This window comes from Fulvimarina uroteuthidis, from assembly GCF_034321785.1.
Classification (GTDB): domain Bacteria; phylum Pseudomonadota; class Alphaproteobacteria; order Rhizobiales; family Rhizobiaceae; genus Fulvimarina; species Fulvimarina uroteuthidis.
In genome coordinates, this window is the sequence record NZ_JAXLPB010000002.1 from 343,466 (window position 1) to 458,808 (window position 115,343).

101 protein-coding genes and 4 pseudogenes (1 of these 105 cut by a window edge) are annotated in these 115,343 nt (G+C 65.1%); 62 read left to right on the forward strand and 43 right to left on the reverse strand.

Translation table 11 applies throughout. The annotated features are described in order from the left end of the window. A protein-coding gene (locus U0C82_RS06530; protein WP_322186272.1) for an AGE family epimerase/isomerase crosses the window boundary here: on the forward strand, positions 1-1,002 show its 3' portion. Its footprint begins 381 nt before the window's first position; 1,002 of the gene's 1,383 nt are visible here — the last part of the coding sequence; its start codon lies off the left edge, out of view; it ends in the stop codon at positions 1,000-1,002. Between the two features lie 130 nt (positions 1,003-1,132). Continuing rightward, complete coding sequence (locus tag U0C82_RS06535; protein ID WP_322186273.1) at positions 1,133-2,647, forward strand: mannose-1-phosphate guanylyltransferase; 1,515 nt, start codon at positions 1,133-1,135, stop codon at positions 2,645-2,647. 226 nt (positions 2,648-2,873) lie between these two features. On the opposite strand, the gene U0C82_RS06540 is transcribed toward U0C82_RS06535, so the two are convergent. Next, positions 2,874-3,596 carry a Crp/Fnr family transcriptional regulator gene (locus tag U0C82_RS06540; RefSeq protein WP_322186274.1) on the reverse strand — a complete coding sequence of 241 codons (723 nt, stop codon included), beginning with the start codon at positions 3,594-3,596 and terminating at the stop codon, positions 2,874-2,876. Between the two features lie 399 nt (positions 3,597-3,995). On the opposite strand from U0C82_RS06540, the gene U0C82_RS06545 reads away from it, so the two are divergent. Beyond that, complete coding sequence (locus U0C82_RS06545) at positions 3,996-5,015, forward strand: UDP-glucuronic acid decarboxylase family protein (protein ID WP_322186275.1); 1,020 nt, start codon at positions 3,996-3,998, stop codon at positions 5,013-5,015. Between the two features lie 281 nt (positions 5,016-5,296). Continuing rightward, positions 5,297-5,989: a GNAT family N-acetyltransferase gene (locus U0C82_RS06550; protein WP_322186276.1), complete on the forward strand. Its 693-nt coding sequence runs from the start codon at positions 5,297-5,299 to the stop codon at positions 5,987-5,989. Between the two features lie 166 nt (positions 5,990-6,155). On the opposite strand, the gene U0C82_RS06555 is transcribed toward U0C82_RS06550, so the two are convergent. After that, the gene (locus U0C82_RS06555; RefSeq protein ID WP_322186277.1) at positions 6,156-6,287 is read right to left on the reverse strand and encodes a hypothetical protein; all 132 of its coding nucleotides are present in this window, start codon (positions 6,285-6,287) and stop codon (positions 6,156-6,158) included. A 480-nt stretch (positions 6,288-6,767) separates the two neighbouring features. Between U0C82_RS06555 and U0C82_RS06560 the strand changes: the two genes are divergently transcribed. From U0C82_RS06560 to U0C82_RS06590, 7 genes are all read left to right on the forward strand, one after another. Then, on the forward strand, positions 6,768-7,568 hold the full coding sequence (locus tag U0C82_RS06560) for an EAL domain-containing protein (protein ID WP_322186278.1): 801 nt from the start codon (positions 6,768-6,770) through the stop codon (positions 7,566-7,568). A 109-nt stretch (positions 7,569-7,677) separates the two neighbouring features. Beyond that, positions 7,678-9,660 (forward strand): methyl-accepting chemotaxis protein, encoded by a 1,983-nt coding sequence (locus U0C82_RS06565; protein WP_322186279.1) that lies wholly within the window; start codon positions 7,678-7,680, stop codon positions 9,658-9,660. A gap of 240 nt (positions 9,661-9,900) precedes the next feature. Next, positions 9,901-10,491: an ANTAR domain-containing response regulator gene (locus U0C82_RS06570; protein ID WP_322186280.1), complete on the forward strand. Its 591-nt coding sequence runs from the start codon at positions 9,901-9,903 to the stop codon at positions 10,489-10,491. Positions 10,492-10,495: 4 nt separating this feature from the next. Then, on the forward strand, positions 10,496-11,635 hold the full coding sequence (locus U0C82_RS06575) for a CmpA/NrtA family ABC transporter substrate-binding protein (RefSeq protein WP_322186281.1): 1,140 nt from the start codon (positions 10,496-10,498) through the stop codon (positions 11,633-11,635). A gap of 358 nt (positions 11,636-11,993) precedes the next feature. Next, entirely contained in the window at positions 11,994-13,379 is a 1,386-nt protein-coding gene (locus U0C82_RS06580; RefSeq protein WP_322186282.1) for a CmpA/NrtA family ABC transporter substrate-binding protein, read from the forward strand. Positions 13,380-13,482: 103 nt separating this feature from the next. Further along, positions 13,483-14,577 carry an ABC transporter permease gene (locus U0C82_RS06585; RefSeq protein WP_322186283.1) on the forward strand — a complete coding sequence of 365 codons (1,095 nt, stop codon included), beginning with the start codon at positions 13,483-13,485 and terminating at the stop codon, positions 14,575-14,577. A gap of 17 nt (positions 14,578-14,594) precedes the next feature. Then, a complete protein-coding gene (locus tag U0C82_RS06590) occupies positions 14,595-16,361 on the forward strand; it encodes an ABC transporter ATP-binding protein (RefSeq protein ID WP_322186284.1) in 1,767 nt (588 codons plus the stop codon). A 25-nt stretch (positions 16,362-16,386) separates the two neighbouring features. On the opposite strand, the gene U0C82_RS06595 is transcribed toward U0C82_RS06590, so the two are convergent. Continuing rightward, a complete protein-coding gene (locus tag U0C82_RS06595; protein ID WP_322186285.1) occupies positions 16,387-16,695 on the reverse strand; it encodes a hypothetical protein in 309 nt (102 codons plus the stop codon). Next, positions 16,661-16,951: a BrnT family toxin gene (locus U0C82_RS06600; protein ID WP_322186286.1), complete on the reverse strand. Its 291-nt coding sequence runs from the start codon at positions 16,949-16,951 to the stop codon at positions 16,661-16,663. The genes U0C82_RS06595 and U0C82_RS06600 overlap by 35 nt, the downstream gene beginning before the upstream one ends. A 113-nt stretch (positions 16,952-17,064) precedes the next feature. On the opposite strand from U0C82_RS06600, the gene U0C82_RS06605 reads away from it, so the two are divergent. From U0C82_RS06605 to U0C82_RS06645, 9 genes are all read left to right on the forward strand, one after another. Next, on the forward strand, positions 17,065-18,024 hold the full coding sequence (locus U0C82_RS06605) for a GAF domain-containing protein (RefSeq protein ID WP_322186287.1): 960 nt from the start codon (positions 17,065-17,067) through the stop codon (positions 18,022-18,024). 11 nt (positions 18,025-18,035) lie between these two features. Next, on the forward strand, positions 18,036-20,480 hold the full coding sequence (nirB, locus tag U0C82_RS06610; protein ID WP_322186288.1) for a nitrite reductase large subunit NirB: 2,445 nt from the start codon (positions 18,036-18,038) through the stop codon (positions 20,478-20,480). 32 nt (positions 20,481-20,512) lie between these two features. Beyond that, positions 20,513-20,872, forward strand: a complete 360-nt coding sequence (gene nirD / locus U0C82_RS06615) for a nitrite reductase small subunit NirD (RefSeq protein ID WP_416186648.1) — start codon at positions 20,513-20,515, stop codon at positions 20,870-20,872. An 81-nt stretch (positions 20,873-20,953) separates the two neighbouring features. Then, positions 20,954-23,638 (forward strand): molybdopterin-dependent oxidoreductase, encoded by a 2,685-nt coding sequence (locus U0C82_RS06620; RefSeq protein WP_322186290.1) that lies wholly within the window; start codon positions 20,954-20,956, stop codon positions 23,636-23,638. 446 nt (positions 23,639-24,084) lie between these two features. Beyond that, positions 24,085-24,519 (forward strand): paraquat-inducible protein A, encoded by a 435-nt coding sequence (locus tag U0C82_RS06625; RefSeq protein ID WP_322186291.1) that lies wholly within the window; start codon positions 24,085-24,087, stop codon positions 24,517-24,519. Beyond that, entirely contained in the window at positions 24,489-25,136 is a 648-nt protein-coding gene (locus U0C82_RS06630) for a paraquat-inducible protein A (RefSeq protein ID WP_322186292.1), read from the forward strand. Before U0C82_RS06625 ends, U0C82_RS06630 begins: the two co-directional genes overlap by 31 nt. Continuing rightward, positions 25,123-26,865 (forward strand): PqiB family protein, encoded by a 1,743-nt coding sequence (locus U0C82_RS06635; RefSeq protein WP_322186293.1) that lies wholly within the window; start codon positions 25,123-25,125, stop codon positions 26,863-26,865. The genes U0C82_RS06630 and U0C82_RS06635 overlap by 14 nt, the downstream gene beginning before the upstream one ends. 3 nt (positions 26,866-26,868) lie before the next feature. After that, a complete protein-coding gene (locus tag U0C82_RS06640; RefSeq protein ID WP_322186294.1) occupies positions 26,869-27,423 on the forward strand; it encodes a PqiC family protein in 555 nt (184 codons plus the stop codon). A 251-nt stretch (positions 27,424-27,674) separates the two neighbouring features. Beyond that, a complete protein-coding gene (locus U0C82_RS06645) occupies positions 27,675-28,028 on the forward strand; it encodes an ATPase inhibitor subunit zeta (protein WP_322186295.1) in 354 nt (117 codons plus the stop codon). Positions 28,029-28,138: 110 nt separating this feature from the next. Here the strand turns inward: U0C82_RS06645 and doeB are convergent, their stop codons facing one another. Genes doeB through U0C82_RS06670 form a run of 5 tightly spaced genes read right to left on the reverse strand, consistent with a single transcriptional unit; the run spans position 28,139 to position 33,139 of the window. Continuing rightward, on the reverse strand, positions 28,139-29,146 hold the full coding sequence (gene doeB, locus U0C82_RS06650; RefSeq protein WP_322186296.1) for a N(2)-acetyl-L-2,4-diaminobutanoate deacetylase DoeB: 1,008 nt from the start codon (positions 29,144-29,146) through the stop codon (positions 28,139-28,141). Positions 29,147-29,153: 7 nt separating this feature from the next. Then, entirely contained in the window at positions 29,154-30,332 is a 1,179-nt protein-coding gene (gene doeA / locus U0C82_RS06655; RefSeq protein ID WP_322186297.1) for an ectoine hydrolase DoeA, read from the reverse strand. A gap of 38 nt (positions 30,333-30,370) precedes the next feature. Next, positions 30,371-31,363 (reverse strand): ectoine utilization protein EutC, encoded by a 993-nt coding sequence (gene eutC / locus U0C82_RS06660; RefSeq protein WP_322186298.1) that lies wholly within the window; start codon positions 31,361-31,363, stop codon positions 30,371-30,373. Then, positions 31,363-32,349 (reverse strand): hydroxyectoine utilization dehydratase EutB, encoded by a 987-nt coding sequence (eutB, locus tag U0C82_RS06665; protein WP_322186299.1) that lies wholly within the window; start codon positions 32,347-32,349, stop codon positions 31,363-31,365. Before eutB ends, eutC begins: the two co-directional genes overlap by 1 nt. Before the next feature lie 4 nt (positions 32,350-32,353). Further along, the gene (locus U0C82_RS06670) at positions 32,354-33,139 is read right to left on the reverse strand and encodes a maleate cis-trans isomerase family protein (RefSeq protein WP_322186300.1); all 786 of its coding nucleotides are present in this window, start codon (positions 33,137-33,139) and stop codon (positions 32,354-32,356) included. Positions 33,140-33,728: 589 nt separating this feature from the next. On the opposite strand from U0C82_RS06670, the gene U0C82_RS06675 reads away from it, so the two are divergent. The 6 genes from U0C82_RS06675 to U0C82_RS06700 all read left to right on the forward strand — a co-directional run bounded on the left by U0C82_RS06675 (position 33,729) and on the right by U0C82_RS06700 (position 39,779). Continuing rightward, on the forward strand, positions 33,729-34,871 hold the full coding sequence (locus tag U0C82_RS06675) for a TRAP transporter substrate-binding protein (protein WP_322186301.1): 1,143 nt from the start codon (positions 33,729-33,731) through the stop codon (positions 34,869-34,871). A gap of 123 nt (positions 34,872-34,994) precedes the next feature. Further along, positions 34,995-35,654 carry a TRAP transporter small permease gene (locus U0C82_RS06680; RefSeq protein WP_322186302.1) on the forward strand — a complete coding sequence of 220 codons (660 nt, stop codon included), beginning with the start codon at positions 34,995-34,997 and terminating at the stop codon, positions 35,652-35,654. A gap of 54 nt (positions 35,655-35,708) precedes the next feature. Further along, positions 35,709-36,986 (forward strand): TRAP transporter large permease, encoded by a 1,278-nt coding sequence (locus tag U0C82_RS06685; protein WP_322186303.1) that lies wholly within the window; start codon positions 35,709-35,711, stop codon positions 36,984-36,986. Positions 36,987-37,026: 40 nt separating this feature from the next. Continuing rightward, positions 37,027-37,473, forward strand: coding sequence for a universal stress protein (locus tag U0C82_RS06690; RefSeq protein WP_322186304.1), 447 nt, complete (start codon positions 37,027-37,029; stop codon positions 37,471-37,473). Positions 37,474-37,698: 225 nt separating this feature from the next. Next, positions 37,699-38,193: an Lrp/AsnC family transcriptional regulator gene (locus tag U0C82_RS06695; protein ID WP_322186305.1), complete on the forward strand. Its 495-nt coding sequence runs from the start codon at positions 37,699-37,701 to the stop codon at positions 38,191-38,193. Positions 38,194-38,405: 212 nt separating this feature from the next. Beyond that, complete coding sequence (locus U0C82_RS06700) at positions 38,406-39,779, forward strand: aspartate aminotransferase family protein (RefSeq protein WP_322186862.1); 1,374 nt, start codon at positions 38,406-38,408, stop codon at positions 39,777-39,779. 87 nt (positions 39,780-39,866) lie between these two features. On the opposite strand, the gene U0C82_RS06705 is transcribed toward U0C82_RS06700, so the two are convergent. Both U0C82_RS06705 and U0C82_RS06710 read right to left on the reverse strand, forming a co-directional pair. Beyond that, complete coding sequence (locus U0C82_RS06705) at positions 39,867-40,139, reverse strand: glycine cleavage T C-terminal barrel domain-containing protein (protein WP_322186306.1); 273 nt, start codon at positions 40,137-40,139, stop codon at positions 39,867-39,869. Between the two features lie 182 nt (positions 40,140-40,321). Next, a pseudogene (locus tag U0C82_RS06710) lies at positions 40,322-41,084 on the reverse strand (transposase); the annotation flags it as partial. 70 nt (positions 41,085-41,154) lie between these two features. Between U0C82_RS06710 and U0C82_RS06715 the strand changes: the two are divergent. After that, entirely contained in the window at positions 41,155-42,048 is an 894-nt protein-coding gene (locus tag U0C82_RS06715; protein ID WP_322186307.1) for an IS30 family transposase, read from the forward strand. Between the two features lie 104 nt (positions 42,049-42,152). On the opposite strand, the pseudogene U0C82_RS06720 reads toward U0C82_RS06715, so the two are convergent. Continuing rightward, a pseudogene (locus U0C82_RS06720) lies at positions 42,153-42,812 on the reverse strand (helix-turn-helix domain-containing protein); the annotation flags it as partial. A gap of 215 nt (positions 42,813-43,027) precedes the next feature. Between U0C82_RS06720 and U0C82_RS06725 the strand changes: the two are divergent. Continuing rightward, positions 43,028-43,249: a hypothetical protein gene (locus tag U0C82_RS06725; RefSeq protein ID WP_322186308.1), complete on the forward strand. Its 222-nt coding sequence runs from the start codon at positions 43,028-43,030 to the stop codon at positions 43,247-43,249. Positions 43,250-43,333: 84 nt separating this feature from the next. On the opposite strand, the gene U0C82_RS06730 is transcribed toward U0C82_RS06725, so the two are convergent. From U0C82_RS06730 to U0C82_RS06745, 4 genes are all read right to left on the reverse strand, one after another. Beyond that, complete coding sequence (locus U0C82_RS06730) at positions 43,334-44,662, reverse strand: TRAP transporter large permease (protein ID WP_322186309.1); 1,329 nt, start codon at positions 44,660-44,662, stop codon at positions 43,334-43,336. Continuing rightward, a complete protein-coding gene (locus U0C82_RS06735) occupies positions 44,659-45,243 on the reverse strand; it encodes a TRAP transporter small permease subunit (protein ID WP_322186310.1) in 585 nt (194 codons plus the stop codon). The genes U0C82_RS06730 and U0C82_RS06735 overlap by 4 nt, the downstream gene beginning before the upstream one ends. Before the next feature lie 86 nt (positions 45,244-45,329). Next, complete coding sequence (locus U0C82_RS06740; RefSeq protein WP_322186311.1) at positions 45,330-46,352, reverse strand: TRAP transporter substrate-binding protein; 1,023 nt, start codon at positions 46,350-46,352, stop codon at positions 45,330-45,332. A 71-nt stretch (positions 46,353-46,423) separates the two neighbouring features. Beyond that, complete coding sequence (locus U0C82_RS06745) at positions 46,424-47,275, reverse strand: GntR family transcriptional regulator (protein ID WP_322186312.1); 852 nt, start codon at positions 47,273-47,275, stop codon at positions 46,424-46,426. A 130-nt stretch (positions 47,276-47,405) separates the two neighbouring features. Between U0C82_RS06745 and U0C82_RS06750 the strand changes: the two genes are divergently transcribed. The 12 genes from U0C82_RS06750 (at position 47,406) to U0C82_RS06805 (ending at position 62,272) form a co-directional block, all read left to right on the forward strand. After that, complete coding sequence (locus U0C82_RS06750) at positions 47,406-48,608, forward strand: mandelate racemase/muconate lactonizing enzyme family protein (RefSeq protein WP_322186313.1); 1,203 nt, start codon at positions 47,406-47,408, stop codon at positions 48,606-48,608. 3 nt (positions 48,609-48,611) lie between these two features. Continuing rightward, positions 48,612-49,391 carry an SDR family oxidoreductase gene (locus tag U0C82_RS06755; RefSeq protein ID WP_322186314.1) on the forward strand — a complete coding sequence of 260 codons (780 nt, stop codon included), beginning with the start codon at positions 48,612-48,614 and terminating at the stop codon, positions 49,389-49,391. Between the two features lie 73 nt (positions 49,392-49,464). Then, on the forward strand, positions 49,465-50,436 hold the full coding sequence (locus U0C82_RS06760) for a 2-hydroxyacid dehydrogenase (protein ID WP_322186315.1): 972 nt from the start codon (positions 49,465-49,467) through the stop codon (positions 50,434-50,436). A 99-nt stretch (positions 50,437-50,535) separates the two neighbouring features. After that, on the forward strand, positions 50,536-50,778 hold the full coding sequence (locus tag U0C82_RS06765; protein ID WP_322186900.1) for a hypothetical protein: 243 nt from the start codon (positions 50,536-50,538) through the stop codon (positions 50,776-50,778). After that, positions 50,727-51,239, forward strand: a complete 513-nt coding sequence (locus tag U0C82_RS06770) for an aspartate/glutamate racemase family protein (protein WP_322186863.1) — start codon at positions 50,727-50,729, stop codon at positions 51,237-51,239. Before U0C82_RS06765 ends, U0C82_RS06770 begins: the two co-directional genes overlap by 52 nt. Positions 51,240-51,706: 467 nt before the next feature. After that, a complete protein-coding gene (locus tag U0C82_RS06775; RefSeq protein WP_322186316.1) occupies positions 51,707-53,470 on the forward strand; it encodes a type I secretion system permease/ATPase in 1,764 nt (587 codons plus the stop codon). 58 nt (positions 53,471-53,528) lie between these two features. Continuing rightward, a complete protein-coding gene (locus U0C82_RS06780; RefSeq protein WP_322186317.1) occupies positions 53,529-54,941 on the forward strand; it encodes an HlyD family type I secretion periplasmic adaptor subunit in 1,413 nt (470 codons plus the stop codon). A gap of 34 nt (positions 54,942-54,975) precedes the next feature. Further along, positions 54,976-55,251, forward strand: a complete 276-nt coding sequence (locus tag U0C82_RS06785) for a hypothetical protein (RefSeq protein WP_322186318.1) — start codon at positions 54,976-54,978, stop codon at positions 55,249-55,251. A 169-nt stretch (positions 55,252-55,420) separates the two neighbouring features. Then, on the forward strand, positions 55,421-55,732 hold the full coding sequence (locus tag U0C82_RS06790; protein ID WP_322186319.1) for a helix-turn-helix domain-containing protein: 312 nt from the start codon (positions 55,421-55,423) through the stop codon (positions 55,730-55,732). Positions 55,733-55,895: 163 nt separating this feature from the next. Beyond that, on the forward strand, positions 55,896-57,875 hold the full coding sequence (locus U0C82_RS06795) for a hypothetical protein (protein ID WP_322186320.1): 1,980 nt from the start codon (positions 55,896-55,898) through the stop codon (positions 57,873-57,875). A gap of 396 nt (positions 57,876-58,271) precedes the next feature. Further along, positions 58,272-60,623, forward strand: a complete 2,352-nt coding sequence (locus U0C82_RS06800; RefSeq protein ID WP_322186321.1) for a beta strand repeat-containing protein — start codon at positions 58,272-58,274, stop codon at positions 60,621-60,623. 107 nt (positions 60,624-60,730) lie between these two features. After that, a complete protein-coding gene (locus tag U0C82_RS06805) occupies positions 60,731-62,272 on the forward strand; it encodes a class I SAM-dependent methyltransferase (RefSeq protein ID WP_322186322.1) in 1,542 nt (513 codons plus the stop codon). Positions 62,273-62,525: 253 nt separating this feature from the next. Here the strand turns inward: U0C82_RS06805 and U0C82_RS06810 are convergent, their stop codons facing one another. From U0C82_RS06810 to U0C82_RS06830, 5 genes are all read right to left on the reverse strand, one after another. Further along, positions 62,526-63,707, reverse strand: a complete 1,182-nt coding sequence (locus U0C82_RS06810) for a tyrosine-type recombinase/integrase (protein ID WP_322186323.1) — start codon at positions 63,705-63,707, stop codon at positions 62,526-62,528. Positions 63,708-63,874: 167 nt separating this feature from the next. Beyond that, positions 63,875-64,138, reverse strand: coding sequence for a hypothetical protein (locus U0C82_RS06815; RefSeq protein WP_322186324.1), 264 nt, complete (start codon positions 64,136-64,138; stop codon positions 63,875-63,877). Further along, a complete protein-coding gene (locus U0C82_RS06820; RefSeq protein WP_322186325.1) occupies positions 64,135-64,551 on the reverse strand; it encodes a hypothetical protein in 417 nt (138 codons plus the stop codon). Before U0C82_RS06820 ends, U0C82_RS06815 begins: the two co-directional genes overlap by 4 nt. After that, entirely contained in the window at positions 64,548-64,901 is a 354-nt protein-coding gene (locus tag U0C82_RS06825) for a DUF2958 domain-containing protein (protein ID WP_322186326.1), read from the reverse strand. Before U0C82_RS06825 ends, U0C82_RS06820 begins: the two co-directional genes overlap by 4 nt. A 74-nt stretch (positions 64,902-64,975) precedes the next feature. Further along, positions 64,976-66,073, reverse strand: coding sequence for a PGN_0703 family putative restriction endonuclease (locus U0C82_RS06830; RefSeq protein ID WP_322186327.1), 1,098 nt, complete (start codon positions 66,071-66,073; stop codon positions 64,976-64,978). A gap of 122 nt (positions 66,074-66,195) precedes the next feature. On the opposite strand from U0C82_RS06830, the gene U0C82_RS06835 reads away from it, so the two are divergent. From U0C82_RS06835 to U0C82_RS06845, 3 genes are all read left to right on the forward strand, one after another. After that, a complete protein-coding gene (locus tag U0C82_RS06835) occupies positions 66,196-66,450 on the forward strand; it encodes a type II toxin-antitoxin system HicA family toxin (RefSeq protein ID WP_322186864.1) in 255 nt (84 codons plus the stop codon). Further along, positions 66,447-66,785 carry a type II toxin-antitoxin system HicB family antitoxin gene (locus U0C82_RS06840; RefSeq protein ID WP_322186328.1) on the forward strand — a complete coding sequence of 113 codons (339 nt, stop codon included), beginning with the start codon at positions 66,447-66,449 and terminating at the stop codon, positions 66,783-66,785. The genes U0C82_RS06835 and U0C82_RS06840 overlap by 4 nt, the downstream gene beginning before the upstream one ends. A gap of 146 nt (positions 66,786-66,931) precedes the next feature. Then, a complete protein-coding gene (locus tag U0C82_RS06845) occupies positions 66,932-67,930 on the forward strand; it encodes a hypothetical protein (protein WP_322186329.1) in 999 nt (332 codons plus the stop codon). A gap of 160 nt (positions 67,931-68,090) precedes the next feature. Here U0C82_RS06845 and U0C82_RS06850 read toward each other — a convergent pair whose 3' ends face one another. The 3 genes from U0C82_RS06850 to U0C82_RS06860 form a co-directional block, all read right to left on the reverse strand. After that, the gene (locus U0C82_RS06850) at positions 68,091-68,375 is read right to left on the reverse strand and encodes a hypothetical protein (protein ID WP_322186330.1); all 285 of its coding nucleotides are present in this window, start codon (positions 68,373-68,375) and stop codon (positions 68,091-68,093) included. A 279-nt stretch (positions 68,376-68,654) separates the two neighbouring features. Beyond that, positions 68,655-69,104, reverse strand: coding sequence for a type II toxin-antitoxin system VapC family toxin (locus U0C82_RS06855; RefSeq protein WP_322186331.1), 450 nt, complete (start codon positions 69,102-69,104; stop codon positions 68,655-68,657). Further along, the gene (locus U0C82_RS06860) at positions 69,101-69,343 is read right to left on the reverse strand and encodes a type II toxin-antitoxin system Phd/YefM family antitoxin (RefSeq protein ID WP_322186332.1); all 243 of its coding nucleotides are present in this window, start codon (positions 69,341-69,343) and stop codon (positions 69,101-69,103) included. The genes U0C82_RS06855 and U0C82_RS06860 overlap by 4 nt, the downstream gene beginning before the upstream one ends. 589 nt (positions 69,344-69,932) lie before the next feature. Between U0C82_RS06860 and U0C82_RS06865 the strand changes: the two genes are divergently transcribed. Continuing rightward, the gene (locus tag U0C82_RS06865) at positions 69,933-71,603 is read left to right on the forward strand and encodes a beta strand repeat-containing protein (protein WP_322186333.1); all 1,671 of its coding nucleotides are present in this window, start codon (positions 69,933-69,935) and stop codon (positions 71,601-71,603) included. 651 nt (positions 71,604-72,254) lie between these two features. On the opposite strand, the gene U0C82_RS06870 is transcribed toward U0C82_RS06865, so the two are convergent. Together U0C82_RS06870 and U0C82_RS06875 are read right to left on the reverse strand one after the other, a co-directional pair. Further along, positions 72,255-72,809, reverse strand: coding sequence for a tyrosine-type recombinase/integrase (locus U0C82_RS06870; RefSeq protein WP_322186334.1), 555 nt, complete (start codon positions 72,807-72,809; stop codon positions 72,255-72,257). 59 nt (positions 72,810-72,868) lie between these two features. Next, a pseudogene (locus tag U0C82_RS06875) lies at positions 72,869-73,117 on the reverse strand (IS66 family transposase); the annotation flags it as partial. A gap of 210 nt (positions 73,118-73,327) precedes the next feature. Here U0C82_RS06875 and U0C82_RS06880 point away from each other — a divergent pair. The 3 genes from U0C82_RS06880 to U0C82_RS06890 all read left to right on the forward strand — a co-directional run bounded on the left by U0C82_RS06880 (position 73,328) and on the right by U0C82_RS06890 (position 76,474). Beyond that, positions 73,328-74,176 (forward strand): SapC family protein, encoded by an 849-nt coding sequence (locus U0C82_RS06880; protein ID WP_322186335.1) that lies wholly within the window; start codon positions 73,328-73,330, stop codon positions 74,174-74,176. 221 nt (positions 74,177-74,397) lie between these two features. Beyond that, a complete protein-coding gene (locus U0C82_RS06885; protein WP_322186336.1) occupies positions 74,398-75,462 on the forward strand; it encodes a matrixin family metalloprotease in 1,065 nt (354 codons plus the stop codon). Between the two features lie 100 nt (positions 75,463-75,562). Continuing rightward, complete coding sequence (locus tag U0C82_RS06890; RefSeq protein WP_322186337.1) at positions 75,563-76,474, forward strand: class I SAM-dependent methyltransferase; 912 nt, start codon at positions 75,563-75,565, stop codon at positions 76,472-76,474. A gap of 144 nt (positions 76,475-76,618) precedes the next feature. Here U0C82_RS06890 and U0C82_RS06895 read toward each other — a convergent pair whose 3' ends face one another. The 7 genes from U0C82_RS06895 to rfbB all read right to left on the reverse strand — a co-directional run bounded on the left by U0C82_RS06895 (position 76,619) and on the right by rfbB (position 84,861). Beyond that, complete coding sequence (locus U0C82_RS06895; protein ID WP_322186338.1) at positions 76,619-79,600, reverse strand: glycosyltransferase; 2,982 nt, start codon at positions 79,598-79,600, stop codon at positions 76,619-76,621. A gap of 70 nt (positions 79,601-79,670) precedes the next feature. Next, the gene (locus U0C82_RS06900) at positions 79,671-80,426 is read right to left on the reverse strand and encodes an ABC transporter ATP-binding protein (protein WP_322186339.1); all 756 of its coding nucleotides are present in this window, start codon (positions 80,424-80,426) and stop codon (positions 79,671-79,673) included. A 4-nt stretch (positions 80,427-80,430) separates the two neighbouring features. Continuing rightward, positions 80,431-81,276 (reverse strand): ABC transporter permease, encoded by an 846-nt coding sequence (locus U0C82_RS06905; RefSeq protein ID WP_322186340.1) that lies wholly within the window; start codon positions 81,274-81,276, stop codon positions 80,431-80,433. Positions 81,277-81,401: 125 nt separating this feature from the next. Continuing rightward, positions 81,402-82,283 carry a glucose-1-phosphate thymidylyltransferase RfbA gene (gene rfbA, locus U0C82_RS06910; protein WP_322186341.1) on the reverse strand — a complete coding sequence of 294 codons (882 nt, stop codon included), beginning with the start codon at positions 82,281-82,283 and terminating at the stop codon, positions 81,402-81,404. A gap of 12 nt (positions 82,284-82,295) precedes the next feature. Further along, positions 82,296-83,216 carry a dTDP-4-dehydrorhamnose reductase gene (rfbD, locus tag U0C82_RS06915; protein ID WP_322186342.1) on the reverse strand — a complete coding sequence of 307 codons (921 nt, stop codon included), beginning with the start codon at positions 83,214-83,216 and terminating at the stop codon, positions 82,296-82,298. Beyond that, a complete protein-coding gene (gene rfbC, locus U0C82_RS06920) occupies positions 83,216-83,785 on the reverse strand; it encodes a dTDP-4-dehydrorhamnose 3,5-epimerase (RefSeq protein ID WP_322186343.1) in 570 nt (189 codons plus the stop codon). The genes rfbD and rfbC overlap by 1 nt, the downstream gene beginning before the upstream one ends. Continuing rightward, the gene (gene rfbB, locus U0C82_RS06925) at positions 83,782-84,861 is read right to left on the reverse strand and encodes a dTDP-glucose 4,6-dehydratase (RefSeq protein WP_322186344.1); all 1,080 of its coding nucleotides are present in this window, start codon (positions 84,859-84,861) and stop codon (positions 83,782-83,784) included. The genes rfbC and rfbB overlap by 4 nt, the downstream gene beginning before the upstream one ends. A gap of 509 nt (positions 84,862-85,370) precedes the next feature. On the opposite strand from rfbB, the gene U0C82_RS06930 reads away from it, so the two are divergent. Together U0C82_RS06930 and U0C82_RS06935 are read left to right on the forward strand one after the other, a co-directional pair. Further along, positions 85,371-86,465 carry a glycosyltransferase gene (locus U0C82_RS06930; protein WP_322186345.1) on the forward strand — a complete coding sequence of 365 codons (1,095 nt, stop codon included), beginning with the start codon at positions 85,371-85,373 and terminating at the stop codon, positions 86,463-86,465. Between the two features lie 89 nt (positions 86,466-86,554). After that, entirely contained in the window at positions 86,555-87,664 is a 1,110-nt protein-coding gene (locus U0C82_RS06935) for a glycosyltransferase (protein ID WP_322186346.1), read from the forward strand. A gap of 50 nt (positions 87,665-87,714) precedes the next feature. Here the strand turns inward: U0C82_RS06935 and U0C82_RS06940 are convergent, their stop codons facing one another. Next, complete coding sequence (locus U0C82_RS06940; protein ID WP_322186347.1) at positions 87,715-88,674, reverse strand: rhamnan synthesis F family protein; 960 nt, start codon at positions 88,672-88,674, stop codon at positions 87,715-87,717. A 172-nt stretch (positions 88,675-88,846) separates the two neighbouring features. Continuing rightward, on the reverse strand, positions 88,847-89,497 hold the full coding sequence (locus U0C82_RS06945) for a hypothetical protein (RefSeq protein WP_322186348.1): 651 nt from the start codon (positions 89,495-89,497) through the stop codon (positions 88,847-88,849). A 479-nt stretch (positions 89,498-89,976) separates the two neighbouring features. Between U0C82_RS06945 and U0C82_RS06950 the strand changes: the two genes are divergently transcribed. Next, a complete protein-coding gene (locus tag U0C82_RS06950) occupies positions 89,977-90,747 on the forward strand; it encodes a hypothetical protein (protein WP_322186349.1) in 771 nt (256 codons plus the stop codon). Between the two features lie 34 nt (positions 90,748-90,781). Here U0C82_RS06950 and U0C82_RS06955 read toward each other — a convergent pair whose 3' ends face one another. After that, on the reverse strand, positions 90,782-91,456 hold the full coding sequence (locus U0C82_RS06955) for a GntR family transcriptional regulator (RefSeq protein WP_322186350.1): 675 nt from the start codon (positions 91,454-91,456) through the stop codon (positions 90,782-90,784). A 133-nt stretch (positions 91,457-91,589) separates the two neighbouring features. Then, positions 91,590-94,547 carry an FAD-binding and (Fe-S)-binding domain-containing protein gene (locus U0C82_RS06960; RefSeq protein WP_322186351.1) on the reverse strand — a complete coding sequence of 986 codons (2,958 nt, stop codon included), beginning with the start codon at positions 94,545-94,547 and terminating at the stop codon, positions 91,590-91,592. Positions 94,548-94,701: 154 nt separating this feature from the next. On the opposite strand from U0C82_RS06960, the gene U0C82_RS06965 reads away from it, so the two are divergent. The 7 genes from U0C82_RS06965 to U0C82_RS06995 all read left to right on the forward strand — a co-directional run bounded on the left by U0C82_RS06965 (position 94,702) and on the right by U0C82_RS06995 (position 102,183). Further along, the gene (locus U0C82_RS06965; RefSeq protein WP_322186865.1) at positions 94,702-95,898 is read left to right on the forward strand and encodes a pyridoxal-phosphate-dependent aminotransferase family protein; all 1,197 of its coding nucleotides are present in this window, start codon (positions 94,702-94,704) and stop codon (positions 95,896-95,898) included. 78 nt (positions 95,899-95,976) lie between these two features. After that, positions 95,977-96,954: a TRAP transporter substrate-binding protein gene (locus U0C82_RS06970; RefSeq protein WP_322186352.1), complete on the forward strand. Its 978-nt coding sequence runs from the start codon at positions 95,977-95,979 to the stop codon at positions 96,952-96,954. A gap of 177 nt (positions 96,955-97,131) precedes the next feature. Beyond that, positions 97,132-97,668 carry a TRAP transporter small permease gene (locus U0C82_RS06975; protein WP_322186353.1) on the forward strand — a complete coding sequence of 179 codons (537 nt, stop codon included), beginning with the start codon at positions 97,132-97,134 and terminating at the stop codon, positions 97,666-97,668. Continuing rightward, positions 97,665-98,948 carry a TRAP transporter large permease gene (locus tag U0C82_RS06980; RefSeq protein ID WP_322186354.1) on the forward strand — a complete coding sequence of 428 codons (1,284 nt, stop codon included), beginning with the start codon at positions 97,665-97,667 and terminating at the stop codon, positions 98,946-98,948. Before U0C82_RS06975 ends, U0C82_RS06980 begins: the two co-directional genes overlap by 4 nt. Before the next feature lie 3 nt (positions 98,949-98,951). After that, positions 98,952-99,734, forward strand: coding sequence for an enoyl-CoA hydratase/isomerase family protein (locus U0C82_RS06985; RefSeq protein WP_322186355.1), 783 nt, complete (start codon positions 98,952-98,954; stop codon positions 99,732-99,734). Beyond that, the gene (locus U0C82_RS06990) at positions 99,734-100,957 is read left to right on the forward strand and encodes a CaiB/BaiF CoA transferase family protein (RefSeq protein WP_322186356.1); all 1,224 of its coding nucleotides are present in this window, start codon (positions 99,734-99,736) and stop codon (positions 100,955-100,957) included. Before U0C82_RS06985 ends, U0C82_RS06990 begins: the two co-directional genes overlap by 1 nt. Continuing rightward, the gene (locus tag U0C82_RS06995; protein ID WP_322186357.1) at positions 100,954-102,183 is read left to right on the forward strand and encodes a glycine hydroxymethyltransferase; all 1,230 of its coding nucleotides are present in this window, start codon (positions 100,954-100,956) and stop codon (positions 102,181-102,183) included. Before U0C82_RS06990 ends, U0C82_RS06995 begins: the two co-directional genes overlap by 4 nt. A gap of 256 nt (positions 102,184-102,439) precedes the next feature. Here the strand turns inward: U0C82_RS06995 and U0C82_RS07000 are convergent, their stop codons facing one another. The 5 genes from U0C82_RS07000 to U0C82_RS07020 form a co-directional block, all read right to left on the reverse strand. Beyond that, positions 102,440-103,060, reverse strand: a complete 621-nt coding sequence (locus U0C82_RS07000; RefSeq protein WP_322186358.1) for a hypothetical protein — start codon at positions 103,058-103,060, stop codon at positions 102,440-102,442. A 199-nt stretch (positions 103,061-103,259) separates the two neighbouring features. After that, positions 103,260-104,090 (reverse strand): ABC transporter ATP-binding protein, encoded by an 831-nt coding sequence (locus tag U0C82_RS07005; protein WP_322186359.1) that lies wholly within the window; start codon positions 104,088-104,090, stop codon positions 103,260-103,262. Continuing rightward, on the reverse strand, positions 104,087-105,124 hold the full coding sequence (locus U0C82_RS07010) for a FecCD family ABC transporter permease (protein ID WP_322186360.1): 1,038 nt from the start codon (positions 105,122-105,124) through the stop codon (positions 104,087-104,089). Before U0C82_RS07010 ends, U0C82_RS07005 begins: the two co-directional genes overlap by 4 nt. After that, on the reverse strand, positions 105,121-106,161 hold the full coding sequence (locus tag U0C82_RS07015; protein WP_322186361.1) for a FecCD family ABC transporter permease: 1,041 nt from the start codon (positions 106,159-106,161) through the stop codon (positions 105,121-105,123). Before U0C82_RS07015 ends, U0C82_RS07010 begins: the two co-directional genes overlap by 4 nt. Further along, positions 106,158-107,135: an ABC transporter substrate-binding protein gene (locus U0C82_RS07020; protein WP_322186866.1), complete on the reverse strand. Its 978-nt coding sequence runs from the start codon at positions 107,133-107,135 to the stop codon at positions 106,158-106,160. Before U0C82_RS07020 ends, U0C82_RS07015 begins: the two co-directional genes overlap by 4 nt. Positions 107,136-107,409: 274 nt before the next feature. Between U0C82_RS07020 and U0C82_RS07025 the strand changes: the two genes are divergently transcribed. Further along, positions 107,410-109,569, forward strand: coding sequence for a TonB-dependent siderophore receptor (locus U0C82_RS07025; RefSeq protein ID WP_322186362.1), 2,160 nt, complete (start codon positions 107,410-107,412; stop codon positions 109,567-109,569). Positions 109,570-109,626: 57 nt separating this feature from the next. Continuing rightward, positions 109,627-110,685, forward strand: a complete 1,059-nt coding sequence (locus tag U0C82_RS07030; RefSeq protein ID WP_322186363.1) for a siderophore-interacting protein — start codon at positions 109,627-109,629, stop codon at positions 110,683-110,685. 61 nt (positions 110,686-110,746) lie between these two features. On the opposite strand, the gene U0C82_RS07035 is transcribed toward U0C82_RS07030, so the two are convergent. Continuing rightward, positions 110,747-113,134 (reverse strand): bifunctional diguanylate cyclase/phosphodiesterase, encoded by a 2,388-nt coding sequence (locus tag U0C82_RS07035; protein ID WP_322186364.1) that lies wholly within the window; start codon positions 113,132-113,134, stop codon positions 110,747-110,749. 425 nt (positions 113,135-113,559) lie between these two features. Here U0C82_RS07035 and U0C82_RS07040 point away from each other — a divergent pair. The 3 genes and pseudogenes from U0C82_RS07040 to mtnK all read left to right on the forward strand — a co-directional run. Next, positions 113,560-113,763: pseudogene (locus U0C82_RS07040) on the forward strand (L,D-transpeptidase); the annotation flags it as partial. 8 nt (positions 113,764-113,771) lie between these two features. Further along, positions 113,772-113,948, forward strand: coding sequence for a hypothetical protein (locus tag U0C82_RS07045; protein WP_322186365.1), 177 nt, complete (start codon positions 113,772-113,774; stop codon positions 113,946-113,948). Positions 113,949-114,013: 65 nt separating this feature from the next. Next, entirely contained in the window at positions 114,014-115,291 is a 1,278-nt protein-coding gene (gene mtnK, locus U0C82_RS07050; RefSeq protein ID WP_322186366.1) for an S-methyl-5-thioribose kinase, read from the forward strand. Positions 115,292-115,343: the final 52 nt, after the last annotated feature.

The following is a 115,343-nucleotide window of genomic DNA, read 5'->3' on the forward strand; positions in this document are numbered from 1 at the left end:
CACGGCTACCGATTCCTTCTGCGGCATTGCTCGGCGGAAGGGTTCCTCGCCCACACCCTCGACCACGACGGCAGGGTGCTCGATCCCGGCCACGATCTCTACGACCAGGCGTTTCTCGTTCTGGCCTATGCCAAGGCCTACCGGCTGACGGGCGACCGGCGGATCGCGCTGCGCGCCGAAGAGCTGCTGCGCGGGCTGCGCTGCCGGTTCGCCGCCGCCAATGGCGGCTTCGTCGATCATCTCGCCCGACGCCGGCCGCTGCGCGCCAACCCGCACATGCATCTCCTGGAAGCGGCGCTGGCGTGGGTCGAGATCGACGACACGTGCGAATGGCGCGAGTTCGCCGACGACATCGTCGATCTGTTCCTCACCCGCCTCTTCGACCGGACGTCCGGTTTCGTCCTGGAGGATTTCGACGAGAACTGGCGGGCGATACGGCAGGACGGCCGATCCCGCGTCGAGCCCGGGCACCAGTTCGAATGGGCCTGGTTGCTGATGCGCTGGGAGCAGCTGTCGCAATCCTCGTGCGCGGGCGTTGCCGAGCGCATGATCCGGTTCACGGAAAGCAACGGGGTCGACAGGACCCGCAGGGTCGCGGTCAACGCGCTGTGGCAGGACGGCTCGATCGCCGATGCCACCGCGCGGCTCTGGCCCCAGACCGAACGCCTGAAAGCCTGGCTTGCCCTGGCCGAAGCCGGCCATGGCGAGGACGCGGCTCTTGCCGAGAGACATGCGGCGGACGCTGCGGCCACGGTGCTCTCCTATCTGGACACGCCCGTCGGCGGCCTCTGGCACGATCTCATGGACGAACAGGGCGCGTTCATGCCCGGCCCCGCGCCGGCAAGCTCGCTCTATCACATCATCTGCGCCGCGCAGGAACTCGTCGCCTATTGCGCCGGCGATGGCGAACCGCTCGGGCCGGCCCGCGGCACATCCATGGCGGGGATGCGGTTTCGGGCGCCCATGGCGCGCCCGCCGGCTCCGGTGGCAGCCGCCAGGTAAGGCTCAAGGCGCGCCCTGACCTGCGCCCGCCCCTGCCATCGGGACCGCCGGAACCGCCCCCGTTCGCGTCCAGTCCTCGATTCTGTTTTTCGTCAACAAGCGCTCTTTGCGAGAAAGCAGGTTTTCCACCATGGCCCATTCCGTCGAACGGACCGACATCGCGGTGATCAAGGCCGCAGAACTCGTCGCGCGCGAAGCCGGCATGGCGACGATCGTCCCGGTGATCCTTTCGGGCGGCGCCGGCACGCGCCTCTGGCCGCTGTCGCGGCGCAACGAGCCCAAGCAGTTCCAGCCGCTCGGCGGCGACCACACGCTTTTCCAGGACACGCTGCTGCGCTACGCGGCGCCGTGTTTCGGGGCACCGATGATCATCGCCAATGCCTGCCAGGAAGCGATCCTCAGGCGGGATATCGAGACGATCTCGGCCCTCGGCCTGCCCGATCCGACGCTGGTCCTCGAGCCGGCCATCCGCTCGACCGCCGCACCGATCGCATGCGCGGCCCTCATGCTGGCCGAACGCGGCGAGGAGGACACGCTGATGCTGGTTTCCCCGAGCGATCACAAGGTGAAGCGGCCGGCCGAGCTCTACGAGGCCGTCGCGGGATCGCTCGCCTTCGTGCGGTCCGGCTCGATCGCCCTGTTCGGAATAGCGCCCACCCGGCCCGAGACCGGCTTCGGCTACATCCATGTGGGTCCGATGGAGCACGGCATCGTGCGGCGGGTCGAAGCCTTCGTGGAAAAGCCCGACCTCCCGACCGCAGAAGCCTATCTCCGCTCCAACGCCTATCTGTGGAACAGCGGCATGTTCATGTTCTCGGCCCGCACGATCCTCGACGAGTTCCGGCGCTTCGCCCCTGAGATACTGGGTGTCGCGCAGAACGCGGTCGGCGAGGCAAACCACAAGAGGGGGTCCGTCACCCTCGGCGCGGCGTTCAAGAGCGCGCCGGCCGTGCCCATCGACGTGGCGGTCATGGAGCGTTCCGACCGCCTCGGCGTCGTTCCCGCATCGTTCGGATGGAGCGATCTCGGCACGTTCCACGCTCTGTGGCAGGAGGGGGAGAAGGACGCCCGCGGCAATGTCGTCTCCGGCAACGCCATGCTGGAAAACGTCTCCGGAAGCTATGTGCGGGCGCAATCGCGCATCGTCTGCGTCTACGGGCTGGACGATGTCTGCGTCGTCGAGACGCCCGATGCGATCCTCGTCGGCCCGCACGCCGACAGCGCGCCGATCAAGACCTTCGTCGAGACCCTGACGAAAGCCGGCGAACCTGCCGTCCTCAAGCACATGGCCCGCGATCTTTCCAGCGACGGCGATGTCGTCCGCCTCGAGATCGAGCCGTTCCAGGCCGCGCCCGTGCCGACCTTCTCGCAGTTCGAGAACCGGCTGATCATGGTCGTTTCGGGCTCGCTCTCCCTCGTCTCCTACAATGGCACGACGCGGCTTGCCGCGGGAGAAGCCGCCCATCTCATGCTGAGCGATCCGACGGTTCTGCGCAATGACGGGTCGCTCGCCGCGAGCGCCGTCGTCTTCAAGCTGAAGCACATCCGCGAGATCGGCCTCGAAGGCGCCCCCCACCTCGGCTCGCCGGGCAGCGGCTTCGACGCCAGGGCCGCATTGCCGGCCTATCCGGCGCTCGACGGGTAGGCGTTTCCAGTTCCGTCCCCGCGACGCCCCCGGCGTCCGCTTCGCAACGACCGGACGGCCCTGCCGCTCGGCAGGGCGCGCCGGCATGCGCCGCCCGTGCGAACGAGCCCGGCCAGTCTCCCGACGAACGATGACAGCACACGCGCTTTGCCCCGCCCGGCCCGTCGCAACGTCGCGGCGGGACGTTTCCGGCTGGGCGGTTCCGGCTGGGCGGTTCTGGCGACCGTCAGGAAATGGCGATGGTCTCGATCGCCTGGGGCTGGTGGGCGAGCCGGCAGAACATGTCCGGGTTCAGGACGATGACGGATCCGCGCTGGGTCTCGATCAGGCCCTGGAGGCGCAGCATGCGCAGGACCCGGTTGACGTGGACGGCGGTGAGCCCTGCCGCATCGCCGAGATGGGTCTGGGTCAAAGGCAGCCGCAGGCTCGTCCGGTCGCGCCGATCGCCCAGCGAGCGGCAGGTCAGATCGCCCAGGATCTGCACCACGCGCTGGCGCGCATCGTGGCATTCCAGCGTGGCGATCCGCGCCAGCATGCCGGCATGCTCCATTTCCACATGCTCCCACAGGACGGTCTGACCGGCGCCGTCGTTCGCGAACAGGGTCTGGATCTGGCTGAGGGGGATCTGCTCGACCACCACGTCGGTGATCGCGGAGACCACATGGTCGAACGACCTCACGGCATAGGGGTTGGGATTGCAGACGTCGCCGGGCAGGAGGAAGGCGAGGATATGGCGCATGCCGTCCTTGGTCTCGCGGTAACGGATCGCGATGCCTTCGCGAATGGCGAACATCGCCTTCGGCCGGTCGTAGATCGCGAGAATGTCCTGGCCGCTCAGAACGGTCGAGAAGCTGTTCTGGAGGCGGGCGGCGTCTTCGTTGTCGGATCGATACTGGGCCCGGATGCAGTCGACGAGGCTGCGCCCCTGCATCCTGGCAGGCTTCGACATTCCATCATCGGGTCTCGGCATGCGCGTACCCCCCACGAAGACGTGCCGCTGGCGGAACTTGGCGCCCGGCTCATCCCCGAACGCCCCCAAACGGACTTCGACAAGATTCCGACCCGGAGCGATCGTTCCGGTCGAAGGCTCGATGTGAGCTCAGGGTCATCGTAACACCATATCTGGAAAGAATTTGCGCGCGGCGACGCATTCGGGGTGACGAAGCTGCGCCGATGAAGGGCGCATCGGGATTACTCCGTTGGGATCGGTCGCGCGGGCCTTTTCGCGTTACTTCCCATAACGGCCGGGCTGCTTGATCTGCGGCAAGTACAAAGGCGGCCCGCCTGCGCGACGACTGTCGGCGACGCCGTCCGTGACGGACGGCCCGGCCCTTCCGGAGACGCTGCCATGCTCGATATCGACACGCTGGACCATTCGCGCCTGCAACTCGTTCCACCGCTCGCGCCGATCCTGGTGACGGGCGGTGCCGGCTTTCTCGGCTCGCACCTGTGCGACGAGCTCGTCGGGCGCGGGCGGTCGGTCATCTGTCTCGACAATCTCCTCACCGGGCAGAAGGCCAACATCGCCCATCTTCTCGACCATCCCGGCTTTCGCTTCATCGATCACGACGTGATCGATCCGATCGCCCTCGAGGTGTCGGCCATCTACAATCTCGCCTGCCCCGCCTCCCCGCCGCACTATCAGCGCGACCCGGTGCATACGCTGAAGACGAGCGTGTTCGGCGCGATCAACCTCCTCGACATTGCCCGCGCCAACGATGCGCCGATCTTCCACGCCTCGACGTCGGAGATCTACGGCGACCCGGACGTCCATCCCCAGCCCGAGACCTATTGGGGTCATACCAACTCCTGGGGTCCGCGGGCCTGTTACGACGAGGGCAAGCGCTGCGCCGAAACGCTGTTCTTCGATCATGTCCGCCAGTACGGCATCGATGCGCGGCTTGCCCGGATCTTCAACACCTACGGGCCCCGCATGGCGATCGAGGACGGCCGCGTGGTGTCCAATTTCATCGTGCAGGCGCTGACCAACGGCGAGATCACGATTTACGGCGACGGCACGCAGACCCGGTCGTTCTGCTACGTGTCCGATCTCATCGACGGTTTTCTGAAGCTCATGGCCCTGCCGCAGGCCCCCGAAACCCCGATCAATCTCGGCAATCCCGTCGAGTTCACCATGATCGAGCTCGCCCACCGGATCATCGCTTTGACCGGGTCGCGCGCGCGGATCGTCCACCGCCCCCTGCCCGAGGACGACCCCACGCAGCGCCGTCCGGTCATCGAACGGGCACGCGCGCTGCTGGACTGGGAGCCGACGATCGGATTGTCGGAAGGGCTGCAGCGCACGATCGCCTATTTCGACGCCTTGCTCGGCGAGCGCAGCCATGCGGCGGGACGGGCGGCGGTCTGAAGCGTCGTGCGTCTGTTCAGACGCCCGATGCCCCAGCGTTCTGTTTGATCTCAAGCATCGGGCTTTGCGAAAGGCGCCATCCGGTGCTCGGGCGACGCCGGGCGACACCGGAGGGATGCACAAGCGCCGCGCGATGCTGGGCCGATCGCCCGACGCCGTCAGGCGGCGTCCGGGCGACGCCGGCACGCGGGAGATGGCGAGTTGCGTGCGGCGGCGATCTCGGCCGCGCCGCGCAGGACAAGGACGACCAAACAGGACAACGATCTTCGGAGGATGACGCCATGGGTGTTTTGACGGACCCGTTCGAAATGGGTTTCAAACTGGTCAGGGAACGGCGATATGCCGATCTCGCCCGCAAGCTTGGCAGTCTGGCCTATGAGCGCCGGATCGCCGTCGGCCTTCGCCGCGACCTGATGGGGCCGTCCCCGTCGATCAAGGCGAAGATCCCCATCACGGTGCGCGAGTTTCAAGGCTCGGACCTGACCGCGCTCCTGCCCGAGTCCACCCATGCGATGTCACGGTCGGAACGGCTGGAGATCGAAGGCCGCCGCCGGCTGCACGATGCCAGCATTCCCAGATGCTTCGTCGCCGTCGACGATGCGACCGGCCATCCGTGCTATTTTCAATGGCTGATCGGGCCAAAGGACAATGACAGGATCCAGTCGTTCTTCCCGCGCGGCCTGTTCCCGATTCTCAATTCCGGCACGGCGCTTCTGGAGGCGGCCTACACGCCGCCGCACTATCGCGGAAAAGGGATCATGCCGGAAGCGATGGCGCGGATCGCCGAGCACGGGCGCGACATCGGCTGCCGCTCGATCGTGACCTTCGTGGAAGTCCACAACGTCGCCTCGATCAAGGGCTGCACGCGGGCCGGCTTCGTGCCCTATATCAAGCGCACCGAACACAATCTGGCGCTCCGGCTCAAACGCCGCTGGAGCTTCGAGCCGCTGCCCAAGGGCCTCGGTACGGTCTGACCGGCCCATGATGCGGCAAGCCCGCCAGAATCCGGACCGTCACACCGGGGCCCCACATCGGACAGATGGCCGGGCACCCTCGGGAAGGCCGCTCACGAACCGGCAAGGGACCATGGGCCAATCAGGGCTCGTGCGAGCCCGCCCCGGTGCCCGGCGCCGGCGTTCCTCAGTGGGCGAGATGCGGATATTTGCGGCGGATCTCGGCCTGCAGGCGGCGCGCTTCCTGCACGCTGTCCACCAAGCCGATCAGCGCCGAGCGAAGCTTGCGGGGGCGTGCGGGCTGGTTTGTCTTGGCCATGGTCGTTGTCCTTGCTGCTGGATGTCGGAGAGGCCCGTCCGGCCGGAGCCGGCGGCAACGAACCTCTATGTCAGGTTGCGCTTCTCAGATAAGCCCGGACGCCTCGAGGCACCATAGGCTGCATCGCAACGCAGCCATGCGCTGGTCGTAACGCTGGCGGTGACGCTTTGGTCATTGTTTCGAGCATGCGTCCGGCTCCGGCCCTTGCCGGTCGCGGTTCCCCAGCGGCATGCCTCAGGGGCAGGACCATCGCCGCCCCCGAGCTTGCCCGATCCAAGTGCGCACAAGGCCGGAGCGCTATTCACGGGAGTCCGGGACGGACCGCCGCCGTCGCTTCCACGGCCGGTGCCACACCAGAAAATAGCAGATCGAACCAAGAATAAATCTCGAGCATCTGCTTGAATACAAACAAATGTTTACGGTTTCTAAGACTGTTGTTCGGTATCTTGACGGGAACCACGCAACCGCATCGGACGCAGGATGACGACACGTACATGCCCCGGATGCCAGACATCCAAACCGCTCGACTTTTCCTTCTCGATGGCTTTCCAGCCGATCGTCGACGTCGTTGACGAGCGTGTCTGGGGCTACGAGGCGCTGGTGCGCGGACTTGCCGGAGAGGGCGCCTACGCGATCCTGTCGAAGGTGGAGGAAGAGCAGAAGTACCGGTTCGACCAGGCCTGCCGCACCAAGGCGATCGAACTGGCGGCGCGGCTCTTCGCCGACAAGGGCACCCATCTGTCGATCAATTTCCTGCCCAACGCCGTCTACGAGCCGGCCGCCTGCCTGCGCGCAACGCTCGCGGCGGCCCGCAAGAGCGATTTTCCGCTTCCCTCGATCATGTTCGAATTCACCGAGGGCGAGCGCATGGTCGATGTCGCCCATCTCCAGAACATCATCGCGGAATATCGGCGCGTCGGATTCCTGACCGCCCTCGACGATTTCGGAGCAGGCTATGCGGGCCTCGGGCTCCTGGCCGATTTCCAGCCCGATCTGATCAAGATCGACATGCATCTCGTGCGCGACATCGACACCTCGCCCGCGCGCCAGGCGATCCTGTCCGCCATGCTCTTCGTCGCCCGCGAACTGAACATCACCGTGTTGGCCGAAGGCATCGAGTCCCACGCCGAAGCAACGACGCTGAGGGCGGCGGGCGTCCGCCTGATGCAGGGCTATTATTTCGCCAAGCCTGCCTTCGAAGCCCTGCCGGGCGTCGATCGGGCCATTCTCGACCAGAATGCCGGCGCAGCCGTCGCGCACGGAACGATCGCCACCGCATGACCGGCTATCGACCGCTCTTCGTACCGACAGAACCAGGCTCGGGTCGCCTTGACCCGCGCCCGCTCCCGATCATGGCGATCACCCTCGCCCCAGGACATATGGCCGAAACATGACACTGAAGAACACAACGATCTCGGCCAAGCTGATCCTGGCCTTCTCGCTCCTTTCGGCCATCGCGCTGCTCATGGGCGGCGCCATCGTCTGGTCGACCCAGAGCATCCAGGAGGGCGCGGAGACGAAGGACCATCGCATCGCGCTGTCGGAAGCGGCGATCGACGCGCGCTTTTCTCTCGCCCGCCAGGAGAACTCGCTGCGCGGCTACATGATCACGCGTGACGCATATTTCGCGACCCGGGTGAAGGAGCATCATCAGGCCTTCAATGCCGCCCTTGCGACCCTGCTCGAACTGGCAACGCCCGACAGCGAGTTCGCCAAGGCGTATCCGGCCGTCGACGCGGCGATGACCGCCTGGCAGGCCGAGATCGCGGATCCGGTGATCGCAGCCGCCCGCAGCACTTCGACCTATCCGCGGGCCCTGTCGATCTTCAATTCCGGCAAGGCGGACGAGTTCATCGAGCCGATCGAGGTCGCCCTCGACGATCTTCGCGAACGCTCCCGCACCGCGATCGCGAACGCCCGGATCGACCAGACCGCGGCCATTTCCAGTGCACGCACCACCGTGGTCGTCGGCCTTGTGCTCATCGCGGCGGCGGCGGTCGTGCTCGGCCTTCTCCTGTCGAAGACCATCATCAAGCCGATCGTGGCGATGACGCGGGCCATGCGCCTGCTGGCGTCGGGCGACAAGAGCATCGTCGTTCCCGCGCAAGACCATGGCGACGAGATCGGCCAGATGGCCGCGGCCGTCCAGGTGTTCAAGGATCAGGCCATCGAGCGCGATCGCATGGCGGCGGAGGCGAAGGCCGCCCGCGTCAGCCAGGATCAGGCCCGCCAGCACCAGAGCGACCTCGACAATTCCAAGGCGAGCGATCTGCGCGCGTTCGTTGAACTCGTCGAGACGAGCTTCAACACCCTGTCCGCCGGCGACCTCACCGTGCGCATGAACCAGGCGGTCGCGCCGGAATTCGAACCGATCCGATCGAAGTTCAACGAAAGCGTCAGCCGGCTCGAAGAGGCGATGAGCGAGGTGGTGGGCTCCGTCGGCACGATCAATTCGGGCCTGTCGGAGATCACGATCGCATCGAACGATCTGGCGATGCGGACCGAACAGCAGGCCGCCTCGATCGAACAGACCGTGGCCGCCCTGTCGGATGTGAGCCAGGCGGTGGCCGAGACCGCGCGGAACACCGGCAAGGCGAGCCAGACGGCGGTGGCCGCTCTCAAGAAGGCCGAGGACGGCAGCCGGATCGCCGGCAGCCTCCGCGAGGCCATGGGCGTCATCGAGGGCTCGTCGCGCAAGATCGAGGACATTCTCGCCGTCATCGACTCGATCGCCTTCCAGACCAATCTGCTGGCCCTGAACGCAGGGGTCGAGGCAGCCAGGGCCGGCGAGGCCGGCAAGGGTTTCGCCGTCGTCGCGCAGGAGGTCCGCGAGCTCGCGCAGCGCTCGGCAAGGGCGGCGAAGGAGGTCAAGGACCTGATCGCCACCTCCCGCAAGCAGGTCGGAACCGGGGTGGAACTGGTCTCGTCATCCGGCAAGTCCCTCGACGAGATCGTCGCCGGCGTCAGCGCCATGGCCGACGTGATCGCCACGATCGCCTCGTCGGCGCAGGAGCAGGCGACGTCCCTGCGCGAAGTGTCGGGCGCCGCCGACCAGATGGACAAGATCACCCAGCAGAACGCCGCAATGGTGGAGCAGACGTCCGCGGCCGCTCACGCCTTGTCCAACGAGACCGACCAGCTGTCGGTGACCATCGGCCGGTTCGGCGTCTCGCGCGTCGCCGAGCGGGTGACCGCGTCGCCGGCGCGCACGCTTCCTGCGGCGACCTCCGGCGCGGCGCGGGCGTCCACACCGATCAGGCACGCCCCGGCGCCGCGGGCCGCGAGCCTCAACACGCCGGTTCCGGCGATGCGCACCACCGGCTCCGGGGGCGCTGCCCGCAAGCCGGTCGAGGACGATTGGGAAGAGTTCTGATCGGGCCCGGGCCCGAAGCGTCGGCCCGTTCGAAACAGGATGCATGATCCGAAGGCCGGAAGCGCGTTTCGGCCTTAACGCCCCACCGGCAATTTCCGCGGCATCGGCCCGGGCGCGGATCGAGCGCGTCCGCAAGCCGGATCGCCCGGCACCCGGCGCGATCCGCCATTGCCGCAAATTCGATCAGGCTGCCGCTTTATATTGCGTTGCAAAACGCCCGCCTCGTCGCACAATAGGGCCATGAGTGCCGAAATCTCGATCCTGATTTTCGATGAGAACAAGGTCCGCGCCGCGATCATCGAGGCGGGATTGCGGGAAGCCGGCCACGAGAAGGTGGCGGTGGTCGGGGAGATTCTCGGCCTCGTCAAACGCATCGAGACGCTCCAGCCCGATGTCATCGTCGTCGATCTGGAGAACCCCAACCGCGACCAGCTCGAACATTTCTTCCAGGTGTCGCGCTCGGTGAAGAAGCCGGTCGCCATGTTCGTCGACCGATCCGATTCCGAAGCGATCAGCGCGGCGGTGGAGGCGGGCGTCTCCGCCTACATCGTCGACGGCCTGAAGAAGGAGCGCGTCAAGCCGATTCTCGACATGGCGGTGTCGCGCTTCAACGCGTTCCACCGTCTCAGCCGCGAACTCGACGAGGCGCGCTCGGAACTGGCCGGGCGCAAGCTGATCGACCGCGCCAAGGGCATATTGATGCGCAAGCGCGGGCTTTCCGAGCCGGAGGCCTACCGGCTGCTGCAGCGGTGCGCGATGAACGAAAACCGGCGCATCGCCGATGTGGCGCAATCCCTGATCAGTGCCTCAAGCCTCCTGGGAGACCTTTGAAGCCATGGCGAAGGATGCCGTCCACGCAGGATATCTGCCGCTCCTCGACAGCGCGGTCCTGGTCGTCGCGGCGCGCTTCGGCTTTGCCGAGCGGCACGGCGTCGATCTGCAGATCCACCGCGAACGCTCCTGGGCCGCGATCCGCGACCGCATGAGCGTCGGCCATTTCGACTGCGCCCAGATGCCGGCGCCGATGCCGATCGCCATGAGCCTGTCGCACGGACCGCTGACGGCCCGGACCTTCGCGCCCCTCGTCCTCAACACCGGCGGCAACGCGGTCACGGTCGGCAACGAACTGGCCGCGGCCCTTGCCGACGAATCCCCCGTCGACGCCTCGCCGGCCGCGATCGGCGCTGCCTTGCGCTTCGCCACCGCAAGGCTGGCGGAGCGTAACGGGCGGCCGCTTCGGTTCGCGGTCGTGCATCGGTTCTCCGGTCACAATTACGACCTGCGCTACTGGCTCGCGGCCAGCGGCATCCGGCCGGACGCGGACATCGAGATCACCGTCGTCCCGCCCTCGCTCCTGCCCGAAGCGCTGGCCAGCGGCCAGATTGACGGGTTCTCGGCGGGCGAGCCCTGGAACACGATCGCCGTCAGGGCCGAGGTCGGCGAGATCGTCGCGACGAAGGTCGAGATCGCGCCGCGCACGCCCGAAAAGGTGCTGGGCGTCAGCGAACCGTTCCTGATCGAGCGGCAGGATGTGCTGAAACGGCTGATCGCCGCCCTGATCGAAGCGGGGCGCTGGTGCGACACCGCGGGGAACCACGGGGAGCTGGCGAGGCTGATGGCCGACCCGCGCCATGTGGGGGTCGATTCGTCCCATCTTTTGCCGGGCCTATCGGGGAACCTGGAAACCGCGAGCAGTGGCGGGCGCGCCGTCGCCGATTTCCTGACATTCGCAAAGCCCGGCATGAGCCGGCCCGACCCCTCCTTCGCCGCCTGGCTTCACCGTCAGATGGTGCGCTGGGACCATAGCCACCGGACGCCGGAGACGGACGCGATCGTGCGCGGCGTCTTTCGGCCGGACATCTTCGCGGCCGCGACGGGCGATGATCCGGGCGACCGTGCGGCCGAGGCGGCGTTCGACACCGACCGACATTCGAGGCTGTTCGACGGCGGCCTGTCCGAACTGTCGCAGGATTGAGCAGGCGGACGGGCCCGGCAACGAGGCAATTGCACATTTTATAAGCTAAATATCCGACAGATTAGAAAAATTGCAAAATCGCGCAGATAGCGATTGCACCGCACCAATTTGGGCCTTATGAATGGGCCGGACGGGGCCGATGCAAGGCTTCCGCAGGATCGACCGGAATGGTCGGTCGACCAGGATGCCCAAAGGCGGGTGTCGTTTCGGCAAGGCTGCCGACCTATCGAGTGTTCGCGGATCGACGTCATGTTCGATCGCGACCGGAGGGGTCGGGCAGCCTTTTTTCGTTTCAGGTTCAACGCCGACCGGGCGCCGCACGACATGCGGTCCCGGCAACAGGGAAGCTCTATCCAACATGGTGCGATTGCCTAAGATCTCCCGCCGTTCCATCCTTCTTCTCGTCGCGGCCGCGCAGCTGTCGACCGTGTCGACCGGCGCCCTTGCCGAGATGCTGTTTCCCGAGAAGGCGGAGCTGACGTTCGGCTTCATCAAGCTGACCGACATGGCGCCGCTGGCCGTCGCCAAGGAGATGCACTTCTTCGAGGACGAGGGACTCTACGTCACCCTCGAGCCCCAGGCGAACTGGAAGGTCCTGCTCGACCGGGTCATCACCGGCGAGCTCGACGGCGCGCACATGCTGGCCGGCCAGCCGCTGGCGGCCACCATCGGCTACGGCACCGAGGCGCACATCGTCACGCCCTTTTCCATGGACCTCAACGGCAACGCCATCACCGTCTCCAACGCGGTGTGGGACGAGATGAAGAAGACGCTGCCGCTGAACCCCGAGGGCAAGCCCGAGCATCCGATATCGGCCGCAGCCCTGAAGCCCGTGGTCGAACAGTACCGGGCCGCGAGCAAGCCGTTCAACATGGGCATGGTGTTCCCGGTCTCCACCCACAATTACGAGCTGCGCTACTGGCTGGCCGCCGGCGGGCTCAATCCGGGCTTTTACTCCCCCTCCGACACGTCCGGCCAGATCGAGGCGGACGTTCTTCTCTCCGTCACGCCGCCGCCGCAGATGCCGGCGACGATGGAAGCCGGCACGATCCAGGGCTACAGCGTCGGCGAGCCCTGGAACCAGGCCGCCGTCTTCAAGGGCATCGGCGTGCCCGTCATCACCGATCACGACATCTGGAACGACAATCCGGAAAAGGTGTTCGGCATGACCGCCGCGTTCGCCGAGCAGAACCCGCAGACCGCGATCGCCGTCACCAAGGCGCTGATCCGCGCGGGCAAATGGCTCGACGAGAACGACGGCGCGAACCGCGCGGAGGCCGTCGAGATCCTGTCGCGGCCCGAATATGTCGGGGCCGACGCGCAGGTCATCGCCAACTCCATGACCGGTACGTTCGAATACGAAAAGGGCGACGTGCGCCCCGCCCCCGCCTTCAACATCTTCTTTGCGAAGAACGCGACCTATCCGTTCTATTCCGACGCCGTCTGGTATCTGACGCAAATGCGCCGCTGGGGCCAGATCTCCGAGGACAGGCCGGACAGCTGGTACGACGAGACCGCCAGACGCGTCTACCGGCCGGACATCTACATGGCGGCCGCACAATCCCTCATCGCCGACGGCCTGCTGGCGGCGTCCGACGTTCCCGAGGGCACCGACGGCTACAAGCCGGCGACCGACGCGTTCATCGACGGCGTCGCGTATGACGGCAGGAAGCCCAACGAATATCTGACCCGGTTCGAGATCGGCCTGAAGGCGGGCGAGACCGCCGCAAGCCCGTCGAACTGATCGACCGATCGCACGCCGATCACCGCTCAAGCGCCGCCTGCCCCGTTGACGAGCGGCGCTGTCGAACCCCTCCACCATCCAAGCCGAAGACAGGTCTTCCTTCATGACCATTGCCTCCGATTTCATGGGCCGGGAGCCCAGCGCCGAGGAAAAGCGCATCCTGCGCCGCGAAAGGCGCATGATGCGCATCGCCCGCGCCACCGGCCCGATGACCGCCATCGGTCTCGGCTGGTCGGTGCCGCTCTTGAAGATCGCGGCCGGCGACGATCCGCGCTCCAACATGGCGGCGTTGTGGAAGAGCCTCGTGGTTCCGCTGCTCGGCATCGCCGTCTTCATCGCCCTGTGGGCGGCTCTCGCGCCGCAGGTCCAGACCTCGCTCGGCACGGTGCCGGGGCCGGCGCAGGTCGCCGAGCAGGCAGGCTCCCTCTATGCCGACTGGGAGCGCACCCAGGCCGACAAGACCGCCTTCTACGAACGCCAGGACGCGCGCAACCAGCAGATGATCGAGGCCGGCTATGCCGACCGGGTCAAGGTCCGCGACTATACCGGCGCCCCGACCTATCCCGAGCAGATCCTCACCTCGCTCCAGACGGTGTTTCTCGGCTTCCTGCTCGCCACCGTCATCGCGGTGCCGGTGGGCATCGCCTGCGGCCTTTCCTCCACCATCAACGGCGCGCTCAATCCGCTGATCCAGATCTTCAAGCCGGTCTCGCCCCTCGCCTGGCTCCCGATCGTGACCATGATCGTCTCGGCCCTCTACGTGAACGCCTCCGACGCGATCCCCAAATCCATGGTGGTCTCGGCCATCACGGTCACGCTCTGCTCGCTCTGGCCGACCCTCATCAACACCTCCCTCGGCGTCGCCTCGATCGACAAGGATCTCGTCAATGTCGGCAAGGTGCTGCAGCTCTCGACGGCCAAGACCATCACCAAGCTCGTCCTGCCCTCGGCCATGCCGCTGATCTTCACCGGTCTCAGGCTCTCGCTGGGCGTGGGCTGGATGGTGCTGATCGCCGCCGAGATGCTCGCCCAGAACCCCGGCCTCGGCAAGTTCGTCTGGGACGAGTTCCAGAACGGCTCGTCCAACTCGCTCGCCCGCATCATCGTCGCCGTCATCACCATCGGCATCGTCGGCTTCATCCTCGACCGGATCATGGCGGCCCTCCAGGCAGCCTTCACCTTCTCCGGCACACGGTAAGGAACGGGCACCCGAACATGAGCGATCATCCCATCATCGAAATGCGATCCGTCGCCAAGGTCTACGGCGAGGGCAAGACCCGCGCCGACATCCTGAAGGATGTCGACCTCAGCGTGCGCGAAGGCGAATTCGTCGCGATCGTCGGCTTTTCCGGCTCCGGCAAGACGACCCTGATCTCGCTTCTCGCAGGCCTCATCCGGCCCGACGCCGGCACGGTGCTCATGCGCGGCGAGACGATCGAGGGTCCGGGGCCCGAGCGCGGCCTCGTCTTCCAGTCCTATTCCCTTCTGCCCTGGCTGACGGTTCGCGGCAATGTGGCGCTGGCGGTCGACACCGTCTTTTCCCGGGAGACCAAAGGGGCGCGCAAGGCGCGCGTCGACAAATATATCGAGATGGTGGGCCTTGCCCACGCCGCCGACCGCAAGCCGGCCGAACTGTCCGGCGGCATGCGGCAGCGCGTCTCGGTCGCAAGGGCGCTCGCCATGAGCCCCGAGATCCTGCTTCTCGACGAGCCCCTGTCGGCGCTCGACGCGCTGACCCGCGCCAAGCTCCAGGACGAGTTCGCCGCCATCAGCCAGGTCGAGAAGAAGACCATCATCCTCATCACCAACGATGTCGACGAGGCGATCCTCCTCGCCGACCGCATCGTGCCCCTCGATCCAGGCCCCAACGCAACCCTCGGCCCCTCCTTCGACGTCGCCCTCGCCCGTCCGCGCGACCGCACGGCGATGAATGCCGACGAGGGCTTCAAGCGTCTTCGCCGCGAGGTGACGAACTATCTGATGGACAAGGCCCGGCACGCGAGCGAAGGCGCGGACGACGCCGTCCAGCTGCCCAACGTCATCCCCGTCGATCTCGCCGCCCGACGGGGCGGCGCGACGCCCGATCTTCCCGAAGCCTACAAGCGCGCCGCCCATTCGCCGATCGAGAAGCGCTTCGTCGAGTTCTTCGAGGTCCGCAAGGTCTATCCGACGCCGAAAGGGCCGCTCACCGTCGTCGACGGCTTCGACCTGCAGATGGAGAAGGGCGAGTTCGTCACCCTGATCGGCCATTCGGGATGCGGCAAGTCGACGGTGCTGTCCATGGCCGCCGGCCTGACCGACATTTCGTCGGGCGGCATCGTCCTGGAGGGCCGCGAGATCGACGCGGCCGGGCCGGACCGGGCCGTCGTGTTCCAGGCTCCCTCTCTCATGCCCTGGCTCACGGCCCGCGAGAACGTCGCGCTCGGCGTCGATCGGGTCTATCCGGATGCGACGGTCGCCGAGCGCAGGGACGTCGTCGAGCATTATCTGCAGCGGGTGGGCCTCGGCGATTCCATGCACCGCAGGGCGGCGGACCTGTCCAACGGCATGAAGCAGCGCGTCGGCATCGCCCGCGCCTTCGCCCTGTCGCCCAAGCTGCTCCTTCTCGACGAGCCGTTCGGCATGCTGGATTCCCTGACGCGCTGGGATCTCCAGGACGTTCTGATGGACGTGTGGAAGCGCACAAGGGTGACCGCCGTCTGCGTGACCCACGATGTCGACGAGGCGATCCTCCTGGGCGACCGGGTGGTGATGATGACCAACGGGCCGAAGGCGAAGATCGGCAAGGTGATGACGGTCGACCTGCCGCGCCCGCGCACCCGCAAGTCGCTGCTCGAGCATCCCGACTATTACCACTACCGCCAGCAGCTCCTCAGCTTCCTCGAAAACCACGAAGGCGGCGCGACGCCGAAGGCCGAGGCCGAGGCGGAAGACGCGTCCGGGGCGAAAGCCAAGGCAGACGCCAAGAGGCAAGCGGCATGAGGTCGGTCGTTGCGTTAAGCGCTGCCTATTCGGCAGCTTCCCGCCCGTCGCCCTCGTCCTTTTGCGCGGCTGCGCGCAGGACGTCGCGCATCTCCTCTTCCCAATCGGGACCGAACCTGGTCTTGAAATGGTCCACCACCTCCGCCGGGACGAAGACGGCGCGCGTGCCGGTCAGTTTTTCGAATAGGTCTCGCGGCATGACGTCCCGCGCCGGACGCATGCGGTCCATCTCCTCATCGGTGAGGGGCGGATTGTCGGGATCGGACAGGGCGGCGGCCGTGATGGCGGCGTCTTCCTCGTCACTGATCGGTTCTGTCTGCCATCGCTTCTTCATAAACACGCCTTTCGCGCTTGTTGGCTTTTCGAAGGCTGATGATGCGAACTTTGCGGTTGCGCAGAGTATACACCAGGACGTGGAGGCGCCCCAAGAGGGGAGCGGTCGCAGAGAGTCGATCCTCTCCGTAATCGCCGCGTCGATCCGGCTGGATACGCGCAACGTCCCAATAAAACTCCGCAGCAAGCGCAAAATCGATACCGTGCTTGGACATGTTCGAGATGCGTTTGGCCTCATCCCATTCAAGCTCCGGCATTCGTTGTCGCCCTTTGCCCAACCGATCACCTTTGGGTGCATTTCAATACCTAAAAGTGATCGGCCCGTCCTGCCCGGTTTTCAACCGAAGGATCTGGCCGAAAGGACCTTCTCATGAGCCAGGCCATCGCCATGGGCGAGACGACCCCACGCGACGAAGACAGCACCCGCACCTTTGTCGAGGTCACGGAAATCTGGGTGCCGGAGGGCAATCGGCTCGTCTGGTGGAGCGGCAATTACGGGGCGCTGTCCGAATTTGCCGGCGTCTCCACCAAGAAGGGCTTCAACAAGGGCGAAGGCCTGCCGGGCAACGCGTGGGCGGAAGAAAAGCCCATCGTTCTGAAAGATTTCGACGGCTCCTATTTCAAGCGGACGGATGCTGCCAGGGCTGCCGGCCTGACCAGCGCGGTCGCGTTTCCGATCTTTGCCGGAAAGACGCTCAAAGCCGTGGTCGTGGTGCTGTGCGCGGACGATGCGGTGCGCACCGGCGCGATCGAGGTCTGGCACGAGGAGAACGGTCTCCTGATGCTGGACGATGGCTATTACGGCGCGGCCAAACATTTCGAATGGGTGTCCCAGCACACCCATTTTCCGCGCGGGCAGGGCCTGCCGGGCGGCGTGTGGGCCGCCGAAGCGCCCATGCTGATGCGCGATCTCGGCTCCGGCTACCGGTTCATCCGCGCCGAAAGCGCGGGCAAGGCGGGCCTCACCACCGGTCTTGGCCTGCCGATCGCGACCCCGAACGGCCGAACCTATGTCATGACCCTGCTCTCGGCCCTCGGCACGCCCATTGCCCGGCGCTTCGAGCTTTGGAAAGTGCGCTCCGCGCGCACCGGCGGCGGCAAGGAAGCTGTCCTCGCCGACGGCATCTGCGAGCGGGACGGCCCGCTCTGGGATGACGAGACCGAGACCTGTGTGCCGGCCTGGCAGGGGCCGATCGGCGAGGTCGTCGGTTCCGGCATTCCCATCGTCAAACACGACACAGCTGCGCCCACGGCGGGATACGCCTCCATGGTCGCGGTTCCGATCTATCGCGCAGACGCGATTCACCACGTCGTCGCCTGGTACTCTTGAAGGACGAACCCATGCAGAAACTCGTCGTCATCGGCGCCGGCATGGCATCGGGCCGGGTTCTCGAAACCCTGTTCGACGCCGATCCCAACGCCTACGAGGTCACGCTCTTCAACGCCGAAGCGCGCGGCAACTACAACCGCATCATGCTCTCGCCGGTCCTGTCGGGCGAAAAGAGCTATGCCGAAATCGTCACCCATGACGATGCCTGGTATGCGGACCACAAGGTGACCTGCCGGTTCGGCGAAAAGGTCGTCTCGATCGACCGCAAGGCGAAGGTCGTCACCGGCGAAAACGGCGACGTGCCCTATGACAAGCTGATCATCGCCACCGGCTCCGCCCCGTTCATCGTGCCCGTCGAGGGCCGCGATCTTCCGGGCGTCATCACCTATCGCGATCTCGACGACACCCATGCCATGATCGCGGCGTCGGCAAGGCCCGGCGCCCGTGCGGTGGTCATCGGCGGCGGCCTTCTCGGTCTCGAGGCCGCGGCGGGCCTCAGGCTGCGCGGCATGGAGGTGACCGTTCTCCACCTTGCCGGCCATCTGATGGAGCGCCAGCTCGACGAGGCGGCGGGCTATCTCCTGAAGAAGGATCTGGAAAAACGCGGCATCGTCGTGATGACCAAGGCCTCCACCCGGAAGATCCTCGGCGAGACCGCGGTCGAGGGCGTCGAACTTGCCGACGGCACGGTGCTGACGGCCGATCTCGTCGTCATGGCGGCCGGCATCCGCCCCGCCGCCGAGATCGCGAAGAACGCAGGGCTTGCCACCGGACGGGCCATCACCGTCAACGCCCAGATGCAGACCTCCGACCCCGACATCTTCGCCGTCGGCGAGTGCGTGGAATATAACGGCGCGCTGTTCGGCCTCGTCGCCCCCCTCTACGACCAGGCGAAGGTTCTCGCCCGATCACTGATGGGCGAGGTGGAGAGCTTCACCGTCAAGGAACTGTCGACCAAGCTGAAGGTCACCGGTTGCGACCTGTTTTCGGCCGGCGATTTTGCCGAAGGCGAGACCCGCGAGGACATCGTCCTGCGCGATCCGGGCCAGGGCGTCTACAAGCGTCTCGTCATCGAGAACGACCGGCTGATCGGCGCGGTGATGTACGGCGACACGTCGGACAGCAACTGGTTCTTCGATCTCATCCGCGAGGGCGCCTCGATCGCCGCGATGCGCGAGACGCTGATCTTCGGACCGGCCTACCAGGGAGGGTCCCCGCTGGACCCCATGGCGGCCGTTGCAGCCTTGCCGGATGATGCGGAAATCTGCGGCTGCAACGGCGTCTGTAAATCGAAGATCACCGGCGCGATCACCGCAAAGGGCCTCACCTCGCTCGACGAGGTGCGCGCCCACACCAAGGCGTCCTCCTCCTGCGGCACCTGCACCGGGCTCGTCGAACAGCTGATGAGCCTGACGCTCGGGTCAGCGTTCGATCCGAACGCGGTCAAGCCCATGTGCGGCTGCACCCCCTTGTCGCATGACGACGTGCGCCGGCTGATCAAGGCGAAGGAACTGAAGACCATTCCCCAAGTCCAGCAGGAACTTGGCTGGTCCACCCCCAATGGCTGCGCCAAGTGCCGGCCCGCGCTCAACTATTATCTCGTCGCCGACTGGCCGGACGACTATGCCGACGACTACCAGTCACGCTTCATCAACGAGCGCGTCCACGCCAACATCCAGAAGGACGGGACCTATTCCGTCGTGCCGCGCATGTGGGGCGGCATGACGTCGTCCAGGGAGCTTCGCGCCATCGCCGACGTCGTCGACAAGTTCGACATTCCGGCGGTGAAATGCACCGGCGGCCAGCGCATCGACATGCTGGGCGTGCGCAAGGAGGACCTGCCGGCCGTCTGGGCCGATCTCGGCAAGGCGGGCTTCGTCTCCGGCCAGGCCTATGCCAAGGGCCTTCGCACGGTGAAGACCTGCGTCGGCACCGACTGGTGCCGGTTCGGCACGCAGGATTCGACCGGCCTCGGCATCCGCATCGAGAAGTTCATGTGGGGCTCCTGGACGCCGGCCAAGCTGAAGCTCGCCGTCTCCGGCTGCCCGCGCAACTGCGCCGAGGCGACGTGCAAGGACATCGGCATCATCTGCGTCGATTCCGGCTTCGACATCCATTTCGCCGGCGCGGCCGGCCTCGACATCAAGGGCACCGAGATCCTCGGCCATGTGGACACCGAGGACGAAGCGCTCGAGCACGTCGTGGCGCTCGCCCAGATGTACCGCGAGCAGGGCCATTACCTCGAGCGCATCTACAAATGGGCCAGGCGCATCGGCCTCGACGAGATCCGCCGCCAGATCATGGACGATCACCCGATGCGCAAGGCCTATTTCGACCGCTTCGTCTTCTCCCAGACATTCGCCCAGGTCGATCCCTGGTCCGAGCGCGTCTCCGGCAAGGACAAGCACGAGTTCCGGCCGATGGCGAAGCTCGAATTCGCGGACGCGGCCGAATGATCCCGGACAAGGAGCCCCACTGAATGACCTTCATCGACAAACACTGGATCGGCGTCGGACGGATCGCGGATATCCCCCCGCTCGGCGCGCGCCGGATCGAGGCCGGGTTCGCGACCATCGGCCTCTTCCGCACCGCACGGGACGAGATCTTCGCCATCGAGGACAGGTGCCCGCACAAGGGCGGGCCGCTGACGCAGGGCATCGTCCATGACGGCTGCGTGACCTGCCCGCTCCACAACATGGTGATCGGGCTCGAATCCGGCGAGGCGCAAGGGGCCGACGAGGGGCGCGTGACGACTTTCCGCGTGAGGATGGTCGACGGCGAGATCCAGCTCAGCGGCGAGGATCTGGCCAGGGCGGCGAACCGGGCCTGCGCGGCCGAGGCCGCCTGACCCTTCCAAGATGATCGGCGCGGCCGGCCGCGTCCGACCCCGGCACGCCGGCACACCCTTCCATCACACCGGAGCTGCGACGTGAAGCACACGGACGAGACGGCGAGAACCGTCAAGACCACATGCGCCTATTGCGGCGTCGGCTGCGGGATTGTCGCGACCCCGCAAGCGGACGGATCGGTGGCGATCGCCGGGGACCCCGATCATCCGGCCAATTTCGGGCGGCTCTGCTCCAAGGGCTCGGCACTCGGCGAGACGCTGGGGCTGGAGGAACGGGTGCTTCTGCCCGTGGTGGAGGGCCGGCAGGCCGGTTGGGACGAGGCCCTCGACAGGGTCGCCCGGACCTTCACCCGCACGATCGAGGCGCATGGGCCGGACTCGGTGGCGTTCTATCTGTCCGGCCAGCTTCTGACGGAGGATTACTACGTCGCCAACAAGCTGATGAAGGGGTTCATCGGCTCGGGCAATATTGACACCAATTCGCGGCTGTGCATGGCCTCCTCCGTCGCCGGCCACAAGCGCGCCTTCGGCGCCGACACCGTTCCCGGCACCTATGCCGATCTGGAGAACGCCGATCTCCTCGTCCTGACGGGTTCCAATCTCGCCTGGTGCCATCCGGTGATCTTCCAGCGGATCGCGGCCGCGAAGGCCGTGCGGCCGCACATGCGGATCGTCGTGATCGATCCGCGTCGCACCGCGACCTGCGAACTTGCCGACATCCATCTGGCGCTCGCCCCCGACAGCGACGTGGCGCTGTTTTGCGGGCTTCTCCACGCCCTCTCCGAAAGCGGCGCGATCGATGACGCCTATGTCGCGCGGCACACCGAAGGCTTTTCCGCAGCCCTGCGGGTTGCCCGCACGATAAAGGTGCGGGACGTGGCGGCCAGGACGGGACTTGCGGACGCAGACATCCGTTCGTTCTACGACCTGTTCGCGTGGACCGAAAAGACCGTCACGGTCTACAGCCAGGGCGTCAACCAGTCGGCCAGCGGCACCGACAAGGTCAACGCCATCATCAACTGCCATCTGGCGACGGGCCGTATCGGCAAGCCGGGCACGGGTCCGTTCTCGGTCACCGGCCAGCCCAACGCCATGGGCGGGCGCGAGGTCGGCGGCATGGCGAACATGCTGGCCGCCCACATGGCCATCGAGAACCCGGCGCACCGCGAGACCGTGGCAACGTTCTGGAACGCGCCGAACCTCGCGGAAAGACCCGGCCTCAAGGCGGTGGAGCTCTTCGAGGCCGTGCGGGCGGGGACGATCAAGGCGCTGTGGATCGGCGGCACCAATCCGGTCGTCTCGATGCCCGATGCCGACCGGGTGGCGGCGGCGCTTCGCGCCTGCCCCTTCGTCGTCGTCTCCGACGTTCTGAGGCACACGGACACGACGGCGTTCGCACACGTGCTGCTTCCCGCCGCCGCCTGGGGCGAGAAGAACGGCACGGTCACCAATTCCGAGCGCCGCATCTCCCGGCAGCGGCCGTTCCTCCCCCTGCCGGGCGAAGCGAGGCCGGACTGGGCGATCTTCGCCGACGTCGCGCGGCGCATGGGATTTTCCGGCTTCGGCTACAAAAGCGCCGCCGAGGTTTTCGACGAGCATGCAAGGCTCTCGGCGCGTGGGAACGAGGGCGCGCGCGACTTCGATATCGGCGGCCTGGCAGGGCTCGACGAGGCCGGGTACGATGGCCTCGAACCCGTCCAGTGGCCGGTTCGCGAGGGTGCCGGAACGCCCGGCACGGACGACAAGCGGTTCTTTGCCGATGGCCGGTTCTACCATGCGGACGGGCGCGCGCGCTTCGTCGCGGTCGAGCCGCCGCAGGACGGGACATGCGCGCCCTTCATCTTGAACACGGGCCGCGTTCGCGACCATTGGCACACCATGACCCGCACCGGGCTTTCGGCGCGTCTTTCGGCCCACATCGCCGAGCCCTTCGCCGAGCTTCACCCCGAAGACGCCCGGCGGCTCGCCATTTCGGCGGCCGATCTCGTCGAGGTCTCCTCGCCGCACGGCACGGCGGTCGTCCGCGCCCTGGTCACCGACAGGCAGCGCCCGGGCTCGGTCTTCGTGCCGATGCACTGGACGAAGCGCTACGCGCCGTCCGCACGCATCGGCGCCGTCGCCCATCCGATCTCCGATCCCCATTCCGGCCAGCCGGCGCTGAAGTCGACCGGCGCGACGGTGAGGCGCTTCGAGGCGGCATGGTACGGCTTTGCCATCCTGAAGACGCGTCCCGATCTCGAGCGGATCGGCGCAGGGCTCGCCTATGTGGCCGCCGCGCGAAGCGGGGATGGCTGGCGACTGGAGCTTGCCGGCACGGCGGCGCTGAAGGATGCGAGGGCCTTGGCGCTGGAGCTTTGCGCGCAGCCGAGCGCCGAGACCGTGGCCTACCGCGACGCGCGCACGGGGGCCGAGCGCTTCGCGGCGTTCTTCGAGGGGCAGCTTCTGGGCGCCGTCTACCTGTCGCCCGAGCCCGTCGCCCTGCAGCGCAACTGGGTGGTCGCCCAGCTCGCCCTCGAACGATTCGGGCCGCAGGAGCGGGTCCAGCTCCTGGCCGGGCGCGGGCGCGCCGACCGGCCCGACCCCGGCGCGATCGTCTGTTCGTGCTTTTCGGTCGGCATCAACCAGATCACGGCCCTCGTCGCCTCCGGACAGGCGGCCAGCGTCGAGGCGGTCGGCGCGGCGCTGAATGCGGGCACCAATTGCGGCTCGTGCCGCAGCGAGATCAGCACGATCATCGGCCGTGCCGCCATCAAGGTTCCCGCGTGAGAGGGACCCGCCCATGCGCGCGCCGACGTCTCGCCCGCGGCTGCGGGGGGAACCTGCGGCGCCTCGGGTCCTCGCCGACCTGAACCGCCGGAGCGGCTTTATGGGCGATCGTTCCCGTCGGCAATGGCTCTTTCGTGAACGGGACGATGGGTAGCAGTGGCGAGCCCTATGCAGTAGAAGCGGGCTTCGTTATGGATCACGCATGATGCTTATCGCGCGTATCCTGCCGTTCGATCGATCGCCGTCACGAAAGAGCCGCTGCCCTGATCGCCGACCAGACCTACATCGCCTGTCCCACATGCGATGTCATCTACCGTCTTTCCCCCGGACTGGAAACACGCCGCTCCCGATGCACCCGCTGCGGCTTCCACCTGTCGCTCGGATGGTCGGACGCGACCGCGCGGGTCGTCGCGCTCGCCGTCACCTCCGTCATCCTGACATGGGTCGTGCTGTTCGGGCCCTTCCTCAGCCTGGCGGCCGGAACCTTCGAGTCGCAAGCCTCGGTGATCGACGTCGTCCTCGGGTTCGGCACCGGCATCATGGCGCCGCTGGCGTTCGCGGTGTTCATGTTCATCGCGGTCCTGCCGCTGACGCGGGCGCTGCTGCTCATCTACGCGCTCGGGCCCCTGCTCTTCGAACGCGCCGCGCGACCCGGTGCGCAAACCGCCCTTCGCTGGGCCTTCCGGCTGAAGCCCTGGGCGATGAGCGAAATCTTCATGGTCGGCGTCGCCGTCGCTCTGGTGAAGCTCGCAGGCATGGCGCGCATCGAAATGGGGCCGGCCTTCTGGGCCTTTTCCGCCCTCGTCATCGTCAACGCGCTTCAGAACAGCTTCATGTGCAGGAACACCTTATGGACGGCGATCTCAACCAGGGCGCGCTGACGACGGCGCAGGAGGCCGGCCTCGTCGCGTGCCGAAGCTGCGGTCTCGTCTGCGCCCCGAACGCTGCACGCTGCACGCGCTGCGGCGAACGGATCGAAAGCCGCGACACGCACAGCCTGCAGCGGGTCTGGGCCTACATGATCGCGGGGCTGATCGCCTACGTGCCGGCCAATCTCTATCCGATGCTGCGCACAACGCAGCTCTTCCAGACCACGGACAGCACGATCGTCGGCGGCGTCGTGGATCTCATGCATCATGGCGCCTACGCCATCGCGGCGATCGTCTTCATCGCCAGCGTGATCATTCCGGTCGGCAAGTTCCTGATCATCGGCTACCTCGCATGGCTCCTGTCGCGCCCCCATGCGCGCAGCCCGCACCGCCTGCATTTCCTGCACGAAGCGGTGGAATTCATCGGCCGGTGGTCGATGATCGACGTGTTCGTCGTTGCGATCCTGGCCGCCCTCGTCCAGTTCGACATGCTGGCGACCATCAATCCCGGCCTTGCGGCCGTCTGTTTCGCGCTGTCCGTGGTGTTCACCATGCTGTCGGCGCAAGCGTTCGATTCCCGCCTGATCTGGGATCGCGCAATTCCGAAAGGACACCATGAACGACATTGAACCGCCAGCCCCGAAGATCGAAACGAAGAAGCGGTTTTCGCTCGTCTGGCTGATGCCGGTTCTTGCCGTCGCCGTCGCCGCCTGGGTGGTCTGGAGTTCCTATTCCGACCAGGGCCCGCTCATCACCGTCACCTTTCCCACCGCCTCGGGCATCAGCGCGGGCTCGACGGAAGTGCGCATCCGCGACCTGCGGGTCGGCCTCGTCGAGGATGTCGGCTTTTCCGACCGGATGGCGAACGTCGAGGCGCGCATCCGGATCGACAAGGATCTGGCGCGCTATGTCGACGAGGGGGCCGAGTTCTGGCTCGTCGAGCCGCAGGTCACCGCGCGCGGCGTCACCGGCATCGGCACCCTCCTGTCGGGCGTCTACATCGCGGCGAACTGGGACGGCGAGGAAGGCCCGCCGCAGGACGAATTCACCGCGCTCCAGACCCCGCCGCTCGTCTCGTTCGGCGAGGAAGGCACCCGTCTCATCCTGCGGACGAAGGCCGGCGGGCAGCTCGCCGCCGGGGCGCCGATTCTCGCCAGCGGCATCGAGGTCGGGCGCATCGGCCAGCCGGTCCTCGCCACGGCCGGATCGACCGTGACGATGGAAGCCTTCGTCTCCCGGCCCTACGACCGACGCCTCACCACCAATACGCGGTTCTGGGACGCCTCCGGGCTCTCGGTCAATGTCGGCGCGCAAGGCCTGGCGCTGAAGGTCAACAGCCTTGCGGCCCTGATCGAGGGCGGCGTCAATCTGGGTACGCCCGTCACCGGCGGCGATCCGGTCGCCGACGGCCATGTCTACGAGGTGTTCTCCACCGAGGAGGCCGCGCGCGCCGACGCCTTCGAGGCCGGCAGCGCCCCCGACATCCTGGTCTCGGCCATGCTCGACGGCGATGTGAGCGGGCTCGGCCTCGGCACCAGCGTACGCTTTCGCGGGGTCAAGGTCGGCGAGGTCGAGAACGTCGTCGGCGTCGCGCCGGACGGCGAAGGCGACGGGCCGGTGCGTCTTCGGGTGGACATGAGCATCGCGCCGACACGCATCGGCCTGCCGGCCGCGACGACGCCCACGACGCTTCGCGAGGCGCTGGATCGGCGCGTGGCGAACGGACTTCGCGTCCGCGTCGCGTCCGAAGGCCTGTTCGGGCAGACGGTGGTCCTGGAACTGGCGACGCTTCCCGACGCGCCGGAGGCCGAAATCGCCGCGGACGACGGCGGGCGCCTCCTCATCCCCACCGTCGCCCCCGCCGTTTCGGACGGCAAGGGCGGCGTCGACAGTCTCGTTGCCCGTGTCTCCAACCTTCCGATTGAAGCCCTCATGACGGCGGCGACCGACGCCCTGTCCGGCGTCTCGCGGCTGACCGGACAGGCGGAGAGCGTCCTGGCCGCCGACGGCGTCGAGCGCATTCCCGCCACCCTCGACGAGACCCTCGCCGAGGTCCGCTCGCTGGTCGCCGACATTCGCGGCGGCGGCGCGATCGAAAACCTCAACAAGACGCTGAGTTCGGCGGACACCACGCTCCAGTCCGTGAGCGAGGCCGCGCAATCCCTGCCCGCGCTCGCCGCCCGCCTCAACGCGGCGGCCGACGGGCTCCAGTCCGTCGTTGCCGGCTATACGCCGGAATCGCGCATCTATACGGAGCTTCGCGCCGTCCTCAACGAGGTGTCATCGACAGCGGAAGCCTATCGTTCGCTCGCGCGAACCATCGAACGCAATCCCAATTCCATCATTACGGGACGCTGACCCATGCGCCGCATTCCCTTCCTCGTCCCGCTTCTGTTCCTGGCCGGCTGCCTGACGTCCGAGCCGCCCCGCTTCGCGGTCGAACCGCTTCCGTCGGCGGCGCGGATCGCAACCTCCGCCGAGACGATCTCGATCGCCGACGTGTCCCTGCCGGCCTATGCCAAGGAACAGCGGATCATCGTCCAGAACCCCTCGGGCGCCCTCGTGCCCCTCGACGACGCCGACTGGGCCGACGAGCAGGAACGGGCGATGACCTACGCGCTGGTCCGCTACGTCGCCGAGATCTCCGGAGCGCAGGTCGCCGCCGATCCGTGGCCGCTCGGCGGCATTCCGGAAGCGGAGGTGAAGGTGTTCGTCGGGACCATGCTCTACGACCGGACCGGCATGCTGACGCTCGCCGGCCAGTTCAGCGTCCGCCGCGACGTGCAGGAAAGCCGGAGCCGGATCGTGCCGTTCGATATCCGCATCCCGGCCGGGTCCAGCACGCCCGACGGCATCGCGCAGGTGCACGGAGCGGCATGGCGCGCGCTCGCCGTGCTGATCGCGCAGGCGGTCTGATCGCGAAAGAAGCGATGCGGGGCGCTGCGACCGAACTCGGTGCCCGGAAATCTTCGATACCGCGCATCGCAGGGGGGATCTCCGACGTGTCAGCCGGACGCTTCGGTCACAAACCATTGACGATGAGGAAGGCCACCATTGCCCGTCGCGATTTTGACGGCCGATATCTAAAATTCGAGGAATATATTTGACGGCTCGACGAAGGGATCGGCGCACAATCTCCCATGTCAACACTAAATGGGAAACGTGTCATGCAAAAAGTCGTGAAGCACCGGGCCGAGCTTGCCGAACAACGGTTCATGCTGGAGCAACGCTGCGATTTCGTTACGCGCGTCAAAGCCGATCAGCATGTTGGGTTCTGGGCGGCATCGCGCCTCGATCTCGAGGAAGCTGAAGCCGCGCATTATGCACATGCCATCGTCGAGACCAGCATTTCATCGAAGGATGGACGCGGTGGTTTCAAGAAGGTCGTCGCCGATCTCTCGCCTCTCGGCGTTCATATCGAGACGGTCCGAACGCAGTATGACATCGCCATGGCCGCGCTGAAGCAATCCTCGCCAATCCATCTGACCCGTGGTTCCGAAGAGGTGCGTCTTGCCGGCTGAACCGGCGAGCGAACGTCTTGTTCTCCGCAAAAACGCCTCCGGCGGCCTCTCATGCCGCCGGGCTCGTGATCCGAAATCCCTTTGACCGCGTCGCGATGACGGATTTCACATCAGTCCATCACCGCAAGGACCGCGATGCAGTCGCCGGCCTTGACGAGGCCGGGAAAGTGGCGCGCGGCCAGGACCCCGTCCATCTTCGCCCAGAAATCGAACGGCGCGGTTCCCGTCCGGTCGATCGGCCAGGCCCGCGCGATCGGCTGGCCCTGCTTCACCGCGTCGCCGAGATCGACCAGCGGCTCGATCATGCCATCGAATTCTGAGAAGGTGAAGCAGCGCTCGTCCGGCATGTCGAGCCACTTCGTCGCCCGCGTCTCGACCTCTCCCTTCAGGATGCCGGCATGGCGCAGGACGCCCGTCAGCCCGCGCTTGGCGATGCTTACGGTGCGCGCCGTCGTCGAGCCGCCGCCGCCGAGCTCGGTGGTCACGAAGATCTTGCCCATGGCTTCGGCGGTGGTGTCGTACATGCCGACCGCGTCGATCTCCAGCATCTTCACCGAATAGGGCGCGCCGAAGGCTGCGACGGCGGCGAAACACGCAGCTTCCTGGGCCTTGTCGGGCAGGATGTGGGCGGCGGCGAACGGCAGGAAGTCGAGGGTGCGCCCGCCCGAATGGAAGTCGAGGACGATATCGGCCATCGGCAGGAGATTGCGCGTCACATAGTCGGCGATCTTCTCGGTCGGATTGCCGAAGGGCCGGCCGGGAAACGACCGGTTGAGATTGCCCTTGTCGATGGGCGAGGTGCGCGTGCCGGCCCTGAAGGCCGGATAGTTCAGCGCCGGCACGATGATCACCCGCCCCGAGACCTCCTCTGCGGCAAGGCGCCGGGCGAGATCGAACAGGGCGATCGGCCCCTCATATTCGTCGCCATGATTGCCGCCGGTGAGAAGCGCCGTCGGCCCCTCGCCGTTCGCGATCACGGTGATCGGCGTCAGGATCGAGCCCCAGGCGCTGTCGTCCCGGCTGTAGGGCAGGCGCAGAAAGCCGTGCTGGATGCCGTCCCGGTCGTAATCGACGGTGGAGACGACGGCGGAGGGCGGGAGCGGATCGGTCGGTTCCATTCTCGGGTCAGTCCTTCACCACGAGCCGGCGCGGCACGTTCGACAGGAGTTCGTAGCCGGTCTCGGTGATCGCGAGGCTCTCGGTGATCTCGAGGCCCATATCCTCCAGCCACAGCGCCGTCATGAAGTGGAAGGTCATGCCGGGCTTCAGCTCGGTCGTGTCGCCGGGCCGAAGGCTCATGGTGCGCTCGCCCCAGTCCGGCGGATAGGACAGGCCGATCGGATAGCCCGTGCGGCTGTCCTTGACGATGCCGTGGCGCTTCAGCACCGAAAAATAGGCCTTGGCGATATCCTCGCACGTGTTGCCGGGTCTTGCCGCCTCGAGCCCTGCTTCCATGCCGTCGAGCGTCGCCTTTTCGGCATCGAGGAAGATTTGGGGCGGCTTGCCGAGGAACACGGTGCGCGAAAGCGGACAATGATAGCGGCGATAGGCGCCGGCGATCTCGAAGAAGGTGCCCTCGCCAAGCTGCATCGGCCTGTCGTCCCATGTAAGGTGCGGGGCGACCGCGTCGGGGCCGGAGGGCAGCATGGGCACGATCGCCGGATAGTCGCCGCCATGGGCCTCCGTGCCGCGAATGCCGGCATCGTAGATCTCGGCGACGAGGTCGCATTTGCGCATGCCCGGCTCGATCGTCTCGACGATCCGCGCATGCATGTTGGTCACGATCTGGCCGGCGATCCGCATGTAGTCGAGTTCGGTGGCGCTCTTCACCGCGCGCTGCCAGTTGACGAGCGCGGTTGCATCGACGAAGCGCGCGTTCGGCAGATGGGTCGTCAACGCGGCGAACGCGGCGGCGGAGAACCAGTAATTGTCCATCTCCACGCCGATGGTAAGCCCGCCCCAGCCCCGGTCCTCGAGGATGCGCGCCAGATGATCCATCGGATGGCGCTCGGTGGACTGCACGTAATGGTCGGCATAGCCGAGAATATGATCGTGGGCGAGATAGGCGGTGCGTTTGGCGCCGTTGGCGTCCATCGCCCGGCCGAACCAGATCGGCTCGCCGTCCGGCGGCACGATCACGCCCTGGTGGACGTAGAACGACCAGCCGTCATAGCCGGTGAGCCAGGCCATGTTGGAGGGGTCGGACACGTAGAGAACGTCGAGACCCTTGTCGGCCATGGCACTCCGGGTCTTCGCCAGGCGCGCGGCATACTCCTCGCGGGAGAAACTGAGATTGGGTTCCATGGTGGGCGGGTCTCCTGAGTGAGGGGCGGAACGTCGAGCTAGCTTGTGAAGACGGTGCCGGCGCCGGCGGCCAGAACGCGACGGTGGACGAGCGTCGCGATGGCGGTGTCCTGAACGCCGGTCCCCGTCAGGTCGCAGATCGTGATCCGGTCGCCCGCCGTTCGTCCGGGCACGGCGCCCGCGACGATCGCGCCGAGCTCGGCGAAGGGCGCGTTGGCCCCCCAAAGCCCGGCCGCGATCGCATGGTGCAGTTCGCCCAGACGCCGCGTCTGGACAAGGCTGTCGGCCACGTAGAGATCGGCGCGAAGCAGCGCCTGCGGCTCGATCTCGTTCTTGTGCTCCGCGTCCGAGCCCATCGCCGTGACATGCTGCCCGGCCTCCAGCCAGTCGGCACGCAGGATCGGCGTCGACGAGGGCGTCGTGGTGACGACGATGTCCGCACCCGAGATCGCCGCACGCGGATCGGCATGGGCCGTGACCGCGATGTTCAGCGCGGCGGAAGCCCGGCTCGCCAGAGCTCTCGCCTTTGCCGGATCGCGCGCCCAGATCCGCGCCTGCGCGATCGGCCGCACGAGCGTCAAAGCCTCGAGCTGCAGCAGCGCCTGGACGCCCGCGCCGAAGATCGCCGCGATGCCGGCATCTTCGCGCGAAAGATGGCTCGCCGCGAGGGCGCCGGCCGCCGCGGTGCGCAGATCGGTCAGATAGCCATTGTCGAGGAACAGGGCTTCGACGAGTCCGGTCCGCGCCGACATCAGCATCATCAGACCGTTGACGCTGGGAAGGCCGAGCGCCGGATTGCCGAAGAAACCCGGACTGACCTTCAGCGCGAAGCTCGGCAGGCCCGGCACGTAGGCGGTCTTCACGTCCACCTCGCCGCGATGCTCGGGAATGTCGAGGCGCAGGATCGGCGGCATACCCACCTTTTTCGTCGCAAGCGCCGCAAAGCCATCCGATATCGCCGCGATCACGCCCTGGTCGAGCGTCACGAGTTCGCGCAACTGGCTTTCCGTGACGATCCGGATCTCGGGCATCAGGCCGCATCCATGAGGGCGTTCGTGCCCGCGACGACGCTTTGGTGAAGCCGCATGTCGATGCTGCGGCCGGTCAGAAGCAACACGGTTGGGCCGAACGACTTCACCTTGCGGGCCAGAAGCGCGGCGACGCCGACCGCGGCCCCGCCCTCGATTACCTCGCGCTCCTGGACATAGGCATGGCGGATGCCCGCGGCGATCTCGGCTTCGGTGAGAAGCACCACCCGGTCGACGAGGGTGCGCACCATCTCGAAGGTGATGGAATTGTCGAGATTGATGCCGCCGCCGAGCGAATCGGCGAGCGTCGGCAGTTCCTCGACCTCCGTCGGATAGCCGGCCTTGAGGCTCGCATGCATCGCCGCGCCCCGCGCCATCGAGATGCCGACGACCTTCACGCCCGGGCGCTTGGCCTTGACGGCGGCGGCGACCCCCGAGATCAGCCCGCCGCCCGAAAGCGGTACGAAGACGGTCGAAACATCCGGCACGTCCTCGACGATTTCGAGGCCGATGGTTCCCTGGCCGGCGACGATCAGCGGGTGGTCGAAGGGCGGCACCGATACCAGCCGCTCCTCGCGAATCAACCGTCCGACCTCCATCTGGGCCTCGTCCTGGCTCTTGCCGACGATGCGGATCTCGGCGCCGAGCGCCTTGATCGCGTCGATCTTCACCTGCGGCACCAGGCTGGACATGCAGACGACGCAGCGGATGCCGGCACGCTTTGCGGCATGGGCGAGCCCGCGCCCGTGATTGCCGGTGGACGCGGCGACGACGCCGCGGGCCCGTTCCGCATCGCTCAGCGACAGCACCGCATTCGTCGCCCCGCGCACCTTGAAGGCGCCGGTGATCTGCCGGTGCTCGAGCTTCAGATAGACCGGAACGCCGGTCATGTCGGACAGGCTCGTGCTGAGGTCGACGGGCGTGCGCCGGATGTGCGGCCGGATTCGTCTCGCGGCGTCTTCGATCTCCTGGAATGCAACCATTCCCATAAATTCACCCTTTCCCATCAGTGCCTTGTGCAGTCAGGTCGCGCATTAGGCGTCCAACTGCAAGAGGCGCTTCAAGGACACCGCAGGCCTTCATGACCGCCCAGAACCCCGCCTGGTTGCTGGTTACCACCGGCCTGCCGATCGCCTGCTCGATGACATCGACGACGTCGACGGCACGCAGCGCGGTGCAGGAGATGAACAGGGCCTCGGCCTGCGGGCTCACGGCCCTGCATGCCGCATCGACGAGACTGGCGTGGGAAAGTCGCGCCATCGCCCCGTCGTCCGCAATGTCGAGGGCCGTCAACCGATCGACCAAGCATCCGTGCCGCTCGAAATAGGCCGCCATCGCGCGCCCGACCGAAGCGCCGTAGGGCGTCAGCATGCTGATTTGCCGCGCGCCGAGCGCCTCGAGCGCGCCGATCGCCGCGCGTGGCGGCGTGATGACCGGACTTGCGCGTCCCCCCGCGTGGATCGCGGCCTCCACGGCCTCGTCGCCGATGAGAACGCTCGCCGACGTGCACGAAAAGGCGATCGCGTCGAGGGTCTCGCCCGGAAGAATGCGTTCGGCCGCCCGGCCGAGAAGCGGTTGCATGGCACGCAGGTTTTCCGGCGTCACCGGATTGGCGAAGGCGATGCGATTGACGAAGATCGCGATGCCGGTGCCGGCGAGATGGCGGGCATAGTCGCGCTCGCTGGTGAGATCGGTCGACAGCACGATCAGGCCGAGGCGCGCCTGGTCGCTCGCGTCGAAGCGAAGGGGTGCGCCGGGGCTGCCGATTGTCTCGATCATGTCGTCCCGTTTCGGTTCTTAGCGCCGCCCGAGGTGCGGGACAGGGCCCGTGCCGGAGCGGTGCGCCGGCTGCCGCCGCAGGGTCGCATCCACGGGGCGTTCGCACCGTTCCCGCGCCTTGGATCACTGTCCGATCGTTACCTTCGGCGAACACCTGATGAAATAGAAGGCATGCCCGAAAAATGGCCGAATGGTCGCCCTTCCTCTCCCGCGGCAGAGGATTCCTCTGGCGATCGGGCAAGAAGCAGATGGTTCGACGCCAGGGCGAGCGGCGGTCCGGCCGCAAGCAGAACGCACCGAGGCGCAAGATCGCGGCGAGTTGTTCCGATTCGTATTCGGGCTCCGACAGCCTGATTTACAAGCATAATTCGATCCCTTCGAAGTCGACCGGCACATGACGGCCTCATGCGATCTGCGTCCCATGCGTGAATTCGGCACGTTTTGCGATCAAGCCCCGGATGGTTGCTGTGAAACACGAAGGGTTGCCCTTGTCCTGCGTTTCGTTACGCTTGGTGACGACTTTCCGGATCTTGCACGATCGGCCCGCCCGATCGGCGGGGTCCTTTCCCGATTCCCAAGGAGCCTTCCCATGAGCACCCTTATCCGCACGACGAAACGCGCCTTTCTCGCCACCTGCATGGCGACGACCGCGACGCTCGCCCTTTCGGCCGGAAGCGCATCGGCCGAGGAATGGAAATACGCGATCGAAGAAGCCCTCGACGAGGTTCAGGGCGTCTACGCCCAGAAGTTCAAGGAATATGTCGAGGCCAATTCCGACCACACCGTGTCGATCTTTCCGTTCGGCACGCTCGGCGAATCGGCCGACACGACGGAGCTCGCCCAGATGGGCGCGATCCAGTTCGTCGACCTGTCGCCGGGCTTCACCGGCAGCCTGATTCCCGAATTGCAGGTCTTCCTCCTGCCCTACACGCTGCCGGAGGATCCGGCCGTCCTCGCAGACTTCTACAAGACCTCCGAGACGATCAACGAGGATCTGGCCGCGCTCTATGAGGAGCAGTCGCTGCATCTCATCGACATGTTCCCGGAGGGCGAGGTGGTGATGACCACCAAGGAAGCCGTGAAGAGCCCGGCCGATCTTGACGGCGTCAAGTTCCGCGTGATGACGACGCCGCTGCTGGTCGAGACCTACGACGCCTTCGGCGCGACCCCGACGCCGCTGCCATGGGGCGAGGTGTTCGGCGCGCTGCAGCTCAACATGATCCAGGGCCAGGAAAACCCGATGTTCTTCGTCGAATCGACGAAGATGTACGAGGTCACGGACCACATCACCTTCACCGGCCACAACACGTTCACGACCGCCGTCGCGGCGAACAAGAGCTTCTATGACGGCCTGTCCGAAGAGGACAAGGAGATGGTGAACGCAGCCGCCGATAAGGCCTACGACTACATCATCGAATATCAGAAGGGCCTTCAGGACAAGGCGCTCGCCGCGATCAAGGAGGCCAAGCCCTCGATCACCGTGACGACCCTCACCGACGAGGAGCGCCAGCCCTTCCGCGAGGCGGCGAAGGCCGTGCGCGAGAGCTACGCCGAAATGACCGGCGAAAGCGGCCAGAAGGTGCTCGACGGTTTCGAGGCCGACATCGCCGCCTCCGTGGAGCGCGTCAATGGCGGCTCGGACAGCGCGGATGCGAGCCCGGCCGAAGCGCCCGCCGCAACACCGGCGAGCGATGCGGCGTCGGCCGAAGGCGGCGAATCGGCGGCCAACTGAACCTGGGTCCCGGCGGGGCGGGCACGATGCCCCGTCCCGCCATTCCCGACCTGACGGGACATTGGCTTCCGGCGCTTTGCCGGTAGCCCGTCCAGCCTCCTTCGACGAGGACACCGAACGCCCATGAACGCCGACGAGCGACGCGACACAATCGACCGAACCGGCGACAGCGCGCCGCGATCGTCCGAAACCGGCGTGACGACGAAGACCGCCGCCGATCGGGCGGCCGTCGGCTTCACCGGCATTCTGAGTCCGCTCGGGATCGTGGACCGGGGCATGGCGATCTTCGAGGCGGTGGTCCTGGCCATCGGAACGCTGGCGCTCGCCTGCGCTTCCGTCGCCAACGTCGCCGGCCGCTTCCTGTTCGGCCAGAGTCTCTATTTCGCCGAGGAGCTCAGCCAGTTCCTCGTCATCCTCATCACCTTTGCCGGCATCGGCTTCGCCGCACGGCACGGGCGGCACATCCGCATGTCCGCGATCTACGACCAGCTGCCCGACCTCGGCCGCAAGATCACGATGATCCTCATCGCGCTGGTCACGGCGGCGATCATGTTCGTCCTTGCCTGGTATTCCTATTTCTACGTGTCGAGCGTCTACGGCACGGGGCGGATCTCGCCCGTCACCCGCATCCCGGTGTTCCTCACCCTGATCTGGCTGCCGATCGGCTTCGCCATCACCGGCATCCAGTACATCCTGACGGCGATCGCCAACCTCACCCGCCCCGACGTCTACCTGTCCGTCTCGGTGATCGACACCTACGAGGATACGGAGACCCAGGTCTGATGGCGCCTTTCCCGACTGCGACCCCGTCCGTCCCGACACCGGAGGCGCGCTGACATGGCGACCACCATGATCGTCACCATGATCGTGCTGCTTCTGGCCGGCTTCCCGATGATGGTTCCGCTGATCGCGGCGACGCTGATTGCGTTCGTCATCTATCTGCCGATCGGCCCGGAGATCATGATCCAGCAGATGCTGGCCGGGATCCGGCCCTCGGCGCTGATCGCCGTGCCGATGTTCATCCTCGCCGCCGACATCATCACCAAGGGCAAGTCGGCGGACCGGCTGATCAACATGGTGATGCGGTTCGTCGGCCATATGCGCGGCGGCCTCGGCATCGCGACCGCGGCAAGCTGCACTCTCTTCGGCGCCGTCTCCGGCTCCACCCAGGCGACCGTCGTCGCGATCGGCGGCCCGCTGCGCCCGCGCATGCTGAAATCGGGCTACAGCGACAGCTTCACCCTGGCGCTGATCGTCAATTCCTCCGACATCGCCATGCTGATCCCGCCCTCGATCGCGATGATCATCTACGGCGTCGTCTCCGGCACCTCGATCTCGGAGCTGTTCATCGCCGGCGTCGGTCCGGGGCTCCTGATCCTCGTCCTGTTCTCGATCTACGCCTACATCTACGCCCGCCGGCACGACATCCCGACCGAGCCGAAGGCCTCCTGGAGCGAGCGCGTCGCCGCCGTCGGAGCGGCCGTGTGGCCGCTCGGCTTTCCGGTCATCGTCGTCGGCGGCATCTATGGCGGCATCTTCTCGCCGACGGAGGCGGCCTCGGTGTGCGTCGGCTACGCGCTGATCCTGGAAATGCTGATCTTCCGGTCGCTGAAGGTGACCGACATCTACGAGATCGCCAAATCGACCGGCCTCATCACCGCCGTCGTCTTCATTCTCGTGGCCGCCGGCGCCGGCTTTTCCTGGGTGATCTCCTTCGAGCGCATCCCCCAGATGATCCTGGGGGCGCTCGGGCTGGCCGAAGCCGGCCCCTACACGGTGCTGATCGCCATCTCGATCGCGTTCTTCGTCGGCTGCATGTTCGTCGATCCGATCGTCGTCATCCTCGTCCTGACGCCGATCTTCGCGCCGCTGGTCTCCGGGCTCGGGCTCGATCCGGTGCTCGTCGGCACGATCATCACCCTGCAGGTCGCCATCGGTTCGGCGACGCCGCCGTTCGGATGCGACATCTTCACGGCGATCGCGATCTTCAAGCGACCCTATTGGGAGGTGATCCGGGGGACCCCGGTCTTCATCCTCATTCTCCTGTCGGTCAGCGCCCTCTTGATCGTCTTCCCGCAGATCGCCCTCTTCCCGCGCGATCTCGCCTTCCGCTGACCGCGTCGCCGGTCTTCGCAGCTTGAAAGGGCCAGATGCCATGTACAAGACGATCCTCGTCCCGGTGGATGGCTCGGCCATGGCGACGAAGGCGCTCGACAGCGCGATCGCCCTTTCGCAGACCTTCGGGGCAAGCCTCGTCACGCTTTGCGTCTACCGCCACCATTCGCCGCTCGAGGCCTCGTTCTCGATGGTGCGGGCACAGAGCGAGAGCCAGAACCGGCCGGACGATGCCCTGAAGAGCTATGCGAGCGAGATCGCGTCCGCCGCCAAGGAACGCGCGCGCGCGGCGGGCGTCGCAGACGTCTACGGCTATGCCAAGCGCGGCCAGCCCTCGCGCGCGATCGTCGAGTTTTCCAGGCAGCACGGGGTCGATCTCATCGTGATGGGCGCGCGCGGCACCGGCGACATCGAGGGATTTCTCCTCGGCTCGGTCTCCTACAAGGTCTCCTCGCTCGCCAGCGTGCCCTGCCTGATCGTTCGCTGACGCGGGTCCGCGCGGCTCTCCACGCAAACGCGCCCGGCGCAGCGAAATCGCGCGAAAACCGGTGGACGGGCCGGCGGCCGAAGGGCTAGTGGTTCGGACATACGCTTTGCGGCTCGCAGCGATGTGCATCGACGCCGCCGCCGGTCCTGCTGATTTTCGCGCCGGGTGGCCGAAAAACCGGATGCCTCGTTCTTGCCCGGCGCAGTCAATCGGGAAAATGCCGCCATGGGCGCAGGCCGCTTCAAGCTCGACGATCGCGATATCAAGATCCTCTCGATCCTCCAGTCCGAAGGGCGCATCTCCAAGGCCGCCCTCGCCGAACGGGTGAACCTGTCGCCGACGCCCTGCTGGGAGCGGCTGAACCGGCTGGAGGAAAGCGGCGTCATCGAGGCCTATGGCGCGACGATCGCCGAAAGCGCCTACGGTCCGATGACCGTGCTCTTCGTGATGATCGAGATCGAGAACCACCGCGCCGACGATTTCGCGGCCTTCGAGGCGGCGATCGGCGAGGTGCCCGAAATCACCGAATGCTGGTCGATTTCCGGCGGCTTCGACTATCTGTGCAAGTTCGTCACCCGCGACCTCGCCGCATATCAGGCGATCGTCGACAGGCTTCTGGCGAACGGGGCCGGCGTCAAGCGCTATTTCAGCTATCCCGCGATGAAGCCGGTGAAACGCACCCCCCTTCCGCTGGCCATGATCGCGGACATGCAGGGCTGAGCGGACCGGCGCCGGAAACCCGCGACCCGAAGAGCTTTCCTCGCACGATCGGGGGCTCGCGAAGACGTTTCGTCGGCGCTCCCCGCCCAGAATGGCCGACGCTTCGCGCCTGCCGGTCGTAGACTGGCCGCACCGATCGGGTCGGTGCCGTGGCTTTGGCCGCGGCAAGCCTGTCGATCCCAGTCCTGTCTGCCCATTTCGGAGATTTCGCGATGCTCGACCTGTCGAACGAACGGACCGCCTACGATCGCGATCATTTCTTCCATCCATCCACCCACATGGGAACCCATGCGCGCGGCGAGAGCCCGACGCGGGTGATCACCGGGGGCGAGGGTGTGCGCATCACAGATTCCGACGGCAACACCCATGTCGACGCCTTTGCCGGCCTCTACTGCGTCAATGCCGGCTATGGCCGCACCGAGATCGCCGAGGCGATCGGCAAGCAGGCCCATGATCTGGCCTATTACCACTCTTATGTGGGCCACGGCACGGATGCCTCGATCGAGCTGGCCAAGATGATCGTCGACCGGGCGCCCGACACCATGAGCCGGGTCTATTTCGGCCTGTCCGGCTCGGACGCCAACGAGACCAACATCAAGCTCATCTGGTTCTACAACAATGCGCGCGGGCGGCCGGAGAAGAAGAAGATCATCTCGCGCTGGCGCGGCTATCACGGCTCCGGCGTGATGACGGGCTCGCTGACCGGGCTTCACCTGTTCCACAACGCGTTCGACCTGCCGCGCGCGCCGATCCTGCACACGCTCGCGCCCTATTATTTCCGCCGCGAGGACCGCTCCATGAGCGAGGAGCAGTTCTCTCAGCATTGCGCGGACGCGCTCGAGGCGATGATCCTCGAGGAAGGGCCCGAGACGGTCGCCGCCTTCATCGGCGAGCCGCTGCTCGGCACCGGCGGCATCGTGCCGCCGCCCGCCGGCTACTGGCCGAAGATCCAGGCCGTTCTCGACAAATACGACATTCTCCTCGTGGCCGACGAGGTCGTCACCGGCTTCGGACGGACCGGCTCCATGTTCGGCTCCGAGCATTACGGCATTAAGCCCGATCTCATCACCATCGCCAAGGGGCTGACATCGGCCTATGCGCCGCTTTCGGGGTCGATCGTCTCCAAGCGCATGTGGGAGGGCCTTGTCGAGGGGGTCGACGAGCTGGGCGCCTTCGGCCATGGCTGGACCTATTCGGCGCATCCGATCTGCGCGGCGGCCGGCGTCGCCAATCTCAAACTGATCGACGATCTCGACCTCATCGCCAATGTGCGCGAGGTCGGCGCGCATTTCCGCCGCGCCCTGCACGATGCCCTCGCCGGCCATGCCCATGTGGGCGAGGTGCGCGGCGAAGGGATGATCGCCGCGGTGGAGTTCGTCGAGGACAAGGATGACCGCAAATTCTTCGAGCCGGGCAAGAAGATCGGCCCGCAGATCGCGGCGGCCCTCTTCGAGCGCGGCGTCATCGGCCGGGCGATGCCGGAAGGCGACATTCTCGGCTTCGCACCGCCCTTCTGCCTGACGAAGGACGATGCCGACCTGATCGTCGCCAGAACCCGCGAGGCGGTCGCCCACGTCCTCGGCTGATCGTCACGCCTGCGCATTCGGCGAGGATACGGGGTCCGGACGGAAGGCCCGGCCGGCGTCATCACTGTCGGGCCGTCAGGCCGGCGTCTACGGCCGTTGCGCGGCCCAGTCGGCCCTGACCCGCGTCTTCTTCGGATCGTAGAACGGAAACGGCACGATGGTCGCGGCGATACGCTTGCGGTGGCCGTCGAGCTTGCCGATCTCGACCGCGTCGCCGAGATCACCGGTCCCGGCGTCGAGCCGCGCCAGGGCGACGGTCGCCTTGAGAAGCGGTGATTTCGCCGCGCTGGTGACGGTGCCGATCCGGGCGCGCCTGCAATAGATGCCGTCGCCGTGGCCGATCGGCTCGGCGCCCGCCATCCTCAACCCCACCAGCTTGCGGGCGCGGTTCGCGCGACCGCACCCTGGCCGATATAGGGCTCGGCGGATGTCGCGGGGACGGCGAAGCCAATGCCGGCCTCGACGGGTGTCCGTCGTCAGAACATTTGGCGCAGAACTGGGCGTCGATTTGAGGAGAGACGGACTCGTTTAGAGAATGATTTTTATGCGGCTTTCTTGCCGCTCTGCAAGCGGCGATGTTCGATGGTCTTTCGCTTAATCCTTTCTCGTTGTTTGATGATGGCGTCAGCCCATCCGAAGTAGGCGTCTCCGGGCGTCACGTTGCCCAGGCTCTCGTGATAGCGCTGGTGACTGTAGTGTTCGATTAAGGCTTCGATCTGCCCTTCGAAATCACCGGGCAGGAAGTAGTTTTCCAGCAGGATCCGGTTCTATAATGTCTGGTGCCGGCGTACGTTTCCGGGCGTACGCGGCCCCACTGGGGCCACGGTCCCTCCAACTGCCTTGGGTTTGCGGGTGGAACGGTGCCCCACGCACGTGGCTCATCTTCTGGGCTTCGATGTATTCGGCCAGTTCCTCGGCGACGTAGCTGGGGCCGTTATCGCTGAGCAACCGCGGTTTGTGTTGGACTTTGGCTGAAGAGCAACCTGACGCAATAAGTGCGAGATCCGACGTGTCGGTGACGTCTTCGGCCCGCATGTTCGGGCACAGCTTCCAGGCGATGATGTATCGTGAGAAGTCGTCGAGCACGGTGGACAGGTACATCCAGCCCCAACCGATAATCTTAGAGTAGGTAAAATCCGTCTGCCACATCTCATTCGGCCGCGTGGTCTGGGTATGGAATGCGTCGGCCGCCTTGATCACTATATAGGCCGGGCTGGTTATGAGGTCATGGGTCTTCAAAAGCCTCTAAACAGTGGCTTCTGAGACGAAGTAGCGCCTCTCGTCGGTGAACCGGACCCTGAGTTCCAGCGCAAGGTGCAACACCCCTGAGCCGACGTAATATCGGCGGGTTATCCAGACCTTCGGGAGTGTTGCCGTGCCATCCTATTCGCACCTTTCTACCTGGGAAAGAGAGCAGATCGCTGCCCTGCTGGCGGCAGGACATTCAGGAAATAGCATCGCTGGAGCGCTGGGCCGCTCCGCCGCCACGATCGGTCAAGAACTGCGCAGTAACCGTCTCTGCGGCGGCGGGTATTCGCGGCGTCAGGCCGATGGAGCCTATCTCAAGCGAAGGCGGCGTGCCGCCGTCCTGGAACAGGACGCGAGGCTGCGTCAATTCGTTGTCGACCGTCTCGCTGAAGGCTGGTCGCCCGAGCAGGTCGCCGGCTGGTTGAAGAAGCGCAGCGAGCCGAAGCTGCGCTCCCTCGTCACGGAGACAATCTACGCCTTCATCTATCGTGCCATGCAGAAGGCTGAGGAGCTGTGGCGCTATCTGGTCATGCTGCGAAGGACACGCCGTGCGCTGCGAGGCCGCTGTTCCCGCGACACCATCAAGAACCGCCGTTCCATCCATGATCGCCCGGCCTCCGCCGACGACCGAAAAGAGGCCGGTCATTGGGAGGCCGAACTCGTCATTTGCAAACAGACCAAGCTGGTTCTCGTGCTCCACGAGCGGAAGACCCGGGTGACGCTGGCAATCAATCCCATCGGTGAAACGGCTGCCGAAACAGTATCGGCCATGAGAGCGGTGTTCCGCCGCGTTGACCCGGGTCTCAGACCCTCGGTGACCTTCCATAATGACACCACCTTCGTCAAGGACGCGCTGGTGACCGATCTGTTCGGAATGTCCACCTGGTTCTGCGACGCCTATGCCTCCTGGCAAAAGGGCGGCATCCAGGACGCCAATGGCCGGTTGCGGCGCTGGCTGCCAAGCTGGCTCGACATCGATGCCATAGATGAAGCGACCTGCAGGAGGCCATCGTCACCCTGAACACCACGCCAAGAAAATGTCTCGCCTACAAGACGCCGCTCCAGGCTCTCCTCAAAGAGCTTGGCAAAGACGTTCAAATCCGCTTCTCATGAACAGGTTGCACTTCGTTCTGGAATCCGCCGGACGGCGAGTTCCCGTGGCGAGAGTTCGCAGCTCTCCAGCGCAAGTTCGATGATCTGATGATGGATATCGGCCGGAATACGGTTACTGACCCGGCTTGGCGCCGATGAGCGGCCTTCCAGTGCCTCGAGACCACCGCTGAGATAGCGGTCATACCATCGGCAGAAAGTCCGGCGCGCAATGTCCAGCTTCTCCAGCGTTTGCTTCGCCGGCAGATGCGACTGCTCGACGATCCTGATAATTTCGTGCTTTTCGGGTGCAGGATATCTCATGCGTCTTTGCCCCCATCCTCGATCATGCTTATTTCAGCAGACGGTTTTCGAGCCTGAGGTCAGCGACACATTCCTTCAGAGCGCCGACCTTGCGGCGCAAATCCTTGACTTTGTCGGCGGTAGCGGCACGTGCCGTATCCCCCGCAAGACGCCGTTGTCCGTTCGGCGTGACGTCCCACCTCACCCATAAATTCCTTCGACCAAGTGTAGTAGAGGCCTTGGGCGATACCTTCCTTGCGGCAAAGCACGGCATTCGCCATTGTCGCTCGGACCAATGGTGCGACAGGGCTCATTGTCTTCGCCACGCAAGCCTTCGAGAACGATCCGGATCGTATCTTCGGCGGAGAAGTGCCGGCGGGTCGCCCGGCGGATGTCTTTGACCGCCTGCTCAGCAGGCTTTTTGGCATACGAGGATTTGGCTTCATCGTCGTTCCTTCGTCACTGCGACGAGAGCCAAATCTGCGTTGCATCACAACCCCAATTTTGAGCCATAGGCGCTGACGGCGGACAGGGATCACGAGACCTCGGCCTATGAGGAAACCCGCATCCTCGATCCAGAACCCGACCCGGCGATGACGGACGCGGCGATGGACAAGCTCGCACGAGCGTTTCCGGTGTTTCGCGCGGCGAAGATCGCCCAGCGTTGGGCCGGTCTCATCGACGTGACCCCGGACGCCGTCCCGGTGATCGGGCTCGGACCCCGCGCCGGCCGCCTTGCGGCCGATCTATCCGCCGGAACCGCGCCGATCGTCGACCCGGCAGCCTTCCGGTTCTCCCGCTTTTCGACGGCTCGAGGATCGTGCCCCTGACCGGCGTGTGAACGCGGCGGGCCGGAAGCCTCGTTGCGGCGGCTTCGCGCGCCGGGGCCCGGGCCCGAAAGCCGGGGCGGCGTCCTACCGCCCGGTAATGCCGGGAAAGGCCACGAGAAGCCCGACCGCGATCATCTGGAGGATGATGAACGGGACCAGAGCCCGGAAGATGTCGCCCAGCGAGATGTCCGGGGGCGCGACGGACTTCAGGTAGAAGGCGGCGGGGCCGAAGGGGGGCGACAGGAACGAGATCTGCATGTTCATGCAGAACAGGACGCCGAACCAGACCGGGTCCATGCCGAGTTCCGTAATGATGGGCACGAAGATCGGCATGGTCAGCAACGCGATGCCCACCCAGTCGAGAAACGCGCCGAGAACGAAGAGAATCAGCATCATGAACAGGACGATCACGGTCGGATTGTCTGAGACGCCGGTGATCAGGTCCGAGACGAAGTTGACGCCGCCCATCAGATTGTAGACGCCGACGATCGCCGTTGCGCCGATGCCGATCCAGACGATCATGCCGACGGTGGCAAGGGTCTGCAACGCCGCGTCGCGCATCAGGGCGTAGGAGAACTCGCCGCGCAGGATCGTCGACAGGACGACGCCGCCGACGCCGATGGCGGACGCCTCCGTGACCGAGGCGATGCCGCCGTAGATCGAGCCCAGCACCACCACCACGACGAGGATCGGCAGGGCGAGCCCCTTCAGGAGCCGGACCTTTTCGGCCGTCGCGATCACCTCGGTCGAGATCGGCGGCACGTAGCCGGTCGAGACATAGGCGCGGAACAGGATGTAGGCGACGTAGAACATCGCCAGCATGAAGCCCGGCAGGAAGGAGGCGGTGAAGAGCTCGCCGATCGACACGTTCGCCGTCAGGCCGTAGATGATGAGCACGATGGAGGGCGGGATCATGGTGCCGAGCGAGCCGCCGGCGCAGACCACGCCGATGGCGAGACTGCGGTCGTAGCCAAGCCGCAGCATCTGCGGCAGGGCGATGAGGCCGAGAAGCACGATCTCGCCGCCGATGATGCCGCTCATGGCCGCCAGGATGACCGAGACGAAGACGGTCTGGACGGCGACTCCGCCCTTGAGACGGCTGGCGAACAGCTTCATGGCGTCGAAGAGATCGCGGGCGATGCCCGAGCGGTCGAGGATCGCCGCCATCAGGACGAACATCGGCACCGAGACGAAGACGAAGTTCATCACGAACGAATAGACCCGGCTCGTGATCAGCGGGATCGACATGGGCCCGAACCAGCCGAGTGCGAAGATCAGCGCGACGAGGAGGGTGACGAAGGCGAGCGGCATGCCGGTGAGCAGCAGCCCCACCAGCATGGCGAACATGACCAAAGTGCCCCAACCGATGCCGAGCGCCTGGAGATTGAAACCGATATCGAGAAACGCGCTCATTTGGCGGACCGATCCGTGCCGCGGGCGTAGTTGACCGCGAGAATGAGAAACTGGATCACCAGAAGCACCATGACGACGAAGACGAAGATCTTGACGAGGGCCGGCGTCGGCGGGCTCCAGGCGCTGCCCGTCGTCTCCAGGCGGATCGTGCCGGCGGGCGTGACGACGGCGCGAGTCACCATGTGCCAGGCGGCATAGGCGAAGAAGCCGGACGCAATGGCCGAGACGATGGAGATCACGATATCGGCGACCCGGCGCACGGGCGGCGAGAGCAGGTCGTAAAGCAGGACGACCCGAATATGGCTGTTCTTGGCGGTGCAGTACAGGCCGCCGAACACGAAGGCGATCCCGCTCAGAAACACCGTCGTCTCGTGCGCCCAGATGGTCGGCGCGTTGAAGAAATAACGCAGGAACACTTCCAGAAGCAGGATGGCGGCCGCGACCACGATGCCGGCGGCGAAGAGATAGCCGAACCGGTCGACCACACGCCCCATGGCGCCGGCCTCGGGCGCCGTTCGGGCCACGCCCTCGCTGGTCGCAGCAAGGTCGATCGCGTCGGTCGTGCGGGTGGGATCACTCATGATGGTCGCGCCGGATTTCGAGGAGGAGACGGGCGAAGGACGGTCCGCCGCGTCCGGGTTAAGGGACGCGGCGGACCGAGCGGACCCTACTGGAGCAGGTTCTTCTCGGTCAGATAGGCCGTCAACGTGTCATAGACCTTCTGAGCCATCGGCGACTGCTGCGCGATGACCTGCCACTCGGCCTGTCCGAGCTTGCGGAACTTGGCGCGCTCTTCCTCGGACCAGTCGTGAACGGTGATATCCGGGTTGGCCTTCGCCTCCTCTATAGCCTTGAGGTCGGCTGCCTTGTTGCCTTCGATCTGGGTCTGCTGGAATTCCTTCACGGTCTCCTCCAGCATGGTCTTGATGTCGTCGGGGAGCGCGTCCCACTTGCCCTGGTTCATGGAAACCTCGACGAGCGGCAGGGAGTGGAATCCGGGATAGACCGGGTTCGGCGCAACCTCGTTGAGGCCCTGCTGCTGGTTGACCGAGAACACCGAATAGTCGGCGGCATCGACAACGCCCTTGTCGAGCGAGGTGAAGACTTCCGAGGAGGGAAGGTTCACCGGGGCGGCGCCGGCGGCTGCGAAGACGTTGGCGATCGGGCCTTCGGGCGAACGCATCTTCAGGCCGTTGAGATCGTCGACGCCGTCCAGCGGCACGCGCGACACGAAGGCTTCGAGGCCGGGTGTCGAGACGCCGATGAAATGCAGCCCGTAGGAGCCGAGCATCTCCTGCATGATCTCCTTGCCGCCGCCATTCTCGACGAAGTCGATCATCTGGGCGGGATCGGACCAGGCGCCGACCGGGTTGGAGATCAGGCCGAAAGCCGGATCCTTGCCGGCCCAGTAGGAGCTGTCGCAGATCTGACCGTCGAGAATGCCGGCCGCCACCGCGTCGAGCGTCTCATTGTACTCGACGACCGCGCCGACGGGCAGGAGCTCGATGGTGACCTTGCCGTCCGACTTTTCCTTCACGAGTTCGGTCCAGGCCTTCTGGTACTCGAAGTTCGGATTGCCGGCCGGATCGGACGACTGGAAGCGGAACGCGTATTCCTGCGCTCCGGCATAGCCTGACATAGCCAGAACGGCAGCGGCCGCGACCGAAGCCTTGATGAAGGTGCGGAACATGAGAAAATCCTCCCGATATTGTTGTGTCCTGCGTGAACGTGGGCGCTCCATTCCGAAGCGCCGGCGATAAGTCAAGCGCCGCCGGGCGGCGCCTCGTCGGAGGGCCTCCGGTCGCCACGCGCCATCGGCGCGTAACCGACGTCGAGCCGGTGCGGATCGACCCCCTCCCCCAGATCGTCGATCAGGGCGATTCCGTAGGCGACGAGATCGTCGCACGTCGTTCGCGCCCGCTCGGCATCGCCCGACAGGACCGCGTCCATGATCGCCAGATGAAGCGCGATGCTGCGCTTCAGCCCGTCGTCCGCGCTCCGGTCGGTGAAATGCAGATAGCCCGTGCGGCGCGCCAGCGCATGCAGCGGACGCAGCGCCCGCTCCAGGAAACGCTCGCCCGAAGCCTGGATCAGAAGCAGATCGAAGGATTTGTCGATCTCGTTGAAGCGATCGAGCGTCATCGCCGGTCCGGCCTCGGCCAGCTGGCGGCGCAGATAGTGCACGTAGGCTCGCTCGTTGGCCGACAGGTTGCGCATGGCCGCTTCCGTCACGAAGCGGATCATGTCGCGGCGCAGGAACGCCAGATGCCGCTCGCGGGCCAGATCGATCGGCGCGATCATCAATCCGTTGCGCGGGCGCACCTCGATGAGGGTTTCGGCGGCCAGCCGGCGAACCGCCTGGTGCACCGGGGTTCGGCCGAGCCCGACCAGCGCCTGGATATCCTGCGTGCGGACGAAGGAACCGGGCAGAAGCTGCATGGAGACGAACAGTTCCTCGATCCGCTCGTAAGCGGTCGCGGTCTGGTCGACCGACCGATCGACGCCGGATGGCGGACGCCGGCGCGCGCCGTTGCTGGCGCCCGTGGTCGCACGCGCGCCTTCCGCCCTGATCGGCGGGGTATCACTTGGCGATGGGTGCGGCGAACCTTGCAAAACGTCTTCGAACCTTCTAATGGCGTTCAACGTGATATTTCACAGAATATGTCGCTCTGTCAAACAGGGGCGACGCTTGGATGGCAGGGCGGCCAGCTGGCCCGGGCCTGATCGAAGGGAGCCGATCGGCATGAAGATCACCGCGATCGAGACGTTGCGCACGCAGGAATTCTCCAATGTCCTCTGGGCTCGCGTCCATACCGACGCCGGCACGATCGGGCTCGGCGAGACCTTCTACGGAGCCGGCGCCGTGGAGGCCCACATCCACGAGACGCTGGCCGGCCGGCTCCTCGGCCAGGACCCCTTGCGCATCGAGGCGCTGAACCGGATCATGCTGGACCTGCCGATGGCGCAGGCGTCCACCGGCGTCGAATACCGCGCCGCCTCGGCGATCGACATCGCGCTGTGGGACATGTTCGGCAAAGTCTGCGGCCAGCCGGTACACCAGATGCTCGGCGGCCTGAACGCGGACAGGCTTCGCGTCTACAACACCTGCGCCGGCTACGGCTATGTGCGCTCCCACAATATCCGCCCCGTCGACACCTGGAACATCGGTGCTTCCGAGGGCCCCTACGAGGACCTTGCCGGCTTCATGAGCGATGCCGGGGCGCTGGCCGAAAGCCTTTTGGAAAGCGGCATTTCCGCAATGAAGATCTGGCCGTTCGACCCGCCCGCCCAGGACAATCGCGGGCTTTTCATTTCCGCCGGGCAGATGAAGACGGCGATCGAGCCGTTCGAGAAGATCCGCAAGGCGGTCGGCGACGAGATGGAGATCATGGTCGAGTTCCATTCGCTCTGGAACCTGCCGACCGCCAAGGCGATCGCCCGGGCGCTCGAGCCCTACGCGCCGACCTGGTACGAGGACCCGATCCGGATGAACTCGCCCCAGGCGCTTGCCGAATATGCCGCGTCAACCAGCGTCCCGGTCTGCGCCTCGGAGACGCTCGGAAGCCGGTTCCCCTACAAGGACATGCTGGAGAGGGGCGCCACCGATATCGTCATGGTCGATCTGTGCTGGACCGGCGGGCTGACGGAAGGGCGCAAGATCGCAAGCCTCGCCGACACCTATCACCGCCCCTTCGCGCCCCACGACTGCACCGGCCCGGTCGGCTTTGCGGCCGCCGTCCACGCCTCGTTCAGCCAGCCGAACACGCTGATCCAGGAATCGGTCCGCGCTTTCTATACCGGCTGGTACCGCGAACTCGTCACCACCGTCCCGACGATCGAGAACGGCTACGTCCTGCCCATGGAGGGACCGGGCCTCGGCACCGACCTCCTGCCGGCCGTGTTCGAGCGCTCGGATCTGACGGTCCGCAAATCGGAGCTTTCCTGACCCATGTCCAAGAGCAGGCATGACACGCTGTTCGACCTGACCGGCAGGACGGCCCTCGTCACCGGTTCCTCGCGCGGCCTCGGGCGGGCGATCGCCGAAGGGCTCGGCGATGCCGGCGCAAGGCTGATCGTCAACGGGCGGAGCGCGCGAAGCCTCGAGGCAACCGCCGCCGAACTGCGGGCGAAAGGCCACGACGTCGTCGAAGCGGTGTTCGACGTCACCGCCGAGGCCGAGGTGGAGGCCGCCTTCGAGGGCTTCGACCGGGACGGGATCGGGATCGACATCCTGGTCAACAATGCCGGCATTCAGCACCGCCAGCTGATGGTCGATCTGAAGCTGTCCGACTGGCAGCGCGTCATCGATACCAACCTCACCGCATCCTTCCTCGTGGGACGCGAGGCGGCCAAGCGGATGATCGCGCGCGGCGAGGGCAAGGTGATCAATATCGGCTCGCTGACGTCCGAGCTCGCCCGCGCGACGGTGATCCCCTATACGGTCGCCAAGGGCGGCATCCGGCTCCTCACCAAGGGCATGGCCGCCGAGTGGGCGCGCCACGGCATCCAGGCGAACGCCATCGGCCCCGGCTACATGCTGACCGACATGAACGAGGCGCTCGTCAAGGACGAGACGTTCGACGCCTGGGTCAAGGGCCGCACGCCGGCCGGGCGTTGGGGCGAACCGGACGAACTGGTCGGAACCGCCGTCTTCCTCGCATCGGCCGCGTCGAACTACGTCAACGGCCAGATGATCTACGTGGATGGCGGCATGCTGTCGGTTCTGTGACGCGCCGTCCGTTCAAACCAGCCGCACCGCCAATCGTCCGCCCGGCCGCCCGCCGACCTCAACGGAGAGACCCATGCGCATCGTCTTTCACGGCGCCAACGCCGAGACCTTCTCGATCGGGATCGAAACCCATCTCGACGCGGGGCATACGGTGGAAACCCTGTCCGACGGGCTGGACCGGCCGGGCGAGATCGCGACGTTCGCGGCGGCGGAGGTGATCGTCGGCGTCGCGCTGAACGACACCCATCCGGTTCCCGCAGGGCTGAGGCTCTACCAGGCGCCCGCAGCCGGCGTCGACCAGATCGACGCGGCCCGTCTGCCGGCGGGCGCCTCGCTCTGCAACGCGTTCGGGCACGAGGCGGCGATCGCCGAATATGTGATGGCGGCGCTGCTGTCCCGGCACGTGCCGCTCGCCCGCGTCGACGCACAATTGCGAACCGGCAACTGGGAGCACTGGGCCGGTCGCCCGACGGGACTTCGAAGCGAGCTCGGCGCCCAGACGATCGCGATCGTCGGCTTCGGCCATATCGGCCAGGCGATCGCCCGGGCCGCGAAAGCGTTCGGCATGCGGGTGCTGGTCGCCAACCGCTCGCGTCCCGATCCGGGCGCACTTGTCGATCGAAGCTTCGCGCTGTCGGCCCTGCCGCAGATGGCGGCGGACGCCGACATACTGGTCGCGACCCTGCCGCTCAATGCCGAGACGCACGGCCTGATCGGCGCCGAGACCCTGGCCGCCCTCCCCGTTGGCGCGCTGGTCATGAATGTCGGGCGCGGCCCGGTCATCGAGGAAGAGGCCCTTTACGACGCCCTGTCGGGCGGCCGGATCTCGGCGATCATCGACACCTGGTATCGCTACCCGTCCACCGACGCCCCCAACCCCCTGCCCTCGCGCCTGCCCTTTCACACCCTGCCGAACCTCGTGATGACGCCGCACATGTCCGCCTGGACGACCGGCACGATCACCCGGCGGCAAAGGACGATCGCGGACAATGTCGCCAGACTGGCGCGCGGCGAACCGCTGCTGAACCGGGTTTGGACGTCCTGACGGCGCGATCGGCGGAATTTCACGAATTTCCCGGGTTGCTGGCGAAACCCCAAAGACCGTAGCCTCGGCCGAACGCAGCGGTGGGGTGTGGGCGCATTCATGAAGAAGATCGGATTGATCGGCGGCTTGAGCTGGGTCTCGACGGCGGAATTTTATCGGCGGATCAACGAGATCACCCAGCGTCTTGCGGGCGGCGTGTCCTCGGCGCGCATCGTGCTCGAGAGCGTGAATCGCCAGGATTACGTCTCGGCGGTCATCGACCGGAAGACGAAGACGCCGCCTGCCGCCAGATTGCCGAATCCGCGCGGGCGCTCGAAGCAGCCGGTGCGGACTTCATCGTAATCACCTGCAACGACGTCCATAGGTTCGTCCCGGCGATCGCGCCCTCGCTCTCGATCCCCTTTCTCCACATCGCCCACGAGACCGCGAAAGCGATCAAGGCCGGGGGTTTCGGCCGCGCCGCCATTCTCGGCGTGCGCAAGACGATGGAAGGCGACTTCTATCCGGAGATCCTTTGCCGATACGGGATCGAAGCCATCATCCCCGACGAAGTCCAGAAGGCGTCGATCCACGACAGCATCTATGCGGACCTCGTCCGGAACAGGTTCACCGACGATACGCGCGCCCGCTACGTCTCGATCATCGACGCGCTTCGCGCTCGCGGGGCCGACTGCGTGATTTTCGCCTGTACAGAAATTCCGTTGCTGCTTTCGCCGGAACAATCGCCCCTGCCCGCCTTCTCGACGACCGAGCTCCATTGCGCCGCGGCCGTCGAGGTCGCCTTGATGACCCGCGCGCCGTGACAGGCGGCCGTGAATGGCTCTCCGGCCGGGACCGTCGAAAAAGCGGATGTCGGCCTGGCTCGGCCCGGACGCCTGCCGCCGCAGGCGCGCGCAGCCGGTCCGGCGGGCGGGCAAGCGCCGCGAGGCGCCTCTTCGGGGCGGCGTCGGATCGATCTTTTCATATTTGGAGATCAGGGCCGTTTCACTCACGTGGCGGGATGTGATAAAGGCTCGCCTCGGTGACCCGGTTCGAACGATCAGACCGGCGGAAATGATGGAATCCCGGTTCTGTCAAATCCGGTACCGACCGTGTAGACAGACGTTTACGGAGCTGAGATTTCCGCAAAGGCAGGCGTCTTGGTCGACAGACCGGTCGCGGGGGTTCGATGGGCGAACGAATGTCAGCCTTATTTCCGTTATAAACGACATGTTTAGGTTGTGAACAACCGAGCACGGCCGAAATTGGGTCTGTTACAGAAGAGGTCAGTGTGGCGCCGTCAAAGCTCAAAAATACCAATATTCGGTCCTATCTGGCGACCTGCAAGACAAATTTCATATTCGTTATCGTCTTCAGCTTTTTCATCAACCTCCTGTTGTTCGTCAGCCCGCTCTACATGCTGCAGGTCTACGACCGGGTGCTGGCGAGCCGCAACGAGACGACCCTTGTCATGGTGACGATCCTTGCGGTCGCACTTCTGATCGTCTGGGCCGCGCTGGAAGCGATCCGTTCGCGCATCCTCGTGCGCAGCGGCGCCAAGTTCGATCGGTTCATAGGCAAGGACGTGTTCTCGACCTCGTTCCGTGGCCATCTCCGCGCGCCGAACGGCCAGTTCTCGCAGCCGATCCGCGATCTCGACACCTTGCGTGAATTCCTGACGGGCGGGGCGATCATCACGTTCTGCGACGCGCCCTGGATGCCGTTTTTCCTCGCGGTGTGCTACCTGATCCATCCCTGGATCGGCGTCATCGCCACCGTCGGCGCCGTCGGCATCTTCGCGCTCGCCCTTGCCAACGAATTGATGACGCGGCGCTATCTCAAGGAGGCCTCGACCGCTTCGATCGGGGCCAACCAATATGTGTCGACCAGCCTGCGCAACGTGGAGGTGGTCCATGCTCTGGGCATGATGAATGCCATCGGCGGCCGCTGGAACACCATGCATGACAATGTGATCGGGCTTCAGGCCAAGGCCAGCGACCGGGCGGGCATGCTGATCTCGACCTCCAAGTTTCTCCGCATGGTCCTGCAGATCGCGATTCTCGGCGTCGGCGCCTATCTGGTTCTCGAAGCGGAAATCACCCCGGGCGCGATGATCGCCTCCTCGATCCTGATGGGCCGTGCCCTCCAGCCCGTCGAGGGCGCCGTGGCCCAGTGGAAGGGCTTCGTCGCCGCACGATCGGCCTATAGCCGCCTTCAGGATATGTTCAATTCCGTCCCGGCCCAGGAAGACCGGATGGCGCTTCCGACGCCGGTCGGCCAGATCAGCATCGAACAGCTGATCGTCGCCCCGCCCGGATCGCGGATCGCCACCTTGAAAAGCGTCAACATGCAGATCCAACCCGGAGAGGTGGTGGGCGTCATCGGACCATCGGGCTCGGGAAAGTCGACCTTCGCGCGGGCGCTGACGGGCGTCTGGGCGCCGATGGCGGGCCATGTGCGGATCGACGGCGCCGACATCGACAATTGGGACCCGGAAAAGCTCGGCCCGCACATGGGGTACCTCCCCCAGGACGTGGAGCTGTTTTCTGGTACGATCGCGGAGAACATCGGCCGGTTCTCTCAGATCGACGCCGAAGCCGTCGTGGCGGCCGCCAAGACGGCGGGTGTGCACGACATGATCCTGCAGATGTCGGATGGCTACAACACGCCGATCGGCGAGGCGGGACGCTCCCTGTCGGGCGGTCAGCGCCAGCGCATCGGCCTTGCCAGAGCGCTCTACGGAAACCCGAAGATCATCGTTCTGGACGAGCCCAATTCGAGCCTCGACAGCCAGGGCGAAGCGGCTCTCGCCAACGCGATCCGGGCCGCGAAGGCGAACGGCTGCACGGTCGTCGTGATCAGCCACCGCACCGCGCTCCTCAACACCGTCGACAAGCTCGCCGTGTTCACCAACGGAACCCTGACCATGTACGGCCCCACGAAAGCCGTTTTGGAGCGCTTGAATGGCACCGGTGGCGACACGGCGGCGCCACAGAACCTTCCCCAGGGCAAGCCGATGGGGCAGGTGACCCAGATGGCCCGCGCGGGAAGCTGACCCGCTCCGGACGCCCGTTCCCTTTGTCTCGACCGATGAATCAGAAGATGTTGCCCGCATGACAGACAATCCCCTCGCCCCGACCCAGACGCCCGATCCGGAGAAGTCGAAGCTCGGCAAGATCCTGCCCGGCGTCATGAAGCGGTTCACCAACGAGGAGCCGAAAAGCGCCGAAACGGTCACCAGTGCGCCGGTCTCGGCGACGGGCGCGATCGTCCTCGGTCTCGGCATCGTGCTGACGACCTTCTTCGGGGCCGGCGTCTGGGCGGCGACGGCACCGCTGGCAAGCTCGATCAACGCGCCGGGCACCGTGGTCTTCGCCGGCAAGAGGCGCTCGATACAGCATCTGGAAGGCGGCATCGTCGAATCGCTGCACGTTCTGGAAGGCCAGAAGGTCGATGCGGGCGACATCCTGATCTCCCTCGACGGCACCCAGGCGGAGGCGACCGCCGCCCGGCTGCGCAACCAGCTCGACACCCAGACTGCGCTGCAGGCCCGTCTCCTGGCCGAGCAGTACAACGAGGACACGGTAACGTTTCCCGCCGACCTTCTGGAGCGCAGCGACGATCCGAAGGTCGAGAAGATCCTCGAAGGCCAGCGCCAGGAGTTCGATGAACGGCGCAAGACGCTCGTCGGCACCGTCGATCTGCTTAACCAGAAGATCGACCAGCTGAAGCGCACGATTGAGGGCATGGAGGCGCAGAAGGCCTCGAAGTCCGAGCAGGCCGCGCTGACGCAGGACGAGCTCGAGGGCCTCGCGAGCCTCCTTGCCAAGGGCCTGACGAACAAGTCCCGCGTGATCGAGCTGCAACGGAACGTCGCCCAGCTGAACGGCGACGTCGGCGATATCACGTCGCAGATCGGCCGGGCCCAGCAGCAGATTTCCGAGGCCGAGATGCAGGTCATCCAGACCCGGCAGCAGTTCCGCGAGGAAGTCGTCGGTCAGCTTCGCGAGGCCGAATCCAAGGGATCGGACCTGCAGCAGCAGCTGTTCGTCGCCGAGGATGTCCTCGGGCGCCTCGACATCCGCGCCCCCCAGAGCGGCACGGTGCAGAATCTCGCCGTCACCACCATCGGCGGCGTCATCACCCCGGGCGAGGTTCTCATGGAGATCGCGCCGGAAGAGGGCGATTTCCTGGTCGAGGCCCAGGTCTCTCCGCTCGACATCGACAGCGTGACCATCGGCCAGACGGCCGAGGTTCGCTTCTCGGCCCTCGACCTGCGGACGACGCCGGTCATCATCGGCACGGTCACCTCGCGCTCGGGAGACCGGATCGAACAGTCGAACCGCCCGCCCTATTTCCGCGTCCAGGTCGAGACGCCGCCCGAGGAGATGCGCAAGCTCTCCGGGCGCGAGCTTCAGGCGGGCATGCCCGCCGAGGTCCTCATCCAGACCAGCGAACGCACGCTGCTCAACTATCTCACTAAGCCGCTGACCGACCAGTTGGTCCGCGGCATGAACGAGCAGTGATTTGAAGAACCCTCAGACCCATCAGGACAGACCCATGAGCAACACCCAACGTTTCGACCTTCCGGCCGAGGACAAGGAGCGCGTCATGCGCCTGACGCAGGAGGTCTTCGTGCCGCACCTGCAGAAGGCCGTGGAGGAAGCCCGTCCCCAGGCCCCGTTCACCGAGGTGCTCAGCGCCGCCTCCAGCGCCTATGCCGATCTTCTCGACATGACCGTCGGCCGGGAAGCGGCCGTCAAGCTCCTGAAAAGCCTCGCCGATCACCTCGAGAAGCGGCCCGTGCGGCAGACGCCGGGCGAGACCCGGCAGTAAGCTGCAAGATCCGTTCATCATTTTGCGCCTACACTGCGACATGATTCGCGCATGACCATCTGGAAGCCGGCGCCGAGATGGCGTATCTTCGAGATTGGTGAAATGGTCGGTCCCGGTGTTACGTCTCGGAACCGTCACCAGCTCGGTGTGGGCGTTTTAGGGTTGGATGATGGCAATACAGGCAGTACCGAACGAGGATACGACGCGACAACGCCTCCGCAAGGAAGGCGGGTTCTGGCTACGCCAGCGGCGCGAGGCGGCGGGGCTCTCCCAGCGCGAGCTCGCCGAGCGCGTCGATGTCGGCTACTACACGTTCGTCTCGCAGATCGAGGCGGGCCGCGGCCGCATTCCGGCCGAACGCTACAGCATCTGGGCCGATGCGCTCGACATGAACGCCAAGGACTTCGTCCGCAACATCATGGCGTTCTACGAGCCGACGACCTACGAGATCCTGTTCGGTGATGCAGGCCCCAACGCATGAGGCCTGCCGTCCGGCCGCCGACGCCGCAAGCGCCCATCGGGGCCCACCGGCGTTCCGTCGGGCGCGGCCGCGATTGTTCGCCCGTGACGGCGGGGCGGTGACGGCTCGCCCGTGACGGCCTGGAAGACTCGATGATCACGATGGTTTTGGACGGATCGGCGAATTGACGGCAGCAATCTTCTCCTTCGCGCGGCGCCGCACCCACGAGGCACCGCTCGCCCCCAAGATGCCCTGGCAGAACCAGGATCTTGCCGAACTCTACCGCGTGCGCGATCGCCTCGCGGCGGCCGGCCTCCCAGTCGAGGTGGAAGGCGGGGTCAGCGACGAGGGCGATCCCTGGTTCGTCTACCAGCAGACCGGCACCGACACGGTCGTCGTCCACATCTGCCGCATCGACACCGAGATCCACATCATCAACTGCATCACCGGCAACGCCTATAGCGGGGCGAGCTTCCGCGAGGTCTCCGACCGGATGCTGGAGGATGCGCCGCTGGCGCTCGGCGCCGACATCCGCCGCGCCTCCAACGTGGTGCTGCATCCCAGCGCCTTCCTCACCGCCTTCGTTGCCGCCGCCATCATGCTGGTCGACCTCGTCGAGAACGGCCGGGCCGAAGCCGGCGAGATCGACGGCGGCGCGGACGCCGCCTCCACCGACGCCGCCCATGCCGACGCGGACGGCGCCGACGCCGCCGACGCGCCCGCGGGAGCCGGCTCGGCCGATGCCGAGGCCCTCGGCCTCGCGCAAGGCGGCGAGCGGCCCCAGGCGGGCGACGAGGCGGGCGAGGACGCCCAGCTCGGGCAGCGTCGGCTGCAGCTCCTGAAGGAGATGACCGGCTCCCTCTCGAGCGTGCCGGCCTCGGGCGCCCATGGCAGCATCCTGTCCGAGGTGCCGATGGCGAGCCTGTCGGCCGGCCTCTTCGCCGCCGAGCTGATGCGCGTCTTCGCGCAGGACAATCCGAACTGGCACATGCGCGACTATGCCGGCACGCTGGCCGCCGGCGTCGAGACCATCTTGTCGGCGCTCGATCCGCGCGGCGAGAAGGCGAACGCGCCCGATGCCGAAATCCACGTCCCGGCCGATCCCGACACCAGCCTCGTCAGCGCCCTCGATATCGCGGTGCGCAGCGACATGGCCGAGGCGGTGACGATCCGCACCGGCGCGCAGGCACCGGGCGAGACCGCCGATCGCGAGGCGCCGCTCCACCGCGCCCATTTCGGCGACGCCCTGATACAGAAGGCCGGCCACGGCGCAGCGCCGGACGCCGCCGACATGACCGGCCCGGCCGCCACCGCACCGCTCGCCGGCACCGGCTCCGACACGGCGGCGCCCGCGCCACAGCGACAGGTCCCAGCCCGCGCCGAAAAGCAGGCGCCAGCGCCGGACGCACCCTCCTCTTCCTCTTCCTCGGAAGCCCGCAACACGCAGAGCAGCAGCACCAGCGCCCCGAATTCAGTCGGCGCGCAGGAAAGTCAGACCGTCGCCGCTTCGCGCGGCGGGTCCGATAGCGTCTCGAACGCCGACAAGGCGGTCTCGCTCTCCACCGATGCCGGGCTCACCGCCGCGCGCTCGGCGCACAATATCGAATGGCTGGTCGGCCAGATCACCCAGTCCAAACTTCTGTCGCCCGATCGCAAGGGCGCGGGCCAGCATACGGCCGACGCCAAAGCCGGCGACGGCGCGCGGGACAAAGGGGACGCCGACGATCGCCCGGTCATCTCCCTGTCGGACAAGATCGCGGCAACCACCTCCGGCGAGAAGGACGGGATCTCCGGCTCCCTCGTCCTGTCGGGCAGCGCGGGCGACCGCGCGCCGCAGGGCGACGACAAACCCGGCCTCGATTCGCACAAGCCGAGCGTCGACGTTCCCCTCGCCTTCACGGCGCCGGGCGAGCTCGTCGCGGGCCGGTTCGATGCGGTGCGCGTCGAGGCTGGCGCGGACCTGACCATCGCGGGCTTCGTGTTCGGCGAGGACATCGTAAGCTTCGAAAACGAATCAGTTGCATCCCGCTACGCCGAGCATGTTTGGCAACAGGGGAACGATCTCCTGATGGGAGAGGCCGGAAGCGGCACCGTTAGGCTTGTCGGGGTCTTCGCCGATCCCTCCCTCATAATGCACGAAGGCGCCGGGCCGCTGGCCGCGTGAGGGTTCCAACGAGGCCCCGCCATGTTGCGGCTGGGACACGAAAATCACCCGCCCGACAATAGGAGCCTCTTGCCGATGTACAGCAATTGCTGTATCCCGATCTGGCACACAGGGTTCCGCCAGTGTGGGCTGAAAGAAACCCCCTACCGGACGGTAAAGTTCGGGACCTAATTTCGCCACGATCGATATGGTTCTTTGAAGTGTTACGACGTTCATTCTTAGTTCAGTGTTTCCGTGCGTCCGACAACAACGCCTTCCCCGATCGCTTGCACGCAAGCATCTGAAGCCCAACGGTTTCTTTGTCACGGCTCTCCCGCCGAGCCGTGACATGGCAGCCGAATTTTTCGGAACGCCAGACCCACCGGCTGAGCCGGTTAAAGCCAAATGGAGACTTTCATGGCTGCTAATGCTATCATGTTCAACGAGCAGTTTTATCTGACTCAGAATCCTGACGTCGCTGCCGCCGTTTCGCGCGGCCAGTTCGCTTCGGGTCAGGCGCACTTCAACCAGTTCGGCCGTTTCGAGTCGCGCGATCCGAATGCGTTCTTCGACACGTCCTTCTATCTCGGCCAGTACCCGGACGTCGCCGCGGCTGGCGTAAACCCGCTGACGCATTTCCTCGCGTTCGGTGCTCGTGAAGGTCGCGTTTTCAATGAAAATGCGAAGTCCGCCATCGACACGGACAATAACGGCGTCGAGAACTTCAACGACGCAGCTTACCTTACTGCCAATCCGGACGTTGCTGCTGCGGTCACTTCTGGTCAGTTCGCGAACGGCTATCAGCACTACATCTTGTTTGGTCAGTTCGAAGGCCGTCCCGGCGCGGTTACCGATGGTGGGCAGGCTTTGAATGGCCCGTTCGCGCAGGGCGGCACCGGCGGCGGTGCAAACCCGGGCCAGACCTTCACGCTCACTAACAGTGTGGATGTCCTGAACGGCACGGCCAATAACGATACGTTCGTCGGTGATGCCGCTTCGGTTTCCGGTGCTGATCAGCTGAACGGAAGCGCAGGTACGGATACCTTCAACTCGTTCGGCGCTGGCGCTGCTGCGACTATTCCGCAGCTCAACAGCATTGAGAACGTGAACTTCGTCGCTCCGGTGGCTGGCTTTACCGGTGCCAACGTCTCCGCTATCGCTGGCGTTCAGAATCTCGGCCTGGTTAACACTGCAATTGCTTCTAACCTGCAGATTAACGCGGCTCAAAACGTCAGCTACACCGGCGTGACCGGCGGCGCGCAGACAATCACGACGACTGCCGCTGATACCGATGTGACGGCAACCCTTTCGGGCAGCACCGTTGCTTCGTTGGCTGTAACCGGCGCTGGTGTTACGACCATCAATCTTGCTGCAACTGGTTCGGCTGCAAGCACGATTACTGGCGCTCTGAGCTCCACGGGCACGGAAAGCACTGTCAACATCACCGGCACGCAGGCTTTGACCATCGGAAACGCTCTCGATGCGAGCGTGAAGACGGTTAATGCTTCTTCTAACACCGGCGGCGTTACTGTTACCCTCGGAGCATCCGATGCAACCGTCACTGGCGGTACGGGCAATGACACCTTCAACTTCGGTGCAACGCTCACCACAGCGGATACGGTTGTTGGCGGGGCTGGCACCGATACGTTGGGGATAGACGGTGCGGACATCCGGGTTGCAGTTGCGAATGGTGTCCTACCTGCTCTTAATACCAAGGTATCGGGTATTGAGACCCTGCAGTTCAACGGCGCTAACGCTGGTCTCATCAGCGGCACGACCTTCACAAACACGGCAGTAACGAAGATCGTGTTCAACACCGCCGATGCGGCTACAGACACAGTCGACGCTGCTGGTTCGGCTCGGGTCTATGCATTCGGCGCGGCTAACTCTGGTAATGCACTGATCAACTTGGCCGCTGGTGTCAGCACGGTCAATCTCAGCCTTGATGCAAATGCAACCCCTATTACGGGTGGCGTTGAGGTTGGCACGCTTAAAATTGCTGCAGATGTCGCAGCTCCAGCGGGTCAGACTGCAACGGTAAATCTGGCTTCAACTGGTCCAAGTGCAGTCGTAAACACCATTACTGCATTGGAAGCTGCTGTAGGCTCGACCTTCAACGTTTCCGGTAGCAATGATCTCACGATCACTGCCTTGACGAACGGTGGGACGATCAATGCTTCTGCGTTGACGGGTAAGCTGACTGTAACTGGTTCGGCTGCAAACGATGTTATCACCGGTGGTACTGGTGCTGACACGCTGACTGGCGGTGATGGCGTTGACACCATCAACGGCGGTGCTGGTGCCGACATCATCGTGGGCGGCCTTGGTGCTGACTTGCTGACGGGTGGAGCAGGCATCGATACTTTCCGCTTCGGTACGGACGGATCGGTTGCCGGTACATCTCTCGACAAGATCTCGGACTTCAACGCCGGTGGTGCTGATATCCTTGACTTCGGTGGTGCTGCGGTTCTGCTCGCAGCTGAAACGAATGGCACGACGGCTGGTACTGACGTTGACACTTCCGCAGGAGGCAAGGTCACGTTCGCTGCGGCCGACACAACCTTTGCTCAGAAGGTAACGGCAGTCCAGGCTGATACTCAGCTCGATGTGGCCGGTTCGGTCGCATTCTTCGAGAACGGTGCGAACACCTACGTGTACTACGCCGGTGCTGCCACTGGTAACGCTGACGATCAGATCGTTGAGCTGACTGGGATCACGGGTCTGACGACGATTGCGGTCAACGCCGCTGGCGATATCACGATCGCCTAATTTGTGAACTTTGGGCCGGCCCTCTGGGGAAGGTTACAGTTATGCGGCAGGGGGTCCTTGGGCTCCCTGCCGTTTCTGTATGAACGCCATTCCTAACGGGGAACAGCATGAGCACTTGGACGTCCGGCTACGTCGCCGATATCGGATACACCCACGGGTTCTATCGCGAACTCACGCCGGCCCTGTTGCGATATCTGGCTCTGACACGCGGGCAACGTGCGCCCGATGTGGGTGCGGGGCTCGACTATTGCGAACTCGGCTGCGGCCAGGGCTTCTCGGTGAACCTTCTGGCGGCCACCAATCCGCAGGACCGTTTCCACGCCACCGATTTTAACCCCTCGCAGATTTCCGGCGCGCGAGCGCTTGCCGCTGACGCCGGGCTGTCCAACATCACCTTCCACGACACCGCCTTCGCCGACTTCGCGGACGCCCCCGGCCTGCCCGACAGCTTCGACGTCATCGCCCTCCACGGCATCTGGTCGTGGATCAGCGCGGAGAATCGGGCTGCGATCGTTGACTTCATCGCCCGGAAGCTGAAAGTCGGCGGCCTCGTCTACGTCTCCTACAACGCCCTGCCAGGCTGGGCGGCCGCCGCGCCCTTGCGCCACCTCATGTACCTGCACGGCAAGGCCAAGGGCGGACCGACGATCGGGCGCATGGAGCCGGCGCTGAAATTCGTCGAGGCCATGCAGGCTTCGAACGCGGCCTATTTCCGGGCCAGTCCGGCCCTCAAGGACCGGTTCGAGAAGCTGAAGACCCTCAACCACAACTATCTCGCCCACGAATACATGAACGACGCCTGGAGCCTCTTCTACCATTCCGAGGTGGCCGGGGAGATGAGCGCGGCGAAGCTCGACTTTCTCGGCTCCGCCGCGCTTCTGGAAGGCGTCGACGCGATCAACCTCACCGCCGACCAGCAGCAGGTGATGGCCGGCATCGACGATCCGGTGCTGCGCGAGACCGTGCGCGACTACATGACCAACCAGCAGTTCCGCCGCGACGTCTTCGTCAAGGGCCCGGTGCAGCTTGCGCCGCGCGCCGCGCAGGAGGCCTGGCTCGACCAGCGCTTCGCGCTGTCCACCAGCCGCGCCGACGTGCCCCTGAAAGTGACCGGCAGCCAGGGCGAGGCGGCGCTTCAGGCCGAGGTCTACACCCCGCTTCTCGACGGTCTCGCAGGCGGCCCGAAGACCGTGCGCGACCTCGTCGCCGATCCCGCGATCGCCGGCCTCGGCGGGGCGCGCCTGCAGCAAGCCTTCACCGTGCTCGTCGGCTCGGGCCATCTCCAGCCCTGCCTTCCGGCCAAGGACGAGGCCAGACGCGCCAAGGGCACCAAGGCCTTCAACCGCGCCGTGATCGAGCGCGCGCTCGACGGCGCCGATCTCGCCTTCCTCGCCTCCCCCGTCACCGGCGGCGGGGTGACGGTCGGAAGGTTCCAGCAATTGTTCCTAAAGGCGCTCTTCGACGGGAAGAAGAGCCCGGACGAGTGGGCGTCCTTCGTCTGGCAGGTCCTTTCGGCCCAGAACCAGCGCATTCTGAAAGACGGCAGGACGCTGGAGACGGCCGAAGAGAACCTCTCCGAGCTGAAGGTTCAAGCGGACACGTTCTCCGAGAAGCAGCTGCCGGTCTTGAAAAGCTTGCAGGTGGCATGAGGCTCTTCGGCCGAATCGTTCCAGAATTGGATTGTGGGCGAATTGTCAGGTGGTTCTGGAAAGAGCTGACAAAAGTCCACAGTGAAACAGTATGTTACGGGTAGGAAAAGTCACTGACCGGAGTTTTCGCTTCCGGCTGGCCGAAGTTAGCCAGGATGTGCCTAACCGGTCCTCCAGAGAGCCTAGAAAGTCGGTATACGGTCGGAGGAACGGCGGACGAAGCAAGGCGTACCGTACGCCAATGTTCCAATGCTCAATTCCCATTCGGAAGGATAGGCAAAGCGTCCGCGTTGATGACGGTCCCCGCCAGCTGGGCGGCCTTGCTGAGTGTATCCTGGTTGACGTGAGCATAGCGCTGGGTCGTGCGAACCTGAGTATGCCCAAGGAGATTCTGGACGACGTAGAGGGAAACCCCGTTGTTTACGAGAAAGCTGGCGAAGGAGTGCCGGAGATCGTGCAAGCGGATATCCTTCAACCCAGCGCGGTCACGAATACGGACCCACGGGTAATGAAGAGACGGGGATGGCTCGCCGGTCACGGGGCTCGGAAAGATGTAAGGGTTGTTGGGAAGGCGCTCGACTGAGTTCAGAAGAGTGACCGCTTGGTCGTTCAGGGCGATGAAGCGCGACTTACCGGATTTCGAGACCGGGACGTAGAGCGTTCGGTGCTGCCAGTCCACGTAGTCCCACTTCGCATAAGTGATCTCGTTGCGCCTGGCGCCGGTAAGCAAGAGGAGGAGGATAGCCTGGGCGGCGACCGTGTTCTCGTCTTCCTTGATGGAGATAAGAAGGGCGCGGACTTCATCCTGAGTGAGGAACCGCTCCCGGTGCTGCGTGGGGGCAAGGGTGAGATCAGCGGTTGGATTGTCCGTGATGCCGGAAATCTTCCACTTACGAGCGAGATTGAACATGAACCGCAGCAGGATGATCGCGCGGTTTACCGTACCCGGCGCATACTCCTTAGCCTTCATCCGCTGAGCGAAAGCGGCAATCTGCTCCGCGGTGATCGTATCAAGGGGCTTTGATCCCAACGCGGGGACGATGTGGACGCGCAGCATGGTTTCGTCGGTCTTCCAGCTCCGCTTGTTCTCCTTCGCATGAGGAAGGTACCGCGACTGAACGAATTCAGCGAGCGTGGGAATTTGCCGCTTCTCCTGGCGCTTCGCTTGGGGGTCCTCCCCCATATGCGCCCGAACGAGAATGGATTTGCCCGACTGCCGCGCCTCGTCGAGTGAGAACACGTCGGCGGAACCGATCTTGAGCTGGCGCTTGATCCCGTGCTCGGTCGTGTAGCGTTGATAGAAGGTTTTGCCACCCGATGAGCGGACTTCCAGCATGAAGCCCTTCTGTTTGGTATCGAAGAATTCGGTCTTGCCTTTGCCGGCGGGACAGGCGGCAGTTCGGACAAAATGGTTGGTAAGGTTGGCGGTGGGCATTGTGTCTCCGACGAATTTCGGAACCTGCGGTTTACGGATCGCTGGTCCTCTCGTTTGCTTCGGCGGCGATATGGAGAAATTGCCCTGCTGAAACTCACAGGCTGAAGGTCAGGTCCTGGAGCGTTTCGGCGTCGGCAAAGTCGGAAGAGCGTCGGACGAAACTGACTTCAACCGAGAGGACCGATCCCCGCGTCATAGAGGTAGACCGTCACGGGAAATGGCCAGGTCGTCTCGGCATGAAGCAGCGCATCTCGCACGGTCGTGTCGCAAAGATCGGCGACGTGGAAATAATCCGGATGCTGCGTAACGACATCGAACCTGAAGGGACCGGCGTCGTAGCCGTTGGGATTGTCGTGGATGGTCGGCTCGAACACGGCGTCGATATCGACGACGAAAAGATCGGTACGGTGGTCGCGGATATTGCCGATCATGGCTGCGGCGGCTCTAGCGGAATGAAAAGGCGAGTGATCTCGGCGCGATCGGCGGTGGGCAGCCCGACCAATTCCCGGCGAAGCGCAGAACAGAGAGCGTGCAGGAGATAGCGATCCTGCCCGGTCGGGTCTTCTCCGAAGTGGCGGTAACGACGATGCTCGTAGAAAAGGCAGCACCAGAGTTCAAGCGCGGTGCCGGACCAAGACTCGGTCTCATTGGCCGCCTCGGCTCGAACGTTGGCCCATATGCGCAGAGACCCCAAGCCAGCGACCTCGGAGACCACGTAGCCATCGATGAAGTGCGCGAGTTCCGGAGTATCCTCCCAGTTTAGGGGATCAGGTAAGGCCTCAAAGATGCCGGCACGCACCAGCGGAAGCCAGGTCGGATCGTCGGAGTGGGTTTCTATGCTCATGCGGCGATGCGACCGTTCTGACGGGCACGTTCCGCGTGGACCGAGATGGCTTCGCAGGATCGAAACCAGCGGTCCCGTTCAACGGGTAGCCCGAGGCATCCCCGGACACCGCTGATGTCGGCGAGCGAGACATAACCAAGTTCAGGCGAACCCAGCCCCAGGTCGCAGAGCCCAAAGGCACGGTCGGGTTCATTGGGGTCGAGTTCGGTAATGAGCCAAGTGGCTCTGGCGTCCGAGGTGAACAGCTTGACGACGGGCGCCGGATCGAAGTCGGGACGGGAATGGCGGTGGCGGCCGTTGGCAAGAAGCTGGCGACGAATTTCGGCGGTGAGCAAAACGGGACGTGGCATGGCTATACTCCAATGGGGGCAAATTCTTTCAAGGATGAAAAGAAGGGGAGCCACTCCCGGCCCCCCGGAAAGGATCAACCGGCTGTGATCGTTGGCATTTCGGTCGACGGTACGGACGAGACTGGAGTAGTCAGAAGATCGATTCCGGCCTGATCCTCGGCGTCGAGGTAGGCATCGATCATCTGGTCGATCCGGGCGAAATCGCAATAACGCTGGTAGAGGCGCTGGGCGTAGTCCGGTTCTCCGGCTGTCCCGATGGCTTCGATGAAGCGTTCCAGGAAGATACCGGTGAAGGCGGGCTGTTGAACCTCTGGCTTCTTCAGGTGCCGCGCATAGGCGGAGATACCATTTTGGGCGTGCCAGTTCAGACGGGGTGCGATGACGATAAAAGAGCCCTCGTCGTAGAGGCCGCGTTGGATTGCACTAGCGGCCACGAGGTGCTCCCGCCACAGCTGCTGGCAGGGGTTGGCGCGCAGACTGGCCGCGCGCGGGTCCTTGAAGAGGCCAGATTGCTCCGACAGCTTGTCGAGATGAGGTCGGGTTGGCTGTGTCGTTTCCTGTAGGGTTTCCGTGTACTTCTGCTCGACGAAGACAAACCCGCGCCGGCCATTCTCCGTACGGTAACGAACCAACGCGTCGGCGGCGGTGTAGTCGGCGGAAAAAGCGGGGTTGCCTCGTCCGGGACTGTGCTCGAACAGGACCTTTGTCACGGTTCCGGTGAAGCCGGGCAGGACCAACCGCAGGACACGGGTGGCGAGTTCAGGATCTCGTTTGAGTGGCCCGAAGAGATTGAACACGAGCGGCATTGAAGAAAGAAGGTTGCGGAAAAGCCTGTCAGCGTCGATGCAAGCTCCGATCTCTCGGTAAACCAGCTCACGACGAACGAGTGAGGCGACAGCCGGGTCAAGGAAGTTGGCACCGGCGCGTCCGGCGGCGAAAGTCAGACGCGAACCGATTTGACGGGTTTCCCCCGACCGGCTGCGGTGGCGACCAATGGTAAGGTTCTGATCCTGTCTCCATAACGACTGGAGCAGGCGGGCGGCGGCGGTGAATCGCGTATCATTGGACTCTTGGCACTGATGCTGGCGCAGGATTTCTGCGGGGATCAGCGGGATGGTTTCGGCGAACTCGTCCGGGATCGGCGTTGGTGCGAAGAAGGGTTCGGTGCGCATAGCGGAAGACCTCGTTTTTATGAAGACAAGGAGGATTCACGCGAGGGCTACCGAAGTTCAGCGAAACTTCGATGCTAGCAAAAAACGCTTGCGTTCTATGCGGGGTGGACTATTTTGCGGGCATGAACGGTAGGCATCGAAAGACATTGATCGCCGTGTTTCGTGATCCGGTCTCGGGGACGATTAACTGGACCGACATTGAAGGCCTGCTTTTGGCCGCCGGGGCTAATGTGATTGAGGGTCGAGGATCGCGGGTCCGATTTGGAAAAGACGGTGTAATCGCCTCGTTTCATAGGCCGCACCCGGAGAAGGAAGCCAAACGTTACCAAGTCAGGGATGCCCGCGAATTCCTAACCCAGATCGGAGTAAAGCCATGAACACATTACACTACAACGGCTACAGTGCTCGGATCGAGTTTGATGAAGAGGACGAAATTTTCGTCGGGCGGATTGCCGGCATCAACGATGCGGTCGGTTTCCATGCGAGCGACGTAGAGGCGCTGAAGGCGGCGTTCCAAGAGGCGGTGGACGATTACCTCGAAACCTGCAGCCGGGTCGGAAAAGACCCTCAGAAACCGTATTCGGGCAAGGTCATGTTCCGGGTAAAGCCGGAAACGCATAAGCGTGTCGCCCTGGCGGCAGCTCTGGCAGGAAAGAGCCTTAACCAATGGGCCGAGGAGGTCTTGGACGAAGCTTCCCGAAGCGCCGGTTAGCGAACTAGCCATGTCTCAAATATACCACAGGGCGGAAATTGTGGCAGGCATAGTGCGAGGAATGGCCGGAAATCACTATATTGTAGGCGATCGTTGCTGCGCAGACCCGCCAGCAATCGTGATCGCGATCAATATGGAGATGTCGGATGACATTTGATGATCGCATGGAAGTCCCCGGTCCTATGCCCCTCGAAGTTGCCCCTGGGGTGTTTGAGGTAGACTTCGACGCCTATGATCCGCCAAAGCCACCAAGCATGATTTGGGACCCTGAGACGAACTGCGGCAGTCCGTTTGGCCCCGTGCTGGACGTGCTGCCGAGCAAGTCGCCGCTGCCGGGTGTCCGCCCTCGCTGGACGGTCCTGAAAAACGAAACTTGGAAGCTTTATAACGCCCTGTCCTTCCTGACTTGGCAGTCGGGACTGTGCTTCAACGCGAGCATTACCCTGACGGCGGGGGCGCTTGGGTTTACCAACCATGCTGAATTCCTACGCATCATGCCGGACTGGCACAAAGAGATGAACCGGTGCCTGTTTGACGGTGACGAGAAGGAGCGGAAGCGGCAGGCCGAAGGCCGGACGCGTAACCGTATCAGCCGGCGTATGGGGCAACGCGTGAGCCATCCGCATTATTGGATCGCGGTGGTCGAGTACGCCCGCGATCAGGGATTGCATGCGCACGTACTGTGCGTGGTGCCAAGGTCCGTACAAGCCGCATTCGAGGAGAAGACCTGGGAATGGTGGCGGAAAAAGTCACCGGGTGATGTGCAGCCGAACGGAATTGCCTTTCCGAAGCGGCATCCGAACGGTCCGCAGCGCCAGTATGGACTCCAGGTGAGGTTGTTCCGGTACATCACGAAGACCACGGGAGAAGGCCTGACGGCACCGGACCATGAGGGGAAGGTGTGGACGGCCCGACAGATTTTCCGCCCTGACCCGAATGACTGTACACCGGTTATAGTTAAGGTGCCGCAGTTGGCTCAGATCAGCCACCGCTTGAATCGCGGGGCGCAGCGTGCGGCCGGATTCCAATCGAAGTTCGACCTGGGCAACTTCGATGAAGTGTACAGCGGTTGGGAGATTGGAGCCCGTGCACGGCGCGAGGAAGAGCGGAAGACAATGACCCTCTTGGACTCGCTCCAGTTTTAGTATCGCTCGTTGTTATTCCGAAAACGAATCTTGGGCAATTAGGACGTTGATTTCGGAATAACCTGGCGCATAACCCCAAGTAAACCAAGGGGTTGTCCGGCCCCTTGGTCACTGATGGACTTTTTAGGGTTTCCCAGGGATGGATGGCGATGAAGGCGGTTTATTCGACTGCGAACTTGTCGTTGGGGTCGCCGAGATCGATGGCGAACCCGGCGGGATCATCGACGGGCCGGACAGGCTTGCTGTTGGCATCGGCGAGGCCGTCATCCCGGAGTAGACGAAGGAAGGCCGGGAGCCCTTTCGCGTCGAGAGCATGGGGGTCGCGGTCCCGGTAGATGGTGCCCTTGCCGGGATAGAAGCTCAGGAGGCCGACCTTGAGTTGATGGCCAGACGTCTGCTTGAAACGAACGCCTTCCCGCTCAAGAACGGCGATGGCCTGGAGCATGGCGGGGCTGTTATGGAATTTGGGTTTGGACATGACATTTCTCCTTCTGATCCGGGGCGGATATGGCTGGAACTGCGCTCAGGGCGCACCTCTCCCAAGCGTAGGGAGAAGAGAAGGATAGAAAGAAAGTTAGTTTAAAGAGTAAGTTAGATTGACTGAAAGACAGATATTTCCGTTCAGAAAGACAGATAACTCTCATTGCGAAATATAAGTTTTGTCTAGCCCCTCCGCAACATGAAAATCAGCCTACACCCCCAGCGTTTCATTCATCGATCTTACCTATTGGTCCAAGGGATTTCGAACTTGGATGTTCAAGCTCAAATGCTCGAAGTGTTTTGTGTTTGCTGTGAGAAGACAGAGACCGTGCCTTTGGGCGGTTGCCGCCACCAATATATCGGCTAGGCCCGGGTTTCGACCAGCCGCCGTCGCATAGTCGGCAATATCACCTGCCACGATCGCCGTTTTTACCTCCACGGGTAGGATCCGGTCGCCGTAGTTCGAGACCAAATTACCAAGCCAGAGTTCCAGGTCGGCTGAGCGGGCTTCCCCGCCAGACCGACGAAGCTTGCGGATGCCAGCACGTATCTCGGTTATGGAAATTGCGGGTAGAAAGAGGCTGTCGGTGTGTTTGCGCATCCAAGCCGCGAGGTCTGAGCTGAGCTTAGGGCCACCGTCCTTCTTCGGCGCAAGCAGGCTGACGATGTTCGTATCCAGCAGCCAGCCGTTCACAGATCAACCTCACGCGTTGGAGTTTGATCGCGTTCAATCTCCAGCTCATGCGGCATGGACAGGAGCAGGTCGGCAAAGCTCGGCTTGTTATCGGGAAAAATGCGTCGGCCGTCCTCGATAGGAACGATCATTGCCGCAGGGCGACCGTGCTTAGTAATGACGGTCGGTTCCCCCTGGGCGGCAGCGTCCACGACGGCTGAGAAGGTTGCCTTGGCGTTTCGGAGGTTGAGCGTTTTCATTCTGCGTCCTCTTCAATCGAATGTGACTACATGTAGTCATAATAGAGGGCCGCCTTATCCGTGGCAATAGACTCCCGAGAGCCAAGCTCTTACGTCCGGCAGGCGGTCGGTAGATCGCTGAGGATCAAACCGTTGGAATTCCAAAGGGTCCGCAGGTCCATGAAGGGTACTTTTCTGGTCGATGGCGTCGGAAGGGAGTCGGATGATAGCTGACTGCCTGCAGAATAGGTGCGTTGCCGACCGTCGACGCCTCCTTAAGTTATTGATTTGATGTGAAAAATGAGGGAACCGACGAAGGGAAGGCCGATAGGCCAATGGTACGCTCACTACTAATATCGACAATATCACTGGCACCGCTTCTAACGACACTGTTGTTGGCACGATCGGTGACGGCACGACCTCGACGCTTCAGTCGGGCGACACGATCAACGGCGGTTCCGGTACCGATGCAGTCCGTATCGTTGCAGGCAACACCGGTGCTGGTCAGACCATCATCCCGAACCTGACAAGCGTTGAGAACGTCGTTTACCAGGGCTTCACCGCTTCGACTAACACGCTGAACCTTGCCAACTCGACAGGCGTCCAGAACGTGTCGCTCGACAGCGGAAACTCGTCGCTGAACGTTACGAACGCTGCACAGATCGTTGCGTTGAATGCTTCCGGCACGACCGGCGGTACGCTGACCGCAACGTACAACGCTGCTACCGTTGCTGGAACTGCTGATGTTCAGGCGGTCTCGCTGACGAACACTGCCAACACCACGATCAACGCCAATGGCATCGAGACGGTCAACATCACCGCAGTTGGTGCAAACACTGCCGCTCAGGTGACTGGCAACGGTATCACGAACGTAAACGTTGGTGGTGCAGGTTCGATTGCTCTTGCAAACACGCTTGCTGCAACGACAACCACGTTCAATGCCTCGGCCAACACCGGTGGCGTGTCGGCAATCTTCGCTGCTGGTGGTAACGTCACCGCAACTGGTGGCTCGAGCAACGATAGCTTCAACTTCGGCACGGGTCTTACGGCAAATGCTGCTGGCGCACCTGGTGATGTTGTTAACGGCGGTGCAGGCTTCGATACGGTTCGCGTCACGTCGGCTGGTAACTATTCCGCTGCTACTGCTGCTGCTCCGTTCAACGGCCTTACCTCGATCGAGCGCGTATCGTTCGACGGTGTGAACGGTGCGACCGTTAACGGTGCGACGTTCACGAACACTGGGATTACGAACATCGAGTTCAACACTTCTGGTGTTGTAGCTGTTCCTGGTAACGCCGGTCCAGACGGTATTGCTGGTAACGGTGACGACGTCGCAGCCATTGTAGCTGACCCTACCGTTGGCGCCGACACAATTGATAATGCTGGGTCGGCTCGTACTTATGAGTTCGGCACTGCAAACGCAGGTGCTGCTACGTTCAACCTGAACGGTACGTCTACTACATTGAACATCGGTTTGCTCGGCACCCTCGGTACGGCCGCTATCAACGATGGTCTCGATGCAAATGTCGGCGCGTTGAATGTTAATCTGTCAGCGACTGCGCCTGCAGGCTCTTTGGCTACGATTAATATCAATTCAATGGGTGACCTTGCTGACGCGGTCGCCGGTGTTGGTGGCACGTTCAACGACGTTGGTACGATCACGGCAGTTGCCGGCTCGACGATCAACATCTCTGGTGCTGGTAACCTCGATCTCGTTGGTCTCACAAATCGTGGCACGATCAACGCTTCGACCTCGACCGGCAACCTTGTTATCGAAGGTTCGGCAATCAGCACCACTAACACGGCAGCAGTCTCGGGTGGTGACACGATCACGCTTGGAGCTGGCATCGACATCGTTCAGTTCGGAAGCGGTGCAGCCAGCGGTGTTGCAAATACCACCAACGCTGCAACGACTGCCCTTGGTCTGCAGTTCGACGTCGTGAACAGCTTCAATGCTGCGGTCGGCGGCGATGTTCTCGACTTCACCGGTATTGCGGGTGATGCAGATTACACTGCCCTGTCTGCTACTGCACAAGCGTCGATTAATGCCTTGTCAGGTGCCGCTGCTACGGTGCGTGCAGCTGCTGACATTGCAGTTGCGAATACAGCACAGGACGGTGTTGTCGCTGGTGAGTGGACCGCATTCACTTTCCAGGGACAGACCTACGCGGTCTACGATGCAGCTGATGGTGCTGGTGAAGTATTCGTCGATGCAGACGATCTGCTTGTACAGCTTACCGGTGTTACCGTCGCAAATCTCGGCGATGCAAACTTCGCTTAATCAACTTCGGTCGATACAAGCGAGATAGATGCAGGGGGCCTTCGGGTCCCCTGTTTTTGTTTCAACTTTAAGGTTTGCTCGGAATTCACCATGTCGTAGGAGACCACGCATGAAGCTCACCATCATCGCTACGCTACTAGGCCTCGGCACTTCGCCTGCGACGGCACAAATCTGCATCTATCCCGCGCTCACTCCGATCCAGACTGGCAAGCAGATCCTATACCAGTTCACGGATAGCTGTGGGCAGGCATACGAAGTCGGCTATCGGCTGGAGGGCAACACACTGCACTTCCCTAGTGGTGGACAGCACACATTGCCTGAGAGATCGGACGAAGATGCTGAGAGGGTGCTTCGGGAGGCTTATGGACTTATTGGGAAGCCTGAGAGCTTGATCCGGACGAAGTGGTAAGCGGTTCGGCGGCACGTCTAGCTCGGTTGTGCATCGTCTTGCCAACATGCCCCCAAAAGGTTGCGAAACTCTGTAAGCCATCTAGGCATGCTCTAGTCGCCTTTGGCTCGGTCGTCGGCCACGAAGCCGTTGATGCAGTTGAGCAATATGTCCAGTGACGGGGCGCCAAACTCCCTGTTCCGCCATCGGCCATCTAGGCATACTCTAGTCATCGGCCTTTCGAGGATCCCAAGAGATCCATTTCACGCCTCATGGGCTTCATCGTCGCGAACTGCCCTTTGTAGGACCATCGAGGCCACCTCTGCAGCGTCCTTACGAGCCTCCATAGTCAGGTGGGCATAGCGCTGAGTGGTCTTGATCTGGGTATGGCCCAAGAGGTCCTGAACGACGTAGATCGAGACGCCCTGGTTGACGAGGAAGCTGGCGAACGAGTGCCGGAGATCATGTAGCCGAACATCGGTTAGCCCCGCACGGCAACGGATGCGGTGCCACGGGTAGTAGAGCGGTGGTGAGGGGCGCTTGGTGTCCGGAGACGGGAATATCCAAGGGTTGCCCTTGATGCGCTTGAGGGCCTTCAGGAGAACTATGGCCTGACCATTCAGAGTGATCTTCCGTGGCTTGCCGGACTTGGACTGAGGCACCAGAAGCGTCTGCCGTCGCCTGTCGATCTGTTCCCATCGAGCGTGGGTGATCTCGTTCCGCCGTCCACCGGTCAGGAGGAGGAGCAGGATGGCCTGAGCCGCGAGCTTGTTCTCGTCCTCCGCGATCGATGTTAGAAGCCAAAAGCAAGGAATCACAGCAAAAGCAACCGGAGAAGCGTGCGGCAGATTCTGGATTTCAGTCCGCCGCTCTAGGTCTGCGGATCAATATCATCGAGCTTGGCAGTGGCGATCAGCGTCAGCATGATCGCACTGCGGTCGGCGCCACGATCCGAGCCGGCAAAGAGCCACGACTTTCTGCCGAGCGAGAGACCGCGGACAGCCTGTTCGGCGGCATCGTTCGTCAGGTAGATGCGACCGTCGTCTGCGAAGTGGACAAAGCCGTCCCATCGCTTCAGCATTTGGTCCATGGCTTCTGCGACGGGGGCATGGGGCCCGTGACGTGCCCCCGTCTTTGACCCGCCGGACCGGAGAATTTTGCGAATTGTAGCTCAGGCCAACACCATGTCTCCTGAGCGTTTGATCCACTCTATCTGGGTCTTTGGGCGACCGCGCTGTGGGGACGAAGACGCGGCTTCCCGTCCTCAAAAGCCTGCAAATAGCCTGATTTCGGTGGTTTGCGGGCGGGGCGCCATTCAAAACGGCAAGGAGTGCCCATGAGCCAGACCCCATCCGTGACCGCCGCGCCCGAACAGGCGATCCAGCCCCTGACCCCCGAACGCCACGGCGAGCGGGGCTGGACGCGCTTTTCCAGCTACGCCTTCGCCGCCGGCCGCGCGCTTGCCCCGCTCGCCGCGCCCGAGGTCAGCCGCGCCGCCCTCGAACTGCCGCTCGGCTTCGTCGCCCACGAAAAGGGCTGGCAGCTCGTCGCGGTGCTCGGCCTTGCGCCCGGCCAGAACCTCTTCGTCGGCCCGGACGGGCGCTGGCACGGCGGCTACGTGCCCGCCGCCCTGCGCTCCCATCCCTTCTATATCGGCCGGGCCGAAAGCTCCGACCAGATGATCCTGTGCATCGACGAGACCAGCGGGCTTCTGGCGCAGGAGGACGGCGAGCCCTTCTTCGACGGCGCCGGCCAGTTGACCCAGCCGATGGCCGACGTCTGGACCTTCATGCAGGAGGTGGCGCGCGGCGAGGCGCAGCTCAACGCCGCCTGCGCCCGCCTTGCCGAGAACGACATCATCGAGCCCTGGCTGATCTCACTGAAGGACGGCGAGAACGAGCGCAAAGTCGAGGGGCTCCACCGTGTGTCGGAGGACAAGCTCAACGCGCTCGACGACGAGACCTTCGGCACCCTGCGCCGCGCCGGCATCGTCGCGCTCGCCTACGCCCAGATGCTGTCCGCCGGGCATATTCCGAAGCTCGGCGAGCTCGCCCGCGCTCATGCCCGCCACGCCGAGGAGGCCGAGCGCCGGCGCCAGAGCGCGGCGAGCGCCGCGCCGCAGGAGACCGGCCACAGCTTCGCGCCCAGCGAAAGCCTCGACATCGACTGGTCCAAGATCGGCTGAGAGGCGAAGAGCCTCGTGACCCCCGTCGGCAACCGGCCCGCCGGGGGTCTGGCGGGGCGAGGCGCATACGAGGTTTTTCGCGCGCGGCCGGGCCGCCCTTCATCTCCCGTTATATGATGATCGATCATGATGGCGGCTCGAACGGCCGCGATCGGCCACGATCCGGCAGGCGCGGCGCCGCGCGGCGGCCCGCCCCCAACCCTTTCGACAGGATGATCGCCATGGGCTATGTGACCGGCACGAAATGGGGCAGCGGCGTCGGCACGACGACCATCTCCTGGAGCTTCGCGACCCTTCCCGGCGATCTCGTCACCTTCACAGCGGCGCTCGCCGACAGCGCCTATCGCAGCGCCGTCGCCGCCGCCTTCGATGCCTGGGAAGCCGTCGCCGACATCGATTTCGTCTATCTGTCCGACAGCCGGTCGAACGACATCCGGCTCGGCTGGTCCGACATCGACGGCGCCGGCGGCACGCTCGGCTCGGCCCACTGGCGCTATCGCGGCACCAGCACGATCGAGGCGGAGATCCGCTTCGACAGTGCCGAGCCCTGGGCGCCGCAAACCGGCGGCAACGGCACCTTCAACTTCTACGCCGTCGCGCTGCACGAGATCGGCCATGCCATCGGCCTGTCCCACGCCGAGGGTGTGCGCTCCTCGATCATGTATCCCTATCTCACCTCGGTCGCGACCCTGTCGGCCGACGACGTCGCCGAGATCCAGGGCCTCTACGGCGTGAAGCCCGTTCCGGTCGCCGTCGCCGCCCCGGCGCCCGCGCCCGTCGCCGCCCCGGCGCCGCCGCCGGCCAACGAGATCGCGGGCGTCAATCCGCCGGTGGCGCCCGCCGCCACGCAGGACGTCTTCCGCTTCTTCAATGCCGAGACCGGCGTCCACTTCTACACCGCCTCGGCCGGGGAGCGCGATGCGATCCTCGACCGGCATCCGCAGTTCGCCTTCGAGGGCCGCGCCTTCGACGTGCCCGCAGGGAGCGGCGATCTCGCGGTCTACCGGTTCCACAACACCCAGACCGGCGCGCACTTCTACACGGCGAGCGAAGCGGAGCGGGACGCGGTTCTCGCGCGCCATCCTCATTTCACGCCCGAAGGATCGGCGTTCAACGCCTATTCGGACGCCGGTGCCAACGCAGAGCACCAGGCGCTGCACCGGTTCCTGAAAACCGACACCGGCACGCATTTCTATACGGCGAGCGAGGCCGAACGCGCGCATGTCGAGACGACGATGGCACACTATCGCTACGAAGGCGTCGCGTACTACGTGGATTTCGCCTGACGCGTCGTTCAGCTGCAAAACGCGTTGGTTTTGCTCGAAGAATATCGGTAGACTAGGGCTCGACGACGACGAATGTCCGTCGAACGCAAGAGATCGCTCCATGAATGACCGGCCGAGTTCGCACGCATCGCACGTCACGACGGAGGACCCGTTCGAACCCGTCTTCAACCCGGACGTCTACCGGCGGCAGGAAGGCTTCCATGCCCTTGATGACGCCTCCCTAGAGCGTCATTTCCACGCGCACGGCATTGCCGAAGGGCGCTTAGGCGCCGACAATTCGCTGCGAGAGAACTTCGTATCGCTGGCAAGCGTCTACGATACGATCCTGGAAATCGGCCCGTTCTGCAATCCGCTGATCACCGATCCGAAGGTCCGCTATTTCGACGTCCTCGACAGCGCGGCGCTCGAGGCGCGCGCGAAGGAGGTCGGCTACCCCATCGTCGAGATCCCGAAGATCGACTATGTCTCGCCCTCCGGCGACCTGTCGATCGTCGACGAAACCTTCGATCTCGTCATCTCGTCCCATTGCGTTGAGCACCAGCCGGATCTGATCGGCCACTTGAACGCGGTCGCAGAGATCCTGGCCGATGGCGGCCATTATTTCCTGCTTATTCCGAACAAGAAATATTGCTTCGACTATTTCATCGATCAATCGCGCCTCGAAGAGATCTGCTCGGCCCATGCAGACCGGCGCAGGACGCACAGTCTCGCCAGCGTCATCGAGCATCGCGCCCTGATCACGCACAATGACTGCGCGCGCCACTGGGTCGGCGACCATGCGGATGGCGACTATTTCACGGGCCGAACCGAGGCGATCAGGAAGGCGATCGAGGAATATGACACATCCGACGGCGCCTACATCGACGTCCACGCCTGGCAGTTCACGCCGCAAAGCTTCGAATTGATCATCGCGATGCTGAAAGAACTGAGTCTGATCTCCCTCGAGCCCGTACGGGTCTATAATACGCCGCGCGGGCGCAACGAATTCACGGCGATCCTTGCCAAGCGCTGATCCCTCACGAGGATCGTCGGGCCTGCCTGAGCGGCGAGACGTGGAAGCTTCACCCTCTGGAACCCGCCAAGGACAGATCCCGTTCAGCGACGTGCACCGTGACCTGCACGGATCGGCGCATCCCCGCGCCGCCCGCCGGTTCCCCTATCGTCCGGTGATGGAGTTCCGGGCGAAGTTCAGCGAGAAGTCGCTGTTATAATTGTCGAAGTTAGGATTGTAGAACGGATCGGCGTCCAGGATCTTGCCCCAGCGCTCTCTCATGTAGCGGGCCTCGCTCATGAAACGTCGGTGCTTTTCGGGGCTCTCGTCCGAACCGCGCGAGGCCGATTCCAGGTGATAGAGTTCGGCGAACGGCGTCCAGAGGATCCGGTATCCTGCCTCGCGCACCCGCAGACAGAAGTCGACATCGTTGAAGGCCACGGTGAGGTTCGTCTCGTTCAGGCCCTCAACTTCGAGATAGACGTCGCGTCGCACGGCAAGGCAAGCAGCCGTGACGCAGCCGACGTCGCGTGTGATGGCGTAGCTTCCGAAATAACCGACTTCCGTGCGGTCGAAGAAAAGGCCCAAATGCCCCGCAACGCCTGCCCCGCCGTCGAAATGCCCTGCCCCAAGCCGCACGCCGGCATGCTGGATCCGGCCGTCTGCGTAGAGGAGCTTCGCACCGACGCAGCCAATGTCCGGGCGAATGGCGTGGGACACGAGTTCCGTGAGCCAGCCGTCGGAGATAACGTCGATATCATTGTTGAGGAGGAGGAGAACCTCGCCCTTGGCTTCCTTCGCCGCGAGATTGTTAAGCCGCGAATAGTTGAAGGCGCCCGAAACCTGCAGGACGCGAACCCGGTCGTCCTTCTTCAGGTCGTCGAAGGTCTCGAAGGTTTCCGGCTGTTCGCTGTCATTGTCGACGATGATGATTTCGAGGTTCTTGTAGTCCGTACGGAACAGAAGCCCCTCCACGCACTGGCGTACGAGTTCCGAGCGGTCCCGAGTGGGTATGATCACGGAGACCAGCGGCTCGTCGGCGGGAACCGGAAACTTCACGCGGTTCCAGATTGGAACGATCGGGTTCTCGAGCACCTGGACGCCGGGCGCATCATCGTCCGACTGGACGCCGAGATGCTCGCGCAAGGCCTTGCGTGAGGAATCGATGCAGCGCTGCAGGTCCGACTGCGAGAAGGAGGACGCACTGCTCGTCTGGCGCCAGTGATAAAGCACTTTCGGAATGTGGACGACCTTGTCGCTGCCGCAGACGGCAAGCGAGCGAAGCGCGAGATCGTGGTCCTGGCTGCCGGTGAAGCCGTCGCGGAACCCGCCGATATCGTCGAGCAGGGAACGGCGATAGACGCCGAGATGGTTGATGACGTTCTGGCCAAGCAGCTGGTCGTAGCTGAAATCCGGCTTGAAGTAGGGATCGAAACGCTCGCCGTTCTCGTCGATCTTGTCTTCGTCGGAATAGAGGATGTCGGCGTCCGGACGATCGTTCAGCGTCGCGACGATCTCGTAAAGGGCATGTTCGGCGAGGATATCGTCATGGTCCATCAGGGCGACGAATTCGCCTTTCGCAAGTTCAAGGGCCGAGTTCGAGGCAAGCGCGATGTGGCCGTTGGTCTCACGCGTGACGATGCGGATGCGAGGTTCCAGGTTCGCAAGCTCCTTCAGGACCCGCGCGACATGGGTTTTGGGGGAGGCGTCGTCGGCGATGCAAAGTTCCCAGTTCTCGTAGATCTGGGCGGTCACCGACGCGACGGCCTCCCGAAGTTGTTGCTCGGGCGTATTGTAGACGGGCATCACAATCGAGATCAGGGGCTTGTCCGTCAGATCGCGCAGGCGCTCTCGCATCGCCTTGCGCTGCTTGTCGTCGAGCCGGTCGCATGCTTCGATCCACCTGCCGTAGTCGCGGCGATCGAGCGGGTTGGCGCCGAGGTCAAGAATGGTGCCGTCCACGATCGTCGAGAGAGATGCTGCGACGCCGCGAGAGGCAACCAGCCCGCGAAAGTGCCGGATGCGGGCGCCGATGAGGTGCGGTGTCGATGCCCAGTAGGCAGCGCGCAGCGTTCCGCGCCCTAACCGGCGTACCGGGGTAGGCATGCGCTCCATCACCCGGCGAATCGGCGTGGTGCTGCGCCAGAGGGTGCTTGTTTCCATCGCCGACAGACGCTCGCGCAAGGCGTTGCGTCCTGTCGTCAGCTCCTCCTGGAGCGCAAGAAGCTGCGTGATCTGCTCTTCGTATCGGACCCGCATGCTGGCGAGATCGTCCTCGACCGCCTCGTATCGCGCCCGCATGTTTTCGAGCTCGTTGCAGACCGCGCCGTGCTGGATCTGGAACGTGTCGAACGCAGTCCGGGACGCGTCGAGTGCGTTCTGGGAGGCGCTGAGCGCGTTCTGCATCTCATGGACCTGCCCGTCGAGGCGAGCGCGCTCCTTGGCAAGCTCGGAATACGAGAATTGCAGGCTCAGCCGCTGGCCGAGGGTCTCCATCGTCTTCCTGAAGCCGGCGGCGTCCTCGCCCTCCAGCGCGAAGAGGTCGGAAAGGGCGGGGGGGATCTCGCCGAACGCGAGAACCCCGAGGCCATGATTGTGAAAGAATTCGAACGTCGGATGGTGCGCCTTCAGTTCGGCGAACAGTTTCCACACGCCGAAGTCGCGTTCCCTGACGTTCGTGTCGTGGAACAGCACCACCGCATTGGCAGTCAGCTTGCGCGTCCAGGTCTCGTAATCTTCCTTGACGTCGTCGTAGAAGTGCCGCCCGTCGATATGCAGGAGATCCACCGAATTGTCCTCGAACTTGTCGAGGGCTTCGGCGAACGTCATGCGGTGGATGGACGAGAAACCCGAATAGTCTGCGTTGCGGCGCACGACGTCCTGATGGATGGCGTCGTCGTAGAAGCCGGCATGCTCGTCGCCCATGAACGTATCGATCGCATGGCAGTTCGTGCCGAGACCGAGGATCTTCACCGTCTCGCACGCCGCGAAGTAGGAATATCCAAGGTGGGTGCCCAGTTCGACGAAGCGAGCCGGGCGGAGGCGCTCGATCACGAAGGACAGGAACGGCACATGTTCCAGCCAGGCCGACAGCACGATGTGGCGCGGGGTATGAAGCGCCGCGGTGGAGATGGTCACTTTGGTCATTTTGGAAACTTCTCGAGGCTGAAATGGACGAGCCGACGCCGCGCGCACAGGCTGGTTGGCAGTTACCGTATCACACCGCTCGGGACGATGCGTAGCGTTCGAGCGTCTCTTCTATGGGGCCATGATATCGGACCTTGCCATGCTCCATCCAGAGCCCGTCCGTACACCATTGGCGCAGGAGATCGTCGGAGTGGGACGCCATGACCAGAAGGCCGGCATTGCCGATGAACTCTTCGAGGCGGGCCTTCGCCTTGTCGATGAAGGCCGCATCGCCCGCCCCGATCCCTTCGTCGATGAGGAGGATATCCGGGGTGATCGAGGTCGAGACGGCGAAGGCGAGACGGGTGGACATGCCGCTGCTGTAGGTACGCAGCGGCATGTCGAGAAATTCGCCGAGACCGCTCCATTGGCCGATATCGTCGGACCGGGCTTCGATCTGTCTGCGCGTGAAGCCGAGCAGCATGCCGCGCAGAATGATGTTCTCCCAGCCCGTGGCGTCGGGATCCATTCCGAAACCGATGTCGAACATGGCCGCGACGCTGCCCTCGACCTCGACGCGGCCCGCGTTCGGCTCGTAGATCCCCGCGATCGTCCGCAGGATCGTCGACTTGCCCGCCCCGTTATGACCGATGAGACCGATCTTGGTTCCATGCTGAAGATCGAGCGAAAGATCGTCGATCGCGCGGATGGAGACACGCCCGTTGCCGTCTCGCGGCTTGATCTGGCCGCCGGTCGCGGCGGCCATGACGTTGTTCTTCAGCGATCGGCTGCCGGCGTCGAAGATCGGGATGTCGACCGTGACATGGGTGAGCGTGATGGATGTCATGTGATCAGGCCCAATACGGAATGCGGCTTCGATAGCGTGCGAAGAAGGCCGTCGCGAGGAGACCGAACAGGATGGTCAGCACCATGCAGGCGATCCAGTTCGTCAGCGTCCCCGTGCCGCCCAGAAGGGGATCGCGGGCGATCTCGATGAAATGATAGAACGGATTGAGCGCGACGAACGCGACCCGCTGCGGGATCTGCTCGGCACTCCACAGGATCGGCGTCATGAAGAAGATCACCTGCACGAAGCTGCTGACGATCATCGGAATATCACGGAAGCGGGCGCAGAGCGGCCCGAGGACCATGACGGCGAAGACGCCGTTGAGGACGTAGAGCGCAAGGGCGGGAATGAAGAGAAGGATCGACCAGGAGATCGGAATGCCGAAGATGAGAAGGACGATCAGATAGATCAGGAAGTTGTGGGCGAGATTGATGAGCTGCGACCAGACGAACTGGTAGATGTAGACGCTGAGGGGCAGCCGGATCTGCCGGATCGAGCCGGCCGCGCCCGAAAAGACGTTGCAGGCGGCCGTGACCGTGCCGCTGATGAAGCCCCACATGATGAAGCCGACGGCCAGGAACGGCAGGTAGGTCGAGATATCCATGCCGAAGATCTGCGAGTAGAGAAAGCCGAGGCTCGCCACCATGATGCCCATCGACAGGGTGAGCCAGAACGGACCGATGACGGAGCGGCGATAATGCTTGCGCACGTCGCGCCAGCCGAGAAAGATCCAGAGCTCGCGCATCGCGACGCCCTCGCGGAAATCCTGCCACGCGACCGCCATGCGTCCGGTAGGGGTGCGATGCCTGGCGGCTTTCACCGGGACTGCGTTCGCTTCGGCCATCGGCATTGTGTGCTCTTTCTTCAAATCGTTCACGGGCTCCCGAACGCCAGGGGCCCGGTGTCTTGCGCGCCGGGCCGACAGGGCCGCGAACCGGCAAGCACGCCGGCTCCTGCAACGGGCGCGCGGTCGGCCTATCGTTCCTCGTTGGCGATGCGTTGCAGATACTGCCCGTACCGGCTCTTGCCGAGCCTTTGGCCGAGCTCCAGAAGGCGTTCCCTGTCGATCAGCCCGTTCGCATAGGCGATCTCCTCGGGACAGGCGATCTTGAAGCCTTGCCGGTGTTCCAGCGTGCGCACGAACTCGGCAGCTTCGAGAAGCGAGTCCGGCGTTCCGGTATCGAGCCAGGCGTAGCCGCGCCCCATCAGCGCAACGTCCAGCGACCCTTCATCCAGATAGATCCGGTTGAGATCGGTGATTTCCAGTTCGCCGCGCAAAGAAGGCTTCAGGCTGCGCGCGAATTCCGACGCCCGGCCGTCATAGAAGTAGAGCCCGGTCACCGCCCAGTTCGACTTGGGATTTTCCGGCTTCTCCTCGATCGACACGGCCTTCTTCCGCGCGTCGAATTCCACGACGCCGTAGCGTTCGGGATCGGCGACATGGTAGGCGAAGACGCTCGCGCCGAGTCGTGTCGCGGTGCGCTCGTGCGCGCTGGCCATCAGTTCGGTAAGACCGTGGCCGTAGAACAGGTTGTCGCCGAGGATCAGCGCCGAAGGCTCGCCGGCGACGAACTCTTCGCCGATGAGGAAGGCCTGGGCGAGCCCGTCCGGGCTCGGCTGTTCGGCGTAGCGCAGCGTGATGCCCCACCGTTCGCCATCGCCGAGCAGCGCTTCGAAGCGCGGCAGGTCGTGCGGCGTCGAGATGATCAGGATCTCAGTGATGCCGGCCAGCAACAGGGTCGAGAGCGGATAATAGATCATCGGCTTGTCGTAGACCGGCAGTAGCTGCTTGGAGGCCGTCAGCGTCATCGGATGCAGGCGCGTGCCGCTGCCGCCGGCAAGGATAATACCCTTCATGGTCTTTCGTCCTTATTTCTTTCCGTCCGCCCGGGACGGCGCCTCGATCAGCCGATCGAGGACCGTGGCGAGGGAGGTCTGCCACGACGGCAGTTTCACGTGATGGCGTTCGGACAGGCGCGTTGTGGAAAGCACCGAATTCTTCGGGCGAGCCGCCGGCGTCGGATACTGGCTCGTGGGGATCGAAACGACATCCGCACCGACGGAGCCGCGCGCGCGCGCGCCCTCGAAGATAGCACGGGCGAAATCGGCCCAGTTCGTCTGGCCGGTGCCCGCCAGATGGAACGTGCCGTAGAGCGCCTCGTCTCCGGGTTCGGCTTCGAGCGTAGCGGCGATCGTCAGGATCGCGTCCGCGATGTCGAGGGCCGAGGTCGGCGATCCGGTCTGGTCGGCGACGACGTTGAGACTGTCACGCCCGGCGGCGGCCAGACGCAGCATCGTCTTCACGAAGTTCTGGCCGAACGGCGAATAGACCCACGCCGTGCGCAGGATAACGTGACGGGGACCCGCCGCGCGAACCGCGTCCTCGCCGGCCAGCTTGGAGCGTCCATAGACGCCGATCGGGTTCGTCGCGTCGGTTTCGAGCCACGCACCGTTCTTCTCTCCGTCGAACACATAGTCGGTGGAGAGATGAATGACGGGAACGCCGAGGTCCACCGCAGCCCTCGCCACGGCGCCTGCGCCCCGGCCATTGGCGGCCATCGCCACGTCGGGCTCGGCCTCGGCCTTGTCGACCGCCGTGTAGGCGGCAGCGCTGACGATCACGCTCACGCCGGCGCTCGCCTTCACCACGGCCGCGGTGACGGCCTCAGGAGACGCCGTCAGGTCGAGGTCCGGGCGGCCGAGGGTGACGATCTCGATGCCTGCGCGCTCGGCTCTTTCGCGCAAGGCGGTGACGACCTGCCCCTCGCGGCCCGTGACGAGCATGCGCATCAGAATGGGCTCTCGACGCTGGCGAAGGAGGGCTGCCGCCCGTCCTTGTCCGACAGGATCGGGGTCTCGCCGCCAAGACCCCAGTCGATCTTCAGATCGGGATCGTCGAAGGCGATGCCCTTGTCGCAGTCGGGCGCGTAGGGAGCCGTGACCTTATAGAACACCATCGTATCGGGCGTCAGCGTCGAGAATCCGTGGGCAAACCCCTTGGGAACGAGAAGCTGGAGACCGTTCTCGGCGCTCAGCTCCACGCTAACATGCCGGCCATAGGTGGGCGAGGCCCGCCGCAGGTCGACCGCCACGTCGAGGATGGCGCCGGCCAGGACGCGGACGAGCTTGTCCTGGGCGGCGGGCGGTGTCTGGTAATGCAGACCGCGAACCGTTCCCTTGTCGGCCGAAAAGGACTGATTGTCCTGAATGAAGTCGAGGTCGATGCCCGCTTCCCTCATGCGCGCGGTGTTGAAACTTTCAGTGAACCAGCCGCGTCCATCGCCGAACCGGCGCGGTTTCAGGATGACGACGCCCTCGAGCTCCGTTCGGGTCACGTCGAGAAGGGGTTGTGCGCTCATGCCGTTTCCTTGCCGTCTTCGTTTCCAAGCCCCAGCCGTTCGCCGCGATACTGGCCGGAGCGAATGTTTTCCCACCACTGGCGATTGTCGAGATACCACTGGACGGTCTTCTTCAGACCGGTCTCGAACGTTTCGGCCGGCCGCCAGCCGAGCTCGGCCTCGATCTTGCCGGCGTCGATCGCATAGCGGGCATCGTGGCCCGGACGATCGGCGACGAACGTGATCAGGCGCTCGCGTGGGCCGCCCTCATCGGGCTGGATCTCGTCGAGGATCGTGCAGATCGTGCGCACCACGTCGATGTTGCGTCGCTCGTTATGCCCGCCGATCGCGTAGGTCTCGCCGACCGCGCCGCGCTCTGCGACGAGGATGAGAGCCGCCGCATGGTCGTCCACGTAGAGCCAGTCCCGCACGTTCTCGCCCTTGCCGTATACCGGCAGGGGCTCGCCGTGAAGCGCGTTGAGGATCACCAGCGGGATCAGCTTCTCGGGGAAGTGACAGGGGCCGTAATTGTTCGAGCAGTTGGTGACGACGACCGGCAGCCCGTAGGTGTGGTACCAGGCGCGGACCAGATGATCGGAACAGGCCTTGGAAGCCGAATAGGGCGAGCGCGGGTCGTAGGCCGTCGTTTCCGTGAAATAGCCGGTTTCGCCGAGCGTGCCGAACACCTCGTCGGTCGAGATGTGGTGAAACCGGAACTGCGACCGGCGCTCGCCGTCGAGCGTGCGGTAGTGGGCGAGGACGGCCTGCAGAAGGACGGTCGTTCCGACGATATTGGTCTCGATGAAGGCCATCGGACCATCGATCGACCGATCGACATGGCTTTCGGCGGCCAGATGCATGACGATATCGGGATCGAAATCGGCCAGCGCCTGCCGCATGGCGTCGAGATCGCGGATGTCTGCGCGAAGAAACCGGTAACGCGGGTCCTTGGCCACGCTTGCCAGGCTTTCGAGGTTGCCCGCATAGGTCAGCGCGTCGACGACGAGAACCTCGTGGTCCGTCTGTTCGATCAGGCGCCGGACGACGGCGGAACCGATGAAGCCGGCGCCACCGGTGACGAGAAAACGTTTGGGCATGGTCATATCTCAAAAGGCCGATCGTCAGTTAAGGCGCGCGGCGTCTCCAGCGGGTCTCGATCGCGTGAATACGGGAGCCTCGTCTTCGCGCCCGGACGCGCGCGCCGTGCCTGACAACGTCGCCGCACGTTATGAAAGCTCCGTTTCACGATGTTCGGCGGGCTCTTAACAGAGTTGTTCGCAAACATGAAGCAGGGGCTTATGCCGCTCGGGACGGCAAGGGTCGATTTCGGCGTGGCCGGCTCGTGCACGTAACGTTCGCTGCGCAAAATCGTGCCCGCGCCGTCGTTATGGGCCCGGACAAGAGGCTGCCATCGCGCCCGCTGGGCCGGGTCTCCGGTTCCGCTGCCGCCGCCCCGCGACCTTCGAAAACCGGATGCGCCTTTCCGCAAGCCGCCGTTTCGCGCGGCGCTTCCACCGGTGGCCGGGCCTGTACCGTTCCGCCGGAATGTGCGAAAGCCGCACGGGACAAACGCTCCTTTCCTGTGACCCAGCCGAAACCCGCCCCGATGTCGATGAAACCGAACCCTGCCGTCTTCCATGATTATTTTGGAATAAGGGGTGGCGGCGAGCGTCTGGCCCTGACCCTGGCCGAAGCGTTCGAGGCCGATCTCTTCTACGGTTACCGCCAGCCGGAAAGCTACGAGCCGGCGATGTTTCCGAGGAATGCCGCCGATCTCGGCCTGCCGGCGGTGCTGCGACGGCCGGGCCTGCGGGCCGCCGCGCTCGCGGCGCGGTTCAGGCTTGCCCGGCGCACGGCGCGGCCCTACGCCGTCAGGATCTTCAGCGGTGTCGCCGCCCCCTTCGCCGCGCCCGACAAGGCGGACGGCGCGCGCAACATCTATTATTGCCACACGCCGCCGCGCTTCCTGTACGACCAGAAGGACTTCTTCCTGAAGAACGGCGGCGGTTCGTTCGCGAGGCGCCTGGCCCTGTCGCGGTTCGAGGCCGGATACCGGGCCGCCGTCGACCGGATGGATGTCATCGTCGCCAATTCGCGGAACATCCAGGGGCGCATATCCCGCTATCTCGGCCGCGACAGCGTCGTCGTCTACCCGCCCTGCGACACCCACCGGTTTCACTATCGCGCGCCGGAGGACTATTATCTGTCGACGGCCCGGGTCAGCGGCCTGAAGCGCGTGGGCGCGATCGTCGATGCGTTCCTGCGCATGCCGGACAGAAGGTTGATCGTCGCCTCGGGCGGCGAGGACCTCGACAGGCTGCGCCAGCGTGCGGGGAACGCCCCGAACATCGAGTTTCTCGGCTGGGTCGAGGAGGCGACGCTGCAACGTCTGGTCGGCGGCGCGATCGCGACCCTCTACGGTCCCGTGGACGAGGATTTCGGGATTTCTCCGGTCGAATCCATGGCGGCCGGAAAGCCGGTCATCGGCGTTGCGGAAGGCGGCTTGAAGGAAACCATCCTCGACGGGGAAACCGGGTTTCTCCTGCCGCCGGGCTTTAAGCCGGACGATATCGTCGCGGCCGTCATGCGCCTGCCCGCCGAGCGGGCGATCGGAATGCGGGACGCCTGCGAGAGGCGGGCGCAGGAATTCTCGGCCGATCGGTTCGTCAACGCCATGCGCGCGATCATCGAACGGGGCTGAAAGCACGCAAGCGCCGCGCCGGGCCGCCAGCAAGGGTCAAAGCCACCTTATCGCCCCAAGCCCTGGGGGCGCCGACACGCGAGAGATCGATGAAGGTCCTGCATTTCTTCAAGACGTACCAGCCCGACAATTTCGGCGGCGTCGAGCGCACGATCGCATCCATCGCCGGTGCAACGCGCGATCTCGGCATCGAGACGACCGTTCTTTCGCTGAGCCGGACGCCGGAGACGGCGAGCCTCGACATCGACGGCCATCGCGCGATCAAGGCGCGGCTCGATCTGGAACTGGCCTCGACCGGGTTCTCGCGCGACGTCTTTGCGAAGTTCGCCAGGGAAGCGAGGACCGCCGACCTCGTTCACTACCATTTCCCCTGGCCCTTCATGGATCTCGTGCATTTCGCCAGCCGGCACGGCAAGCCGAGCCTCGTCACCTACCATTCCGATATCGTGAAGCAGAAGACGCTGCGGCGCGTCTATGCGCCGCTGATGAACCGGTTCCTCGACCATGTCGATCTCATCGTCGCGACCTCGCCCCCCTATCTGGCGACAAGCCCCGTCCTCAAGCGGTTCGCGGACAAGACCCGCATCGTCGCGATCGGTCTCGACGAGCGGTCCTATCCGGTGCCGGACGAGGAGACGCGCGCGCGCTGGCGACGGCGCCTGCCCGGACCGTTCTTTCTCTTCACGGGGGTGCTTCGCTACTACAAGGGCCTCGACGTCCTGATCCGCGCCGCCGGGCAGACCCGCGCCGACATCGTCATCGTCGGCACCGGGCCGATCGAACCCGAACTCAAGCGACAGGCGGCGGCGCTCGGCGCGGACAATCTGCATTTCGTCGGCCCTGTCGAGGACATCGACAAGATGGCGCTGCACGCCCTCAGCGCCGGTTTCGTGTTCCCGTCCAACCAGCGCTCGGAAGCCTTCGGGCTGGCGCTTCTGGAAGCTGCGATGGTGGGCAAGCCGATGATCTCGACCGAGCTCGGCACGGGGACGAGCTATGTCAACGCGGACCGGAAGACCGGCATCGTCGTGCCCCCCAACGATCCGGACGCACTCGCCGCGGCCATGAACGAGATGATCGCGGACGAAAGCCAGGCGGCGCGCTGGGGCATGGCGGCGCAGCAGCGCTTCGAGGAACTCTTCACCGTCGACAGAATGGGCCGCGCCTATGCCGAGCTCTATCGCTCGCTTGTCAAGTGAACGGGTCTCGCAGCCCCGGGAACCCACCATGCCGCCGGCTCGCCCGCGCGTCAGCCTCTCCTCATCGTGCGGCGCGTTCTCAGCTTCTCGAGCGCGATCCCGATCGTCGCGTGACGCAGCGCGGCATAGAGGTCGAACAGGCGTGGATGGCGTTGCCAGAAGGGCCGGAAGCCGAGAATGAAGGGATTGTCTTCGGGCCGGAGCTGCCGCTGGCCAAGGGTGCGAAGCTCGTCGAGCGACGCTTCGCCGGCTGACCAAAGCGGCGCAAGCGCTTCCTCGGCGGTGGCCAGATAGCCGCGACGTTCGGCGACATGGGCGAACAGGCGCTCGGCCGCATGGGCGGCGGTTCCGTCGAGCTCGGCCCGTTCGGGGCCGAACAGGGACGCCAGATCGTCGCGTGCGAAGGGTGCGAGCGCGTCCCGGCGAAACCAGAACATGGTTCCGGCCGCGAAGGTGCCCTCGGCAAGCTGCGCAAGCGGCACGGTGCTTTCGGTCCTGTCCATGATCGTGCGGACATGGGTCCGGTTGAGGACGAGCCGGTTCTTCAGCGGCATCAGATGGTTTTGTGCAGCGACGAGGCCGATCGACGGAACCGCCTCCATGGCGCCAAGGGCGACGAGCCCTTGCGCGTCTTTCCGCAGGAGCGAGTTCGCGATGAACCGCCGCCAGGCATCGCCATCGGTGCGGTGGACGGACCGCTTGGTGTGCAGCTTCAGCCCGAACTCGAAGCTTTGGTCGACCCCGCGAAGGGCGGTCAGGAACGGCAGCACGTCGCGTCCGCGATTCTCGGTCGTGATCCGCGTCCAGCCGGCAAGGTGCGGGGTCTGCGGCACATCGAGGTCCATGGACGGATGCGGGCATGTGAGGACGAGGGCGAACGGGCGGTCCATCGCCTCGGCAAGATGGGCGGCGATCTCGCTCCAGACATCGCGATGAAAGACGTGCACGAAGACCACCACGCGCGCCTTGAGGTCGCGCGGTGCGGTGGGGGAAGGCGTGCCTGGTCTCATCGCGCTCGTGTCCTCAAAAGTGCAAAGACCTGCCCCTTACAGTGCCCGGTGCAGGCGTGACATCCGGTTTTTCGGCCACACCGCCCGCATCTGGCACTTCGATGGTCCGTCACCGAATGTCCCGAACCCGCCGCCGCAGGGGCCGATCCGGTGAGCGGTCACGCGTCGGGCGTCATAGGCCGGCGTCCCTGACGGCGAGCACGCGTTTTCCCGCGCGCCGCCGCACGCTCCAGCGCTCGCCGACCGGGACGTTTCCGGTCATCCAGCGGCGGCGCATGCGATAGCTCATGCGATCGGGCGCCACGGCGGTCTCGGCGGTCTCGTCCGTTTCGACCGTCTCAGATGCTTCGGCAGCTTCCGCGCGATCGCCGACCGCCTCGCCGGCTTCCGCCGCGCGGTCCGGTGTAGCCGCGATGTCCGCCTCGTCCCTGTCCGGCTGGCGCGACGACGCGTCCGGCTCGGACATCTGGTATTCGGCCGGATCGATCCGCCGGACCGGGCTCCTGCGGCGATAGCGCCGCCGCGCCTCGCCCGGAGCGTCCGGGCCCCCCTCGAATGTCGCGGCGGCATCGACCGCGCCGGTTTCCGCCGCGCCCGTTTCGCCATCACCGTCGGCCCGCACGACGGGGAGGATGCGGCGCGACCTGTCGATGTCCGCCTTCGGCGTTTCGGGCAGGCGTTCGCTCGTGGATGCCGCCGCTGCGGGTGCCACGGCCTCGGGTCGGGTCTCGAGCAGCGAGAGATCGAATGGCGTTGCGCGTTCGCTCGTCTGTCTTCGGCTTTTCCGGACCGCCACTGTGAACGGTTTCTGATTGCGTGCCATGATGGGTCGTTTCGTTCCTGAAAATGGGTGGGCGCGTTCCGCGTACCGCCGAATTTCGTCTTTTGGCTGGCATGACGATAAGCTGCGGATCGGACCGTGCGTTACGAAGTATCGTGCGGGGGGCAATGTTCGATCTGCGACCGCCGGATCCCCCGCGTCACGCATGGCTCTATCACGAAACGCGGCGGTTTGCCGGACCCCCGCCGGATTTCCACCGGAGACGCACCTATGCGCCGCCCGATCGCGTCTCGGGCGAACGGCACGGTGCCCGAGACGCGATCGGGCGTCGGGACCGTCAGGCGCGCCCGGTTCCGAAGCAGGGAACCGCAAGGGAGTTCGGCCGATCGATCCCCGGATTGCGGTCGATGCAATCGAGCCCCGCCGCGAAAGCCGGGTCGTTGCGGCGGGACGTGACGCGCCGACGGGATCGGGTTAGACAAACCACGTCATGCTTATCGAATATCAGGCCGGAGGCCGACATGGACGCCAGTGAACGAGACCCGATCGACGCTTTCGCGGCACGGCTCATCGAAGCCCGCAGATCGGGACGGCGCATCCCGCGCGCGCAGGCCGAGGCTGCCGGATCCGATCTCACCATCGGCGGCGCCTACGGCGTCCAGGCGAGCGTCTGCCGGGCGCTCGGGCCCGCCCGCGCCTTCAAGACCGGCCGCAAGGCGCTCGATCTGCCGGTGATCGTCGCGCCGGTTCTCGAGAGTGGATTGCGGGGCGATGGCGCGGTGTTCTCGGCCCGTGAACTCGGCGGCTGCGGCATCGAGCTGGAAATCGGCTTCCGCCTCGACCGGCCCCTGCCGCCGGTCGAGGCTGAGGATTTTGCCGAACGGGCCCGGGGCTGCGTCACACCCCTGCCCGTCATCGAGATCATCGACGGGCGGATCGAGGCGTTCACCGAGCTTTCCGATGCCCTGAAGCTTGCCGACAACCAGATGAATGGCGGCCTCGTCTGGGCCGAGCCGCAGGCGGACGGCGCCACCCCCGACTTCGTGCAGCCGGTGACCGACCTGCGGTTCGACGGCAGACAGATCGTCTCGGGCCCCTGCCCGGTGCCGGGCGGCGACGCCTTCGACATCTTCGTCGCCTTCGCACGAGCGATCGGGGACCATTGCGGCGGTTTCCAGCCGGGCCAGATCGTCACGACGGGCTCCCTCACCGGCATGCTCTTCGTCGAGCCGGGAACCCGTATCGAGGGGCGGATCGAGGGGCTCGGCACGATCTCGGTCTCCTACGAATAGGCACCCGGCGCCGGCGGCGACCGCCGGACCTTGATCACTCGCTGGCGGGAGAGCGCATCAAGGCGTCGAGCTTGTGCATGAGGTGCTCGCGCATCAGATCCGCGAGCCGCTTGCCGTCGCGAGCTTCGAGAGCGGCCTGGATCGCTTCGTGCTCCTGCGTCGCCGTCAGCCAGCGTTCGGGAGACAGATTGGCCTGATAGCGCGCCCGGAAAACGCGCTGGGCCAGTGTGGCGTGCTGGCGGGACAGGGTCGGATTGCGCGCCGCATCGAGAATGCCGGTGTGGATCTTCTGGTTGATCTCGAAGTAGCTCGGCCGGTCGGCCTCCTCGTAGGCGAGGCGCAGGTCCGCGCAGAGCCGGGCGAGCCGGGCGATCTCCGCAATGGTCGCGCGGATGGCGGCCAACTCCCCCGCCGCCCCTTCGAGGGCCGCGATCACCGGAAAGAGTTCGGCAAGTTCGCCGGCCGTCTGGCGCGCGACGATCGCGCCGCGATTTTGAACGAGCTCGACGAGTCCATCGTGCGCCAGGATCTTCACGGCCTCGCGAACCGGCGTGCGCGACACGCCGAAGCGCTCGGTCAGCGCCTTTTCCGGCACCTTCTCCCCCGCCTTCAATTCGCCCTCCATGATCATCTGGCGCAGGCGCTCGCTGATCTCCAGCGACAGGGCGGGACGTACAAGCGCGTCTTCGAGGGCGGCTAAACTCGTCATGGATCAGGGGCATTCCGCGTTGGGCATTCTGGGGAATCTGCCGTCCCTTTGGGGGCCGGCGGAGGGTTCGGCAATTCCTGCATGCGGTGGTTCGATCGTCAATCGAACCCCTGCGCGCTCGACCTCGCCGGCGTCAGGTCTTGTGCGACAAGGCACCGGCAAGAACCTCCGCGACATGGATGGCCGTCCGTCCGGTCCCGTCGAATATCTGATGACGACACGATGTGCCATCGGCCACGACGAGCGCACCCTCCGGCGCTTGCCGGACCGCCGGCAGCAGGGACAGTTCGCCCATGGCAAGGGACACGTCGATCGTCTCGGCATCGTAGCCGAAAGCGCCGGCCATGCCGCAGCACGAGCTTTCGATCACCGTCAGATCGAGATCGGGAATGAGCCGCAGCGCGGCCTCGACCGCCGGCATCGCACCGAACGCCTTCTGGTGGCAGTGGCCGTGGAGATAGGCCTTGCGCCCCAGGGGCTCGAGCGGCAGGACCATGCGACGCGCCCTGGCCTCGCGGGCGACGAACTCCTCGAACAGGAGGGCGCTTTCGGCGAGCGCGCGCGCATCCTCGCCGGGGACGAGCGCGGGAAATTCGTCGCGCAGGGTCAGGAGGCAGGACGGTTCGAGGCCGATGATCGCCTTGCCGGCCCGCACATGCGGCATCAGCGCGGCGATCGTGCGCTCGGCTTCCGCACGCGCCCGGTCCGCCATGCCGCTTGCGATATAGGTGCGCCCGCAGCACAGCGGCTGGCGGCCGGACAAGGGCCGGGCGGTCTCGACCGGGTAGCCGGCCGCCTTCAAGACCGCGACCGCCGCGCGCAGCGTCTGCGGGTCGAACCAGCGCCCGAACGTATCGGCGAAGAGGACGACGCCCGGATGCCCGCCGGCCTCCCCCGAACGCCCGCCTGCCACGTCGCCTTCCCGGCTGCGGAACCAGTCCCGGCGAAATTTCGGAAGCGAGCGACGGGCCGAAAAGCCGAAGATCGTCTCCAACAGCCTGGCGAGCGGGCCGAACCGGTCGCGCAGGCCCAGCGCACCACCGAACCGCGCGGCGATCCATGCGGTGCGCGGCAGGTTGGCGATCAGCCTGTCCTTTGCCGAAAAGCCCTTTGCCTTGCCGCGCTGGTAGAGGACTTCCGCCTTCATCTTCGCCATGTCGACACCGGTCGGGCACTCGCGCCGGCACGCCTTGCAGGAGACGCACAGCTTCAGGGTCTCGGCCATTTCGTCCGAATGAAGCGCGCCGGGACCAAGCTGGCCCGAGATCGCCAGCCGCAACGTGTTGGCGCGCCCCCGCGTCACGTCGCGCTCGTTGCGGGTGACGCGGTAGCTCGGGCACATGACGGCGCCGGCGGACTTGCGGCAGGCGCCATTGTTGTTGCACATCTCGACGGCGCCCTGGAACCCGCCCGCCGAGCCCGACCAAGAGGTCCAGTCGAACGCGGTCGGAAAGTCGCTGACGGCGTAGCCGGGCGGGTAGCGCATCAGGCTGCGATCATCCATCTTCGGGGCATCGACGATCTTGCCGGGATTGAGCAGGCCGGACGGATCGAAGGCGGTCTTCACCTCGCGGAACGCGCCGACGATCCGTGACCCGAACATCGCCTCGTGGAACTCGGACCGCACGATGCCGTCGCCATGTTCGCCGGAATGGGATCCCTTGTATTCCCGCACCATCGCGAACGCTTCCTCCGCGATCGCCCGCATGGTCGCCACGTCCTTTTCCAGCTTGACGTTGAGGACGGGGCGAACGTGCAGGCAGCCCTCGGAGGCGTGCGCGTACCAGGTGCCCCGGGTGCCGTGTTTCTCGAAGATCGCGGTCAGCCGGTCGGTATAGTCGGCAAGATGCTCGAGCGGCACGGCGCAATCCTCGACGAAGGACACCGGTTTGCCGGCTTCCTTCATCGACATCATGATGTTGAGGCCGCTTGCCCGAAGCTCGGCGATGGCGCCTTGCAGCGTGACGTCGCCGACGGTGACGACGCCGCCTTCATGGGCACCGCCGCGCCCGAAGCCGTAGCCCAGATCGCTCATCACCGCTTCGAGCCGCGCGATGCTGGCCGCGTTCTCGTCCGGATCGTCGGCGAATTCGGTGAGGAGAAGGGCGGCCGGGCGGCCCTTCACGAACGCTTCGAGCGTCGGCACGAACATCGGGATTTCGCGCGCCAGCGCGATCATCGTCTCGTCGACGAGTTCCACCGAAGTGGGCTTCAGGGCGACGATGTGCTGGGCCGCCTCCATGGCCGCGCGGAAGGTGGGAAAGTGGCACACGCCGAGGCGTTTCGTGGCTTTGGGCAGCGGCGAGAGCTTGATCTCGATGGCCGTCGAGATGCCGAGGGTGCCCTCCGATCCGACGAGAAGATGGGCAAGATTGACCGGATCGCCGCCCGGATGGTCCGTCTGGACGAGGGCGTCGAGATTGTAGCCGCCGACGCGCCGCTGGACGCCGGGAAAGCGCGCGGCGATCTCGCCGGCCTCGCGGCGGCCGAGCGCCAGCATTGCGGCGACGAGATCGCGGGGCGGCTCGCCTTTCGCCCCCTGTTCGAGTTCGGCGAAGCGGCCGCGCGTGCCGTCGGCGAGCACCGCCTCGATGGCAACGACATTGTCGCGCATGGTGCCGTATCGCAGCGAGCGCGAGCCGCACGAATTGTTGCCGGCCATGCCGCCGATCGTCGCCCGCGACGCGGTCGAGACGTCGACCGGAAACCACAGGCCGTGCGGTTTCAGAAGCCGGTTGAGATCGTCGAGGACGATGCCGGGCTCGACCAGCGCGTGCCGGCCTTCCACATCGAGTTCCAGAAGCTTGTTGAGATGCTTCGAGGTATCGACGATCAGCCCCGAATTGACGGTCTGGCCGCATTGGGAGGTGCCGCCACCGCGCATGGTCAGGGCGACGCCCTCCTCGCGCGCGGCGTCGAGCGCGGCCACCACGTCCTCGGCGGTCCGGGCGACGACGACGCCTGCCGGCATGATCTGGTAGATCGAGGCGTCCGTCGCATAGCGGCCGCGGGAAAACCGGTCGAACAGCACATCGCCCGACACTTCGCGCGACAGGCGTCTGTGAAGGCCCGGACGGATCATCTCCGACATCTCGACGCCCCTCCCAAGGCTTTATTTTCATCAGTCTCTTGACTGAATAATGAATTCATAATCCATTTGGACCTGAAAAACAGCGCGCCGACAAGAGCGTTCGATGACAGGAAAGACCCCCGACCGGTGTCTTTCGCCAAGGGAGATGCCTCAATTGACCCACAAGGCCGGACGCCACTTCTTGCAGATACCGGGCCCGACGAACGTGCCGGACCGGGTGCTGCGCGCCATCGACATGCCGACGATGGATCATCGCGGCCCTGAATTCCAAGCGCTCGGCAAGCGCGTCCTGGCAGGCATCCGCACGATCTTCCAGACGAAGAACCCGGTGATCATTTATCCCGCGTCCGGAACCGGCGCATGGGAAGCGGCGCTGGTGAACACCCTGTCGCCCGGCGATCTCTGCCTGATGTACGAGACGGGACATTTTGCCTCGCTGTGGAAGAAACTTGCCGAGCGCCTCGGCCTGAGGACGGAATTCATCGCCGGCGACTGGCGCCACGGCGCGGATGCCGCGGCGATCGGCGCCCGCTTGCAGGCCGACACCGCGCACGAGATCAAGGCGGTCTGCGTCGTCCACAACGAGACCTCCACCGGCTGCGTCTCGCCGATCAAGGCGGTGCGGGACGCGATCGATGCGGCCGGTCACCCGGCCCTCCTGCTCGTCGACACGATCTCGTCCCTCGGCTCGCTCGACTATCGCCACGACGCATGGGGCGTCGACGTCACCATCGGCGGCTCGCAGAAGGGGCTGATGCTGCCGCCGGGCCTGTCGTTCAACGCGGTCTCCGACAAGGCGCTTGCGGCGCAGGAAACCGCCGGGCTGCCGCGCTCCTACTGGGCCTGGGACGAGATGCTGGCCGCCAACGAGAACGGCTTCTTCACCTATACGCCGGCGACCAACCTTCTCTACGGCCTCGATGCGGCGATCGATCTTCTGCACGAGGAGGGCCTCGAACAGGTCTTCGCCCGGCACCAGCGGCACGGCGCGGCGACGCGCGCGGCGGTCGAGGCCTGGGGCCTCGAGGTCCTGTGCGCCGAGCCGAGCCATCATTCCGGCTCGCTGACGGCGGTGATGATGCCCGAGGGCAAGGGCGCGGACGCCTTGCGCCACACCATCCTGCAGCGCTTCGACATGTCGCTCGGCGCCGGGCTCTCGAAGGTCGCGGACAAGATCTTCCGCATCGGCCATCTCGGCGACTTCAACGACCTCACCCTGATCGGCACGCTGGGAGGCGTCGAGATGGGTCTGAAGTCGGCAGGCGTGAAGCACCGGTCGGGCGGCGTGGAGGCCGCCATGGCGGTTCTCGAAGCCGGTCATGCCGCCGAAAACCGGCAGGCCGCGGAGTAGGCAAGACCAAGACCCGGAACGGGCGAACGGGCGGTGGAGGAACCGCTGAAACGAAGAACATTTCTGGGAGGAAACACCATGTTCAGAAAACTACTTGCGATGACCGCCGCGATGGGTCTGCTCTACGGCAGCGCCGCATCCGCGCAGACCGCCCTCAGCTTCGGCCATGTCGGCGAGCCCGGCTCGCTGATGGACGTCTCGGCCAACCGGTTCAAGGAGATCGTCGCCGAGAAGCTCGGCGACGAGTATGTGGTCGAGACCTTCGGCTCCAGCCAGCTCGGTTCGGACGAGCAGATGATGCAGAAGATGCGTCTCGGCACGGTCGACTTCGCCCTGCCCTCGACGGTCTTCTCCTCCGTGGTTCCCGAGTTCGGCGTCTTCGAGATGCCCTATCTCGTGAAGGACCGCGAGCACATGAAGAAGATCGCCGAGGAGGTCGTCTGGCCGACGCTCGCGCCGGCGGCCGAGGAGGCCGGCTACAAGATCATCGGTGTCTGGGAAAACGGGTTCCGGCACATCACCAACAATGTCCGCCCCATCAACACGCCTGCCGATCTCAGCGGCCTGAAGCTCAGGACCCCGAGCGGCGAGTGGCGCGTGCGCATGTTCTCGTCCTACGGCGCGAACCCCTCGCCGATGAGCCTGTCGGAAACCTTCACCGCGCTCCAGACCGGGGTGATGGACGGGCAGGAAAATCCTTTGACGCAGATTTCCGCCACACGCTTCCAGGAAGTGCAGAAGTTCCTGTCCCTGACCGGGCATGTCTACACCCCGGCCTATGTCACGGTCGGTCTCAACAAGTGGAATTCCTGGCCGGAAGAGGTCCAGACCGCGCTGATGGAAGCCGCCGCCGAGACGCAGCCCTTCGTCTACGAGACCGCCGCGAAGATGGACGAGCAGCTTCTCGACGAGCTCAGCCAGGCGATGGAAGTCAACGAAGCCGACAAGCAGGCCTTCATCGACGCCTCCGATCCCATCTACAAGGAGTTCGGCGAACAGGTCGAAGGCGGCCAGGAAATGGTCGACAAGGCGATCGCTCTGGGCAGCGGTTCCTGACACCGTCCATGCGACACGCTGCCGGGCCCTCGGTCCGGCGGCTCGCCCCCCTTTTTGTCCCGACGGTCTCTTTCTGCCTCGAACCGGCCCGCGTGAACCGGCCGTTCGACGCAGCCGGCATGAGGGGGCAGAAGGCGTCCTGCCGATCAACTCATCCTGGCTTGGAGAATAGCGACTGTGGCGCGCATCAACCGATGGCTCGAACGGGTTCTGGAAGCCTGGCTGATATTCCTCATCACGGCATTGACGCTCATCGTCGTTGCGGCGGTCATCGCAAGGCGCGGCGGCGGGTCGTTCATCTGGTATGACGAAGTCGCCTCGATCATGCTGGCCTGGATCACCTATTTCGGCGCCAGCCTCGCGGCGCTGAAGCGCGCGCATATCGGCTTCGACGGTCTCCTGCTCTCGCTGCCGCTGAACGTGCGCCTCGCCGCCGTCTGGTTCGGGGAGTTCGTCGTCATCGCGTTCTTCGTGCTTCTGGCCTATTCCGGCTGGATGCTGATGCAGGTGCTGCAGGGCATGAACATGATCAGCCTGCCCTGGGTGTCGCTGGCCTTCACCCAGTCGGTCATCCCGGTCTCCTCGCTCCTCTTCATCCTCTGCCAGGTTCTCAGCATTCCCGCATACATGCGCCGCGTGAAGGAAGGCGTGTCGCACGACGATCTCGAGATCGAGAACGCCCTGCGCACCAACGAGGGAAACGCCAAGCCATGATTCTCCTGCTGATGGTGCTGGCGCTGCTCGCGCTCATCCTGATCAACGTCCCGATCGGCATCGCCCTCGGCGTCGTCGCGGCCATCGCGATCATCGCCGCCGACGGAACCGCCTCGATCCCCAACATCGCCCTCACCCTCTACGAGGGGTCGCGCAACTTCCCGCTGATCGCCATCCCGATGTTCATCCTGGCCGGCGCCATCATGAACACGGGCGGCATTTCGCGGCGGCTGATCGATTTCGCCTCATCGCTGATCGGCTTCGTCCGGGGCGGGCTTGCCCATGTGAACATCGTCACGTCGATGTTCTTCGCCGAGATCTCCGGCTCCGCCGTCGCCGACGTCGCGGCAACCGGGCCGATCCTGATGCCAGCGATGATCCGCAACGGCTTTCCGCGCGCGTTCGCCGCCGCCGTGTCCTCGTCCTCGGCCTCGCTCGCCATCATCATCCCGCCCTCGATCCCGATGATCCTCTACGGCGTCATGTCCGGATCCTCGATCGTCCAGCTCTTCGTGGCGGGCATCATTCCCGGCATTCTGGGCGGCTTCTCGATGATGGGCGTCTCCTACTACATGGCCCGCCGCTACAACTGGCCGGTGGAGCAGAAATTCCGCTGGGCCCGGGTCAAGTCGACCTTCCGCGAGGCCGTCTGGGCGTTCATCCTGCCGATGATCATCCTGGGCGCGATCTTCGGCGGCTTCCTGACGGCGACGGAAGGCGCGGGCCTCGCCGTCGTGGTCGCCCTGTTCCTCAGCGCCGTCATCTACAAGGAGCTCGATATGCGGTTCCTGTGGCAGACGGCGGTCGACGGGGCGGTGCAGACGGCGGTGGTCATGATCCTCGTCGCGACCTCCGCGCTCTTGGGCGCCTATCTCACGGAGCAGCGCATTCCGCAGGAACTGGCCCGCGGCATTCTCGACTTCACCGACGATCCGCTGGTCGTCCTGATGATCCTCAACGTGTTCTTCCTTCTCATCGGCATGTTCCTGCATTCGGCCGCCGCGATCATCCTGGTGGTGCCCATCGTGATGCCGCTGATCAACGCCGTCGGGATCGATCCGGTCCATTTCGGCCTCATCGTCACGCTCAACCTGGCGATCGGCCAGCAGACGCCGCCGGTGGCCAGCGTGCTCGTGACCGCGTGTTCGATCGCCAAGGCCGACATCTGGGAAGTCACCAAGGCCAACACCTGGTTCATCGTCACGCTGATCGTCCTGCTGCTTCTCGTCACCTATGTCCCGGCGATTCCGATGACGCTCGTCGACTATTTCTACAGGTAGGCCATGTCCGATACCGAACTCCTCTACGAGATCAAGGACGGCACCGGCTGGATCACCCTGAACCGGCCGCAGGCGCGCAACGCCTTGACCTTCGCGATGTATGAGGGCCTCGCCGACATCTGCCGCAGCGTCCCGGACGATGGTTCGGTCAAATGCCTCGTCGTCATGGGGGCAGGCGAAAAGGCGTTCGCGGCCGGCACCGACATGACCCAGTTCCGCGCGTTCCACTCGGACAAGGACGCGCTGGACTACGAGCACCGGATCGATACGGTCCTGAGCGCCGTCGAGGCCTGCCCGGTCCCGATCGTCGCCGCCCTGTCGGGGGCCTGCACCGGCGGCGGCGCGGGAATTGCGGCGGCCTGCGACATCCGCATCGCGACCGCCGATCTGAGATTCGGCTTCCCGATCGCCAGGACCCTCGGCAACTGCCTTTCGATCGCCAATCTCTCGCGCCTGTCGCAGCTCATGGGCGCGGGCCGTGTCAGGGAGATCATCCTGACCGCCCGGCTCGTGGGAGCGGACGAGGCCCTTGCCGCCGGCCTGATCAGCGAGATCGTCGCCGATCATCGCGCGTTGACGGCGCGCGCCGGCGACCTTGCGAACGTCCTCAAGGCCCATGCGCCGATCACGATTCGCGCGACGCGCGAGGCGCTGCGCCGGCTGCGCCTCGAGGGGGCGAAAGCCGACGACCGCGATCTCGTGGTCGCGGCCTATATGAGCGAGGACTTCAAGGAGGGGCTCGAAGCCTTTCTGGGCAAGCGCAAGCCGGAATGGAAGGGACGCTGATGACCGCTTCGTTCGGACCCCTCGCCGGCATGAAGGTGATCGAGCTCGCCCACATCATGGCCGGGCCCGTCTGCGGCATGATGCTCGCCGACATGGGCGCCGACGTCGTCAAGGTGGAGAAGCCGGAGGGCGACGACACGCGGCGCTTCCTGCCGCCCGACATTGCGGGCGAGTCCGCCGCCTACATGATGATGAACCGCAACAAGCGCGGGCTCGTCCTCGATCTGAAGAGCGAGGACGGCAAGCAGGTTCTCCGGCGGATGCTGGAGACCGCCGACGTGGTCATCGAGAACTATCGCATGGGAACGATGGAGAAGCTCGGCCTCGGCTATGACGCGCTGAAGTCACGCAATCCAGGGCTGATCTATTGCGCGATCTCCGGCTTCGGTCGCACCGGGCCCTATGCCACCCGCGGCGGCTTCGATCTCATCGCGCAAGGCATGAGCGGGCTGATGTCGATCACCGGGGAAGGTCCGGGGCGCCCTCCCGTCAAATCGGGCGCGCCCGTCTCCGACATCACCGCCGGCATCCTCGCGGCCCTCGGCTGCGCGGCCGCCTATGCCCACAAGCTGAAGACCGGCGAAGGCCAGACGGTCGACACCTCGCTCTTCGAGGCCGGCATCACCCACACCTACTGGCAATCGGCGATCGCGTTCGCAACGGGGATTTCGCCCGCGCCCCTCGGCTCGGCCCATCCCTTGAACGCGCCCTACCAGGCCTTCCGCACCGCCGATGGCTGGATCAATCTGGGCGCGGCCAACCAGAAGAACTTCGAGCGCATGCTCGAGGTGATCGGGGCGCCCGAACTCGCGCACGATCCGCGCTTTGCGACCAACCGGGACCGGATGAACAATCTGCCGGCGCTCGAAGCGCTGCTCGGTGACTATTTCGCGAAGGACAGTTCGGCCGCGTGGCTTGAGCGCCTCGAACCGGCCGGCGTGCCGGCCGGCCCGGTTCTCGACATCCGCCAGATGCACGAAGATCCCCAGGCCCTCGCCCGCGACATGATCGTGACGACCCACCACCCGAACGCCGGGGAGGTGAAGGCGATCGGCCTGCCGATCAAGTTCTCGCAGACGCCCGGCGAGATCGCCCGGCCGGCGCCGCTTCTCGGCCAGCACAGCCGGGAGATCCTGGCCGAGAGCGGGTTTGCCGAGGCGGACATCGAGCGGATGATCGAAAGCGGGGCCGTGCGCGAACCGGGTCCGCGTCAGGCTTCGTGACCGGAACCGACCGTTTCGACGATCTGGATGGTCTGAGCGCGAACGCCGTCAAGCTGGCGCTCGCGGGCCGCATCGGCGCGCATGCGCGTGCGCTTCAGGACGATCATGTCGTGCTTTATGCCGGGGCCAATATCCTGACGCCGTCGCTGCGGGCCTCCTTCGATCCGACCATCAGCCTGATGCCGGCCATGGGGCCGCCGGACGACAAGGAGCAGCCGGGCAGCGACCTCGTCGCCTCGCTCGAAATCTTCTCGTCGCGGCTTGCCGCAAGGGTCTTCGGCGCCGCCTTTGCCGATTGCCGGCTGCCAAGCTGCACCATCGCCAACCTCGCCGTCTTCTCCGCCTTCGTCCCGCGTAGCGCTCTCGTGCTCGCGCCGGCCGCGGCCGACGGCGGCCATCTCAGCCAGCGGCGCGGCGGGACGCCCTCCATGCTGGGCCTCGCCGTGTCCGACCTGCCGTTCGACGGGCTCCGTCAGTGCCTCGACGCGCAGGCCGCCGCCGCGATGATCCGGCGCGATCGTCCGTCCCTCGTCGTGCTCGGGCGCAGCGTCATTCTGCGGCCGGACGATCTGGAGCCGGCGATTGCCGCCTGCCGGGCCGTGGGCGCGCTCTCGCTCTACGACGCGTCCCATGTCGCGGGGCTGATCGCCGGCGGCGTGTTCCCCAATCCCCTGGCGGCGGGCGTCGACCTCGTGACCACCTCGACCTACAAGACGCTGGCCGGCCCGACCGGCGCCATCGTGATGGGACAAAATCCCGAACATGGCCGACTCTTCGCCGACTTCGTCGACCGCACCCTTCTCGCCAATCAGGATGCCGCCCGGCTCGCCCCGCTTTGCGGCGTCCTTGCCGAATTCGCCGAGCCCGGCGCGTACGCGGCGCGCATCCTTCACCTTGCAGAGCGCCTGAAGCGATCGCTGGTCGATGCGGGACTGCCGGTTCTCCTTGCCGGCGAGCCGGCACGCACCCATCAGGTCGTCGTGCCGATCGGCGATCTCGGAGAAACCAAAACCGTCGTCGCCGACCTCGAACGGGCAAGAATTCTCGTCGGCCGCTGCCCGGTGCCCGGCACGCCCGGTCGCCATGGCCTGCGGTTCGGAACCCAGCTTTTGGCCAGAACGGCCCGTCCGGGCCTTCGAACCGCGCGGCCCGTTCGACCATCCCGCGACGATCCATGCTCCACTACAAGCCGGCTTATCGCGGCGATCGAGGCATTTCTGGACTGACACAGACCGCGGTGATCCCCGATCCACCGCGCGGGACCGTGTGTTGCCGAATCGCTGCGCGAACCCGGGCCGACACATGAACGATCGCGCGCCTGTTCAGACGCGCGATGCTCCGGCGATCGCTCTGGTGTCACGCATCAGCTTCGTCGTTCCCCTGGCAAGGCACGACCGATCGACGCCTTCGAACATGAAAGGGCGAAGAAAAGGGCGCCTGCGATCCTGCAGGCGCCCTTAATCGGTCCGGTTCACGGAACGATTATTGCGCCTCCGCGGCCTTCGCTTCCTCGACCGCAGCCATGCAGGCTTCCTCGTCGCCTGCAGCCAAGGCCTTCTCGGCCCGCTCGAGCGGGCTCTCCTGCGTCGACGAGGCAGTCGTCATCGACGAACTGGCCGACATATCGCCAGTGCCGGACGCTGCGGCTTCGTTGCCCTCTTGCTGCGCCTGCGCATCCTGGCCGGACGTCGCCGTGGTGGCGCCGGTTTCCAGCGGCATGTTCGAGCCGTCCTTGGCTATCTCGCCGTCGGAAGTGGTGCCGCTCGCCCCGGACTGGCCCGATCCGGAAGAGGTCGCGGTTTGCGTGGCCGCCGCACCGCCGGTCTGGGCGCTGTCGGTCGAACTGTCCGCGTCGGTTTCGAGCGGCGCCATGCTGCCGTCCTTGCTGACTTCGCCCGTGCCGCCATCGAGGCCGGCGCCGGTCTCGAAGTTCGTCGTCGTGCCTTCACCCGAGCTCGATGCGGACGCATCCGCCGAGCCGGTCGACGCCGTTGCGTTCGCCCCGCCGAGCATCGCGATCTCCTCACGACAATCGGCCGATGCGGCACCGAAGGGCAAAGCGAGGAGCGCAACGCTCCCCAGAAAGAGTGACATGCGTGTCATCGTCGTGTTTCCTCGAATTGAATCAGAGTGATAATCGCGTCCCTCACGGTGACAACGTGTCGCAGAGCGGAGATGTTCCTGACCAAGGCGACGATGGGAAACTAAGACGACGCGCCGCGCCCTCGCGGCACATCCAAGTCATCCATCAGAGGATGGGCTGCGCGCGTGCGGCGCGGGCGGGTCGTGCCTTGACCCCGATTCAAGCGGTGCTCGAGGCGGCCGCGTCGCGCTCGTGGGCGCAATGATGGCGGCCGACCGGAAGGATCATCGGCTTGCCCGACACCGGGTCGGTGACGACGCGGCTGTCGAGGTTGAAGATCTCGCGGACGTTCGCTTCCGTCAGAACGTCCCGGGGCGCGCCGTGAACGCGGATTTCGCCCGCCACCATGGCGACGAGATAGTCTGCATAGCGGGTGGCGAGATTGAGTTCATGCAGCACCATGACGATGGTGGTTCCGCGCGCCCGGTTGAGATCGGTAAGAAGATCCAGCACCTCGATCTGGTGGGTGACGTCGAGATAGGTCGTCGGCTCGTCGAGAAGCAGGATCTGCGTATTCTGGGCAAGCGCCATCGCGACCCAGACCCGCTGGCGTTGGCCGCCCGACAATTCGTCGACGGGGCGTTCCGCCAGTTCCGCGATGCGCGTTGCCGCAAGCGCTTCGGCGACCGCCGCATCGTCCTTCCCGGTCCAGAAGCCGAACATGCCCTGATGCGGATGTCGGCCGCGGCTGACGAGGTCGAGAACCGTGATGCCCTCGGGAACGATGGGCGATTGCGGCAGCAGGCCGAGCCGCCGCGCCAACCGTTTGGGGGGCATGGTATGGATCGGCACGTCGTCGAGACGGACCGTCCCCTTTCGGGGCGCGAGAAGCCGCGCCATCGTGCGCAGGAGCGTCGACTTCCCGCAGGCATTGGCGCCGACGATGGCGGTGACCGCGCCGACGGGTATTTCGAGGTCGATCCCGTTCAGGATCAGCCTGTCGGCATAGCCTGCGGACAGATCGGAAACGGTGAAGCTCGTCCGTGTCATGCCATGCCCTTGCCCCGGTTGGAGCGAATCAGGAGGTAGATCAGATAGGGTGCGCCGAGAGCCCCGGTGACGACGCCGACCGGATAGCGGCTCGGCAGCAATTGCTGGCCCGCATAGTCGCCGGCAAGCACGAGGATCGCACCGACCAGCGCCGCGGGAACGAGAACCGAGCCCGGCCCCACGATGCGCGCGGCGATCGGTCCGGACAGGAAGGCGACGAAGGCGATCGGTCCGGTTGCAGCCGTGGCGAAGGCGATCAGGCCGACGGCGGCGACGATCGCAAGGATACGCGTCAGCTCGACCCGAACGCCGAGCGCGCTGGCGGCGTCCTCGCCGAGGCGCAGAAGCGCAAGGTCGCGCGACAGCCGGATCAGGATCGTGCCGAAGACGAGCAGCGCCGCCGCCACGGGCAGGGCCTGCTCGAGGCGCGCGCCGTTGACGCTGCCGGTGATCCAGCGAATGGATTCCTGCAAGCTCCATGCCGGCGCGATCGACAGGATATAGGCAGTGGCGCTCTGCAGCATGGACGCCACGCCGATGCCGATCAGAATCAGGCGCGATCCGACGACCCCGTCCCGGAAGGACAGGGCGTAGATCAGGAGAGCGATGGCCAGTCCGGCGGTGACCGCGAAGACGGAGACGATCGGTCCGTTCAGCGCCAGGACGACGATCGCGAAGACGGCGGCGACGCTCGCGCCGGAACTGATGCCGATGATGTCGGGGCTGGCCAGGGGATTGCGCAGCATGATCTGGAAGGTGACGCCGCCAAGGCCGAAGCTGGTTCCCACGAGAAGCGAAAGGACCGCGCGTGGCAGCCGCAGCGTTCCCACCAGGAAGCCGGTTCCCGGAACCTCGTCACCGAGAAGAACCGCAAGCACCTCGTCGATCGGCGTCACCGTCTGGCCGACGACCAGCGTGATGACGAAAAGGGCCGCGGTCAGGCCGGCGAGCAGCGCGATCGTCAGCGATGTGCGGCGGGATGCGCGCCTGCGCTGGAGCGCGACCGCGCCCGGGTCTGCCGAGATGAACGTCACAGGAAGCTCATCCGCTGACGCCTGACGATCCAGATGAAGAGCGGCGCGCCGACGAAGGCCGTGACGATGCCGACATCGAGCTCGCCCGGCCGCGCGATGACGCGGCCGACAATGTCCGACAGGATCAGGAGGCCCGCCCCACCGATCGCCGAGAACGGCAGGAGCCAGCGATGGTCCGAACCGATGAGAAGGCGACAGAAATGCGGGACGATGAGCCCGAGGAAGCCGATCGGCCCGCACACCGCCGTCGTCGCGCCGCACAGGAGGATCGCGCCGAAGGCCGCGACGAAGCGGGTGACTGCCACGCGGGTGCCGAGGCTTGCGGCCATCTCGTCACCGAGCGCCAGGACGTTGAGCCTGCGCGCCGAGGCAAGACAGATCAGAAGGCCCGCGAGAAGAAACGGCAGGACGGGGAGCAACCGCTCGAAGGTCGCGCCGCCGACGCCTCCGATCTGCCATTGCTGGATACCGGCGGCGATGTCGTTGCGCGGCAGCACGATCGCCACCACTAGGGAGGAAAGGGCGATCGAGGTGGCCGCGCCCGCCAGCGCCAGCTTCAACGGGGTCGCGCCTTCCCGTCCGATCGCGCTGATGGCATAGACAAGCACCGCCGCGCTCCCGGCGCCGGCGATTGCGGTCCAGATGAAGCCCGTCTCCGTCTCGATGCCGAACCAGGCGATCCCGACGACGACGGCGAGCGATGCGCCCATGTTCACGCCCAGAATGCCCGGATCGGCGAGCGGATTGCGCGTGATGCCCTGCATGACCGCGCCGGCGACGCCGAGGGCCGCACCTGCGGCAAGCGCCAGCGCGGTCCTGGGAACGCGAAAGGCGACGGCGGCCGACGCGATCGTCGCGGTGTGCCCCTGAAGCCCCGCACGGATGTCGCCGATCGTCACGTCGCGGGTCCCGACGCCGATCGACAGCAGGCAGAGCGCGGCAAGGACGAGGACGAGGAGAACGAGGGCGAAAATGCGTCCGCGGGGATGGCCCGGCAGCGCGGTGCCGGCTGCGATGGCGCTCGTGTTTGCCGTCATCGCGATGCGCCGGCCGCGTCCTCGAGCAGCGCCAGATAGTCGTCGAGGACCCAGCCGATCGAAAGCGGCGTGGGATTGGCGCCGGTCGCGACCGGGTCGTCGCCGAGAAGAACGAGACCGCCATTGGCGACCGCCGGCATCTTCGACAGCAGCGGGTTGCTCTCGATCGCCGTGCGCAAGGCGTCTCCACCATAGGTGACGATGATGTCCACATCGTCGAAATCGTCGATGCGCTCGGCGCTGACGGATCCCGAATACTGGCCGGACCTCGATGCGGCCTCGACGGCCCGTGGCGAGGTCAGCCCGAGATCCTCGAAGAAACGCACCCGTGTGTCTTGCGCGGTATAGAAGTTGATCGTGCTGAGATTGGTGGCATCGAGATGGGTGACGAACATGGCGGACCGGCCCTCGATCCGCGGATGCCGGGCGACGGACCGGGCGATCTCCGCCTCGATCGACGCGATCAGTGCCGCGCCTTCGTCGACCATGCCCATGCCGGCGCTGTCGAGGCGGATCATCTCGCGCCAGGGGGTGGTCCAGGCCGAAGCGGAGGCCGGATAGGCGACGACCGGCGCGATTTGCGACAGCGTTTCGTAATCGTTGCGGCTAAGGCCCGAATAAGCGGCCAGAATGACGTCGGGACGGGTCGACGCGACGGCCTCGTAATCGATGCCGTCGGTCTCGTCGAAGAGCACGGGCGTCGCGGCTCCCAGTTCCTCGAGCCGGGCTTCCACCCAGGGCAGGACGCCGTCGCCGTCATCGTCTCCGAAACCGGCCCGCGCCATCCCCACCGGGACGATGCCGAGCGCCAGCGGAACCTCGTGATTGCCCCATGAGACCGCCGCGATCCGCTCCGGCTTCTCCTCGATCACCGTCGTCCCGAAGACGTGCTCGATCGTCATCGGAAAGGACGAAGCGCTCGCATCCCGCGCATCGACCGGGCGGATCCCGGCGCAGACGAGCGGCGACGCCATCAGGATCCACGCGCAAATCGTCCGACGCCTTGTCATGAATGGTCCTTCCCGAAAGGTCTTGGGCAACGCACCGTTTAATGTCGATTTCAGGTCTCAGGTTTAACCGCGAGGGTCAAGCGGATCATGTGTCAGAATAACAACATAGCGACTCCTTTGCTCACAAACAGTTAGATCACGACTCGACATAACATGATTTTCTCCATCATGTTTTCGGCAATGGGGAGCCGGATTCGTCCGGTTCCGTCAACAATCGAACTCGAATGGTTCCCGAAACATGCTCGTGTCTGCGCCGTCCCAGCCCACCCTTGGTCTTTCGCTCAAGCGCTTCAACATTCTGCTTCTCGTAGGCTCGGCGGCGCTGGGCGGGTTCGGCGGCACCGCCATCGCGCAGGACACCGGTCCGGCCGGCGGCACGATCGCGCTCGATGCGGTGGTCGTCGAGGCCGACGGCGGTCGGGTGGTCGCCCCGGATGGCACCGCGAGCCTGTTCGGCGGCGCCTATGACGGCATCGTGGCGGCACGGACGACGGTGGGCAGCCGAATGCCGACCACCGTCCTCGAGACACCGGCCTCCGTCTCGGTCGTGACCTCGGAAGAGATCGCGATCCGGAATGCCGACAGCGTCGAGGAAGCGCTGGACTATACCGCGGGCGTCAACACCGGCTTCTACGGATCCGACGATCGCTTCGACTTCATTCGGATTCGCGGGTTCGACGCCTATACGTTCCGCGACGGCCTGCTGCTCGGAGCGCCGTTCGGGGCGCCGCGCGAGGAGATCTACGCCTTCGACCGCGTCGAGGTCCTGAAGGGAGCCAATTCGTCGGTCTTCGGCCTTTCGGCTCCGGGCGGTCTCGTCAACTACGTCACCAAACTGCCGAGGCGCGAGGCGTTCGGGGAAGCCTATGTCACGGGCGGTTCGTTCGAGCACAAGGAGATCGGCCTCGACGTGGGCGGCAACCTCACCGCCGACGACACCCTGTCCTACCGCATGACGGCCAAGCTGCAGGATGCGGACAAGGAATACGACGCCTCCAACGACGACGAGAAGTTCGGCATGGCCGGACTGACCTGGCGTCCGACCGATTCGACGAACCTGTCGATCGTCTACGACCATCTGTACATTGACAGCGTGCCGGGAAGTGGCGGACAGCCGATCGGCTTCGATTTCCCGCGAAGCCGCTATTTCGGAGAACCGGACTACAATTATCGCGGAACCGAGCGCGACACGGTCAGCCTGTCGTTCGACCACGATTTCGGCAACGGCTTTTCGGTGGCCACGAACGCTCGCTATTCCAGCAGTTCGAGCGATTTCGGCTACGCCTATATCGCCAGTTCGCCGCCGCCCGGATCCTCGATCGCGCAGCGCGCCTATTTCGGAAACGAGACCGAATCGGACGTCTTCGTCGTCGATACCCACGGGCTTTACGAGTTCGAGGTCGGAAATGTGAGAAGCCGCACGCTCTTCGGCGGCGAGTATCGCAACGCCAAGGCCGACGATGCCACCGCCTTCGCCAGTGCTCCGCCCATCGACGTTCTCAATCCGATCTACACCGGACGCCCGTCGTCCGTGCCGATCTTTTCCGATCGCGCCAGCGATCAGCGCACGCGGGCGCTCTACGCCCAGGAGGAGCTGACATTCTTCGATCGGCTGACCGCAACGGTCGGCGTGCGCAACGACTGGCTGGACCTCGAGGAAACCAACAAGCTGACGGGCGTGACGCGCGCCGACGAGCTGAGCGAGACGACGGGGCGGCTGGGGCTCAGCTATCTCCTGACGGACGAATTCTCGGTCTTCGGCAGCTATGCGGAATCGGTGATCCCCGCCGCGGTCGGTGTCGAGCCCGAAACCGGCCATCAGTACGAGGTCGGGGTCAAATATCAGCCCGAGGCCTTTCCGGCGCTGCTGACGGCGTCCGTCTACGATCTGACCCGGGACAATCTGACGCGAACCGATCCCGTGACCCTGCAGCAGGTGCCGATCGGCGAGGTCGGCGTCAGGGGCCTCGATCTCGAGGCGAAGATGCAGCTGCCCTTCGATCTCGACCTCGTCGCGAGCTATTCCTACCTCGATGCCGAGATCGGCGAGAACGGCACCCTCGGTAATGAGGGCAACCGTCCCGCTTTCGTCGCCGAACATGTCGCCTCGGCCTTCCTGACCTATACGGTTCCCGGGTCCGGATGGCGGGGCGACCTGACGATCGGAGGCGGCGCCCGCTACGAAGGCCCCTATTTCTTCGACGACGCCAACACCCAGAATGTCGGTGGCCACACCGAGTTCGACGCTCTCCTCGTCTACGAGGTTGCCGAGAACGCGACGCTGCAGGCGAACGCCAAGAACCTCTTCGACAAGAAATATGTCTCCTATGGCGGGTTCGGAGCCAATTTCTACAATGCAGGTCGCGAGATCGACGTGACGCTGCGCTACACCTGGTAGGGGCTGAGCGCCTGCCGCACACCGATCTCCTGCCAGCACCATCGTGAACGGAACATCATGCTTCAGGCGTCAACGACGATATCGGTCGAACGGGCCCCGATCCTCCTGGCCGAGGTTTGCGAGCATTACGGCGAACACGGGACGGTCGCATTCGACGGTCGCTCGGGAACGATCCGGACGCCCTACGGCGAGGCCTTCGTTACGGCGGAGGGCGAAACCATCAGGCTCGCGATCACGGCCCGCGACAAGGTCGGCCTTTCCTACATGAAGATCGGCCTTTCGGAGCATCTTGCCGAAATGTCCGCGTTTCCCATCAGCTCCAGCGGGTGGGAGGGCGACGGGAACGAGCAGGACCTGCCGTTCTTCCGCGTCATGACGGTGACGCGATCGCAGCGCCTGTCGCCGCATATGCAACGCGTGACGCTCACGGGCGGCGATCTGGCCGGGTTTGCCAATGCCGGCCTGCATGTTCGCCTGGTCTTTCCGCCCAGGGGCCGCACGCCTGTCTGGCCGCGACTGGCTTCGAACGGGCGGATCGCGTGGCCGGAGGGCGAGGATGCGGTGACGGCGCGTGTCTACACGCTCCGGCGTGTCGATCGGGCGGCCGGCCTTGTCGATATCGACATCGTCCTGCATCCGGGCGCGTCGACACCCGGTTCGAACTTCGCCGAGACCGCGCGGCCCGGCGACATCGTCGGCGTGATGGGACCGGGCGGCGACGGCGTTCCGCCATCGCGCTCGCTGTTCCTGTTCGGCGACGAGACCGCCCTGCCGGCCATTGCGCGCATCCTCGAAGAATTGCCGCAGGAGGCGAGCGCGCAGGCGGTCGTCGAGGTCGACGGGCCGGCCGATATGCTGACGCTGACCTCACGCGCCCGCACGCATGTGCGTTACATCGACAGGCAGGGAGCCCCGGCCGGCACGACGGGACTTCTCGCCGAAGCGGCGCGCGCACTGACCCGGCAGGATGTCGGCGAGACCGGCTACATCTGGGCCGGTTGCGAATTCAACGATTTCAAGGCGATCCGATCATTCGTTAGAGGCACGTTGCAAGTGCCGAAAGACCGTCACCTCGTCGTCGCCTACTGGCGTCGCGGACAGGCCGGAACCGACTGACCCTCGAGGATGGCCCGCCCTGAACGGGTGCTGAAGACGGCTAAGCCGGCAAAGGCTCGCATCACGACGCGCGCATGAGCGGGAACACGCCGCCGGAGGACTTCACTAGCGATCCTGCAGCGGCGGCGGTCATCGGGCGGCCAAGAAGGTAGCCCTGTCCCGTGCTGCAGCCGAAGCCGACGACCCGTTCGAGCTGTCCGGACGTCTCGATGCCCTCGGCGGTCGTATCAATCGACATGTCCCGCGCCATCCCGATGACGGCTCGGACCACGGCAGAGGCGCCGCGGTCCTCGTCCGGTCCTTCGCCGACGCCGCTGATGAAGCTTCGATCGATCTTGATGCGGTCGACCTTGAATTCCCTCAGATGGGCGAGCGAGGAATAACCCGTGCCGAAATCGTCGATCGCCAGCCGCACCCCGAGTGCGCGAAGGCCCGCCAGCATCGCGGAGATCTGGCCGCTATTGTCCACCATGGCCGTTTCGGTGATCTCGATCTCGACCCTTTCGGGTGAAAGCCCGAAATCGGCAAGCGCGCGCCGGATTTGCGACAGGATGGCGGGGCTGCGCAACTGGACGGGCGAGACGTTGACCGAGACATAGACGTCCTCCGGCCAGCGCGCCGCCTCGCGCAGGGCTTCCCTCATGACCCAGGCGCCGATCTTCTCGATCGCGCCGCTGGCTTCCGCGATCGGGACGAACTCGGCCGGCGAGATCATCCCCTTGTCCGGATGCCGCCACCGCAACAGGGCTTCGAAGCCGGCCAGACGCCGGTCCGGAAGCGCCAGAAGCGGCTGGTAGTGAAGCTCCAGCTGGCCACGTTCCACCACCATGGCCAGATCCTCCGCGAATGCGAGGCGCTCGGCCGCCTCCTCGAACATGCCGTCCTTGTATAACGCGACCCGGCCGCGCCCTTCCTTCTTCGCCTTGTAGAGGGCGAGATCGGCGCGCTGCTGGACGGTCGAGGCGTCGTCGCCGGCGCTGATCGCCGCAATGCCCACGCTCCCGCCGATGCGCAGAAGGTTCGTCCCGACCGCGAACGGCGCTGCCAGCGCCTCCACGATCCGCCGGGCGACGTCTTCGGCGCCGTGCGTGTCGAGCGGCAGGAGAACGGCGAACTCGTCGCCACCGAGGCGGAAGGCCCGGTCGTTCTGCGACAAGGCGGCCCGCAGGCGGAGCGACACCTGGACGAGCAGGTCGTCGCCCGCCGCATGGCCGTACTTGTCGTTGACGGTCTTGAACCGGTCGAGGTCGATCATCAGCAGGCTGTAATCGTCGGTGCTGGCCACCGCCTCGATCGTGTCGTTGAACATGCGCCGGTTCGAAAGCCCCGTCAGGGCATCGTGATAGGCCATGTGGGTGATCCGCCTCTGCCCCGTGCGCGCTTCCGTGACGTCCTCGTAGGTGAGGATAGCGCCGCCCTTCGGGAGCGGCCGGCAAACGACGGCGATGACCCTGCCAGTGTCGAAATCATGCTCCACCATCGTGGTTTCCGCCTTGGCAAGCCACACGACATGGTTTGCGATGACCCGCTCGATGCGTGCGTGGCTCCACCCCGATTTCCTGCCGATGTTGGAAAGGAAGTCGCCCAGCGACATGTTCATCTGGATGTCGTCTTCGGCCAGACCGAACATTTCGTTCACCCGCCTGTTGAATAGGGTGATGCGGCCCGTGGCCGACACGGCGACGAGCCCGTTCGACATGTTCGAAAGCGCTTCGGCGGCATTGGTCCGGGAACGGTCGTCGATCATGCCGCTGGCAAACCCGGCGACGATGATGACGAGCGCGACGCCGGCGACGGCCATGGCGAGCGCGCGCAACGCTGCGGGGTTGGAGAAGGCGTCGTCGATCGCCAGCGGCTCGACGCGGAACGCGGTCATTCCGGTGAAGTGCAGACCGACGATCGCCAGCACCAGCAGGGCGGTCCCGCCATAGGTGCCGGCGACGCCATCCGAAGCGCGGATGACGACGAGGGAGGCGGCCGACAGGATGCAGGAGATGAGGATCGACGCGACGAGATAGGGCATGTCCCAACTCACGATGCCCTCGACCCGGTAGCCCATCATGCCCGTATAGTGCATCACGACGATGGACAGGCCGACGATACTTCCGCCGAAGAGGGATGCCGGACGGCCGCCGAAGGTCGCGACGATGAACCCCATGCCGGCCCCCATCATGGCGACGAGCAGGGAGACGATCGTCAGCACCGGGTCGAACGCCACGAGGGTCCCCGGCCGGTAGCCGAGAACGGCGATGAAGTGGGTACACCAGATCGATGCGCCGGTGATCAGCGCGGTCAGGATGAACCAGGCTCCGCTCTCGGGCCAGCGCGCCGCGGCGGCGCGCTTGAACAGCCGCACGGTCGTCCACGATCCTGCCACGCAGATCAGGGCCGCCAGCGCGATGACCCAGGGATTGTGATCTTCGGTGATGCAGGAGAGAATCGTCATCATTTGGCAAGGGTCCGCGCAGGTCAGTGCCGGCAGTGTCGGCACCAGATGTTGAAAATTGTTGAAATGCCGGCGTGCCCGCCCGCGCGCGAAATGCCGCGCCATCGCCGTCCCGACGTTTCGTCGGGTTGCAGGACGACCCCGATCCGCCGGCACCGGTCCCATCCGGCCGTGCCGCGGGACGCAATCCCATGATTTTTTTGCCATAATTTCAATGTTTTGCGGGTGGCGACGGCGGTGCGCGCATGGGCTCGTCCCGAGCGGCAAGCGCCGCAGGAACGTGTCCCAAGGCCAATTTGTCGCACGCCCCACGCACCGGCGGTCCCCGTGCGCCGGTGCGATCGGGCCCGTGCGATCGTCCCGCGGCTCTCCCGCGATCGTCCGGCCCGGCCGTCCGAGGATCCGTCGTGCGCGTGGAAGGCAGGCGGGCCCGGGCTCTCTGCATTCACAAGGACGGCAGGGATACGCTCTACCGCATCCACGGGACCGACGAGCAGGACTCGATCGGCCGGGCGGTGTCGTCCGGCTGCGTGCGCATGCTGAACCAGGACGTCGCCGACCTGTACGATCGGGTGCCCGACGGCAGCCCGATCGTCGTGCTCGCGCCGGTATCCGTGCCGGTGCTGAGCTGACGAGCCGCATGGTGGCGCGCCGCAAGGCCGATGCGGCGGCGCGTCTGGCGGCGTGCACGCAGCTTCCCTACGATGCCGGGTTCGACATGGGCGCGACCTTGGGCGATGCCTTGCGCCCGGCGGGGCCCGACCATCCCTATTGCGCGACGTTCTGCGGTCGGGGCGGCGCGAGCTGTACGGCCTGATCGCCCTTCGCCTTCTCATCCCTTGCGCCGCGCCGTCGTCGCGCCGCACCCGTTCTGGAGACGCCATGACTGACGAGTTCGAGACACCGGACGGCTACCGGATCCTTCATGTCGAGGATCTGGCGCCGCAGATCGCCGCGATCGCGGATCTTCGCAAGCGGCTGGGCGGCGCACCCGAGGCCTGGACCGCGGCCGAGATCAGCGACGGCAACATGAACGCGGTCTACCGGCTGACGGGCCCGTCCGGGTCGCTGATCGTCAAGCAGGCGCTTCCCTATATCCGCGTCATCGGCGAAGGCTGGCCGTTCCCGGTCTCGCGCATCCATTTCGAGGCGGCGGCGATGGCGCGTCAGGCCGAGCTTGCGCCCGCCCATGTTCCGGCCCTCCTCCACCGCGACGACGGGCTCGGCCTGCTCGTGATGGAGGATCTGCGCGGCCATGCCGTCGTCCGCCAGGCTCTCGTCGCCGGGACGCATTTTCCGCGCCTTGCCGCCCATATGGGCGAGTTCCTGGCGCGCACGCTCTTCTTCACCAGCGATTTTCATCTGGCGACGCCGCAGACGAGCGCGATCGAGGCGGCGTTTTCGGGCAATGCCCACCTGTGCCGAACGAGCGAGGACGTGATCTTCACCGGCCCCTATGGCGAGGCGCCGTACAACCGCGTCACCAGGGGCAACGAGGCCGTCGCCGCCGCCCTGCGCGGCGACCGGGACCTCAAGCGGGCGGCCTGCGAGATGAAGCTCGTCTATCGCACCCGTTCGCAGGCGCTTCTTCACGGCGATCTTCACACCGGATCGGTGATGGCGACCGCGACCGAGACCCGCGTCATCGATGCGGAATGGGCGTTCTTCGGGCCGATGGGCTTCGATATCGGCGCGCTCGTAGGCAATCTCCTTCTGTCCGCCATCAGCCAGCCCGGCCATGACGGCGCGCGCTGCGACCGCGCCGCCCTGTCGGACCGGCTGCTTCAGACCGCCAGCGATGTCTGGACGCATTTTGCCGAATGCTTCGCGGCTCTCGCCGCGCGCGCGGGCGGCGAGCTCCTTGCGCCCGCCATTTACGACGAGACAAGCCGGCGCGCGATCGTCGCGGATCATCTACGCTCCGTTTTCGAGGATATGCTGGGATTTGCCGGGGCGAAGATGATCCGCCGCATCATCGGCATCTCCCATGTGGAGGATTTCGAGTTGATCGGCGATGTCGCGGTGCGGGCCGAACGCGAGCGCCACGCTTTGCGCGTCGCGCGTCGTCTCCTCCTCGAGCGGCGGGACATCGCGGCGATGGACGCGGTGCGCGATCTCGTCCGCGCCGAGGCTGCCGGCGATGCGGGCCCCGGCCGCTGAACCGCCAAAGACCGTCGCAAGCATGGCAAGACGCGGAAAGCGTCGGCGCGAT

Coding starts and splice junctions, on each gene's coding strand:
- U0C82_RS06535 (WP_322186273.1), top strand. CDS start 1,133: ATGGCCCATTCCGTCGAACGGACCGACATCGCGGTGATCAAGGCCGCA.
- U0C82_RS06540 (WP_322186274.1), bottom strand. CDS start 3,596: ATGTCGAAGCCTGCCAGGATGCAGGGGCGCAGCCTCGTCGACTGCATC.
- U0C82_RS06545 (WP_322186275.1), top strand. CDS start 3,996: ATGCTCGATATCGACACGCTGGACCATTCGCGCCTGCAACTCGTTCCA.
- U0C82_RS06550 (WP_322186276.1), top strand. CDS start 5,297: ATGGGTGTTTTGACGGACCCGTTCGAAATGGGTTTCAAACTGGTCAGG.
- U0C82_RS06555 (WP_322186277.1), bottom strand. CDS start 6,287: ATGGCCAAGACAAACCAGCCCGCACGCCCCCGCAAGCTTCGCTCGGCG.
- U0C82_RS06560 (WP_322186278.1), top strand. CDS start 6,768: ATGACGACACGTACATGCCCCGGATGCCAGACATCCAAACCGCTCGAC.
- U0C82_RS06565 (WP_322186279.1), top strand. CDS start 7,678: ATGACACTGAAGAACACAACGATCTCGGCCAAGCTGATCCTGGCCTTC.
- U0C82_RS06570 (WP_322186280.1), top strand. CDS start 9,901: ATGAGTGCCGAAATCTCGATCCTGATTTTCGATGAGAACAAGGTCCGC.
- U0C82_RS06575 (WP_322186281.1), top strand. CDS start 10,496: ATGGCGAAGGATGCCGTCCACGCAGGATATCTGCCGCTCCTCGACAGC.
- U0C82_RS06580 (WP_322186282.1), top strand. CDS start 11,994: ATGGTGCGATTGCCTAAGATCTCCCGCCGTTCCATCCTTCTTCTCGTC.
- U0C82_RS06585 (WP_322186283.1), top strand. CDS start 13,483: ATGACCATTGCCTCCGATTTCATGGGCCGGGAGCCCAGCGCCGAGGAA.
- U0C82_RS06590 (WP_322186284.1), top strand. CDS start 14,595: ATGAGCGATCATCCCATCATCGAAATGCGATCCGTCGCCAAGGTCTAC.
- U0C82_RS06595 (WP_322186285.1), bottom strand. CDS start 16,695: ATGAAGAAGCGATGGCAGACAGAACCGATCAGTGACGAGGAAGACGCC.
- U0C82_RS06600 (WP_322186286.1), bottom strand. CDS start 16,951: ATGCCGGAGCTTGAATGGGATGAGGCCAAACGCATCTCGAACATGTCC.
- U0C82_RS06605 (WP_322186287.1), top strand. CDS start 17,065: ATGAGCCAGGCCATCGCCATGGGCGAGACGACCCCACGCGACGAAGAC.
- nirB (WP_322186288.1), top strand. CDS start 18,036: ATGCAGAAACTCGTCGTCATCGGCGCCGGCATGGCATCGGGCCGGGTT.
- U0C82_RS06630 (WP_322186292.1), top strand. CDS start 24,489: ATGGACGGCGATCTCAACCAGGGCGCGCTGACGACGGCGCAGGAGGCC.
- U0C82_RS06635 (WP_322186293.1), top strand. CDS start 25,123: ATGAACGACATTGAACCGCCAGCCCCGAAGATCGAAACGAAGAAGCGG.
- U0C82_RS06640 (WP_322186294.1), top strand. CDS start 26,869: ATGCGCCGCATTCCCTTCCTCGTCCCGCTTCTGTTCCTGGCCGGCTGC.
- U0C82_RS06645 (WP_322186295.1), top strand. CDS start 27,675: ATGCAAAAAGTCGTGAAGCACCGGGCCGAGCTTGCCGAACAACGGTTC.
- doeB (WP_322186296.1), bottom strand. CDS start 29,146: ATGGAACCGACCGATCCGCTCCCGCCCTCCGCCGTCGTCTCCACCGTC.
- doeA (WP_322186297.1), bottom strand. CDS start 30,332: ATGGAACCCAATCTCAGTTTCTCCCGCGAGGAGTATGCCGCGCGCCTG.
- eutC (WP_322186298.1), bottom strand. CDS start 31,363: ATGCCCGAGATCCGGATCGTCACGGAAAGCCAGTTGCGCGAACTCGTG.
- eutB (WP_322186299.1), bottom strand. CDS start 32,349: ATGGGAATGGTTGCATTCCAGGAGATCGAAGACGCCGCGAGACGAATC.
- U0C82_RS06670 (WP_322186300.1), bottom strand. CDS start 33,139: ATGATCGAGACAATCGGCAGCCCCGGCGCACCCCTTCGCTTCGACGCG.
- U0C82_RS06675 (WP_322186301.1), top strand. CDS start 33,729: ATGAGCACCCTTATCCGCACGACGAAACGCGCCTTTCTCGCCACCTGC.
- U0C82_RS06680 (WP_322186302.1), top strand. CDS start 34,995: ATGAACGCCGACGAGCGACGCGACACAATCGACCGAACCGGCGACAGC.
- U0C82_RS06685 (WP_322186303.1), top strand. CDS start 35,709: ATGGCGACCACCATGATCGTCACCATGATCGTGCTGCTTCTGGCCGGC.
- U0C82_RS06690 (WP_322186304.1), top strand. CDS start 37,027: ATGTACAAGACGATCCTCGTCCCGGTGGATGGCTCGGCCATGGCGACG.
- U0C82_RS06695 (WP_322186305.1), top strand. CDS start 37,699: ATGGGCGCAGGCCGCTTCAAGCTCGACGATCGCGATATCAAGATCCTC.
- U0C82_RS06700 (WP_322186862.1), top strand. CDS start 38,406: ATGCTCGACCTGTCGAACGAACGGACCGCCTACGATCGCGATCATTTC.
- U0C82_RS06705 (WP_322186306.1), bottom strand. CDS start 40,139: ATGGCGGGCGCCGAGCCGATCGGCCACGGCGACGGCATCTATTGCAGG.
- U0C82_RS06725 (WP_322186308.1), top strand. CDS start 43,028: ATGGACAAGCTCGCACGAGCGTTTCCGGTGTTTCGCGCGGCGAAGATC.
- U0C82_RS06730 (WP_322186309.1), bottom strand. CDS start 44,662: ATGAGCGCGTTTCTCGATATCGGTTTCAATCTCCAGGCGCTCGGCATC.
- U0C82_RS06735 (WP_322186310.1), bottom strand. CDS start 45,243: ATGAGTGATCCCACCCGCACGACCGACGCGATCGACCTTGCTGCGACC.
- U0C82_RS06740 (WP_322186311.1), bottom strand. CDS start 46,352: ATGTTCCGCACCTTCATCAAGGCTTCGGTCGCGGCCGCTGCCGTTCTG.
- U0C82_RS06750 (WP_322186313.1), top strand. CDS start 47,406: ATGAAGATCACCGCGATCGAGACGTTGCGCACGCAGGAATTCTCCAAT.
- U0C82_RS06755 (WP_322186314.1), top strand. CDS start 48,612: ATGTCCAAGAGCAGGCATGACACGCTGTTCGACCTGACCGGCAGGACG.
- U0C82_RS06760 (WP_322186315.1), top strand. CDS start 49,465: ATGCGCATCGTCTTTCACGGCGCCAACGCCGAGACCTTCTCGATCGGG.
- U0C82_RS06765 (WP_322186900.1), top strand. CDS start 50,536: ATGAAGAAGATCGGATTGATCGGCGGCTTGAGCTGGGTCTCGACGGCG.
- U0C82_RS06780 (WP_322186317.1), top strand. CDS start 53,529: ATGACAGACAATCCCCTCGCCCCGACCCAGACGCCCGATCCGGAGAAG.
- U0C82_RS06785 (WP_322186318.1), top strand. CDS start 54,976: ATGAGCAACACCCAACGTTTCGACCTTCCGGCCGAGGACAAGGAGCGC.
- U0C82_RS06790 (WP_322186319.1), top strand. CDS start 55,421: ATGGCAATACAGGCAGTACCGAACGAGGATACGACGCGACAACGCCTC.
- U0C82_RS06800 (WP_322186321.1), top strand. CDS start 58,272: ATGGCTGCTAATGCTATCATGTTCAACGAGCAGTTTTATCTGACTCAG.
- U0C82_RS06805 (WP_322186322.1), top strand. CDS start 60,731: ATGAGCACTTGGACGTCCGGCTACGTCGCCGATATCGGATACACCCAC.
- U0C82_RS06810 (WP_322186323.1), bottom strand. CDS start 63,707: ATGCCCACCGCCAACCTTACCAACCATTTTGTCCGAACTGCCGCCTGT.
- U0C82_RS06815 (WP_322186324.1), bottom strand. CDS start 64,138: ATGATCGGCAATATCCGCGACCACCGTACCGATCTTTTCGTCGTCGAT.
- U0C82_RS06820 (WP_322186325.1), bottom strand. CDS start 64,551: ATGAGCATAGAAACCCACTCCGACGATCCGACCTGGCTTCCGCTGGTG.
- U0C82_RS06825 (WP_322186326.1), bottom strand. CDS start 64,901: ATGCCACGTCCCGTTTTGCTCACCGCCGAAATTCGTCGCCAGCTTCTT.
- U0C82_RS06830 (WP_322186327.1), bottom strand. CDS start 66,073: ATGCGCACCGAACCCTTCTTCGCACCAACGCCGATCCCGGACGAGTTC.
- U0C82_RS06835 (WP_322186864.1), top strand. CDS start 66,196: ATGAACGGTAGGCATCGAAAGACATTGATCGCCGTGTTTCGTGATCCG.
- U0C82_RS06840 (WP_322186328.1), top strand. CDS start 66,447: ATGAACACATTACACTACAACGGCTACAGTGCTCGGATCGAGTTTGAT.
- U0C82_RS06845 (WP_322186329.1), top strand. CDS start 66,932: ATGACATTTGATGATCGCATGGAAGTCCCCGGTCCTATGCCCCTCGAA.
- U0C82_RS06850 (WP_322186330.1), bottom strand. CDS start 68,375: ATGCTCCAGGCCATCGCCGTTCTTGAGCGGGAAGGCGTTCGTTTCAAG.
- U0C82_RS06860 (WP_322186332.1), bottom strand. CDS start 69,343: ATGAAAACGCTCAACCTCCGAAACGCCAAGGCAACCTTCTCAGCCGTC.
- U0C82_RS06880 (WP_322186335.1), top strand. CDS start 73,328: ATGAGCCAGACCCCATCCGTGACCGCCGCGCCCGAACAGGCGATCCAG.
- U0C82_RS06885 (WP_322186336.1), top strand. CDS start 74,398: ATGGGCTATGTGACCGGCACGAAATGGGGCAGCGGCGTCGGCACGACG.
- U0C82_RS06890 (WP_322186337.1), top strand. CDS start 75,563: ATGAATGACCGGCCGAGTTCGCACGCATCGCACGTCACGACGGAGGAC.
- U0C82_RS06895 (WP_322186338.1), bottom strand. CDS start 79,600: ATGACCAAAGTGACCATCTCCACCGCGGCGCTTCATACCCCGCGCCAC.
- U0C82_RS06900 (WP_322186339.1), bottom strand. CDS start 80,426: ATGACATCCATCACGCTCACCCATGTCACGGTCGACATCCCGATCTTC.
- U0C82_RS06905 (WP_322186340.1), bottom strand. CDS start 81,276: ATGCCGATGGCCGAAGCGAACGCAGTCCCGGTGAAAGCCGCCAGGCAT.
- rfbA (WP_322186341.1), bottom strand. CDS start 82,283: ATGAAGGGTATTATCCTTGCCGGCGGCAGCGGCACGCGCCTGCATCCG.
- rfbD (WP_322186342.1), bottom strand. CDS start 83,216: ATGCGCATGCTCGTCACGGGCCGCGAGGGGCAGGTCGTCACCGCCTTG.
- rfbC (WP_322186343.1), bottom strand. CDS start 83,785: ATGAGCGCACAACCCCTTCTCGACGTGACCCGAACGGAGCTCGAGGGC.
- rfbB (WP_322186344.1), bottom strand. CDS start 84,861: ATGCCCAAACGTTTTCTCGTCACCGGTGGCGCCGGCTTCATCGGTTCC.
- U0C82_RS06930 (WP_322186345.1), top strand. CDS start 85,371: ATGTCGATGAAACCGAACCCTGCCGTCTTCCATGATTATTTTGGAATA.
- U0C82_RS06935 (WP_322186346.1), top strand. CDS start 86,555: ATGAAGGTCCTGCATTTCTTCAAGACGTACCAGCCCGACAATTTCGGC.
- U0C82_RS06940 (WP_322186347.1), bottom strand. CDS start 88,674: ATGAGACCAGGCACGCCTTCCCCCACCGCACCGCGCGACCTCAAGGCG.
- U0C82_RS06945 (WP_322186348.1), bottom strand. CDS start 89,497: ATGGCACGCAATCAGAAACCGTTCACAGTGGCGGTCCGGAAAAGCCGA.
- U0C82_RS06950 (WP_322186349.1), top strand. CDS start 89,977: ATGGACGCCAGTGAACGAGACCCGATCGACGCTTTCGCGGCACGGCTC.
- U0C82_RS06955 (WP_322186350.1), bottom strand. CDS start 91,456: ATGACGAGTTTAGCCGCCCTCGAAGACGCGCTTGTACGTCCCGCCCTG.
- U0C82_RS06960 (WP_322186351.1), bottom strand. CDS start 94,547: ATGTCGGAGATGATCCGTCCGGGCCTTCACAGACGCCTGTCGCGCGAA.
- U0C82_RS06970 (WP_322186352.1), top strand. CDS start 95,977: ATGTTCAGAAAACTACTTGCGATGACCGCCGCGATGGGTCTGCTCTAC.
- U0C82_RS06980 (WP_322186354.1), top strand. CDS start 97,665: ATGATTCTCCTGCTGATGGTGCTGGCGCTGCTCGCGCTCATCCTGATC.
- U0C82_RS06985 (WP_322186355.1), top strand. CDS start 98,952: ATGTCCGATACCGAACTCCTCTACGAGATCAAGGACGGCACCGGCTGG.
- U0C82_RS06990 (WP_322186356.1), top strand. CDS start 99,734: ATGACCGCTTCGTTCGGACCCCTCGCCGGCATGAAGGTGATCGAGCTC.
- U0C82_RS07000 (WP_322186358.1), bottom strand. CDS start 103,060: ATGACACGCATGTCACTCTTTCTGGGGAGCGTTGCGCTCCTCGCTTTG.
- U0C82_RS07005 (WP_322186359.1), bottom strand. CDS start 104,090: ATGACACGGACGAGCTTCACCGTTTCCGATCTGTCCGCAGGCTATGCC.
- U0C82_RS07015 (WP_322186361.1), bottom strand. CDS start 106,161: ATGACGGCAAACACGAGCGCCATCGCAGCCGGCACCGCGCTGCCGGGC.
- U0C82_RS07020 (WP_322186866.1), bottom strand. CDS start 107,135: ATGGCGTCGCCGCTCGTCTGCGCCGGGATCCGCCCGGTCGATGCGCGG.
- U0C82_RS07025 (WP_322186362.1), top strand. CDS start 107,410: ATGCTCGTGTCTGCGCCGTCCCAGCCCACCCTTGGTCTTTCGCTCAAG.
- U0C82_RS07030 (WP_322186363.1), top strand. CDS start 109,627: ATGCTTCAGGCGTCAACGACGATATCGGTCGAACGGGCCCCGATCCTC.
- U0C82_RS07035 (WP_322186364.1), bottom strand. CDS start 113,134: ATGATGACGATTCTCTCCTGCATCACCGAAGATCACAATCCCTGGGTC.
- U0C82_RS07045 (WP_322186365.1), top strand. CDS start 113,772: ATGGTGGCGCGCCGCAAGGCCGATGCGGCGGCGCGTCTGGCGGCGTGC.
- mtnK (WP_322186366.1), top strand. CDS start 114,014: ATGACTGACGAGTTCGAGACACCGGACGGCTACCGGATCCTTCATGTC.